This window comes from Anaerocolumna chitinilytica (assembly GCF_014218355.1).
Classification (GTDB): domain Bacteria; phylum Bacillota; class Clostridia; order Lachnospirales; family Lachnospiraceae; genus Anaerocolumna; species Anaerocolumna chitinilytica.
Genome location: NZ_AP023368.1, coordinates 3,498,919 through 3,614,261, shown reverse-complemented (window position 1 = coordinate 3,614,261; position 115,343 = coordinate 3,498,919). Strand labels below are relative to the sequence as shown.

Annotated in this window: 100 protein-coding genes, 1 tRNA gene and 1 other annotated feature; of the genes, 82 read left to right on the top strand and 19 right to left on the bottom strand. The window is 37.5% G+C overall.

The genetic code is table 11. The features are described from left to right. Window positions 1-126 precede the first annotated feature (126 nt). A complete protein-coding gene (locus bsdcttw_RS15770) occupies window positions 127-1,698 on the bottom strand; it encodes a ClC family H(+)/Cl(-) exchange transporter (protein ID WP_197979804.1) in 1,572 nt (523 codons plus the stop codon). A gap of 260 nt (window positions 1,699-1,958) precedes the next feature. On the opposite strand from bsdcttw_RS15770, the gene bsdcttw_RS15765 reads away from it, so the two are divergent. From bsdcttw_RS15765 to bsdcttw_RS15755, 3 genes are all read left to right on the top strand, one after another. Then, a complete protein-coding gene (locus tag bsdcttw_RS15765) occupies window positions 1,959-3,095 on the top strand; it encodes an aldo/keto reductase (RefSeq protein ID WP_185255802.1) in 1,137 nt (378 codons plus the stop codon). 67 nt (window positions 3,096-3,162) lie between these two features. Further along, window positions 3,163-4,179, top strand: a complete 1,017-nt coding sequence (locus bsdcttw_RS15760) for an SDR family oxidoreductase (RefSeq protein ID WP_185255801.1) — start codon at window positions 3,163-3,165, stop codon at window positions 4,177-4,179. A 267-nt stretch (window positions 4,180-4,446) separates the two neighbouring features. Continuing rightward, window positions 4,447-5,688 (top strand): RICIN domain-containing protein, encoded by a 1,242-nt coding sequence (locus tag bsdcttw_RS15755; protein ID WP_185255800.1) that lies wholly within the window; start codon window positions 4,447-4,449, stop codon window positions 5,686-5,688. Between the two features lie 234 nt (window positions 5,689-5,922). Here bsdcttw_RS15755 and bsdcttw_RS15750 read toward each other — a convergent pair whose 3' ends face one another. Further along, window positions 5,923-6,510, bottom strand: a complete 588-nt coding sequence (locus bsdcttw_RS15750) for a dipicolinate synthase subunit B (RefSeq protein WP_185255799.1) — start codon at window positions 6,508-6,510, stop codon at window positions 5,923-5,925. Window positions 6,511-6,540: 30 nt separating this feature from the next. Further along, window positions 6,541-7,419, bottom strand: a complete 879-nt coding sequence (gene dpsA / locus bsdcttw_RS15745; RefSeq protein WP_185255798.1) for a dipicolinate synthase subunit DpsA — start codon at window positions 7,417-7,419, stop codon at window positions 6,541-6,543. A gap of 206 nt (window positions 7,420-7,625) precedes the next feature. Next, window positions 7,626-7,870: a binding site (T-box leader), on the top strand. Window positions 7,871-8,094: 224 nt separating this feature from the next. Here dpsA and bsdcttw_RS15740 point away from each other — a divergent pair. Next, a complete protein-coding gene (locus bsdcttw_RS15740; protein WP_185255797.1) occupies window positions 8,095-10,113 on the top strand; it encodes a class I tRNA ligase family protein in 2,019 nt (672 codons plus the stop codon). Window positions 10,114-10,197: 84 nt separating this feature from the next. Here bsdcttw_RS15740 and bsdcttw_RS15735 read toward each other — a convergent pair whose 3' ends face one another. Next, complete coding sequence (locus bsdcttw_RS15735) at window positions 10,198-10,455, bottom strand: hypothetical protein (protein ID WP_185255796.1); 258 nt, start codon at window positions 10,453-10,455, stop codon at window positions 10,198-10,200. A 392-nt stretch (window positions 10,456-10,847) separates the two neighbouring features. Between bsdcttw_RS15735 and bsdcttw_RS15730 the strand changes: the two genes are divergently transcribed. Next, complete coding sequence (locus bsdcttw_RS15730) at window positions 10,848-11,120, top strand: hypothetical protein (RefSeq protein ID WP_207726419.1); 273 nt, start codon at window positions 10,848-10,850, stop codon at window positions 11,118-11,120. 146 nt (window positions 11,121-11,266) lie between these two features. Here the strand turns inward: bsdcttw_RS15730 and bsdcttw_RS15725 are convergent, their stop codons facing one another. Beyond that, on the bottom strand, window positions 11,267-12,706 hold the full coding sequence (locus bsdcttw_RS15725) for an MDR family MFS transporter (RefSeq protein WP_185255794.1): 1,440 nt from the start codon (window positions 12,704-12,706) through the stop codon (window positions 11,267-11,269). Window positions 12,707-13,227: 521 nt separating this feature from the next. Here bsdcttw_RS15725 and bsdcttw_RS15720 point away from each other — a divergent pair. Together bsdcttw_RS15720 and bsdcttw_RS15715 are read left to right on the top strand one after the other, a co-directional pair. Further along, window positions 13,228-13,300: transfer RNA gene (locus bsdcttw_RS15720), tRNA-Ala, on the top strand. Between the two features lie 473 nt (window positions 13,301-13,773). Further along, complete coding sequence (locus bsdcttw_RS15715; protein ID WP_225903678.1) at window positions 13,774-14,112, top strand: hypothetical protein; 339 nt, start codon at window positions 13,774-13,776, stop codon at window positions 14,110-14,112. Between the two features lie 101 nt (window positions 14,113-14,213). On the opposite strand, the gene bsdcttw_RS15710 is transcribed toward bsdcttw_RS15715, so the two are convergent. Both bsdcttw_RS15710 and bsdcttw_RS15705 read right to left on the bottom strand, forming a co-directional pair. Further along, the gene (locus bsdcttw_RS15710) at window positions 14,214-15,026 is read right to left on the bottom strand and encodes an Ig-like domain-containing protein (RefSeq protein ID WP_185255793.1); all 813 of its coding nucleotides are present in this window, start codon (window positions 15,024-15,026) and stop codon (window positions 14,214-14,216) included. A gap of 174 nt (window positions 15,027-15,200) precedes the next feature. Next, window positions 15,201-15,926: an Ig-like domain-containing protein gene (locus bsdcttw_RS15705; protein ID WP_185255792.1), complete on the bottom strand. Its 726-nt coding sequence runs from the start codon at window positions 15,924-15,926 to the stop codon at window positions 15,201-15,203. A gap of 222 nt (window positions 15,927-16,148) precedes the next feature. On the opposite strand from bsdcttw_RS15705, the gene bsdcttw_RS15700 reads away from it, so the two are divergent. The 5 genes from bsdcttw_RS15700 to bsdcttw_RS15680 all read left to right on the top strand — a co-directional run bounded on the left by bsdcttw_RS15700 (window position 16,149) and on the right by bsdcttw_RS15680 (window position 18,707). Continuing rightward, window positions 16,149-16,685 carry a ferritin-like domain-containing protein gene (locus bsdcttw_RS15700; protein ID WP_185255791.1) on the top strand — a complete coding sequence of 179 codons (537 nt, stop codon included), beginning with the start codon at window positions 16,149-16,151 and terminating at the stop codon, window positions 16,683-16,685. 336 nt (window positions 16,686-17,021) lie between these two features. Next, window positions 17,022-17,465 (top strand): MarR family winged helix-turn-helix transcriptional regulator, encoded by a 444-nt coding sequence (locus bsdcttw_RS15695; RefSeq protein WP_185255790.1) that lies wholly within the window; start codon window positions 17,022-17,024, stop codon window positions 17,463-17,465. A 27-nt stretch (window positions 17,466-17,492) separates the two neighbouring features. Beyond that, entirely contained in the window at window positions 17,493-18,275 is a 783-nt protein-coding gene (locus bsdcttw_RS15690; RefSeq protein WP_185255789.1) for an EFR1 family ferrodoxin, read from the top strand. A gap of 125 nt (window positions 18,276-18,400) precedes the next feature. Next, window positions 18,401-18,553 carry a CPC_1213 family protein gene (locus bsdcttw_RS15685; protein WP_185255788.1) on the top strand — a complete coding sequence of 51 codons (153 nt, stop codon included), beginning with the start codon at window positions 18,401-18,403 and terminating at the stop codon, window positions 18,551-18,553. 1 nt (window position 18,554) lies between these two features. After that, window positions 18,555-18,707 carry a hypothetical protein gene (locus tag bsdcttw_RS15680; protein WP_185255787.1) on the top strand — a complete coding sequence of 51 codons (153 nt, stop codon included), beginning with the start codon at window positions 18,555-18,557 and terminating at the stop codon, window positions 18,705-18,707. Here bsdcttw_RS15680 and bsdcttw_RS15675 read toward each other — a convergent pair. Then, window positions 18,704-19,303: a TetR/AcrR family transcriptional regulator gene (locus bsdcttw_RS15675; protein WP_185255786.1), complete on the bottom strand. Its 600-nt coding sequence runs from the start codon at window positions 19,301-19,303 to the stop codon at window positions 18,704-18,706. The genes bsdcttw_RS15680 and bsdcttw_RS15675 overlap by 4 nt on opposite strands. A 600-nt stretch (window positions 19,304-19,903) precedes the next feature. Here bsdcttw_RS15675 and bsdcttw_RS15670 point away from each other — a divergent pair. From bsdcttw_RS15670 to bsdcttw_RS15660, 3 genes are all read left to right on the top strand, one after another. After that, the gene (locus bsdcttw_RS15670) at window positions 19,904-20,392 is read left to right on the top strand and encodes a pyridoxamine 5'-phosphate oxidase family protein (protein WP_185255785.1); all 489 of its coding nucleotides are present in this window, start codon (window positions 19,904-19,906) and stop codon (window positions 20,390-20,392) included. Between the two features lie 490 nt (window positions 20,393-20,882). Then, window positions 20,883-21,485 carry a TVP38/TMEM64 family protein gene (locus bsdcttw_RS15665; protein ID WP_185255784.1) on the top strand — a complete coding sequence of 201 codons (603 nt, stop codon included), beginning with the start codon at window positions 20,883-20,885 and terminating at the stop codon, window positions 21,483-21,485. A gap of 161 nt (window positions 21,486-21,646) precedes the next feature. Next, a complete protein-coding gene (locus bsdcttw_RS15660; protein WP_185255783.1) occupies window positions 21,647-22,711 on the top strand; it encodes a glycosyltransferase family 4 protein in 1,065 nt (354 codons plus the stop codon). A gap of 248 nt (window positions 22,712-22,959) precedes the next feature. On the opposite strand, the gene bsdcttw_RS15655 is transcribed toward bsdcttw_RS15660, so the two are convergent. Beyond that, window positions 22,960-23,493: a P-loop NTPase family protein gene (locus bsdcttw_RS15655; RefSeq protein ID WP_185255782.1), complete on the bottom strand. Its 534-nt coding sequence runs from the start codon at window positions 23,491-23,493 to the stop codon at window positions 22,960-22,962. Between the two features lie 597 nt (window positions 23,494-24,090). Here bsdcttw_RS15655 and bsdcttw_RS15650 point away from each other — a divergent pair. Both bsdcttw_RS15650 and bsdcttw_RS15645 read left to right on the top strand, forming a co-directional pair. After that, the gene (locus tag bsdcttw_RS15650) at window positions 24,091-24,981 is read left to right on the top strand and encodes a helix-turn-helix domain-containing protein (protein WP_185255781.1); all 891 of its coding nucleotides are present in this window, start codon (window positions 24,091-24,093) and stop codon (window positions 24,979-24,981) included. Window positions 24,982-25,020: 39 nt separating this feature from the next. Continuing rightward, window positions 25,021-25,686: a hypothetical protein gene (locus bsdcttw_RS15645; RefSeq protein ID WP_185255780.1), complete on the top strand. Its 666-nt coding sequence runs from the start codon at window positions 25,021-25,023 to the stop codon at window positions 25,684-25,686. A gap of 93 nt (window positions 25,687-25,779) precedes the next feature. Here the strand turns inward: bsdcttw_RS15645 and bsdcttw_RS15640 are convergent, their stop codons facing one another. Beyond that, on the bottom strand, window positions 25,780-27,288 hold the full coding sequence (locus bsdcttw_RS15640; protein ID WP_225903677.1) for a glycoside hydrolase family 43 protein: 1,509 nt from the start codon (window positions 27,286-27,288) through the stop codon (window positions 25,780-25,782). A gap of 259 nt (window positions 27,289-27,547) precedes the next feature. Between bsdcttw_RS15640 and bsdcttw_RS15635 the strand changes: the two genes are divergently transcribed. Then, on the top strand, window positions 27,548-28,414 hold the full coding sequence (locus bsdcttw_RS15635) for an AraC family transcriptional regulator (RefSeq protein WP_185255778.1): 867 nt from the start codon (window positions 27,548-27,550) through the stop codon (window positions 28,412-28,414). A gap of 168 nt (window positions 28,415-28,582) precedes the next feature. On the opposite strand, the gene bsdcttw_RS15630 is transcribed toward bsdcttw_RS15635, so the two are convergent. Further along, on the bottom strand, window positions 28,583-29,530 hold the full coding sequence (locus bsdcttw_RS15630; RefSeq protein WP_185255777.1) for an AraC family transcriptional regulator: 948 nt from the start codon (window positions 29,528-29,530) through the stop codon (window positions 28,583-28,585). A gap of 326 nt (window positions 29,531-29,856) precedes the next feature. On the opposite strand from bsdcttw_RS15630, the gene bsdcttw_RS15625 reads away from it, so the two are divergent. From bsdcttw_RS15625 to bsdcttw_RS15595, 7 genes are all read left to right on the top strand, one after another. Further along, complete coding sequence (locus bsdcttw_RS15625; protein ID WP_185255776.1) at window positions 29,857-31,968, top strand: glycoside hydrolase family 36 protein; 2,112 nt, start codon at window positions 29,857-29,859, stop codon at window positions 31,966-31,968. A gap of 291 nt (window positions 31,969-32,259) precedes the next feature. Next, window positions 32,260-34,314 (top strand): DUF2264 domain-containing protein, encoded by a 2,055-nt coding sequence (locus bsdcttw_RS15620; RefSeq protein WP_185255775.1) that lies wholly within the window; start codon window positions 32,260-32,262, stop codon window positions 34,312-34,314. A 178-nt stretch (window positions 34,315-34,492) separates the two neighbouring features. Then, entirely contained in the window at window positions 34,493-36,190 is a 1,698-nt protein-coding gene (locus bsdcttw_RS15615) for a heparinase II/III family protein (RefSeq protein ID WP_207726418.1), read from the top strand. A gap of 145 nt (window positions 36,191-36,335) precedes the next feature. Then, window positions 36,336-38,150 carry a family 43 glycosylhydrolase gene (locus tag bsdcttw_RS25075; protein WP_185255773.1) on the top strand — a complete coding sequence of 605 codons (1,815 nt, stop codon included), beginning with the start codon at window positions 36,336-36,338 and terminating at the stop codon, window positions 38,148-38,150. Between the two features lie 91 nt (window positions 38,151-38,241). Next, window positions 38,242-38,718, top strand: a complete 477-nt coding sequence (locus bsdcttw_RS15605) for a DUF6803 family protein (protein WP_185255772.1) — start codon at window positions 38,242-38,244, stop codon at window positions 38,716-38,718. A 331-nt stretch (window positions 38,719-39,049) separates the two neighbouring features. Then, complete coding sequence (locus bsdcttw_RS15600) at window positions 39,050-40,006, top strand: alpha/beta fold hydrolase (RefSeq protein ID WP_185255771.1); 957 nt, start codon at window positions 39,050-39,052, stop codon at window positions 40,004-40,006. 123 nt (window positions 40,007-40,129) lie between these two features. Beyond that, window positions 40,130-40,633 (top strand): DnaJ domain-containing protein, encoded by a 504-nt coding sequence (locus tag bsdcttw_RS15595; RefSeq protein ID WP_225903676.1) that lies wholly within the window; start codon window positions 40,130-40,132, stop codon window positions 40,631-40,633. Between the two features lie 69 nt (window positions 40,634-40,702). On the opposite strand, the gene bsdcttw_RS15590 is transcribed toward bsdcttw_RS15595, so the two are convergent. Continuing rightward, window positions 40,703-41,704, bottom strand: a complete 1,002-nt coding sequence (locus bsdcttw_RS15590; RefSeq protein WP_185255769.1) for an Ig-like domain-containing protein — start codon at window positions 41,702-41,704, stop codon at window positions 40,703-40,705. A 188-nt stretch (window positions 41,705-41,892) separates the two neighbouring features. On the opposite strand from bsdcttw_RS15590, the gene bsdcttw_RS15585 reads away from it, so the two are divergent. Further along, entirely contained in the window at window positions 41,893-43,092 is a 1,200-nt protein-coding gene (locus bsdcttw_RS15585; protein WP_185255768.1) for an MGDG synthase family glycosyltransferase, read from the top strand. Continuing rightward, the gene (locus bsdcttw_RS15580) at window positions 43,089-43,703 is read left to right on the top strand and encodes a glycerol-3-phosphate acyltransferase (protein ID WP_185255767.1); all 615 of its coding nucleotides are present in this window, start codon (window positions 43,089-43,091) and stop codon (window positions 43,701-43,703) included. The genes bsdcttw_RS15585 and bsdcttw_RS15580 overlap by 4 nt, the downstream gene beginning before the upstream one ends. A gap of 147 nt (window positions 43,704-43,850) precedes the next feature. On the opposite strand, the gene bsdcttw_RS15575 is transcribed toward bsdcttw_RS15580, so the two are convergent. Next, complete coding sequence (locus bsdcttw_RS15575) at window positions 43,851-44,468, bottom strand: superoxide dismutase (RefSeq protein WP_185255766.1); 618 nt, start codon at window positions 44,466-44,468, stop codon at window positions 43,851-43,853. Window positions 44,469-44,829: 361 nt separating this feature from the next. Here bsdcttw_RS15575 and bsdcttw_RS15570 point away from each other — a divergent pair, with 361 nt between their 5' ends. After that, window positions 44,830-46,548 (top strand): methyl-accepting chemotaxis protein, encoded by a 1,719-nt coding sequence (locus tag bsdcttw_RS15570; protein ID WP_185255765.1) that lies wholly within the window; start codon window positions 44,830-44,832, stop codon window positions 46,546-46,548. Window positions 46,549-46,638: 90 nt separating this feature from the next. Here bsdcttw_RS15570 and rpsT read toward each other — a convergent pair whose 3' ends face one another. After that, window positions 46,639-46,902, bottom strand: coding sequence for a 30S ribosomal protein S20 (gene rpsT, locus bsdcttw_RS15565; RefSeq protein WP_185255764.1), 264 nt, complete (start codon window positions 46,900-46,902; stop codon window positions 46,639-46,641). A gap of 199 nt (window positions 46,903-47,101) precedes the next feature. Here rpsT and gpr point away from each other — a divergent pair, with 199 nt between their 5' ends. The 10 genes from gpr to bsdcttw_RS15515 all read left to right on the top strand — a co-directional run bounded on the left by gpr (window position 47,102) and on the right by bsdcttw_RS15515 (window position 58,610). Then, window positions 47,102-48,010 (top strand): GPR endopeptidase, encoded by a 909-nt coding sequence (gene gpr, locus bsdcttw_RS15560; protein WP_185255763.1) that lies wholly within the window; start codon window positions 47,102-47,104, stop codon window positions 48,008-48,010. 241 nt (window positions 48,011-48,251) lie between these two features. After that, window positions 48,252-49,613, top strand: a complete 1,362-nt coding sequence (gene spoIIP / locus bsdcttw_RS15555) for a stage II sporulation protein P (protein WP_185255762.1) — start codon at window positions 48,252-48,254, stop codon at window positions 49,611-49,613. Window positions 49,614-49,804: 191 nt separating this feature from the next. Beyond that, window positions 49,805-51,613 carry a translation elongation factor 4 gene (lepA, locus tag bsdcttw_RS15550; RefSeq protein WP_185255761.1) on the top strand — a complete coding sequence of 603 codons (1,809 nt, stop codon included), beginning with the start codon at window positions 49,805-49,807 and terminating at the stop codon, window positions 51,611-51,613. 63 nt (window positions 51,614-51,676) lie between these two features. Then, window positions 51,677-52,363, top strand: a complete 687-nt coding sequence (locus bsdcttw_RS15545; protein ID WP_185255760.1) for a response regulator transcription factor — start codon at window positions 51,677-51,679, stop codon at window positions 52,361-52,363. 203 nt (window positions 52,364-52,566) lie between these two features. Further along, window positions 52,567-53,481, top strand: coding sequence for an ABC transporter ATP-binding protein (locus tag bsdcttw_RS15540; protein WP_185255759.1), 915 nt, complete (start codon window positions 52,567-52,569; stop codon window positions 53,479-53,481). Window position 53,482: 1 nt separating this feature from the next. Then, window positions 53,483-54,259, top strand: a complete 777-nt coding sequence (locus tag bsdcttw_RS15535) for an ABC transporter permease subunit (protein WP_185255758.1) — start codon at window positions 53,483-53,485, stop codon at window positions 54,257-54,259. Window positions 54,260-54,316: 57 nt separating this feature from the next. Then, complete coding sequence (locus bsdcttw_RS15530; RefSeq protein ID WP_185255757.1) at window positions 54,317-55,219, top strand: sensor histidine kinase; 903 nt, start codon at window positions 54,317-54,319, stop codon at window positions 55,217-55,219. A 19-nt stretch (window positions 55,220-55,238) separates the two neighbouring features. Next, entirely contained in the window at window positions 55,239-56,378 is a 1,140-nt protein-coding gene (gene hemW / locus bsdcttw_RS15525) for a radical SAM family heme chaperone HemW (protein WP_185255756.1), read from the top strand. A gap of 352 nt (window positions 56,379-56,730) precedes the next feature. Next, window positions 56,731-57,687 carry a helix-turn-helix domain-containing protein gene (locus bsdcttw_RS15520; protein ID WP_185255755.1) on the top strand — a complete coding sequence of 319 codons (957 nt, stop codon included), beginning with the start codon at window positions 56,731-56,733 and terminating at the stop codon, window positions 57,685-57,687. Continuing rightward, a complete protein-coding gene (locus bsdcttw_RS15515; RefSeq protein WP_185255754.1) occupies window positions 57,669-58,610 on the top strand; it encodes a helix-turn-helix domain-containing protein in 942 nt (313 codons plus the stop codon). The genes bsdcttw_RS15520 and bsdcttw_RS15515 overlap by 19 nt, the downstream gene beginning before the upstream one ends. A 9-nt stretch (window positions 58,611-58,619) precedes the next feature. Here bsdcttw_RS15515 and bsdcttw_RS15510 read toward each other — a convergent pair whose 3' ends face one another. Then, entirely contained in the window at window positions 58,620-58,760 is a 141-nt protein-coding gene (locus tag bsdcttw_RS15510) for a hypothetical protein (protein ID WP_185255753.1), read from the bottom strand. Window positions 58,761-59,390: 630 nt separating this feature from the next. Here bsdcttw_RS15510 and bsdcttw_RS25245 point away from each other — a divergent pair. The 13 genes from bsdcttw_RS25245 to thiI all read left to right on the top strand — a co-directional run bounded on the left by bsdcttw_RS25245 (window position 59,391) and on the right by thiI (window position 72,973). Continuing rightward, window positions 59,391-59,522: a hypothetical protein gene (locus bsdcttw_RS25245; RefSeq protein ID WP_269140604.1), complete on the top strand. Its 132-nt coding sequence runs from the start codon at window positions 59,391-59,393 to the stop codon at window positions 59,520-59,522. 128 nt (window positions 59,523-59,650) lie between these two features. Then, complete coding sequence (locus bsdcttw_RS15505; protein WP_185255752.1) at window positions 59,651-59,806, top strand: hypothetical protein; 156 nt, start codon at window positions 59,651-59,653, stop codon at window positions 59,804-59,806. A gap of 22 nt (window positions 59,807-59,828) precedes the next feature. Continuing rightward, window positions 59,829-61,127 carry a radical SAM/SPASM domain-containing protein gene (locus tag bsdcttw_RS15500; protein ID WP_185255751.1) on the top strand — a complete coding sequence of 433 codons (1,299 nt, stop codon included), beginning with the start codon at window positions 59,829-59,831 and terminating at the stop codon, window positions 61,125-61,127. 3 nt (window positions 61,128-61,130) lie between these two features. Further along, window positions 61,131-61,307, top strand: coding sequence for a hypothetical protein (locus bsdcttw_RS15495; protein ID WP_185255750.1), 177 nt, complete (start codon window positions 61,131-61,133; stop codon window positions 61,305-61,307). A gap of 25 nt (window positions 61,308-61,332) precedes the next feature. Then, window positions 61,333-62,931: an ABC transporter transmembrane domain-containing protein gene (locus tag bsdcttw_RS15490; protein WP_185255749.1), complete on the top strand. Its 1,599-nt coding sequence runs from the start codon at window positions 61,333-61,335 to the stop codon at window positions 62,929-62,931. Window positions 62,932-63,587: 656 nt separating this feature from the next. Then, entirely contained in the window at window positions 63,588-64,619 is a 1,032-nt protein-coding gene (gene hrcA, locus bsdcttw_RS15485; protein WP_185255748.1) for a heat-inducible transcriptional repressor HrcA, read from the top strand. A 45-nt stretch (window positions 64,620-64,664) separates the two neighbouring features. After that, window positions 64,665-65,324, top strand: coding sequence for a nucleotide exchange factor GrpE (gene grpE / locus bsdcttw_RS15480; protein ID WP_185255747.1), 660 nt, complete (start codon window positions 64,665-64,667; stop codon window positions 65,322-65,324). A 102-nt stretch (window positions 65,325-65,426) separates the two neighbouring features. Next, the gene (dnaK, locus tag bsdcttw_RS15475; protein WP_185255746.1) at window positions 65,427-67,292 is read left to right on the top strand and encodes a molecular chaperone DnaK; all 1,866 of its coding nucleotides are present in this window, start codon (window positions 65,427-65,429) and stop codon (window positions 67,290-67,292) included. 231 nt (window positions 67,293-67,523) lie between these two features. Continuing rightward, the gene (dnaJ, locus tag bsdcttw_RS15470) at window positions 67,524-68,681 is read left to right on the top strand and encodes a molecular chaperone DnaJ (protein ID WP_185255745.1); all 1,158 of its coding nucleotides are present in this window, start codon (window positions 67,524-67,526) and stop codon (window positions 68,679-68,681) included. Window positions 68,682-68,724: 43 nt separating this feature from the next. Further along, window positions 68,725-69,678, top strand: a complete 954-nt coding sequence (gene prmA, locus bsdcttw_RS15465) for a 50S ribosomal protein L11 methyltransferase (protein WP_185255744.1) — start codon at window positions 68,725-68,727, stop codon at window positions 69,676-69,678. 29 nt (window positions 69,679-69,707) lie between these two features. Beyond that, complete coding sequence (locus bsdcttw_RS15460) at window positions 69,708-70,454, top strand: 16S rRNA (uracil(1498)-N(3))-methyltransferase (protein ID WP_185255743.1); 747 nt, start codon at window positions 69,708-69,710, stop codon at window positions 70,452-70,454. 117 nt (window positions 70,455-70,571) lie between these two features. Further along, entirely contained in the window at window positions 70,572-71,732 is a 1,161-nt protein-coding gene (locus tag bsdcttw_RS15455) for a cysteine desulfurase family protein (protein ID WP_185255742.1), read from the top strand. Window positions 71,733-71,797: 65 nt separating this feature from the next. Beyond that, the gene (thiI, locus tag bsdcttw_RS15450) at window positions 71,798-72,973 is read left to right on the top strand and encodes a tRNA uracil 4-sulfurtransferase ThiI (RefSeq protein ID WP_185255741.1); all 1,176 of its coding nucleotides are present in this window, start codon (window positions 71,798-71,800) and stop codon (window positions 72,971-72,973) included. 196 nt (window positions 72,974-73,169) lie between these two features. Here the strand turns inward: thiI and bsdcttw_RS15445 are convergent, their stop codons facing one another. After that, complete coding sequence (locus bsdcttw_RS15445) at window positions 73,170-73,403, bottom strand: HPr family phosphocarrier protein (RefSeq protein ID WP_185255740.1); 234 nt, start codon at window positions 73,401-73,403, stop codon at window positions 73,170-73,172. Between the two features lie 321 nt (window positions 73,404-73,724). Between bsdcttw_RS15445 and mtaB the strand changes: the two genes are divergently transcribed. From mtaB to sigK, 20 genes are all read left to right on the top strand, one after another. After that, window positions 73,725-75,080 carry a tRNA (N(6)-L-threonylcarbamoyladenosine(37)-C(2))-methylthiotransferase MtaB gene (mtaB, locus tag bsdcttw_RS15440; RefSeq protein ID WP_185255739.1) on the top strand — a complete coding sequence of 452 codons (1,356 nt, stop codon included), beginning with the start codon at window positions 73,725-73,727 and terminating at the stop codon, window positions 75,078-75,080. Window positions 75,081-75,153: 73 nt separating this feature from the next. Next, entirely contained in the window at window positions 75,154-75,414 is a 261-nt protein-coding gene (locus bsdcttw_RS15435) for an IreB family regulatory phosphoprotein (protein ID WP_185255738.1), read from the top strand. Window positions 75,415-75,544: 130 nt separating this feature from the next. Continuing rightward, a complete protein-coding gene (ruvX, locus tag bsdcttw_RS15430; protein ID WP_185255737.1) occupies window positions 75,545-75,997 on the top strand; it encodes a Holliday junction resolvase RuvX in 453 nt (150 codons plus the stop codon). 54 nt (window positions 75,998-76,051) lie between these two features. Beyond that, complete coding sequence (locus tag bsdcttw_RS15425; protein WP_185255736.1) at window positions 76,052-76,327, top strand: DUF1292 domain-containing protein; 276 nt, start codon at window positions 76,052-76,054, stop codon at window positions 76,325-76,327. 172 nt (window positions 76,328-76,499) lie between these two features. Next, window positions 76,500-76,964: a Fur family transcriptional regulator gene (locus bsdcttw_RS15420; RefSeq protein WP_185255735.1), complete on the top strand. Its 465-nt coding sequence runs from the start codon at window positions 76,500-76,502 to the stop codon at window positions 76,962-76,964. A gap of 87 nt (window positions 76,965-77,051) precedes the next feature. After that, entirely contained in the window at window positions 77,052-78,725 is a 1,674-nt protein-coding gene (locus bsdcttw_RS15415; protein ID WP_185255734.1) for a ribonuclease J, read from the top strand. Between the two features lie 79 nt (window positions 78,726-78,804). Continuing rightward, window positions 78,805-79,317 carry an endolytic transglycosylase MltG gene (locus tag bsdcttw_RS15410; RefSeq protein ID WP_185255733.1) on the top strand — a complete coding sequence of 171 codons (513 nt, stop codon included), beginning with the start codon at window positions 78,805-78,807 and terminating at the stop codon, window positions 79,315-79,317. 163 nt (window positions 79,318-79,480) lie between these two features. Continuing rightward, window positions 79,481-80,134, top strand: coding sequence for an O-methyltransferase (locus tag bsdcttw_RS15405; RefSeq protein ID WP_185255732.1), 654 nt, complete (start codon window positions 79,481-79,483; stop codon window positions 80,132-80,134). Window positions 80,135-80,341: 207 nt separating this feature from the next. Next, window positions 80,342-81,586, top strand: a complete 1,245-nt coding sequence (locus bsdcttw_RS15400; RefSeq protein ID WP_225903674.1) for a peptidase U32 family protein — start codon at window positions 80,342-80,344, stop codon at window positions 81,584-81,586. Between the two features lie 182 nt (window positions 81,587-81,768). Further along, window positions 81,769-82,947, top strand: a complete 1,179-nt coding sequence (locus bsdcttw_RS15395) for an MFS transporter (RefSeq protein ID WP_185255730.1) — start codon at window positions 81,769-81,771, stop codon at window positions 82,945-82,947. Window positions 82,948-83,215: 268 nt separating this feature from the next. Next, window positions 83,216-85,552 (top strand): S-layer homology domain-containing protein, encoded by a 2,337-nt coding sequence (locus tag bsdcttw_RS15390; protein ID WP_185255729.1) that lies wholly within the window; start codon window positions 83,216-83,218, stop codon window positions 85,550-85,552. A gap of 138 nt (window positions 85,553-85,690) precedes the next feature. Then, window positions 85,691-87,364 (top strand): HlyD family efflux transporter periplasmic adaptor subunit, encoded by a 1,674-nt coding sequence (locus bsdcttw_RS15385; protein WP_185255728.1) that lies wholly within the window; start codon window positions 85,691-85,693, stop codon window positions 87,362-87,364. Window positions 87,365-87,401: 37 nt separating this feature from the next. Continuing rightward, window positions 87,402-88,151, top strand: a complete 750-nt coding sequence (locus bsdcttw_RS15380; RefSeq protein ID WP_185255727.1) for an ABC transporter ATP-binding protein — start codon at window positions 87,402-87,404, stop codon at window positions 88,149-88,151. Next, window positions 88,129-89,307, top strand: coding sequence for an ABC transporter permease (locus bsdcttw_RS15375; RefSeq protein WP_185255726.1), 1,179 nt, complete (start codon window positions 88,129-88,131; stop codon window positions 89,305-89,307). The genes bsdcttw_RS15380 and bsdcttw_RS15375 overlap by 23 nt, the downstream gene beginning before the upstream one ends. Window positions 89,308-89,496: 189 nt before the next feature. Next, window positions 89,497-90,300: an adenosylmethionine decarboxylase gene (speD, locus tag bsdcttw_RS15370; RefSeq protein WP_334297357.1), complete on the top strand. Its 804-nt coding sequence runs from the start codon at window positions 89,497-89,499 to the stop codon at window positions 90,298-90,300. An 18-nt stretch (window positions 90,301-90,318) separates the two neighbouring features. After that, window positions 90,319-91,773 carry an aminotransferase class I/II-fold pyridoxal phosphate-dependent enzyme gene (locus bsdcttw_RS15365; RefSeq protein WP_185255724.1) on the top strand — a complete coding sequence of 485 codons (1,455 nt, stop codon included), beginning with the start codon at window positions 90,319-90,321 and terminating at the stop codon, window positions 91,771-91,773. Window positions 91,774-91,869: 96 nt separating this feature from the next. Next, entirely contained in the window at window positions 91,870-92,724 is an 855-nt protein-coding gene (speE, locus tag bsdcttw_RS15360; RefSeq protein WP_185255723.1) for a polyamine aminopropyltransferase, read from the top strand. A gap of 46 nt (window positions 92,725-92,770) precedes the next feature. Continuing rightward, on the top strand, window positions 92,771-94,003 hold the full coding sequence (locus bsdcttw_RS15355; protein ID WP_185255722.1) for a saccharopine dehydrogenase family protein: 1,233 nt from the start codon (window positions 92,771-92,773) through the stop codon (window positions 94,001-94,003). Window positions 94,004-94,073: 70 nt separating this feature from the next. Then, window positions 94,074-95,222 (top strand): carboxynorspermidine decarboxylase, encoded by a 1,149-nt coding sequence (nspC, locus tag bsdcttw_RS15350; protein ID WP_185255721.1) that lies wholly within the window; start codon window positions 94,074-94,076, stop codon window positions 95,220-95,222. Window positions 95,223-95,393: 171 nt separating this feature from the next. Further along, window positions 95,394-96,032, top strand: coding sequence for an RNA polymerase sporulation sigma factor SigK (gene sigK / locus bsdcttw_RS15345; protein WP_185255720.1), 639 nt, complete (start codon window positions 95,394-95,396; stop codon window positions 96,030-96,032). Window positions 96,033-96,111: 79 nt separating this feature from the next. Here sigK and bsdcttw_RS15340 read toward each other — a convergent pair whose 3' ends face one another. From bsdcttw_RS15340 to bsdcttw_RS15330, 3 genes are all read right to left on the bottom strand, one after another. Beyond that, window positions 96,112-96,954, bottom strand: coding sequence for a formylglycine-generating enzyme family protein (locus bsdcttw_RS15340; protein ID WP_185255719.1), 843 nt, complete (start codon window positions 96,952-96,954; stop codon window positions 96,112-96,114). A gap of 293 nt (window positions 96,955-97,247) precedes the next feature. After that, entirely contained in the window at window positions 97,248-97,886 is a 639-nt protein-coding gene (locus tag bsdcttw_RS15335; protein ID WP_185255718.1) for a glycoside hydrolase family 11 protein, read from the bottom strand. A 715-nt stretch (window positions 97,887-98,601) separates the two neighbouring features. Beyond that, a complete protein-coding gene (locus bsdcttw_RS15330) occupies window positions 98,602-99,429 on the bottom strand; it encodes a hypothetical protein (RefSeq protein WP_185255717.1) in 828 nt (275 codons plus the stop codon). Window positions 99,430-99,865: 436 nt separating this feature from the next. Here bsdcttw_RS15330 and bsdcttw_RS15325 point away from each other — a divergent pair, with 436 nt between their 5' ends. From bsdcttw_RS15325 to bsdcttw_RS15275, 11 genes are all read left to right on the top strand, one after another. After that, window positions 99,866-102,043, top strand: a complete 2,178-nt coding sequence (locus tag bsdcttw_RS15325; protein ID WP_185255716.1) for an NAD-dependent epimerase/dehydratase family protein — start codon at window positions 99,866-99,868, stop codon at window positions 102,041-102,043. 1 nt (window position 102,044) lies between these two features. Beyond that, the gene (locus bsdcttw_RS15320) at window positions 102,045-102,941 is read left to right on the top strand and encodes a hypothetical protein (protein ID WP_185255715.1); all 897 of its coding nucleotides are present in this window, start codon (window positions 102,045-102,047) and stop codon (window positions 102,939-102,941) included. Between the two features lie 15 nt (window positions 102,942-102,956). Continuing rightward, entirely contained in the window at window positions 102,957-104,867 is a 1,911-nt protein-coding gene (locus tag bsdcttw_RS15315; protein WP_185255714.1) for a DUF2194 domain-containing protein, read from the top strand. Between the two features lie 47 nt (window positions 104,868-104,914). Beyond that, window positions 104,915-106,378: a GT4 family glycosyltransferase PelF gene (gene pelF, locus bsdcttw_RS15310; protein WP_185255713.1), complete on the top strand. Its 1,464-nt coding sequence runs from the start codon at window positions 104,915-104,917 to the stop codon at window positions 106,376-106,378. Window positions 106,379-106,411: 33 nt separating this feature from the next. Beyond that, window positions 106,412-107,860, top strand: coding sequence for an exopolysaccharide Pel transporter PelG (pelG, locus tag bsdcttw_RS15305; protein WP_185259834.1), 1,449 nt, complete (start codon window positions 106,412-106,414; stop codon window positions 107,858-107,860). 74 nt (window positions 107,861-107,934) lie between these two features. Further along, window positions 107,935-108,417, top strand: a complete 483-nt coding sequence (locus tag bsdcttw_RS15300) for a DUF2304 domain-containing protein (RefSeq protein WP_185255712.1) — start codon at window positions 107,935-107,937, stop codon at window positions 108,415-108,417. Window positions 108,418-108,460: 43 nt separating this feature from the next. Beyond that, window positions 108,461-109,687: a glycosyltransferase gene (locus bsdcttw_RS15295; RefSeq protein WP_185255711.1), complete on the top strand. Its 1,227-nt coding sequence runs from the start codon at window positions 108,461-108,463 to the stop codon at window positions 109,685-109,687. After that, window positions 109,684-110,427, top strand: coding sequence for a glycosyltransferase family 2 protein (locus bsdcttw_RS15290; protein ID WP_185255710.1), 744 nt, complete (start codon window positions 109,684-109,686; stop codon window positions 110,425-110,427). Before bsdcttw_RS15295 ends, bsdcttw_RS15290 begins: the two co-directional genes overlap by 4 nt. Window positions 110,428-110,446: 19 nt before the next feature. Further along, window positions 110,447-111,826 (top strand): DUF4832 domain-containing protein, encoded by a 1,380-nt coding sequence (locus bsdcttw_RS15285; RefSeq protein ID WP_185255709.1) that lies wholly within the window; start codon window positions 110,447-110,449, stop codon window positions 111,824-111,826. A gap of 91 nt (window positions 111,827-111,917) precedes the next feature. Then, the gene (locus bsdcttw_RS15280) at window positions 111,918-113,840 is read left to right on the top strand and encodes a leucine-rich repeat protein (protein WP_185255708.1); all 1,923 of its coding nucleotides are present in this window, start codon (window positions 111,918-111,920) and stop codon (window positions 113,838-113,840) included. 15 nt (window positions 113,841-113,855) lie between these two features. After that, window positions 113,856-115,307 carry an oligosaccharide flippase family protein gene (locus bsdcttw_RS15275; protein ID WP_185255707.1) on the top strand — a complete coding sequence of 484 codons (1,452 nt, stop codon included), beginning with the start codon at window positions 113,856-113,858 and terminating at the stop codon, window positions 115,305-115,307. The last annotated feature ends 36 nt before the right edge of the window (window positions 115,308-115,343 follow it).

Genomic DNA, 115,343 nt, shown 5'->3' with positions numbered 1-115,343 from the left:
ATTATTACTAAATGTGAGGATATGAGAAAGATATGAAAGAGTTTACAGAATATAAAAGTTGACACATCAGGGAAGTAGGGTAATTCACAGAATAAAAGCTGGATGTTAAGTCTGATAGGTTCTATATTAAGTAAGAACAGAAGACTCCGTAAGATCAGAAATGCTGTTTCGAATAGTAGCTTCCTCTTTAACATCCGTTAAAAGTACCAAAAGGTCACCTTCTTTTAGAATCGTGCTGCCATTTGGGATAAATTCCTGGTTCTCTCTTTTTACTGCTATTAAAAGGCAGTTATCAGGCATTCCCAGTTCTTTGATTTTTTTATCGGCTGCAGGTGAGCCATGATGTATGATTGATTCAAATGTAACCTTACTATTGACGTCCATCCGCATATATTCCGAACCTATGTTATGAATCAAAGAATGCAGCAGCGAGTCATAAATCGGAGCGCTCTTTAACATATCTGCAGTCATATATGAAATAACGGAAACTACTGTAAGGGGGAGCAGAGTAGTTACGGAACCAGTCATTTCAGCTAATAGAATAATACCAGTTATTGGTGCTCGTACGATAGCACTGAAAAATCCACACATGGACAGAGTAACCAAAGTGTAGAAAACATTTTCCGGAAGACCTAAGTATTGGATAGAAATCTTAGCGGTAATACCACCAGCCAGGGCACCCATGACCAAAAAGGGAAAGAATATGCCACCTGGGGCTCCAGAACCAAAGGATATGACGGAAAAAAGAAATTTTAGCACCAAAGCAAAAAGCAGGAACAGAAGACCGGATTTAAAATTAATTTTATTGATTAGAACATGTCCTCCACCGCATACAAAGGGAAAGGTGAGACCTAGAATACCTGCCAGAAGAAAGGGAAGCAAAAGAATGTAGCGACCTATTAATTTCTGCCCTTTTTTATATAATTTCTGGGATAACAAAATTGATTTATTATAAAAAAATCCAAAAATACCAAGAAGAATTCCTAAAAGAAGCAAGATCCAATAGCTCTTAAGCGGTATATCAGCAAATTGACCGAATAGAAAAACAGGAGCAGTTCCAAATATCAATTTAGAAACATAATCAGCGACCACCGCGGAAGCCAGAGCTGAAAGACATACGATTGGAGAGAAATACTTATATATTTCTTCCAGGGCAAACAGGGCACCGGCTAACGGAGCATTAAAAGCAGCGGCCAGTCCTGCACCTGCACCACTGGCAATGAGAATCTTCTTTTCAAATTTGGTTTCTGAAAACTTATCAGCAAGGCCTTCAGCTACAGAAGCGCCTAACTGAATGGATGGGCCTTCCCTGCCAAGGGATAAGCCGGCCAGAATTGCCAGGATACCTCCTGCAAATTTTCCTATCAGAGTAGAGAGCCAATTCTGAGTTATGTATCCTGATATTATCCCTTTTACCTGTGGGATACCACTTCCGCTGATTAAAGGATATCTTTTAACTAGAAGCATGGTCAGCAGTCCCAAACCTGCCAGCAGTATAAAGAGGAAGGGAATTAATTGGAGGTGGTTCCGAATGAAATGATATGCAGAAAAGGAAGCGAATTCTGCTTTCAGCAGTAGAAAACGATAAGCACTGGATATTAATCCTGCAAGAAGCCCTGCAATCATACTTTTAATAATAATACTCATTTGCCTTGAATATTCCCTTACTGCCTGACTATAGTTGTTTGTTTTTTTCATATATACTCCATTTTATAAATCTAATATTAAAGAGGAATCATTTTTTAAGAAATGTCCCAACATAAAATTATAGACCTGTTACCTAGATGCCTCAAGTAACATTTTTACTAAAATTTTATATTTATTTATTAAATTTTAAGAAAATTCGTAATGATATTATTGTGGTCATAAAATTTAGTAGAAAATCATTTGACCTAGAGTTAACTCTATGGGATATAGTGTATTTAGAAATAATATTACGAATCACAGGGGGTTTTGCAATGAATTACAGAAGTTTTGGAAAGTCTGGTTCTTTGATTTCAGCTTTAGGTTTCGGATGTATGAGATTTCCGGAATATGAAAAGGATGGTAAATGGTATGTTGATGACGAGAAAGCGATACCTATGCTTTTAAAAGCATACGAAGAAGGTGTCAATTATTTTGACACTGCGCCATATTATTGTCACCACAACAGTGAAATTACAGTTGGTAAAGGACTGAAAGGAATCAGAGACAAGGTCATGGTTTCTACTAAGATTCCGGTGGATAGATGTAAGGAATCCGGCGATTACAGAAGATTATTAGAGAAGAGCCTTAAAAAACTGGATATGGAGTATATCGATTACTATCATTTCTGGGGACTAAGTAAAGAAGAGTTTGATAAGAGTGTTCTTGGTCTTAATCTTTTAGAGGAAGCAAAGAAAGCAAAAGAGGAAGGACTGATTAAGCATATTTCCTTCTCCTTTCATGATAAAGCAGAGTATATCAAGTATATTATTGATAAGGCAGAGGAGAGAGGCATTCCAATGGAAACCATGCTGGTTCAATACAATCTTCTTGATAGAAGCAATGAAGAAATGATTCAGTATGCTGCTTCCAAAGGACTTGGTGTTGTAGCTATGGGACCGGTAGGCGGCGGCAGATTGGCAGCTCCGACAGATCTTTATACAAAACTTACAGGAAAACCTTCCATATCAACCTATGAATTGGCCTTCAAGTTTGTTCTTGGAAATCCATACATGAGCTGCGCCTTATCCGGCATGGAAAATATAGATATGGTGGAAAAGAATGTAGCTATAGCAAGTAATGCAGAAGGACTTACCGAGGGCGAATGGACACAGCTTGGAGAATCTGTTGAGAAATTAAAGAAGTTCAGTGAACTTTACTGTACCGGTTGTGCTTACTGTCAGCCATGTCCCGCAGGTATCGATATTCCTAAGATATTTAATATGTACACCTATCACAATGTTTATGGACTTACTGATTATGCTAAAAATGAGATGCAAAGCTATAAAAAGAATGAAGGTAAAACCATTGCAGATTGCAAGGATTGCGGACTCTGTGAAAAACAATGTCCTCAGAGCTTAAAGATCAGAGAAGAATTAAAAAGAGTGGAAGAAGTATTGATTGGCAAGTAAGGCTAGTTAGTATTAAAGAAAGAAAACCGGCAAGAATATTTTACGGGTAAAAATAAAGGAGGTAATGATGAAGGTACTATTTATTGGCGGAACCGGAACTATAAGCACTGCCATTTCAAAAGAGCTTATCAAAGAAGGCCACGATTTGTATTTATTGAACAGAGGCAGCAAAAATGCCGTATTTGACGGAGAAGTAAAAGAATTGATAGCTGATATCGCGGAGGAAGACAAAGTTGCTGAGCTGATTAAAGGCCATAACTTCGATGTAGTCGCAGACTTTATAGCATTTGTGCCGGAACAGCTTCAGAGAGATTACAGACTCTTTAAGGATAGAACAAAACAGTTTATATTTATAAGTTCGGCATCTGCTTACCAGAAACCTTTAGGAGATTACCGCATAACGGAAGGGACGCCACTCTCTAATCCTTATTGGGAATATTCCCGAAATAAAATAGCCTGTGAAGATTATTTGATGAAGCTTTACCGTGAAGAGGGATTCCCGGTAACCATTGTAAGACCCAGCCATACCTATGATGAGAGGAGTGTTCCTGTAGGTGTTCATGGTGCTTTGGGCAGTTATCAGGTAATAAAGAGAATGCTGACAGGCAAGAAAGTCCTTATACATGGTGACGGCACATCGTTGTGGACCTTAACCCATAACAGCGACTTTGCAAAAGGGTTTATCGGACTGATGGGTAATCTTCATGCAATTGGGGAAGCTGTTCAGATTACTTCCGATGAGACACTTACCTGGAACCAGATTCATAAAGCAATTGCGGATGCTTTGGGTGTGGACTTAAAGGCATACTACGTCTCCTCCGAATTCCTGGATGCAGTAAGTAATCAGGATTATAAAGGGGCATTAATAGGTGATAAAGCCAATTCCGTGGTATTTGATAATTCTAAAATTAAGAGGCTGGTTCCCGGGTTTACCTGTACCAGACGATTTGACCAGCAGGTTAAGAACATAGTAGAATATGTACTCAGTCATCCGGAATGCCAGAAGGAAGATGAAGAATTCGACCTGTGGTGTGATAAGGTAATTGATACATTGGAAAATGCGGCAAAAGTTATCAGAGGTTAAACAGTTTATAACAGAAAGATTGCAGGAAGGAAATTAAACCCAAATCAATCTTTCTGTTTTTTTTACTATACAACCTGAAAATAGTAAAAATACGACAAATATTAACAAAATATATTTACATATTATAGCAATTAGTGTATAATATTCCTTGCACGGAGGATTCAATTACATAAAAGATGGCTGAACCCAAAATCCCCTATATTCTGGATTTCAATATCATGATCGCGCGGCATGATATGAAATAATAAATGAGAAGGAGATATATTTATGTTAAGAAAAGGGAAAATGGTAAGCTTGTTGTTGGTTTTAGCTCTTATTATTTCCATGCTGCCTTCGGTGAGCCCAAAAGCTGCTACAAACTGGTCTTTGGTTTGGAGTGATGAGTTTAACGGAAGCAGTCTGGATACCTCCAAATGGACGGCAGAGATAGGAACAGGTGTTAAAGGATGGGGTAATAATGAGCTGGAGTATTACACTGACCGTTCACAGAATGTTACAGAGAACGGTGGAAATCTTGTAATAACAGCCCTGAAGGAATCTTACGGAGGAATGAATTATACTTCTGCAAGAATCAAGACACAAGGAATTAAGAGTTTTACCTATGGGAAGATAGAAGCTAGAATCAAGCTTCCTTCCGGCCAAGGAATTTGGCCTGCTTTTTGGATGTTGGGTGATAATATTACATCCGTTAACTGGCCGAAATGCGGCGAACTTGATATTATGGAACGTGTAAACAATAATGCATTTGTGAATGGAACCGCTCACTGGGATTCTAATGGACAAGCTGATTATGGACTGACCTCAGGTTCTCTTGATTTCTCTCAGTTCCATACCTACTCTCTTGAATGGGATGCTAGTTATTTAAGATGGTTTGTTGATGGTACTCAGTTCTGCGAGATGTACATTCAAAATGGTACAGGCGGAACAGAAGAATTCCAGAAACCTTTCTTCTTGCTCTTAAATCTTGCTGTTGGCGGAGACTGGCCCGGAAGTCCAAACAGCTCAACTGTTTTTCCGGCACAAATGCTGGTAGATTATGTTAGAGTATATCAGGCTCAGTCCAATACCTCACCTATTGTGAGTGGCGGAATCTATACTCTGGCAGCTAAATGCAGCGGAAAAGTTTTGGATATCAAAGATAATTCTACTGCTGATGGAGCAAAGACACAGCAATGGACCAACTATAGCGCAAATAATCAAAGATTCCGTATCGATGATATGGGAGGCGGGTATTATAAACTGACTGCTATACATAGCGGTAAATGTCTGGATGTTCCCTATGGAGCAGCTACAGAAGGCCTGCAACTCCAGCAGGCTGCGGATAATGGTAATGATGCGCAAAGGTGGAAGATAGTAGATGTGGGAGGTGGCTATTACAAACTGGTATCAAAAGCTACCGGATTTGCAATGGACGTTTCCAACTCATCTACAGCGGACGGAGCGGTAGTGCAGCAATGGACGGATAACGGCACAGATGCCCAGAAATGGTATCTGACTAAAGTTCAATAGTAGTAGAAAAGCCTGGAATGATGTGGATCGGTCCCTGTCAGGCAGACGGGGGGCGGTTCATATTCCGGGCTTTTATTGTAGCAGAAGGTTAGTTTTTCTAAAGGGGACGGAAATTTGCACAAAGCCGAAAGACTCATGCGCTGGTTCCAAGGCGCATTCGTTCTTTCGGCTTTGTGCAAATTTCCTGTAAATATATAAATAAGGTTTGGCGTTTCTATTATAGAATAGTGAATATTAGAATGGACTGATGACAACGGGCTGAAGTTGTTTTCCTTCGAGAGCACTTTCTAAGGTAAGCGTTAGCAGGTGAGTATGAGCTATCATGGATTTGGGTTTTCCGGTAGGACTATCCTGACCGAAGGGAACAAAATAGATATTTTTTTGATTTAAGAGGGTACCGATATTTTTTAAGTTATTACCAAGAGCATCGTTGGTGGCAATGGATAAAACCAGTGGCTTGTTGTTGCGGATGTGAGCTTTGGCAGCCATTAAAACGGGAGTATCGGTAATACCGGTAGCCATCTTAGCTAAAGTATTGCCGGTGCAGGGAATAACAGCCAGGATATCAAACATTTCTTTGGGGCCGATAGGTTCGGCATCCTCAATGGTAGTAATAGGTTCATGGCCGGTTAGCTCAACTAATCTGCGGCGAAAATCCTCTGCCTTACCGAAACGGGAATCAATTTTCTGAGCATTAAAGGAAAGAATAGGGTATACATTGGCATCTTCTCTTAATAGTTTTTCAATTTCTTCAAAGGTTTTATCAAAAGTACAAAAAGAACCGGTTAAAGCGATTCCAATGTTTTTATTATGCAATGACATAAATACCTCATTTCCGGAGAAAAATCTGTTCTAAAGAGATGGTTCTCCAAGACTACTTAATAGATAACTGGTTAAAAAATCTGCGCTGGCCTTGGGGGCATATTTTCCCGGGAGACCAAGACTTAACTTAGCGGTACGGGACAACTCCTTAGCTGAACTAAAATCAACTCCGCCAGGTGCGGAAGCAATATCAATGATAACCACATCCTGTTTGGTTTTAGATAAGAGCTCTTTATTTAATACCGGGGCAGGGATTGTATTAAAAATATAATCAAAGTCGGATATTACAGCTGAAAGTTCCGTCAATGGCAGGGCGTGGAAGGAAGAAGTTTTTGCCTGGGCCATAGCAAGAGGAGCTCTTGCAGCAATCGTAACTTCACCGCACAAGCCCTTTAATTTTTCAGCAAGGGTCTTTGCACATCTTCCATAGCCTAGTATCAGACAGGAGCTTCCATGAAGATTGCCGCTGCCGTTAATAATAGCTTCTGCTATGGTTCCTTCTGCCGTAGCAATGGTATTAAACAGGGTGATTTCCTCTTCTTCCATAAAATCATTGTAATAAATATCATTTGCTTCACAGAAATCCTGAATGTTCTTGGTAAAACATCCACCGTAAAGCTTATGGCCTTTCTTTAGATGTTTGCAAAGAATCTCAGGAGTCAAATCTGTTTTGGTATCCACGGATAAGATGTGAACGCCATTTTTGGTAAAGGGTATGGGGGTTAGAATAACTCTACTGGAATCTATTGCTTGGGCCAAAGATTTAGCATGTTCCATGCTGTTTTTATCACATAGGTTCTCAAGACCATATAACAACACAGAAAAGCCCCGGGAAATTAAATTATTAGCCATATAGACCTGCCTTAAATCTCCGCCGATAATGGCAAAATCATAAGTCATAGAATTCATTTATGAGCCTCCGGGATGCATATAAGCTGAATAAATCTTAACTAAAATACAACTTATACAGAATTGATTTAGATAATTTCAATATATGGCACTTTTCTAAAAAAGTTCGCTAATAAAAGGAAGGTCTTAAGAACAAATAATGGAATAAATCGACATTTAGAAAGCCTCTTGACAATCGAAGAATTTCTGAATATACTAAAGAAAAAAGAAAAGCTATGAAGAGAAAAGTAATCTATCGGAAGTTTACAGAGAGCTCCAGTTGGTGGGAAGGAGCAGCGAAAGACAGACGAAACAAGCCTCGGAGCTTCATACGGATCGGTCATATACTTAAGCCGTGATGCTATGACGTAGGTCTGCGTTATAAGACTAGAGTATGTTCGTACTTAAAGAGGTTAATATGGTGACATATTAATAAAAAATAGGGTGGTACCGCGATAGATTCGCCCCTGTAATTACGATTGCAGGAGGTGTTTTTTTATACCCTTTTTCAGGGAAAATTAAATTAATGAAATAGACAGCAGGAAAAAGTAAGATACTAAAAGATAAATTGAAATACAGATGGAATAGATGCAAAGAGGAATTGTGACAGATTCCTGAAAATCCATTCGAAGTGAATAAGTGGGAACAGAGTTCATGACAAAAGAAAAACAATGAGAAAGTAAAAGGAGAATTAATATGTTTGGAAAAGAAAATACCCGTCCGGAATTTCCCAAAAGAGCAGTTATCACAGCCGGGATGCCATATGGAAACAAGGAGCTGCATTTTGGCCATATTGGAGGCGTGTTTGTTCATGCGGATACCTTTGCAAGATTTTTAAGAGACAGAATTGGTGAAGAGAATGTTATCTTTGTATCCGGTACTGACTGCTATGGTTCACCCATATTGGAAAGCTATCGTAAATTAAAAGAAGAAAAAGGGGCAGATTACAGCGAGACAATCAAGGACTATGTAAGGAAAAACCATAATCACCAAAAAGAAACCCTTGCAGCCTATGAAATCAGCTTAAGTCTGTATGCAGCATCTGCTCTTGACAGAGCAGGCGAGATTCATAAGGAAATGTCACAAGAAATATTTGATACACTGTATAAGAATGGCTTCCTGGAGAAATTAGCAACTCCCCAATTCTTTGATCCGGACTTTGGAGTATTTCTAAACGGAAGACAGGTAATCGGAAACTGCCCGATTGAAGGCTGTGCGTCAGAGAAAGCCTATGCTGATGAGTGCTCTCTGGGTCATCAGTATATGCCCAGTGAACTTTTAAATCCTAAGAGTACCTTATCCGGCAAAACACCGGAAGTGAAAGAGGTCGCTAACTGGTATTTTAAGCTGGAGGAATATACCCAGTGGCTTCTTGATTATGTTGCGAAGGAAAGAAAAGAAAATACCAGAAAATATATAATAAAGACCATAGAAGAATTCTTAAAACCTCCTTGTATTTATGTAAAGAAAAGTGAATTTGAGAGAACCGGAGTAACAGAAGACGAGCTTAATACCTTATTGCCGGAGCATGAGTTGTCCAAGGAGGATAATAAGTCCTCCGTAACTTATTTGTTTCAGAATCTGGGTGAAAGGGATAGTGCAAGAGATGTTTTAAACAATAAGGGAATACGTTTCCGTACCGGAAAGACTCTGGTACCCTTCCGTCTCTCCGGAAACATTGAATGGGGTGTACCGGTGCCCGATACAGAGGACATGAAGGATTTAACCTTCTGGGTATGGCCGGAATCCTTATGGGCACCAATTTCTTTTACTAAGACTTATCTGGAAATGCAGGGAAAAGAACAGACGGAATGGAAAAACTGGTGGGAATCAGAAGATGCAAAGGTATATCAGTTTATCGGTGAAGATAATATCTACTTTTATGGTAATGCTGAAATGGCCTTATTCTCAGCACTGAAGCTTCAATATGGTGATAAAGGAGATGTGGACAATTTCATAGCTCCTCAGCTTATTGCCAACAGACATATATTGTTCATGGATAAAAAGGCAGGCAGCAGCAGTGCCATTAAGCCGCCTATGGCAAGAGATTTATTGGAGTTCTATACACCGGAACAGCTGCGCATCCATTTCTTAAGTTTAGGTCTATCTCAAAAGAGTGTAAGCTTTAAGCCGCAGGTTTATTTACCGGAAGCAGAAAGAGAAGGAGTGGACCCCGTATTAAAAGAAGGCAATCTTCTTACAAATGTATTCAACCGGTTGGTTCGTTCCTGTTTCTATACAGCTCAGAAATACTATGATTCGAAACTGCTTAACAATGAAATCAGCGAAGAGGTAAGAAAAGAATCAGAGGAAGCGGTTCTTACTTATGAGAGGCATATGTACAACCATGAATTTCACAGCTTAACGTATGTATTGGATTCCTATATCCGTTTTATGAATAAATATTGGGTCAATAAAATGAGGACAGCTGAAACCACTGATAATGATACTTTAAGAAGACAGGTGCTTGCAGATTCTCTTTATGGAGTACGAATTGGTATTCTGTTATTACATCCGATAGCTCCCACCGGCTGTGAGAAAATAAGAGAGTATCTTAAAGTGGATGAGAAGATCTGGAACTGGGATTATGCTTTTAGCACACTGAATGAGCTAGTAACAGATAAAGAAAATCACAGTCTGAAGTTCTTAGAGCCTAAGGAAGATTTCTTTGAGAAGCATAGCAGACAACTGGAAGCTTATGCGGATGGTGAATAATTGATTGTATTGTATGAAGCGGAAAGGACGATAAAGTACCATAACCGAAAAAGAGTGCCGTTGCGAACAGCAACGGCATTCTTTTTAATCTACTGCTGTAATACTTGTGACTTGTGACTCTCCTTGTATGGGTTTGTAGATTTCCACAAGAGCAAAATGAGGGGTGTTCTCAGTATCCTTTGGTTCTGCAATGGTTATATAACGATAATTTGTACCATTTACCAACTGAGTAGCAACTGCAAGCGGAACATAAAAGTAGTCTTCCTGATTATCCATGGTATGGAAAAATAGGTAGGTGTCATAAGGAGTTAAGTAAGCTTGATAATTCCAGCCACCGGGCATGACATACCTCCGAGGTTTATTATATTATATGCAGATTAATTGTAAATTGCCAGTTGAGGAAGTTTATTAAAAGAAAGCATAAGGCTTGAATAACTTGTATATGGCTTGCTTTTACAGTAGAGTAAATGTATAATTATGGAATGAGAATTCTGCAAGATTAATGTAAACATAAGAAGATGATATTTACAAAATGTGATTGTGAACATAGGAAAATGATATTTACAATGTGATTGTGAACATAAAAGATGGTTTTACAAATGTGATTGTGAACATAGAAAGATGATATTTACAGTTATGATTGTAACTGAGATCTCTTGCCTAAGCTTGAGATTTCAAAAAGATATGTTGTTTATTTGTATTCAGTGCGGATAACAGATAATGGGGTTAAGAAAATGAGATGGAAAATACTATTTGCAATAACATTACTGTCAACGATAATTCTCTTCATATTGTATTACAGACAAATTTACTGTAAAAATACCTTTTTGTTTTTTGGTGAAAATGAAAACTGGAGAGCGGTTTATACAGAGATAAAGAAAGGGAATAGCCTATATGACTCCATTTCAATACAATATAAAAATGCAAGAGACGCGAATGGAGAGCTGACAAATGAGGCTAAGAAACTTGGTAAAATCAGGTGTGATATAAAAAGAAAAAGTCTATAAAATGAGGAGAGGAGAAGCAGTTAACTGCTTCTCCATTATGAAAAAAGTGTATGTTAGCAAGGTGGGGAACCTTGTTTTTATCTTATGAATTTAGTATACCCCAAAAATATGTCCTTTATATGAAAAAGTTTTGAAAAGATTGTGAACTATTTTTCTTTTGGTATTGCTATTGAAAGGATAAACGAAAAAACTGCTAAAGCAAGAAAAATAGCAAACAAAATATGAAGAGAACTATTCTGTGAGAGACTTATCTGCTCCTGAGTAATCAAATTGTTGGATGCAGATACCTGATATAAGTTGCCTGAAGTAACACCTTCAATACCCTGCTTTGTGAAGTAGTTTGTAACATAAAGGTTAAAGATATTGCCAAATATACTAATTCCGATTGTCTGGCCTAAAGTTCGAAGAAGTGAATTGGCAGCAACGGCAGTACCCCTCTTACTATATTCAACCGAATCCTGAATAACAATTGTAAAAGCTGTAGTTGCACCACCGAAACCGATACCTAAGATAAAACCATACAGTAATACCAAAGCAATGGGCGAACTTACTCCAAGGCTGGTCAGAAGAAGCATGCCCACCAGGATGATGGCAATGGCTGAAACTGTTACTATCTTTCCACCAAAGCGAATAAATAATTTACCCAGGATAAATGAAATAATCAGCCAGGAAACGGACATAGGAAGCATTGCTAAGCCGGATACAGTAGGACGATACCCTAAGACATTTTGTAAATACAGAGGGATATACACATTGATTCCTATTAAAGCACCGCAGATCAAAAATGACAGAAGATTAATCAGACCACTTGTCCTGGTAAAAATATAGAATGGAATAATCGGTTCCTTTGCTTTTTTCTCAACAAAATAAAACAGGAGAAGCAGTATAAGTGTTGTTGCTGACAATGCTGAAATTATAACAGTGCGATGGGAGGTAATATTGGTATCGAAAATAAATATACTTAAGAAAACAAGGACCATCAGTGTCAGTGTGATAATTCCTGCATAATCAATGGATTGCTTTTTCTTCTCAAAATGTTCCTGCAAGGCTCCCTGGAGTAATAAAACGGCTATTAAACCAAAAGGGATATTAATAAAGAAAAGCCAGTGCCAGGAGAGAATGTCTATAAGGAAACCACCTAAAAAAGGACCAATTAGGGTGGCAATTCCCCACATCGTACTCATTCCGCCCTGTATCTTTGATCTTTCCTCCAATGGGAACTCATCTCCGATGATAGTAAAGGGAATCGTAAAAATTCCTCCCGCACCTAAGCCCTGAATAGCTCGAAAGATTATTAACATCAGCATATTCTGAGATAGACCGCATAAAAAGCTGCCTATTATAAATAAAAGGATTCCAATAGTCAGCATATTCTTACGACCATAAAGATCTGCAAATTTACCATAGATCGGTGTTGATATGGCAGAGGTTAAAAGATAAACGGAAAATACAAGGCTGATTAGCTCAAAACCATGCATTTCCTTCGTAATAGTCGGGGCGGCCATGGTTACAATGGTTCCTTCTACAGCTGCCAGAAACATTGCTAACATTAGAGAGATAACAAGATTAGTTCTTCGTAGTTTCATTCATATTTCCTTCCTTTGTTTATGTAAAGGATACCTGTCCTTTTGCAATCTTTTTTATTATACACTAGTGACTAGGCATACTGCAAGCCTGCTTATAATTTACATATTAGCTTATGGTAATATCATGTTAGAATACTAAGCATAATGGAGGATAAATAATAGGATAATTACGTAATGAGAATTCTTATAGTATTTTATTGAAACAGGAGGATAACAAAAATGGATAGCATAAGACAGATTTTGGGCGGTGTTGTGGCTGTATTATTAAGTATCGCATGGTGGAGGATAATCTATAAGGTTCTGGATTTGTTATTGAACAGAGGTAGAAGCCGGTAAATATGCCACCCATCTGTAAAGTATGCTTTTTAATATGATTTCTGATTTATCCATTCGTCTGTAATTATAGGATGATGAAGGAATTGAATTAGAAGTTTTGGGAAGCTATTTAGCCTAAACAAGTGTATGAATTTTTAAAAATAACTTGAAAATATAGTTAATTTGTGATAGTATTACTTTAGTTCGGGGCATTAGCGCAGTTGGGAGCGCACCACACTGGCAGTGTGGGGGTCAGGGGTTCAAGTCCCCTATGCTCCATCAAGAAGCAGGCAGTGAAATCAAGGGCTACAACGATTATTAGAAAATATATGGCATCCGGGAACGGGTGCTTTTTTCACAGATTGTGACTATTTTATAACTACTTGCAATAATAAAATACCGAGGCACTTTTTTATGTCCCGGTATTGTGACTAAACTTTTTTTATTAATAGATCATCCAAAGCATTGGCCGCCTTTTTATCTTGCAAGACACATAGAGAAACATTTACATCAATATGAGAATATGACAGAAAGTGATTATGTGAAATATGTACAAGAATTACTTGCGGCCGATTTATCGGAGATATTGAAGGATTTGTTTCAGCTGAAGGCTTTGTGTATAAATACAAGCCTATAAAGAGGGAAAAGAGTTTAAATAGACCATCTATCTTAGCGGTAGGTGGTATTTTTATACAATTTAATTTTACATAAACCGACAACTTTGGTATAATATATCAAAAGGAGGTAGTGCAGTGAATAAGGTTATAGCAGGAGATTATGAAGGTTATTCAGTAGTTAAAGGACCCAAGGGCTATGTTTTAGGAAAAGGGTTTACAAAGCAAGTTGCTCTGAATAAGCAAAATGTAGAATCATATGAAATTATTACAGAGGATATTCGTAAATCTGCAGCAAGCGGTATAACAAGAGGCATTGTTGGTGGGGCATTGTTAGGACCAGTGGGTTTGTTAGCAAGTATATCTGCTAAGAACAAAGGTCAATATCAAATCGCATTACAATTTCATGATGGAACTAAAGCTTTGATTGATGTTGATGATAAATGTTATAAAACTTTGGTTAAAGACCTTTTCTAAGAAATTGGCACTTACACTAGTAAGTGCCTTTATTATAAGTAAAATCATTATCTACTATAAGGGAGCATATCAAGTGACTTCCGGGAAATTTCATTACTAAATTATTTGAGAAGTCCTTTATTTATCAATGATTGACGATCAAAATAAAATTGATTTACTGCAAACTTATCATTACCATAAGTAAAATCTTTAAGATATTGAAATGTTATATCTGATATTGTATATATAGTACCAGGTTCTAATTTTGCAGGGACATTTTCAAGAACAATTTTATTATCTGTATCAAATAATATATATAGTTTATTATCAGATTCAGACATGACAACACTTGCGTCATAATTATCTAACTCATATTCGCTGACCCAGGTGTCGCAGAATTTCATGTATTGTTTGCCTATAGGTTTGTTCAAGATTTCACTATTAGAAAATCCATACTTTAACATTTTCTCTATTCTTGACTCGGCATCTTCGCCGGAATCTTCACTAGAGTCATTTGTAGGTTCGGTGACAATTTCTACATCATCACTTCCTTCGTTTTCAAAGTTATCAAGATAATCTCTTTCAGCTAATGCTTTTTCACGAGCAGAATCTGTTACGTAACCTGGATATGGCTTTGGAACGACCGTAATCTTGCATTTAAAGGTTTTCTTTCCTACTTTTGCAACTATATTAGTCGTACCGATTTTGATACCCTCTGCTCTTCCTTTTTTTGTTATACTAGCAATAGAATAATCCTCAACACTCCATTTAATCTTGCTTTTAGTACCTAATACTTTTAAATATAGATAATCCCCTTTTACTACCTTTTCCTTAGTATAGTTTAATTTTATCGTCGCTGCGTTCACGCTCTGTGCAGGTTCCGCGAGTGTTAATATAAGTGCCAAAACCATAAACAAACATATAAACTTCTTCATTATAAATATTTCCTCCTATGTAAAATAATACCTTAATTATCATACATGGAGAAGTATTTGTCAATCACCGCATAACCCATAAATGTCGATCTAAGAGGTATGAAAGAAAATTCCCTAGGTTAACGTACCGAGGGAATGTGAGAACTTTTAAAACTTCTTTTCGATATTGAAATATTAAGGTACAACAGTTTTTAGTGTCTTTCCAGTTTTGTTATCTACTATTTTAAAGGAAAATGCCATTTTCTTAGCACCTGTAAAATTCTGATAACCCATACTGTAACTTAGAAGATTTAAAAACACAGTATCAGAATCTGCATCAGAGTCCTTATTAGACTTGAATTTAGCAGCATCAACCCTCGCTATGAAAGTTGTAAAACTATCATTTCGATCTATGGAGATGTAATATGTAGGACATTCAGATAAGAATCGTTTATCAAATGCATCTTGTAAATATTCAAGTAAAGCTTTTTGTTGAGAAGGCGTCATGGTAAAAGTCAATCCATCATCAGTTACCGTACACTTTATCCCACTACCTGCTAAATAATTAATATAACCAACTCCATCAAAATAATAATAGGCATCAACTGTTACGTTTATCAGTTTTTCGGTAACTATTAATTTACAGATATATTCGTTATTGTCTAATGTGGCTGTAATAATAACGTGCCCCTTTTTTATAGCTTTAACGACACCCTTGCTATTAACCGTAGCTATTAACTTGTTACTACTTGACCATTCAGGGACTTCTAAGGTTCCAGTGAGCTTTAATGTTAGAAATTTACCAACAGACATAGTGGCATTAGTTTTGTTTAATTTAGCAGATGCAGCATTTACGGTTTGAGTTGGTTCAATCAAAGAAATAGTTAAAAGAAGAATTAATAATATTGAAAATCTTTTCATATATCCCCCAATGTAATTTTATGTAATGATTATGGGATAAATAATATTAAATGTCAATAAATAGAAGGTATATAGTCATATATGACTATACCATAAAACGATAAATCTGGGGAAATATCATGTTCACGAGAAATAGTTTTTCGTAATTATTACTCAATTATATAACACAGTCCTAACAAATGAACGTATAATAATAAAAGTATATTTTTAGAGGTTGATATAATGTACTATAATAATAACAGCAAGGACTATGATTATTATGGTCAAGTTTCTCCCAATATGCCAACATCAGATACAACAAGAACTCAACCACAATCTGATGGCATATTCACCTACCCACAAAATTTACAAAATGCACTTAATGAAATAAGTGAGGCTCTTGCAGGTGAGGCTGATGATAGATTGTTTTATGCATGGCTGTTAGGTATGACTTCTTCATTTGAAGATAGAGATATAATAATTGGAATTCGTGACGATGAAAAAGATCACTTTACTTTATTTAATCAACTGTTCTATGAACTAACTGGAATGATGTCCAGTCAGGTTCAGCGCAAACAGTTTGTTTCTCCGGAGAGTTATTGTGAAGGATTGGCTCGAGCCTTACAGGGGGAGCAGAATGCCGTAAAAAAGTATCGTAAAATCCTTTATGCTATGCAGGATCGTGTTCATATTAACATAATGACGGAAATCATTACAGATGAAATTAGACATGGAATCCTTTACAGTTATCTTTATGCTAAAAACGCTTGTAAAGATTAATAAATTAGTTTTAGATTTAATGATTAGAGTATTTTAATGGCGCTATTCCAATTAATCCGATAGCCTTTTTCATCTGCAATTTCTTCAGATAATTAATATATAATTAAAAGACCCGGAAATTACTCTAGGTCTTTTTCTTTACAACAAGTATCAAAATCTAACTACTACTAGTCTTTGCTTACTTTGAACTAATTTACATCTGGCATCTAGTAGAATCAGTTACAAATCCAATTATATATTGACATATTAACACGATAGAGATACAATAAAGAAAATTAAAATTCGATATCGAATATATTCGATATGGTTATTTAATAATACAATAGGAGAATAATTATGAACGAAATTAAACAAGAATACGTTGACCAACTTGTATCTCTTGTCCATACAGCATTAAAACACTATAAAAAGTATCAGACTGATTTGTGTGCCCTGTATCCGCAAGGTATAACCAGCACAGAACTTAGTGTAATTAAGATTGTCCATGAGAAACCTGATATTATATTAAAGGAAGTCAGCAATTCACTAGAAATACCAGGGAGTACACTAACCAGCGCAATTGACAGGCTCGAACATAAAAATCTTATTATCCGTACTGTAAGTAAAAAGAATCGGCATTCTTATGGATTGGAACTCACAGAAGAAGGTGAAAAGATTAATGCCGAACATGAAAGAGAAGAAAGACAGATATGGTATAGGATTTTATCGCTTCTTGAAAGTGAACAAGATATAGAGTCTTTGGTGAACCTATTAACTACAATAGTTAATAAATTTGACTAAGATAATGGTATGATGAGGGAGGATAGTATGAGAGTCAATATATTCTATTTTACGGGAACCGGTAATTCACTTAAGATATCAAAGGAATTGGCTTTAAGATTAAAAGATGCTGAGATTATACCAATGGCCGCAGCAATCAGGTCAGGAGTTATATCTGATAGTGAAATTATTGTACTTGTCTTTCCGGTTTATATGTTTGGGTTACCACGTATTGTTAATTATTTTATCAAAAAGTTTGCAAAGCAGATGAAGAATAAGTATATCGTAGCCATTGCAGCGAATGGTGGGACTGTTGCCGGAACGCTGGTTTTACTTGATAAAAAGCTTAAGTCAAAAGGGTTATATCTTTCAGCAGGCTTTTCAGTAAAAACTCCGTCAAACTTTATAGTTGAGTTTACTTTGGAGGAGGATGAAGTATTACATATTATTGAAGAAGCGGATCAGAAAGTTGACGAAATTGCAACCGCAATTCAGGCAGAAGAAATTCTGCCCTTGGATAGAGGTACCAGAAAAGACTGCATTGTAAAAACGGGAATTTTAAATCGGTTTTTATCGATACTTATTCCGGTTATGGACTTATCATTTAAGTCTACAGATGCTTGTATTAGTTGTGGTATTTGTGAAAAAGTCTGTCCGGTGGATAATATAACCTTAAAGAATGGTATCCCTAAATGGCATCATCATTGTGAACAGTGTTTTGCATGTATTAATAATTGCCCCAATAATGCAATAGAATATATGAACTTATCTGCAGGAAAAAAAAGATATCATAATCCTTATATAAAATTGCAGGAATTAATGAAAAAATAATTCTGTAATTGAAGTAAACGCTGACAAATATTTGGGTAATTCAATTTTAATATATGCATTAGTTTTAAGGATGTTTGTTATACTAATGTATGTGAAGTCAGTTAAGTTTACTAGGAGGTTAGATGATGGCAAGCAACAAAATGAAAAGTACAAAGAACAATAAGAAAGAAGACGGAACCTTTCATTCCAAGAATATCAAACATGATCCTCAGGCTGAGAGTGCTCGTGCTGTATTTGGGCTCCAAGGGGATAATTATCAAAATAGCAAGAAGAGCTAAGGTGTCAGGTACCTTAAAAGTAATTGAAGTAAGTACAATGGGCTGGTTGTTTTACAGCCCATTTTTTATGGATGTTCCTATCAGACCTTTAGAGCCTTTATTTCCGGAGATTTCTCAAAACAGACAGGTTAAGTTATCCGTAGTTTTACTTTAATGTATATTTTTTTTAATTGTTTGATATTCATTTTGTCCCTTGGCTGTAAGGAAAGAACTAAGTATTCCCCATGCAAGAAATGAAAAATTATTAGAAGTTTCATTTCCTTTTAATTTGTAAAAAGGTACCCAGTAAATACTGGTTATCAGTAATACATCAATAATCCGGTCATACTCTCCAGGAGAATTCTCTTCTCTAAGAATTCCTTCGTAAGCGAGTATTCTAAATGCCTGTGTCATAAACTCAATGTATTTCTGCAGGACTTCATTCTGTATTTCCCTTATCTTGGGAGAAACCTGTGGAAGCTGTGTGTAGTGCCAGTAATAAAATGCATTTTCTTGTACACCCTTTTGAATATCGTTGAAAAATTCATTTAATTCCTTAAGATTTTCCGGGGGTTTTGAAACACAGGTATGTGGGCTTTCCGTAAGAAGGGTTTCTATGATTTCCTCTTTTTTCTTAAAGTAGTAGGTAAGATTTCCCTTGCTGATGTTTAATTCATCAGCCAAATCACGTGTTGAAACATTGTTGTAACCCCACTCATTAAATAATCTTTTTGCTGTCTCAAGAATTGCCAGTCGTGTATCTCGAATCATGAGTTAAACCTCCATATATCACATCTTTGAATAATCGGATATTTTCTTTTTGCGGATGATAAAAATGAAATTAATCATTGGTATATAACCAGCAGTAAATATATTTTAGCATATCCGGACAAATCTGCAATACCTTCAGTAACTGCTCACATCAGAACAGATATTATGGAAATAAAGCAATTGACTTAATGTATAAGGAATAATAGATAGAGGTACTGTAATTAAAGTTTGTATAAGTAAATCAGAAGCAGTTAAACAGGAAAAGGAAGGAGTTGAGTAAAAATATAAGAAAAAGCTTAAATAAAATGAGGAGAGGAGGAATACAAAATTGTATTCCTCCTTTATGAAAAAAAGTTATTAAGGTGGGGGAACCTTAAGTTTATGAGGTGTGTTTCACCGTACAACCATAGTATACGGTTTAAATGTGTACAGGGTATGACAAGCTTTTGAAAAAACTGTGAACAGACTTACTGGCTGAAAAGGATGGATGTTTTATCATATTTTTAATGTTTACTGGAATGGCTTTGCATTATTATAAAAATATGATATAGTAGACAATATTAATTTTTATGATTATTTGATGAAAGTGAGGGATTAGTGATGTTTAGAGATATGAGAAGAATCAAGCAATTACTATCAATGGAAGACACTGTTGCGGTAATGAAAAGATGTACCAACGGTGTTCTGGCATGTTTAGGTGATGAAGAGTACCCTTACGCCGTTCCCTTAAGCTATGTATATTTCAATGATAAGATTTATTTCCATTCAGCAAAAGCGGGACATAAAATAGATGCTATTATAAAGAACCCTAAGGTATCTTTTACAGTAGTTGATGAAGACACAATAGTAAGTGAAGAATACACCACTTATTTCCGTAGCGCTATTGCCTTTGGTAAGGCAAGAATAGTGGAAGGAGAAGAATGGGTGGAAGGGTTTAAGGCACTGGTAAATAAATATTCCGGTGATCAGCCGGAAGAAGGAAAATTGAAAGCTATGGCTGATGGCGGAGCTCATGCTTATCTGATAGCGATTGATATAGAGCATATTACCGGCAAAGAAGCTATTGAATATATTAAGTCGAAAGGTTAATAAGTTAAAATAATAAATACATACCTAAATTATAAGTGGAATGCCTTGGTTATTGGAGGGCATTCCATTTTATTATGACTGGTAAATTGCTTGCAGGCATATCGGTTAAGCTTTTACTAGGTAATATTTTATATACTCTCTGAAATTTCCGATATAGGGGCATGAATACCTTCTTTATTTTACTGCCTGTTATCTTCCTGCTCAGGCAGCATTTTTTAAGTCTTTCTTTTTATCTTATTGCTTTAAATTCTCTTGATAGGTAGTTACCTATCAAATCAGCGGTATTTGTAATGTAATGGTGAGTTGGATGGAAATTAGCTTCCATAATAACACCGAATAAACATTTATCTTTTTTATACGAAATCTTTAGAAAATCTTTGCTTTTATATAGCGGTTCCTTTTATTATTTACTGTTACAATGATGAAACATGGAAAGCCAAGTGAAGGAATACATGGGATTTATAGAACCGCGTTAACAATAGGAGGACATATGGAGAAAAGAAGGATTAGCGGTTTAGATAGCATAACCGTATTCGGACTAATATTGACCATTGCATTTATATTTTATGGATATAAATCCAAATTATTTGTTTCTACAGAAGCCCTGCAAAACTTTTTAGGCCGATTTGGCATATGGGCAGATATTATATTTATTCTTATTCAGGCAGTCCAGGTGATAATTCCTATCATACCTGGGGCACTGGGATGTCTTGCCGGTGTTATTATATTCGGAGCAGTAAAAGGTTTTCTATACAATTATATCGGAATCTGTCTGGGCTCCATCATTGCATTTCTTTTGTCCAGGCGATACGGCCTGCCATTTGTTGGGAAGATTACAAAACCTGCATTAATGCAAAAGTATGGCTCTTGGCTTAACAGTGAAAGATTCGATAGATGGTTTGCAATAGCGATATTTCTGCCCGTTGCCCCGGATGATTTTCTATGCTATCTGGCGGGTATAACGAAAATATCAGCTCGTAAGTTCGTTACAATAATCCTTACAGGTAAACCCTTTGCCATTGCTGCTTATTCCATGGGTTTGAATCTAGTCTTTACAAGGCTTATAGACACGGTTATTCCTATGATGAAATAAACGTAACGGCTCCAAACATGCTGGTAAGTACATAGATGGAAAAGCTTGTGAAAAATAGAACGTTTTATCCGTTATGGATTGAAAGGGGTAAGAGTGAAAGATAAATCTTTCATTCCCCCTGATTTTGTACGCGTGCTAAAGCACGCAGATGGGAGCTAAATATGAAAATATGGTTATATAGTGGTTGTATGAAATTATTATCAAAAAGCGGTATAGGTAAAGCTTTCGAGCATCAGAAATCTGCACTGGAACAAAAAGGAATTGAATACACAACAAAATTCAATATGGATTGTGATATCGTACAGATAAATACGATATTTCCTGATTCTGTGCTGATAGCATTGGTTGCGAAGCTAATGAGAAAAAGAGTTATATATTATGCACACTCAACCATGGAAGATTTTAAAAATTCGTTTAAAGGTTCCAATATGTTAGCCGGAATATTCAAGAAATGGATTGAGTTTTGCTATAATCTTGGTGATTTGATTATTACACCGACAGAATATTCAAAGCAGTTGCTTGAAGAGTATGCTATATCAAAAGAGATTATCTTTCTGACAAATGGTATTGACTTGGATTTTTATCAACAGGATGCCAAAGGGAAAGCTGCGTTTCGCGAAAAGTATCATTTTTCAAAAGACGATAAGGTTATTATATCAGCCGGCCACTATATCGAACGGAAGGGTATTGAAGATTTTGCAGAATTAGCGGCCAGAATGCCGGAATATCAATTTGTTTGGTTTGGTTACACGAACCTGAATTTAGTACCGGATAAAATAAAAAACATTGTAGAGATGAAGCTGCCTAATCTCCATTTTCCGGGTTACATTACTTCTGAGGAATTAAGGGAGGCATATAACGGCAGCGATTTATTCTTATTTCTGACTCATGAAGAAACAGAAGGTATTGTTTTACTGGAAGCTTTGGCTATGAAAATTCCGATCCTGATAAGGGATATCCCAATCTATAAATATTGGCTTGCAGATAGAGTGCAGGTATATAAAGGAACAGAGTTATCGGAATTCGAAAGCTTAATTTATCAGATAGTACAGGGGCAAGTCCCTTCACTAACAGAAGAAGGTTATGCAGTTGCAAAAGAACGGAGCATCAGTAATGTTGGTAATACTCTGTTCGATATTTATGTAAAATTACTGTATGGGGATAATCTGAGTTATAAGAGAATGGGTAGCAGGATAAAGCCTTCAACAATTGTAAGACAAGATTAAGGGAAAGAGTTCGTAATGCAATGAACTCAGGAAATTTTGATATTATGAAAATAAAAGGTATAAAAAGTTAATTAAATTGACAGAATAACTTCAGAATAAACCTAATGGATATTCTGAAGTTATAATACTTTTATGCGGAAGGAAGGAATGCTGCTTGAATAAGAAGGTTTTCTTATTTATAATTGTTGTCATTCTGGTATTTCTGCTTATAAGCTGCTCACCGGTAAGAACAATGATTCCTCCGAATATTATTGTATTGCAGCAGAGGTTCTCCATTCCTTTAACAGGGTATTCATTTTTCTTCTGCTGTCTATAACAAGTAGCGGTTTGTCCGGATATTTTCTATGTAGATCCATTATTGCAAGCTTACGTGTTTTAGAATAATTCCATACTCCCATTAAAAAATGGAAATATTCCCGATTAAATCTTTCTTTCAGATAGGAAGGCATATCCGAACGCTTTTTGGTGTTTCTTATAAATACACTATACATACATATTAAACGATTTATATCCAGTAATATAATCAGGTCAGCCGATTGATAACGCAGCTCCATTGTGTCTGAATGATTGCCGTCAATAATCCATTTCTCTGCGGAGGTAAGTTCTATCTGTTTCTTTACCCATTCCTCTTTAGAGGGTTTTTCCCAGTTGGGTCGCCAAAATAAAACATCCAGATGAAAGAGGGGCAGACCCGTGATAATAGCTATTTCTTTGGACAGGAAGCTTTTTCCGCTGCCGTTATTTCCTATAATAATTATACGGTTATAATTCGATATTTTCATTCCTACTATCCCCCAGATTTTCTCCATACTTGTCATCAAATATTATACCATAAACAATATCCACTAATATACAGTAAGATATAAGTAGCATAACGGATGTTAATAAAGAATTACCGATTCCAGAAGTTACCTTAGGTCCCATTAATAATATATTACATAAATGTTACAAAAGTGTTACAATGAATTTGTTACTAAGAGACAGGCAACTTACAAGGAGGATAACAATTATGTGTTTTAATTTTAGTTCATGCCACTTTAGTTCAAGTCATTTTAGTGAATTATGTAGACATCTTTTAAAATACTGCAGTTTCAGTTCCTGCTATTAATAACCTATCATTGTTTTTGGCTCACCTTAGAGGTGAGCCTTTTTTATATCTACCTTAACAAAATTTATTTTCTGAAATGCTTGAATTGAATAATAATTAGATAGGTGGTACACAAATTTCATTCTTCTTTAGGCTGTAACAATAGAATAGGCTGGACATTATCACATATTTAGGATACTATTTGGGTAAATTTAGTTTATTCTATGAAATAGCAATTAAAATCAGGTTTTAAACAATTCGTTATGTTATAATTTTCCGGAGGTTGAAATAAATGGATTATTCTGCTAATGTACAAAATTCAATCACATTTATTGAACAGCATCTATGTGATGAACTGACACTTGATGAAATAGCGAAGGCAGCTGGATTTTCAAGGTATCACTTTCTTAGAATATTTAAGAAGGAGCTGGGGGTTGGAATCCGGGATTTTATTTTAACCAGGCGTATGATTAAGGCGGCAGAGCTTCTTTTAACAACCGGGATAAATGTTATGGATATAGCAGTTTTGCTGCAGTTTGATTCACAAGAAGCTTTTACTCATGCCTTTAAGAGGGAATATTCGCTTCCGCCCGGTCAGTATCGCAGAGCTATGATGAATGTGATTAATACGAGAAAGGAGACTTCTGTTGTAATGTATAATCAAGTAATTCCCGGATGGATCATAACCGGAAACATGCCAAAACTATATAGTGTAGCTCCTGATAATGAAAATAATTACAATGGGGCAAATTCAATTATGATAAAAAACAAGTCTGAAATATTAGAAACCGGAGCATTTTGTACGGTTTTACAGCAATTTAAAGCAAGGAATTATATCGGTAAGAGAGTTCGCTTCTCGGGGTATGTAAAGTCCCAGGAGGTAAAAGAGTGGGGGGGCTTATGGATGCGTATTAATAGCACAACTGCTAATATCTTAAGAATAGATAATATGCAGAACCGCCCTATAAAAGGAGATACTGATTGGACGAAATATTCTGTTGTACTTGATATTCCAGAGAACAGTTCTATCATAAATATAGGTGTACTATTAAACGGAAGTGGAAGAATGTGGCTGGCGGGAGTGGAATTCGAGGAAGTTGACAAATCAGTAAACACTACAGATGTAGATTTAAGTTATGATTTGCCGGAAACACCGGTCAATTTGTCATTTAACGGTAATTAATATTTTACTTAAGTAATTTATTTGGTAAGGAGATTTTTGATGAAGACGAAACATGATAAATACGCAATTGAATATGGTTTAATCATAGTTATGACCCTAATTGTGAGTGCTTTTACCTTTGTAAGCTATAATCTTCCGGCAAATTTAATGCTAAGTTTGTTTGCTGTAACCTTGATAGCGTTATTGTACATATGGAGAAAAAAATTAACCAGGAATAACCTATACGTAAACAATATACTCAACCTTTTATTTGCTAATATTGGAGCATATATTATGATAAAATACCTTGCAATATCAATCGATTCTCTAATCGGATTCCTGGCAGGTGTTGCCGTAATAGATGTTTTGAGCTTTACAAGACATGGAAAAAGAACATTAAATGCGAAGCTTATGAGCAGTACAAAAAGTATAGCCCGTTTGTCTATATGTCTTCCTGTTGCGGGTAAGGCTGGACTCCAACCGATAATCGGTGTAGGAGATTTATTATACTATTCTGTCATTACTATGTATTTTGTTCAGGCAGACGGAATGGAAATCGGCTTACGTACAGCGTTATTTTTGTTAATAGGTCAAATACTAAATATTATTGGTATTGTAGTTTTGAAAAAGCGTTTGAAAGAGCAGTATAAAGGTTTTCCAGCTACTATCTTTCCAGGTATATTAATTCTTATCGCAATAGCTGCACATATTATTGGTGTAGTATAAAAACCAATCAAATGCTGGAAAAAACATGATTGGAAAAAAAACTCCTTCATCACGAATAACTATGGGATGAAGGAGGATGAATCCGGTAAATGTTTAATCTGTTAAATAGCGGCAGCTAAATTCAGTAAATTCAGCGGAATTCGGGGCTTCCTCGCTGAATGCATAGAGCCCAATGATTACCCCTGTAAACCCGCCTGCTACTTCGGAGGACAAATAGCGGGTTAGTCCATCTCCAAGTGTATGCAAACCCTCTGAAGTTATTACAGAAAATGAGTACTTCTGATTTTCGGATTCTATATATAGTTTGGCAGTGTTAAGGTCACCAAGAGGAAATGAACTCTCAATGGATTTTATATTACCAATACATAGACGAAGTATTATATGATAGCTTTCAGCTATCTTTTTTATTGCCAGGTCATAATGGTGATTCTCATCCATCATGATAGTAATGCCGGCTTCACCATGATTAATGGTAACCTCACAGGTAATACGGGCAGAAAAGTCTTTCTGCCTTATACCGAGAAATGAAGGGGAGTCCGCTTCATTAAGAGAAATATTGGAACCGGTTAATGTAAGCTTATTATCTGTAAAAATATAATTATCATAGTTAGGATGCCTTAAATAGCACCAATCAGTATTGAATGAGGTGTTATGAAATGTGTACAGTGAATTCACTTCTTGAGTGGTTGTTAAGTAGGGTACCTCCACAAATTCTTTTGTTGTTCCACAGTCACCGGCAGTAAACCAGCCGTCTTCTTTAAATTCTACAGAAGTAAGAAAAACCTCTCTTCCCAGGTGATGAAAGGTAGACCACTGACCTGTTTGCCGGAAGCCAAGATGAATTAGCCAGTAACTTCCGTCAGGAGCCTGTATGAGATCACCATGACCAATTCCCTGAATGGGATATCCACCGAGATTCCTGTTAGTTAAAACCGGATTATAAGGATAACTGGTAAAGGGACCATAGGGAGAGCTGCCTCTTGCATAAGTTACCATATGGCCATATTCTGTACCGCCTTCGGCTGCAACGAGATAGTAGCTGCCGTTAATTTTATACAGGTGTGGTCCCTCCAGATAACGCCCTCCTGAACCTTGCCAGATACTCCTGCTGGGAGTAAGCTTTTCTCCCGTCAAAATATTAATTTCGCATTGGACAATACCGCCGATACCATTATCATCGGTTCCATTACTCATAAAATAGGTATGACCTGCCTCGAAATAGAGGGAGGGGTCAATGCCGCCCTGATCTACATAGAGTGGTTCGGACCATTCACCATAGATATCATCAGTCCAGACATAAAAGTTCTGATGGGTAGTATCATTGGTAGTGGTCATATAGAAACGATTTTCATGGTAACGGATGGTAGGTGCGAAAACTCCGCCGGAACTGCTTACCTTATCCAGCGCAATATGTCTTCTTCTGGTAAGACAATGACCAATCTGGTTCCAGTTTATCAGGTCCTTGCTTTCAAATAATGGGACTCCAGGGAAATAATGCATGGAACTGCATACCAGATAATAAGTGCCATTGGCATAACAAACACTGGGATCGGGATAAAACCCTTTTATAATTGGATTTTGAAATTTCATTATGATAATCATACCTTTCTCATAATCTGTAATTTTTAGAAATGCATAAATCTTTACTTTTTGCTCGAAACGCCTCTCCCTAATGTGCAAAATCTTTGGGTTTTGGGAGTTGCCGGGTGCAAATGTCCGCTTAAAATAGAACATTCTAACAGTAGAACGTGATTGACATAGCATATAAGCGCACGTATAATACTTAAAATAGCATTTCTTTCTCTGATTTTCTATGAGATATAAGACGATTTTTAGCATAAAACAGACAGGAGTGAGCCCGATGTTTGAAATGAAACTTGAGTTTTTTCATGACGACAGGAATTTCCCATTTTTTATTCAATATGGTTATCACTCCGGTGATTTTTTTAAGCATGTTCATCAGGATTTTACAGAACTGGTTATTGTTATGGATGGTACGGCGGCTCATGTGGTTGGTAACGAAGCCTATACCGTTTCCAAGGGGGATGTATTTGTCATCGGACCCAATACTGTTCATGAATTTAAGAATTCCCATGATTTTATTCCCTGTAATATTATGTTCAGACCTGAATTTTTTTTCGAAGATATGTACCAATTGAAAGAATCTCCTGGGTTTCATGCTTTATTCTTCTTAGAACCATACATCTCAAGAGAATACCAATTCAAAAACAGGTTGAAACTGTCATTAGAAGATTATCAAAAAATCTTGCTGCTTATCGATAAGCTGATGAAGGAGTATCAGGAGAGGCAGGATGGCTGGAAGGAGATGATACACTCCTGTTTTATGGAGGTAGTGGTGCTTTTATCTAGAAGATACCATATGCCGGAAAAGACAGAGCATCCCGGGGCTTTGCTTGTGGCAAATGCAGGTTCTTATATTGAAAAGAACTTTAAAAAAGATATAACTGTAGGGGAAATGGCGGAAGCAGCATGCTTGTCAGAGCGACATTTCTCACGTATCTTTAAAGAGACCTATAAGATGACCCCTCTGCAGTATGTAATTCAGTTAAGGATTTTGTATGCTGCCTCTCTTCTAAAAAATACCGGAGGGACAATTACAGAGATTGCACTAATAAGTGGATTTTCTGATAATAACTATTTTGCCAGGTGTTTTAGAAGATATTTTCAGATGTCTCCCGGAGAGTATCGCAGGAGTCATCTGGATTAGAAAATTTATTCTGTTAATAATTTTTTTATGAAGTCTTCAAACAAAATACACAATTACAAGTTATACTGCCTTAAGGTAATAACAAGGTCCCCACCTTGCTGACATAAACTTTTTCATACGGGAGAAGTAAACTTTTGTTTGCTTCTCCTACTCCTCTTTTATCCGGCACTATAAAGATTCTTTTGGTGAGGATTCTTTTGCTGAGAAAAACATCTCAAAACCTTCATTTACTTCTGAATTACCTTTCATTTTTCGATAATCCTTCGGCGAACAGCCATATTCCTCATAAAAAACTCGTGTAAAATGCTGTCTGCTGTTTATGCCAACAGATATTGCGATATCTACGATAGGAAGATTGCTGTTTGTTAAAAGTACACTTGCCTTTTCCATCCTAATCCGATGCAGCGAACGAATGATGCTTTCACCTTCGGTTTGCTTATAAGTACGCTGCAAATACGCATCTGAGATTCCGAACAAATTCGCTATATCGCTGATATGGATGTCGTTTTCATAATTTTGTTCCAGATATTCCTTTACCTTCTTAACATAACGATTACCCCTTGAAGTCTTGCCTCTGGTTTCCGCCTGCCTTGCCAAGAGAATTAAAAACTGAGCCAGGTACAGATTTTGTGCCAGAGAACCTTCGGCCTTATCGGTTATAGAAATGTCGTAATACTGAATATTTTGAATTAGAAATAACATTTCATTGTTCTTATCAGACATAAATGAAAAGTCATCCTCACGATCTAAAAATGTTCTAAGTACAGGGGATTTTGCCGTGAAATTACCGATACGAAGGCCTGAAACCGCTTCTTCCAAAAGAATTTCAATATTCAGTATCCTGCAAAAACCATCCCGTTCCACATTAAGTGAATGAAAGACACCGGAATCTATTATGATATAATCTTCTTTTTTCATTATATAGTTAATAGTGTTTCCACGGCTGTCAATACAGGTTACTTCGCATTTCCCATAAGTTACATACATGATTTCCAGTTCAGTATGGGTATGAGGCTCCATTTCATAAATGGAAGCGTTGAGGGAATAGTACCGTTTCAACCGGAACCATTTATGTTCAATATTTTTATTTTTCCATAGACAAAAATCTCTATTCATGAATTAAACTCCAGTCACATACTTATCTTCATGATAATAGCCAGTCCAACTTAACCATCTCCTAAACCCTAAGCATCATACAATAAAAAGGTCAGAATATGTTCCGTGGGAATTATCTTATACATTATGTCTTCCCTATTGGTGTCCCACTTATTATACACTATATTAAGATTTATTAAAATTACCAAAAAGTCATAATGATTTCTAAATTTGTGATGTATAGATAAAGCAATGGCTTTTGGAACGGTAATGGAAAAAAGAATTATTGTACAGGAACTAAAATATATTCTAAGCAGAAAAAATGACCTACCAAGGAGATTAACCCTATGAACTTAATTACAATTAATGAAAATAATATTCACATGGTCCTTGAAATTACAGAGGAAAATCAGTTAAAACTGCTTCATTTCTCGGCACTTCCTTTTCACCGGGAAGAAATTAAGGCAAGAAGTCTGGAAGGGAGCTTCAATCTGGTTGAAGTGGATATCGCCGGGCTTGACAGACCATTAGAACGCCATGGTACAAAGTATATCGTAACAGCTCCTGGATATCGCATGAAATACAAGAACCATAAAGATTATCATAATTCCCTGGGAAGAAAATTAGAATTTATAACCTTTGACGAAGAGACCGGGATAACCGTAACAAGCCATATCCAATTTTTTGACGGAATTTCAGTAGTCAGGTCTTGGAGTGAGGTATTAAATAATGGGAGTGAAGTACAAACACTGACCTATATTTCCTCCTTCAATTACACCGGAATTGAAAAGGAAGGAATTCTTCCGAGAGATAAAAAGATGTCATTAAAGATTCCTCATAACTCCTGGCAGAGAGAGATGGATTGGCAGACCTACACTTTGGAACAGCTTGGCATCGGACAATCACAGCCGGTTGTAGAACAGCGTTCATCCAAAGCGGTGGGGATAACCAATACCGGTAACTGGTCAACCAAAGAATATCTGCCCATGGCATTTTTAGAGAATATAGAGACCGGTTCCAATCTCTTTTGGCAGATTGAGCATAATGGTTCCTGGCACTGGGAAATCTCAGACCAGTCAGCACATTTATACCTGGCTCTTAGCGGACCCACTGAAACAGAGTCTCACTGGTTTAAGAATCTGAAACCGGGAGAGAGTTTTCTCTCTGTACCGGTTGGAGTTGGTGTAAACCATGAAAACTTTGATGCCGCAATGGGAGAGTTGACGAAATACCGAAGAATAATAAGAAGACCTAATAAGGATAATGAAAGTCTTGCAATTATCTTTAATGATTATATGAACTGTCTTTGGGGAAATCCTACGGCGGAGAAGGAATTTCCCTTAATAGATGCAGCCTGTGCAGCCGGCTGCGAGTATTTCTGCATCGATGCCGGCTGGTACTGTGCAGGTCCCTGGTGGGATAATGTAGGTGAGTGGATAGAATCGAAGGAACGCTTTCCAAAGGGGTTAAGAGAAGTTACTGAATATATCAGAAGCAAAGGAATGATTCCGGGTGTATGGCTGGAGCTAGAAGTTATGGGCATACATTGTCCGGTAGTGCCAAGGGTCTCAGAAGACTGGTTTTTTGTACGTCATGGTAAAAAAGTCTTTGACCGTTCCAGATATCAACTGGATTTTAGAAACCCTCAGGTTATCGATTATGTAAATGGTGTAATGGACAGGCTGATAAGGGAATATGGCATTGGCTATATTAAAATGGATTATAATATTGAGCCGGGTATTGGTACAGAACTTTATACAGATAGCATAGGAGATGGCCTTCTGGGTCATGAAAGAGCCTATTTAGCTTGGCTGGATTCGATATTTACAAGATATCCTGATCTAATAATCGAAAACTGCTCCAGTGGAGGTCTTCGTATAGATTATGCTATGCTTTCCAGGTACTCCATACAATCTACCAGTGATCAGGACGACTATAGGCGCTATGCTACGATTGCAGCGAATTCACCTACAGGTCTCACTCCGGAACAGTCCGCTATTTGGTCATACCCTATGACAGACGGAGACAGAGAAGCGACTGTATTTAATATGGTTAATGCCATGCTGCTTCGAATCCACCAAAGCGGTCATCTGGGAAATATAAACGAAGAAGGAAAGGCACTTGTAAGAGAAGCCTTGGAATATTATAAGACTATGAGGGCTGACATCAAAGAAGCCTTGCCCTTCTGGCCTTTGGGGTTGTCCAAATTTTCTGATACCTGGGTCAGCCTCGGACTTAGGACAAAGGATAAACTCTATGTTGCCGTCTGGAGAAGAAACAGCAGCGAAGAGGAATGTGTTCTGCCAATTAACTATACCGGAGGCAGAAACTGTACTGTAAAGTGTGCGTATCCAAGTTTTAACGAATGCAGCTATAGCTGGAATGACAGCCATAAGACTTTATCAGTCCTAATGCCGAAACAATTTACAGCCCGAATCTTTGAGTTTGATTTACAATAACTTGCATTATGATTAGACAAGGAGAAAGATTTAACAGGTTTAGGATGAGTTTATATAGTTAAATAAAAACTGTAATAAATAAAAGCTCTGCCGAGGATGATGGATGATTTGCCATACCTTGCAGAGCTTTTATTTTAACATTTTGTTCTGGGCCTTAATAGCAGAAATGGTTAGTAAAAAACACAATAGGTTATTTATAATCAGACAGGAAAACTATACAATAAACATAATAGTGGAACCTTTTGGACAGAAAACGTCCGTCTGCTAAATAAGTAAGGGAGAATCAAGGAAATGATATTTCGACCCAAAACATTGGATTATACATTAAGTCCCTACACTGGACTTACCAGAGAGAGCTGGATAGAGGCGGGAGAGTATCTTCTAACAGGTATTTTCCAAAACATCAAATCTATTCATGATCCTGTCATTGTACCTAGAAAGGAAACGAAAGTCACCTATCCGCATATGGATGCTGCAGAAGGCCAAAGGGAAGTAGAGAGAAAGGCAGAGATCTTTGAGGGATTGGCAAGATCCTTCTTTCTGGCAGCTCCATTAATACGTAATAATCCGGAGACTGCCATCTGTAATTACAGGCTCAAAGATTATTATAAGGAACATGTGTTACGAGCCTGTACCTCAGGTGATATAAATTCTGTGGGAAGCTATGAGGAACAAATGAAAACGGTAGGAAATGGAGATCCCTTCAGAGCATTTCAGCAGACCGTAGAAACCTGTGCCTTAGTGGTGTGCCTGTGGAATTGCAAATCAGAAATATGGGACACATACACGAAGGAAGAAAAGGATACTATCGCAGCTTTTCTCACCGGCTATGCTCATGCCAATACAGTTCCCCAGAACTGGCGTCTGTTTAATATGCTGGACCTGGCATTCCTGCACAAAGAAGGATATCCTATAGATGAGGATATAATGAGAGACCATGCTCAGGCAATCTTAAATTACTATGCGGGAGATGGCTGGTACCGGGATGGTCATTCCTTTGATTACTACTCCTGCTGGGCATTTAATGTCTATTCACCAATCTGGAATCTTTGGTACGGCTATGAAAAGGAGCCTTATCTTGCGCAGAAATTCGAGGAAAACTCTAATAAATTAATGGAAACCTATGGGGATTTCTTTGATCGTGACGGCTTTACAAACATGTGGGGAAGAAGTAATATCTACCGTAATGCAGCAACCAGTGCCTTCGATGGCAATATGCTGTTAAAGAATTCTAAAGCCGACCCCGGTCTGGCAAGGCGTATCGCCTCCGGTTCGCTGCTGCAATTTTTGACAAGAGAGGACTTCCTATATGAAGGGATTCCTACTTTAGGATTTTACGGACAGTTCACACCTTTGGTTCAGGGATATTCCTGTGCAGAATCTCCTTTCTGGCTGGGAAAGGCCTTCCTCTGCCTGCATCTGGAAGCAGAACATCCCTTTTGGAGTGCAAGGGAGAATAACGGTACCTGGGACAACCTTAAGGAGAAAGAAGTGAAAGAGACAACTCTTAATGGGCCTGCACTATGCTTTACCAACCATGGTTCCAACGGAGAGACGATACTGCGAACAGGTAAGGTAGTAAAGAATATCGGAGATGAGCATGGGATGTGGAATTATTCTAAACTATGCTTTAACTCAAAATATCCATGGGAATCAGCCCCATCGAAAGAGGTGGAAGCACAGCAGTATGTGCTGAAGGATCTGACCTCCGGTGAATATCTAAAAGGTAATGTTACCTTCTGGCATGGGAAGAAAGAGGAGGTATTATACCGAAGACAATTCTTTCATTATGAATTATCCAAAGAAAGTACCTGGATACAGGCGGTAAATCTTGCTGATTTTACTGTGCCCAATGGTATAATCCGTGTGGATAAGCTAAAGCTTCACAGAAGACCTATAGAATTGACATTGGGTGCTTATGGTTTTCCGGACAATGGAACAGAAATAATACATCTGGAAAGAGATAATGGGAAAGCAATTATCTTAAAGGGACATGATTTTACGGGAAGAGAGAAACAGCTTGCTATGACGTTGTATGATGGATGGGATGAGATTAACCTTCTGCACAGTGAAGGAACCAACCCGGATTCAGCTAAGTCCATTATTGTATATGGAAAGCTTACTAGGAAGAAGCAATACGGCTATGAACCTTATATTATAATTTCACAAGTTATTACAAAAGAAAGCCTGGAGGATTTTACGGAAGAAGAGCTTTTCCCCATTGCTTCCATCCAATATACCGATAAGGAAAATTGCGGCGGTTATGGGCCGGTTACCATTTCCCTCAAAGATGGCAGTAATAGAGTTGTTGCGTTTGAAGGAATTGAAGGAAATCTGCAGTTGTAATTACAGCCGATAATTCGAAAGAATGCGGTCGGAACAGGTAACTTTGTTTAAGAAACGGTAGGACTACGCAATTGTGTGTGGTCCGCCGTTTTTTTATAATATGAAGGATATCTTGAATGAGCTTGATCCTTTTGAAAGAAGGGAATTATAAAGAATACCTGTGGGAACCGGAATGAATATGAGAGAACAATTACAGAAACTATTGTATCAATATGAACAAGACATTAGAGCCGAGGTAACTAGGCTTCGCAGGGAACCAATGCCTGTATTGACAGAAACATTATTCTCGTTGTTTGAGAGAACTGGAAATAGACTTCAATATGAGGAAAAATATTTTCTGCGCAGAAAGTACCTGCTGGTATTTGGGATGGCTTCAGTATTATGGCACAGGAAAGAGGATATCCTGATGCTGGAAGAAGTAATACAGGGTATTTGCAATGAAGTCTGTTGGGCTTTGCCTGCCCATGTAAATAGAGAGAATAATGATTGGGAGATAACCATAGATTTATTTGCAAGTGAGACTGCCCAATCCTTATCAGAAATAATCAGTCTGTTAAACTCAGAATTATCGAAAGAAATTCAAAACCTAGTCAGGGAGCAGGTATATAGAAGAGTCTTGGAGCCCTTTTATCAGTCAGAGAGTCCATATGCAGACTGGGAGAGAGGCACCAATAATTGGTGTGCTGTATGTGCCGGTTCCATCGGAAGTGCTGCCATTTATCTTATGAATGACAATGAGGATAAATTAAACACATGTCTGGATAGAATTGTGAAGGCATTGAAATGGTATATGAAAGGTTTTCCGGCAGATGGTACCTGTATGGAAGGCTTGGGATATTACACCTATGGTATGACTTACTTTACCGGCTTTGCAGAGCAGTTATTTGAATATACACATGGGAAAATTAATCTTTTAGCTGCAAAAAATTGCGCCGAGATTGCAGTTTTTCAGCAGAAATGCTATTTCACAGGAGGAATTACTCTAAGCTTCTCGGATGGCAGCAGCAGAGAGAAGTTTCGTATAGGGTTAACCTGCTATCTGGCTTCTCATTTTAAGGAAGTGGAAGTTCCTGACCTTGCTCTTGCAGCAGGGGTCCTGGAAGATCCTTGCGCCAGATGGATGGGGGCATACAGAGACTATAGCTGGACAAAAAAGTATATGGTGGAACCGTTGCAGGTGCAAGCAGCAAGAAAACCCTTTGAGATATTGCCCGATGCCCAATGGGCTGTTTTTCAAAGTGCTTCCGGGGCTGTGCTGGCAGCCAAAGGCGGGAATAACGGTGAACCGCACAATCACAATGATGTGGGCAGCTTCCTGTATATGAAAGAGGGGGAGATGCTTTTAGAGGACCTTGGAGCCGGAGAATATACAAAAGAATATTTTGGTGAAGGACGATATGAGATTCTTTGCAACAGTTCTCTGGGACATAATGTTCCTATTGTGAATAATAGATTTCAAAAGGCTGGAAAACAATATACCTGCGATAATTTTAAAGGAGATGGAGAAGGAAATATCTTAATTAGTTATGGCAAGGCATATGGTGATGATTCTCTGGATTCACTGATACGTATGATTCATTTTGTGCCTTCAAGCGGTGTGACAAGAATTGAAGACCGGTTTTGGGGGAATAAAAATAAGCTTACTGCTACCGAGAATCTGGTAACCCGTTATGAGCCGGTTATCAATAAGAATGAGATTCTTATTCGTGGAAGAAAAGCTTCTATAAGAGTTCAGTTCGAGGAATATTTGGAAGAGATACATTTCCTGCCTAGAATACACACAGACCATGAAGGAAAAGAACAGAGAATCTGGCTGATACAATGGGAAGTACCGGTAAAAGACGGTTATGGAGGTATGGTATTTTACATAAAGTAATTGCTTTATTAAATTATACAGATTATACGATATAGCACCATAAGTCCTGTATTTATATATGCAGATGTATTGAAAAGTGCCTTTGGATGCTCGTATTTATATAATTGAAATCAAAATAACATTCATATAAGTGGAGGAATATTTTATGCAGGAAGAAAAAAGATATTTATTCGTACATTTTACCGGAGAATCTTCAGAGGGAGAGCAGATTTATTTTTCTGTCAGCCGTGATGGGTTACACTGGCAGGATTTAAATGATGGTAAGATGGTGGTACAATCCTGTATCGGTGAAAAGGGTGTCCGGGATCCTTTTATATTGCGTTCCCAGCTGGATGGGTATTTTTATATTCTAGGGACTGACCTTCGGATTGCGAATGAAAAGGGCTGGACTATAGCACAAGAACAGGGAAGTATGAATATGCTTATCTGGCAGTCAAAGGATTTGATTCACTGGTCGCAACCCTGGAACTTTCAGGTGGATATACCGGGAGCTGGCTGTGTATGGGCACCGGAAGCAATTTATGACACGGAGGAGAAGGCTTACCTGGTAATCTGGGCATCCAAAGTGAAGGAATCAGGTGAAGAAAGAAAACATAGGATTTACTGCTCCTATACAAAGGATTTTGTAGAGTTTACAAAGCCTCAGAAGTATATTGAACGCAGTCATGATATCATAGATACCACTATCATAGAGGAAGAGGGAATCTTTTACCGCTTTTCCAAGGATGAAACGACTAAAAATATTCGAATGGACTTTGGAAAGCATTTACAAGGAGAGTTCCAGGAAATTGTATCAGAGTCTTTGAACTCAATTATGGGAGTTGAAGGCCCAATAGCTTTTCCATTGAAAGAAAATGGTACCTGGTGCCTGATGGTAGATCAATTTGCTGAAGGGCTTGGATATCTGCCATTGATTTGTAAGGATTTAAAAGAAGGAGTCTTTCAAAGGGCAGACACTGAACAATATGATATGGGGAAGAATCAGAAACGGCATGGTTCCATATTGGTATTAAAAGAGGAAGAATATAACAATGTCCTGAACTACTGGGGGAATAATGTCTTAAAGCCTTTGGTTCCCGGTTTATTTGCAGACCCGGATGTTATTAAGTATAAAAATAAGTATTATTTGTACCCGACTACCGATGGTTATACCAATTGGAGCGGTACCCAGTTTCATGCTTTTTCTTCTGATGACCTCAGAGACTGGAAGGACGAAGGTATTATTCTGGATGTTGCTACAGAACAGGTACCTTGGGGGACAGGCTGTGCTTGGGCACCGGCAATTTATGAAAGGGAAGGAAGCTTTTATTATTATTTCTGTGCAAAAAGAACGGACGGTGTTTCCTGTATCGGAGTTGCTGTCAGTGATTCTCCTGTGGGCAGTTTTAGAGCGGAACCAACCCCACTTATAACCCCTGAGATTCTAAAAGCAAGCGGAATTGAAATGAGTCAAACTATCGACCCATCTATTTATGAGGAGGACGGAGAGGTTTATCTGCTTTTTGGTAACGGAAGTGCAGCTATTGTTAAGTTAAGCAAAGATTTAACTCATATACTTCCTGAGACAATGAAAAAGCTTGAGGGTGCGGATGATTTCAGAGAAGCAATTACAGTTCTTAAAAAGAACGGAATCTATCATTTTACCTGGTCCTGCGATGATACCGGCAGCGAAGATTATCATGTAAACTATGGCATATCAGAGTCTCTGTATGGCCCGATTCAGTATCAGTATCCGGTGCTTATGAAAAATACAGAACTGGATATTCTGGGAACCGGTCACCACTGTATTTTTAAAGAACCGGAAGAAGAGAAATATTATATTGTATATCACCGCTTTGGGACACCATTAAGTAAGTATACGGAAGGAAAAGGCTTTCACCGGGAGTTAAGCATAGATAAGATTGAATTTAAAAATGGACTGCTGCAACCGGTAAAGGTAAGCCAGAACAGTAAAATATAATATTTGTGTTGCCTCCATAAAATCTCCACATCGATTTTGTATTATCATCTTGTTGATTTACAAATAAACCATTTGGGAGGATCTATATTATATGAATTCTATGACACATTACATGGAATTACTTTCAACTGCACAGCCATGGCATTTGCTGATTTTTATGGCAGTTCCCGTTATTTGCGCAGAAACTCTTGCAATCACGGAAATGATTATTCTGTTTACAAGAAACATGACTGGGACAGCGAAGAAAGTAAGCAAAGCTACCGGTATTTTTGCAGGTATTTATTTTCTTGGAATTTTTATTTATCTCTTTATAAATGCTGTGGTACCTCTTACCGTATCCGGTGGTTGGAGAGGACCTGCGGATGTGATTGCAGTTGGTTTCTATCTGTTAGGCGTTGTTCCTTTTATGGGTATGTTCTTACTTGAGACAGGCTTAATCGGAAAGAGAAGAGACGAAACAGGCAAGCTTAAGCTTCATGCCGTATTTGTTGGTATATTCCTTGTAGTTGCACATGTAGCCATGATATTTGGTATGATTAATCCGGATTTATTAATTATGAAAATGTAATAAATATCATAGTTCGTTTCAGTTAAGAAACATTCTAACAATAAAAGATCAATCCGATAAAATATAATACCCTCAGAACAGACATTGAAAATAAAATCATTGTTTGACTCTGAGGGTATTTTTATCATTAAGATCAAGGCAGATGGTATAACCTTTTATGTATCATTAGTCTGTATGACGGTAAAGAGACGAAGCAGCTTGTAGATATTTCTGCTGTTTGTAGTGGATATACCATAATTCTAATAGTATTATGCTTTGTAATTTTACAAAAAATTTTATAAAATAATAGCATACAGAAACAATATATTCATAAGAAAGTGAGGAGTTTGCTATGCCAATGATAGACATGCCGTTAGAAGAACTTAAAAGATATCAGGGAATTAATCCACGTCCGAAAGATTTCACAGAGTATTGGGAGAGAGCTCTTTTAGAAATGAAAGCCGTAGATCCTAAGGTGGAATTGGTTCCTGCAAGTTTTCAGGTACCCTATGCAGAGTGTTTTGACTTATACTTTACCGGTGTCAGAGATGCAAGAATCCACGTGAAATATGTACGTCCCAAGAGCGTTCAAGAGAAACATCCGGCTGTATTGATGTTTCATGGTTACGGCGGTAAGGGAGGTGACTGGAGTGATAAACTTGTATTTGCGGCTCAGGGTTATTCTGTCTTCGCAATGGATTGCCGCGGACAGGGAGGTTATTCCCAGGATACTGGCGGAGTAAAGGGAAATACTTTACATGGACATATTATCAGAGGCCTTGATGATGTGCCTGATAACCTGTTGTTCAGGCATATTTTTCTGGACACAGCGGAACTGGCGGATATTGCGCTTAATATGCCGGAGGTTGACATCCGGAAGGTTTATGCTATGGGAGGCTCCCAGGGAGGAGCGCTGACTCTTGCCTGTGCATCTCTGGAGCCAAGAATCAGTAGACTCGCACCGACCTATCCATTCTTAAGTGATTACAAAAGAGTATGGGAGATGGACTTGGCAAAGGAAGCATATGAGGAATTAAAGCAATATTTTAGAATGTTTGATCCCATTCATCAAAGAGAAGAGGAAGTATTTACGAAGCTTGGATATATTGACATACAGAACCTGGTAGAAAGAATCAAGGGAAAAGTATTATTTGTAACCGGATTAATGGATACCGTTTGCCCGCCTTCTACCCAATTTGCTGCTTATAATAAAATAACCTCCGAAAAAGAACAGATTATCTATCCGGATTATGGGCATGAATACTTACCGGGGTTAACTGACAGAGTAATTCAGTTCTTTCAGGAATAATCTTAAGGTATTATCTTGACTGCTCTTTCAAAATAAGATTTTATATGCTATAATAACCCTTAATATAAAATGAAATCTTTTGGCTGATTCATATTGTTTAGTCTTAAAGAAAGAAGGATAAAGGTGTCTGATTGTTATTGTAGCGAAGGGGATATAAAACGTAAGATACGAAATCTTAAAAAGATGGAATTAAAACTGAGATTTCATCAGTATGAAGGAAATACATCCTATAAAGGAAGTACTTCTTATAAAGGCTGGGAACTCCAAAGGGCTGTTCCGAAGGCTTTGGTCTGGGATGAATTTTTCTGCCTCCAGGATAATTGCCGCAGAGCTAAGTTTACAATGAAAGAATTAGCTGGTATGGACAGAGATAGCTTAAAGAATGTGATAAGCCAGTATTATTATGCTGTTTACTATAAGATATTTCAAGAAACCGGTCTGTTTGACAGCAGCCTGTATAATCCGGATGTCCTTGAGAAAATGGGATTATCCTATGATGCCGATGCAAGAGCGATTAAGAAGCGTTTTCGGGAGCTTGCCAAGGAATATCATCCTGATGCAGGTGGAAGCAGTGAGAAATTTATGGAATTATTAGAACAAATGGATTCATTACATCTAAATAATTAAGATAAGGCGGGCCAGGTGAAGGCCCGCTTTTTGTTTGCCGTAATCCTACCTCTGTTTACAAAAACTTTGTTATTCGGTTACATGAATCGTGCAGCGAATTTTAACACCATCCTCTGCTGCATATATATAAGCTTTACCTTTCTGTACACCGGTGATATTACCGGTGCTATCAATGACAGCAATGTTCGGGTTACTGGAGGACCAGATAGGAGTATTGCCGGAAGATACGGTGGCTGTAACTTTTTTAGTTTCACCTTTCTTGAGGGTAACGTCATAGGAGTCTAAAGTGATATCCGGCTGCTTTACTGTAATGGTACAGGTTTTAGCAACACCGCTTACAGTAGCAGATATAATTGCGGTACCATGTTTTATAGCAGTGATATTTCCGTTTTCATCTACAACAGCAACACTTTTCTTATTGGTTTTCCAGGCAGGGGGAAGACCGGAAGAAACTTTAGCAGCAAGCTGAAAAGTCTGTCCGCGGTAAAGAGAAATACTTGTGTGGTTTAAGGAGATAGCGGGGGATTTTACAGTGATAGTTATAGTATCGGTACTTTTGTCAGAAGCTGCCGTAATAACAGTCTTTCCGGGCTTGATACCTGTGACCAGCCCGGATTCATCAATGGTGGCTATACTTTTAAGACTGCTTTTCCAGACAACCGTTGAGCCGTTTGAGGTTTTAGAAGAAAGGAGCAGTGTTTCGCCTGCTTCAATCGAGGTTTTTGCAGATTGGATATTAATGATGGTCTTTCGTACCGTTATCTTGCAGGAAGCTTCCGCTTTGTTTATTTTAGCAGTTATAGTGGCGGTTCCTGCACTTTTAGCAGTTATGTATCCGTAGGTATTAACAGAAGCAACTTTGGAGTTACTGCTCTTAAAGGTAGGAAATTTACCGCTGGAAGTGACGGCATATAGCTGAAGTTCACCACCGATATTAAGGGTTTCACTGTAATTAGAAAGTATGACAAAAGGGATGGTATCAAAGGTGTCGGCACGAAGCTTCGTTGCCGGAAGAAATATAAGAGTAAAGCATAGTAAAAAAGAAATTGAGACTTTTAAGGTGCGTGACATTCGTAATCCTCCTTATCATGAGAGGAAAAGAATTACAGCAAACATATTTATTGTAACATTCTGGAATGTATTTGTAAAGAGAATATTTTCCAATCATATACTTCCTTTTTTATGTAAACTTTGATACAATAACTTCATAATAAGTCTGACTGATAATTACAGAGCTCCAGAAAAATTGAGGTGTTTCTATGAGAGTATTGATATTAACCTGTAATACAGGCGAAGGGCACAACTCAGCAGCGAAGGCAATGGAAGAATATCTGACAGAACAAGGACATTATGCTGTAGTGCTTGAATTTATGAAGTTGGCAGGAGAGAAGCATGCCAGAAGAATAAGCAGGTCTTATATCGTTTCTACGAAGTATGTGCCATATGTATTCCATCTTTTTTACAGAGCTGGAGCGGCATTATCTTCTCCTAACAGAAAATCTCCCGTTTATTATTCCAATACAAGTATGGCAAAGTACTTGCAGCATTACTTAGAAGAAAATGCAGCTTTTGATGTTATTGTAGCTACTCATTTGTATGCGGGGGAGACCCTGACTTATATGAAGAGAAAAGGTATGCTAAAGCAAAAGGTAGTATCGATACAGACAGATTATACCTGGAGTCCCTTTTGGGAAGAAACCCTATGTGATGCTTTTGTTATACCCCATGAAGACCTTACGGAGAATTTTATATCAAAAGGTATTCCAAAGGATAAATTATATCCTCTTGGTATTCCGGTCAGAACAGAGTTTTTCCACTCTATTGACAAAAAGAAAGCCAAAAAACTCTTAAAGCTTCCGGAGGATAAGCAGATGTATCTGATTATGGGAGGCAGTATGGGTTTTGGTAAGATAAGAAGATTTACCAGGCAATTGGCAAAAAGCTGTAAGAATGGTGAACATATTATGGTTATCTGCGGTACCAATGAATTATTAAAACGTACCTTAAAGAAAGATTTTAAAGAAAATATGAAAGTACATATTATTGGTTTTACCAGAAAGGTTTCCTTATATATGGATGCCTGTGATGTGGTATACACCAAACCCGGTGGGCTTTCCTCTACTGAAGTTATGATAAAAAACAGACCTATGATTCACACAGCACCTATACCAGGCTGTGAGATTGATAATCTGAAGTTCTTTTTACCAAGAAGGATATCATTTGCGCCAAAGAAGATATCAGAACAGATTGAATTTGGGAAAAAACTTGTAAGTGACCAGGTACTGCGAAATGAGATGCTTGCTGCCCAGAGAGAATATGCTAAACCAGGGGCGGCAGCGGATATCAGTGAATTACTAAAGCAGATGATAGAAACTCCCGGAAGTATTTCTGCCTTAGATTCGATAACCCAGCAGGAAGCCGGCAGCCTGCAAAGCACATCACTTGGAGGGCTTATATGAGATATCTGTTTTTCATAGCCGCAGGTTATTGCTGCGGAAGTATCCTATTTGCTTATTTTTTACCCAAAATATTTTATCATGTAGATATAACTCAAATGAGCGAGGATAAAAATCCCGGGACTCATAACGTCTTTAAATACGGGAATAAGAGAGTTGGTATTGAAGTACTTATCCTGGAGCTTCTAAAAGGGTTTCTGCCCATATATCTAGGGGCTCAGTTTCTGGACATTAATAATAATATTTTTGCTGTAGTGATGGCAGCTCCGGTGCTTGGGCATGCCTACCCGCTTTACCGGCATGGGCGAGGAGGAAAGGCGATAGCCGTATCCTTTGGGGTACTTATGGGCTTGTATCCTATAATCACACCACTTTGCCTTCTGATATTATTCTATCTGATATTTTCCTGCATCCTCAGGATAAGTCCGGATGCCTGTAAAAGCATTGTTACTTTTATCTGCTTTGGTATTTCCTCCCTATTGTTAAATGATAGCAGGGCAGTAGCGGCAGGTTGTATCATAATCTCAGTTATTGTTTTACACCGACATCGCCAAAGAGGTGTAATGGAGAATCTTGAGGTCTCTCTTTTTCAAAAAGAGCTGTTTGGCAGGTAATACCTCTTACTGTAGTTTTAGGAAAGCAATGGGCTGCAGAGCTGAAAAAAATAAAGAGAAAGTACCATAAAGTCCTGTAAGGTATATAAGACTTTATGGTACTTTCTCTATTATTACATGGTCTATGAAATTAGGACGGATTATGGATTAACGATTCTTATAATTAGCAGCAACTTCCTTCCAGTCCACTGCCTCAAAAAATGCTTTTACATAATCCACTCTTAGATTCTTGTACTTCAGGTAATAGGCATGTTCCCATACGTCAATACCAAGGATAGGAACCCATTCCCCCTTTGATTCCATTATTGGATTGTCCTGATTGGGACTTGAACTTACCTGTAAGCTTCCGTCTTTCTTAGCGGATAGCCAAGCCCAGCCGGAACCAAATCTTGCAGCCGCTGCCTGAGAAAGTTTATCCTTTAATGCCTCAAAGCTTCCGAAATCTTTCTTGATCTGTTCTGCCAGCTCACCTTCCGGTTCGCCTCCACCATTAGGAGAAAGTGTTGAGAAATAAAGGTTATGGTTATAGAAGCCGCCGCCATTATTCTTGATAGCATTTCTTTGAGCATCGTCAGTAATGTCATCAAGAGAGGTAAAGATTTCTTCGATAGATTTTGAAGAAAACTCCGGTAATTTCTCTAAAGCTGCATTTAAATTATTGGTATAAGCAGCATGGTGCTTCGTATAATGGGTCACCATCGTAAGCTCGTCGATATGGGGTTCCAGTGCATTAAAATCATATTTTAGTTCTATTTGTTTAAACATATTAGGTCACTCCTTTATTTGATTTATTTATATTTGATAATGATAATTGATATTGTTTATCGTGATTACATTATGCCACATAAATTAATTTAATGCAATACAATTTTTTAAAATTTAATAATTTTTTTCTTTGCTTATAGGAACCTTAAAAAGAAAAGCAACTTCTTTGTTTACGATATTATATTAAGTTTTATGATGACTAATATTGCGAAATAAAATAAAGTAATTTCTATATTGACAGATAAATTCATATTATTTAAACTTGATATTGTATGTCGAATGAAGTAATATTGACAGAAGAGATAATACTAACGTAGGAGGAAAATATATAGTAAGGGTTTCTATATATAAAAATATGTCTATGAAGCTGTTAAAGAGTGTTTCTATACGAGTAAAGCTGACTGCTAGCTTTCTTATAATCCTGGTGTTTGTAATTTCCACAGGAATTATTGCATCCAGCAGTGTATATAGTGTTTCAAAAAACGGTGAAGATATGTATAGTTATAATCTGAAAAGCATTGATATGCTCCATCAGATTAAGGAAAATAATATACAGGTGAAAGCTTATCTGTTAGAAGCAGTATACGCCCAGGATTTTTCGACAACAAATAAAGTTGTGCCATTAATAAACAATTTGAATACTAAGAACAAGCTTCTAATGGCAGGATATGAGCAGAACCTGTTAAAAGCTGATAACAAGAAAGCCTGGGAGGCTTATAAAAACGAGCTTACCAAATATTCTACGTCCAGAGATGAAATCATAAAGTTTGTTTCTCAGGGAAATAATGCTATGGCAAAGGGATTGCTGGAAGACTTTGAAGCAAGCCGGGTTACCATGCAGGACCAGCTGGATAAATTAGTCGGAAGCAATCAAAAGGTAGCTGAAAACAAAAACAAAGAGAATAAGTCCAGTGTTGCAAAAGTATCCTTTAGCACCATTATGATAACAGTTGTAGGCGGCATAGTGGCTATAGGTCTTGGTCTCATTATATCCCTATACATAACCAGGAACTTAAAAAAGGGCCTGCAGTTTGCGAAAGCCCTGGAAAACGGTGATTTGACTTATAAAGTTCATTTTAAAAGCAATGATGAATTTGGAAAACTCCTTCAGTCTATGGGAATAGCACAGGAAAGAATGAGAGATACCGTTTCGAATATTATGGAGAGAACGATGGAAGTGGCAGCCTCCAGCCAGGAACTTTCAGCGGCCATTGAAGAAGTATCAACTACATTTACCTCTATTAATGAAAATACTGAAAATATCGTAAATGGAATTTTAGATGTGAATTCAGCAACAGAAGAGTTAACAGCTACCATAGACCAGGTTAATTCAGGCGTTACCCAGTTAGCAACCAGTTCTTCTGATGGGAATATGCATTCTATCGAGATTAAGAACCGTGCGGTTAGCATTAAAGAAAATGGATTAAAATCAAAAGAATTAGCTGATTCACTCTATGATGAAAAAGAAGAGAAGATACAGCAGTCTATTGAGAGATCAAAAGTAGTGGAGGAAATCTCTATTATTGCTAGTTCAATCGCTTCCATTGCAGAACAGACAAATCTCCTCTCCCTTAATGCAGCGATTGAAGCCGCTAGAGCAGGGGAGCATGGCAGAGGCTTTGCAGTAGTTGCTGATGAAATTAGAAGTCTGGCAGAACAGTCTTCTAATTATGTAAAGGACATTGCGGAACTTGTTAATAAGGTAATAAGCTCTGTAAATGACTTAGCGGAAAATTCAAGGGATGTGCTGCATTTCGTTGATAATAGAGTACGTGAAGATTACGACTTATTGATACAAACCGGAGAAAGTTATGAGAACGATGCAATTTATGTAAATGGACTTTCCCAGGATACCGCTTCCATGTCTGAGGAATTGAATGCTTCTACGGAAGAAATAAGCAGTGTGGTGCAAAGTATTGCCAGTAATATGGAAGGTACAGCACAAAGCTCTGAGGAAATCCTAAAACGAATGGAGACAACTTCCAGATCAATTGATGAAATGTCCAGGATGGCACAGAACCAGGCAATGATTGCAGAAAGCCTTAACAAAGCAGTGTCTGTTTTCAAGGTAAATGCATAAAAATAGCAAAACAAAAGGAGCTTATGGATAAGCTCCTTTTGTTTTGTTCTATTATAAATCTGAATGGGTTAAGTTCAGATCCGTTCGTTCCTAAGCAAGAGTATTAACAGCTTTACTTAAACGGGAAACTTTTCTTGAAGCAGTATTCTTGTGATAAACGCCTTTGGATGTTGCTTTATTGATCTCAGAAATTGCAGCAAGTAAGCTTGTCTTAGCAAGGTCTTTGTCACCGGCAGCCACGGCAGCATCTACTTTCTTTATAGTAGTCTTAACTTTAGACTTAATAGCTTTATTTCTTAATGCCTTTGTTTCATTAACTAAAATACGTTTTTTAGCAGATTTAATGTTAGCCAAATCGTACACCTCCACAACTTATATTAATAATATTTTGATTCTTTGTTTTCATTAAATCCGGACACGGACGTTCTAATGTAAACATACTATTATATAGTAGTATAAAGACTATTCTATGTCAATACATAAATTTAAAAAAATAAGTAAAAAATAAATAGAAATGTTACTAGAAAGAACATAAAAGGAGGAAATGAATCCTATGGGAAATTTGAGTATGCCAAGGACTGATTTGGCGTTGGAGATCAGAGAAACCTTTCCGGAGAATGATACCCAGATACAAGGAGTTTTATTAAAAGAAGAATACAATAAGAAAAGAGACATAAAAGTTACGACAGTTACCATTAAAGATGACAGAGGCGCAAAGGCAATGGGAAAGCCTATAGGAACCTATATTACGATAGAATCGGCAAAACTGGATGAGAAGGATGAGAGTTTTCAGGAACCGATTACAAAGGAGGTTGCCAAGTATATCAGACAATTAGCAGGAGATGTAAAAGGTAAAGAAATTCTAGTAGCAGGTCTTGGGAACAGAGAAGTAACACCGGATGCTCTTGGTCCTCAGGTAGTGGACAATCTTCTTGTCACAAGACATCTAAAGGAAGAGTACGGAGAAGAATTCCTGGAACGAAATAAAATGGGCAATATCAGTGCCATTGCTCCCGGTGTTATGGCCCAGACCGGAATGGAGACCAGTGAGATCTTAAAAGGAATTATTAAAGAAACAAATCCTAAATTAGTTGTTGTTATTGATGCATTGGCAGCAAGAAGTGTTGACAGGGTAAATAAGACCATACAGATAACGGATACGGGTATCAGCCCGGGCTCGGGAGTGGGAAATAACCGCAAGGAACTAAATAAGAAAAGCCTGGGAATTGATGTAATCGCTTTGGGGATACCAACAGTCGTAGATGCTGCCACTATTGTAAGGGATACCATGGAACATTATATGCAAGGACAGGACTTTTCGGAGCAGGAGACAAATCAATTTATCAATGAGGTGGGAGAGCATAGCATCCGTAATATGTTTGTGACACCGAAGAATATAGATGAAGCGATTAAACAAATCAGTTATACCGTTTCAGAGGCATTAAATCAAAGCTTTGTATAAAACTAATATAATTTTGAGTTCAAATTTTGCAGTTTGACTTCTAATTTTCACTGTATGCTATCAAACAGGTGTTATTATGAGAAGACAAACTGCTTTTTTTGAGCCGGAATTTTCAAATACCGGATAGCATGTCTTAAAAATTTCTTAAAATACCACCAGAAATGTTATCAGATATTATTTTGAAGCATATGATAAATAAGGTAATACTTTACGATGTTTAAAACTATAAGAGGAGTATGCTATGAGAAGATATCGCTATAAGGTTGAAAGATTTTTCTTTATGACACTATGGACCATAATACTGATACTGAGTTTTACAGTACTAATTAAAGGAATTAACGTACTCGGCAATAACAGCCTGGCAAAATCAAGTGTGTCTCTGAAAGAAAAATTCATAACGGTTGTTTCAAATTACGTTCTGGAATCCCATAGCCCATTGTTACATTACATAGAAGATACCAATGGAAAAGACAGCGGATATGCCTTTAGCGGAATCATACATAACTTCCCAATCAATGAATACATAGCAAGAGCGGACACAACGGAAGGCAGGCAGTACATAGAAAATAATCCAATGCTCTACACCTCAAAGGACAGTACACTTATGGGGCCGCAAGAGTACTTAAACCTTATTAAACAAGGGGCTCAAAGAGCCAGTGCCAGTGCAACGAATACAGAGGATACAGCGGAGGAAGCTTCCGTACCAGTGGAATCTCAAGGAATAAGCAATGAGATGCTTCCCATTGATATTATAAACGGTGAGTTCTATATGGAAGATGAGGGAACCAGTAATGTTGATGATTACGATAAACAAGCGGTGACATCTCCAAACGGAGAACATTATACCTTAGACCAGTTGGAGAATATACACTTTCTGTATAACAATTTTTATATCATTGATGGTACAACATCTGTTAAGGACTCATTGTTTGATGCAAAAAAGATGTTAAATATGGATATGTCAATAAAAGCCAAAGCAGACAAGCCGCAAATCTTAATATACCATACACATTCCCAGGAGGCTTTTGCAGACAGCAAAGAAGGAGTTGAGTCTGACACAGTTGTAGGTGTCGGCACTGTATTAACTGATATACTGGAAAAAGATTATGGTTATAATGTTATTCATGATAAGACAAAGTATGATATGCTGGGAGGGTATTTAGACCGTAACCTGGCTTATAACTATGCAGCGGATGGGTTGAATAAACTTTTAAAAAAATATCCTACTATAGAGGTAGTAATAGACCTACACAGAGATGGAGGGAATAAGAGGGTTGTAACCATAAATGGGGAGAAAGTTGCCAATGTTATGCTTTTTAATGGTTTAAGCAGAAATTCAAAGGGTGAGGACATATCTTATCTCTATAATCCGAATCTGCAGAAGAATCTGGCTTTTAGTCTGCAGATGCAATTAAAGGGAAGAGAACTTTTTCCGGGATTTATGTATAAGAATTATCTGAAAGGCTTCCGTTTTAACTTGCATCTTCGTGAAAAATCTCTCCTGGCAGAAGTTGGAACTGCGAATAATACAGTATCAGAAGAGAAAAACTCTATGAAATACCTTGCTAAAATATTAAATGAGGTATTATCAGGAAAAAATTGATATAATTTAATACGATTAATCAACGCCTGAGAATGCAATCTTCTTGTCACTGCCCTGCTGATATGCTATAATACTCGTGATTATCTCATTTTGCATGAGGAGCAGGATTGAAAGAAAATTTAGAGAAAGAAAGGGCGCCACAATGTGGGCAGTATCCCAGGTATAACTGGGATATGCATCGGGTGTAATCAATGATTGATCAAAGCAATATTCGCAATTTTTGTATCATTGCTCATATAGATCACGGCAAATCAACGCTTGCGGATCGTATTATAGAAAAGACAGGGCTATTGACCAGCAGAGAAATGCAGGCACAGGTTCTGGATAACATGGAACTGGAAAGAGAACGAGGAATTACGATTAAAGCCCAGGCAGTAAGAACTGTCTATAAAGCTAAAAATGGTGAAGAATATATTTTTAATCTGATTGATACTCCTGGACACGTAGATTTTAACTATGAAGTATCAAGAAGTCTGGCTGCCTGTGAAGGCGCTATCCTGGTAGTAGACGCTGCCCAGGGAATTGAAGCCCAGACCCTTGCCAATGTTTATCTGGCATTGGATCATAACCTGGATATTATGCCGGTTATTAATAAGATAGATTTACCCAGTGCAGAGCCTGAGAGAGTAAAAGCAGAGATTGAAGATGTAATCGGTCTGGAAGCGGAGGATGCTCCTTTAATTTCCGCTAAGATGGGAATTAATATCGAAGAAGTGTTAGAGCAGATTGTAACGAAAATATCTTCTCCTAAGGGAGATGTAAATGCTCCCTTAAAAGCTTTGATTTTTGACTCAAAATACGATTCTTACAAAGGAGTAATTATATTCTGCCGTATCGTGGAAGGAAGAGTAACGAAAGGCACCAGCATTAAGATGATGGCTACCGGAGCCAGTGCGGATGTAGTTGAAATCGGTACTTTCGGAGCGGGACAGTTTATCCCTTGTGAAGAACTGACCGCCGGCATGGTTGGGTATATTACGGCCAGCTTAAAGAATGTACGGGATACCAGAGTCGGAGATACTGTTACTGACAAGGACAGGCCCTGTAGTGAAGCCCTGCCCGGCTATAAAAAAGTAAATTCCATGGTTTATTGCGGCATGTATCCGGCTGATGGTGCTAAGTACCCTGATTTAAGAGATGCCTTAGAGAAGCTGCAGTTAAATGATGCCGCCCTTCAGTTTGAGCCGGAGACCTCGGCAGCTTTAGGCTTTGGCTTCCGCTGTGGTTTTCTTGGTCTCTTGCACCTGGAGATTATCCAGGAAAGACTGGAAAGAGAGTATAACCTGGATATTGTAACCACCGCCCCAGGCGTAGTATATAAGGTGCATAAAACCGATGGACAGATATTAGAGATTACAAATCCTTCTAATCTTCCGGACCCTTCTGAGATCTTATTTATGGAAGAGCCTATCGTGAATGCGGAGATTATGGTGACGACAGAATTTGTAGGTTCCATAATGACTTTATGTCAGGAGCGAAGAGGCGTTTATTTAGGGATGGAATACATGGAGACTACCAGGGCACTCTTAAAATACGAGCTGCCTTTAAATGAAATTATTTATGATTTCTTTGATGCACTAAAATCCAGATCGAAAGGTTATGCATCCTTCGATTATGAGATGAAGGGCTATGAACAGTCCGAGCTTGTGAAGCTTGATATTCTTATTAATAAAGAAGAGGTGGATGCCCTATCCTTCATTGTACATGGGGAATCTGCCTATGAACGCGGAAGAAAAATGTGTGAAAAGCTGAAAGAAGAAATACCAAGACAATTATTTGAAATTCCGATTCAAGCCGCCGTGGGTAGTAAGATAATCGCCAGAGAAACGGTAAAGGCCATGCGAAAAGATGTACTGGCCAAGTGTTATGGCGGTGATATTACCCGTAAGAAAAAGCTTTTGGAGAAGCAAAAAGAAGGCAAGAAACGTATGCGTCAGGTAGGCAATGTAGAAATACCACAGAGTGCCTTTATGAGCGTACTGAAGCTGGATGAGGATTAAGAAGGGAGAACTCTTTTGCTGTTTCGATATGGCAAAAGAGTTTTTTTAGAAGGGGGTGCAATCTTGGAAATAAAAATACTGGTAGTGGAAGATGATGAAGATATTAACCTGTTAATAAGAAGGTATCTGACTAAAGGAAATTATACCACGGCAGGGGCCTATTCCGGAACGGAAGCGAAACTTTTGCTTTCTATGGATGCCTTTGACCTGATAATATTAGATTTGATGATACCCGGTATGAACGGTGAGGAACTTATAAAGGTTATAAGGGAGAAATCCGAAGTGCCGATACTTGTAATATCAGCGAAAAGCGCATTGGAGGATAAGGTAAGGGTATTAAAGTCCGGTGCTGACGACTATATGACCAAACCCTTTGAACGGGAAGAGGTAATGGCGAGAGTAGAAGCACTCCTGCGAAGAAGCAGGCTTATACCAAAGCAGAATATGGAGAGCAAGGATTTACAATTAAAGAATCTGGTTTTAAAGCCTTCTTCAAGGGAAGTATTTGTAAAAGGAAATCAGGTGATTTTAACCGCCTATGAATTTGATATATTATACCTGCTTATGAAACATCCGGATATGGTTTACAGCAAGGAGCAATTATATCAGGAGGTCTGGAGCGCAGGCTACTATGGGGAAGATAATACCATTAATGTACATATCAGTAATATCAGAAAAAAAGTGAAAGAATTTGATGATGAAAGCTATATCAGAACGGTATGGGGAATCGGCTTCAAAATCGATAAATAGAGATTTCTGTTTTGTTCATCTTTATACTTTCTTTAAGTTTGGTTAAGTACATCTTTAATCCTCCTTGTTATACTAATACCATAATAATTCAAGGGAAAGAGTGAGATGAAAGTGATTAAAAGGATTGGAAAAGAAGTAAAAGATAAATCTTTCTCATACCCTGATTTTGTACGCGTGGTAAAGCACGCAGATGGGAGCCAAATATGGAAGAAGGAATTTTAGAAGTCAGAAAACTTTCAAAGCAGTATAAAAATACAAAGGCTTTGGATAAAGTGGATCTGATATTAAAGCGTGGAGATATCTACGGACTAGTAGGGAAGAATGGAGCAGGAAAAACTACCCTGCTGCGAATCCTGACAGGACAGTCCTTTCAAACGGAAGGAGCTATATCCTTGTTCGGGGAAAATACAGAGGAGGGCCTTAGAAAAGGAAGAAAACGGGTAGGAGCCATTATAGAAGAACCCGGATTTTATTCTTATATGACGGCCAGGCAAAATTTGGAGTATTACAGAATTCAAAGGGGCATACCGGGAAAACAGTGTGTACAGGAAGCGTTAACTGAAGTTGGGCTGGCAGACACGGGAAGTAAGAAGTTTCAAGACTTCTCACTTGGTATGAAGCAGAGGCTTGGTCTTGCTCTGGCTTTGATGAATAAGCCGGAAATACTGCTTTTGGATGAACCTATAAACGGACTGGACCCATTTGGTATAGTTGAAATCAGAAATCTTCTGCTGAAACTTAATCAGGAAAAGAAAATTACAATCTTGATATCAAGTCATATTCTGGCGGAACTTTCGAACCTTGTTACCAAATACGGCTTTATTGATCAGGGGAAGTTAATCAAACAGTTATCGGGAGATGAGTTAAAAGAAGAATGCAGTAAATATCTGGAGGTTAAGGTGGATAAGGCAGAACATCTGGCTGCCATTCTTGAGACCAGGTTAGGCTGTCATGAATATAAAGTTACCTCGGATTATACACTGCAAATTTATGAATATCTTAATCAACCAGAGGTAATCAGTCAGCTGGCCATAGAAAATGGGATAGGATTAAATTCAATTCATTTAAAAGAAATCAATCTGGAAGATTATTTTATGCAGTTGTTAGGAGGTAAATAAAATGAAATTATATTTAAGAAGTGAGATTTATCGTATATTCCATAGAATGAACTCCTATGTATTTATAGGAATATGTACAGCTTTGCTGATAAGTTCCAATATTGTTTTAGCTGCCCTAAAGCATGTGGATAAGAAATTCCCCTATGCCACAACTTTTTACTCCATAGCTAATCTATATACAAGTTTTATGGCGATATTTTTACTCTGTGTACTGATTGGTATTATGATATTTGGTAACGAGCATGGGTACCATACCATGAAAAACAGCTTATCCTATGGGATATCAAGGAAAAGTATTTATTTTGGAAAGTTGATAATAGAGATTATTTATGGTGTTGCTGCATTTACGTTAATTAGCAGTATCCATATAACGGCTGCCTACTTGCTGCTGGAGGATTCCGGCCCGGCTAATCTGATATTGTTTTTGAGAACAGTCCTGTACTGCCTGCCGTTGTTATTATTTTCCATCAGTGCTACGAATTGCTTTATCTTTCTTTTTGAAAGTACAGGTGCTGCTATTACGGCTATCTTAAGTTTGTTGGTGGTACTTCCTCTTATCTCTAGTCTTCTTGGCATGAAATTTGAAGCAATTCGAAGATTTGCGGATATTCTTCCTTTTAATATGATAAAAAATACACAGTTTGATTTTGATAAGCTGGATTTTGTATTTAAAGGAAGTGTAAACACATTGTCCGGTTACTGGATATCCGGAATAATACAAACGGCAATAGTTATTATCATAGGTTATTGTGTATTTCAAAAAAGAGAAATAAAATAAGAGAGTGGAGCTGACTACCTATACGGAACTGTAGGTAAAAAGGAAGGGAGGGGGATTATGTTTTATATAGGTATTGGATTGGGTGTATTTGGCATCCTATCAATCATATCCCTTTTATTACTTCTAAAGGCAATCAGGGATGTCTTTAAGCAGATGGATGAGATAGAAGAACAGCCGGAAGAAAACAGAGAGTTAAAGAATCCTGTTACCAGCCGTAGTCTGGAGAAGCTTCTGGTACGTATCAATCGTATTTATCAATCCAGACAGCAGGAAAGAATCCTTTTATTAAGAAGGGAAAAAGGGATTCGCAGAGAGATTGAGAATGTTTCGCATGACCTGCGAACTCCTTTAACTTCCATTATTGGTTATCTGGATTTAATACAGGATAAAGATACGGGAGAAGAGGAGAAAAGAGAATATCTGGAGATAATAGGGAAGCGAGCAAGAGGATTAAAGAATCTAATAGACAACTTCTATGAACTCTCCCGCCTGGAAGGTGAGAATTATCCGGTAACACTGACAACAGTTCCGCTGCAGCCTCTTATAAAAGAGATAATACTATCTTTTTACCGGGAATTTGAAGAAAGAGGAATACAGGTAGCGGTTAAACTGGAGGAGGTAGAACGTATTACAGTAGCCGACCGGCTGCAGTTAAGCAGAATAATAATAAATTTGATACAGAATGCAACAAAATACAGCCGCAGTTTTTTCGAAATTGAACAAGTTAGTAAAGACGGACTCTGCAGTATTTATTTTCGTAATGACCATAAGGGCATGAAGGAAGAAGAAATGCAATTGATTTTTAACAGGTTCTATACCGGAGATACTGTACGAAGTAATCGGAGTTCCGGTCTGGGGCTTACAATAGCAAAAATATTGGCGGAAAAGCAAAAGGCACAAATTCATGCCTCCTTGGAGGGTGATGTATTTGTTATTGAATTGCAGTTGAACATTTTATGAAAGGGAAGGAGAAACATTATTGAAAGACACGCGTAACTTAGGTTTATATCTGCATATTCCCTTTTGTGAAAGAAAATGTCTTTATTGTGATTTTCTTTCTGCCGCTGCTGATACTTCTACAAAAGATAATTATGTAGAGGCTCTCATGAAAGAAATTAACAGTTATAAAGAAATGGCATCGAAATATTCTGTTAAGACAATATTTATTGGTGGTGGTACACCCACAAGCCTGAATGCGGATAGCATTATTCGAATTATGGAAAAAGTAAAGGATACCTTCCTTATAAGCTGCAACGCAGAGATTACCATAGAAATGAATCCGGGGACAATAGACAGAGAGAAGCTCCTGGCCATCAGACATTCTGGCATCAATCGTATCAGCATGGGACTTCAGTCAGCTGATAATAAGGAGCTAAAGCTCCTTGGAAGGATTCATACCTATGAGACTTTTCTGGAAAACTATTCTCTTGCCAGAGAACTTGGGTTTGACAATATCAACATTGATCTAATGTCTTCCTTACCGGAGCAAAGCCTTGATAAATGGATGAAAACTTTAGAAAAGGTTACTGATTTGAATCCGGAACATATTTCTGCTTACAGCCTGATATTAGAAGAAGGAACACCTTTCTATCAAAAATATAGTTCCATTCCAATTGATGAAGAACTGGACAGACAAATGTATTGGGAAACAGAAAATTATCTAAAGAGCAAGGGATATGAACATTATGAAGTATCCAATTATGCAAAAAAGGCAAAAGAATGCAGACATAATAATTCTTACTGGGTGAGAGAGAATTATCTCGGACTTGGATTAGGTGCTTCCTCTATGATAGAGAATACCAGATTTCGAAAGGAAGATAACTTAAAAGAATATATAAAAAATGCAGGTAATCATGTTTTGACAGATAAAGAGATTGAGAAGCTTTCTATAAACCAACAGATGGAGGAATTTATGTTTTTAGGACTCCGGCTCATGGAAGGAGTCAGCAAAGCTGTATTTGAAAGGACATTTCAAATCCCAATGGATAATATCTATAAGGAAGAACTGGAACGTTCAATCCGCGAGGAACTACTGCAGGAGAAGGAAGGCAGAGTATATCTGACAAATAGGGGAATAGATTTAAGCAATACGGTAATGGCAAGATTTTTACTTGAATAAAGTTGCCAGAAAGTTAGTATGGCAAGTACAAAAAACCATAAAAAGCAAGGCTTTTTTATGGTTTTTTCTGCTATGTAAAAACGTAAAGATAAAGCAATAAAAACACTAAGCTTTAGTAAAAAATATGAAATTAAAGGAAAAAACTTGACATAATAAAAAAATAGCGATACTATTACAATAGTTAGCGCTCTTGAATATATAAATGCGGTTAAACATTTATTTTAAAAAGTTCTTTAGATTATCTGAATAGTCTATCTATATGTTATTAAATTCCTACTGCAAATTTGCGCTATCATTAAGCCATTAATATCCCAATCTAGTTACGAATATTATTTTACGCAGGGAGAATAATATGATTTTTAATGAGAATGAAACGTTTAAAAATAAAATTGGATTTGCAATTCAATATTTTCGCCAAAAAAATAAGTTATCACAAAGCGCTTTGTGTAAAGGGGTATGTTCTGTATCAGCTCTATCCAGGATTGAAGCGGGTGAACGGGAAGCTGATGCATTACTATTGGAAGTCCTGCTAGAGCGAATGGGTAAAACAACAGATAAATTTGAATTAATTTTAACAGATTCCGATTATGTATCATTTCAGAAGCGGCAGGAAATTAAACGTTTAATTCATAATAACGATTTAGTAGGAGCAGCCGAGCAGCTAGATTTATATCAGCTAATTAATCAGGCAAAAGGCAATGTACATAAACAATTTATAACTAGAACAGAGTCGAAAATAAATGAATTGAAAGGAGGAGCAATTGAAAAATCAATTGATCTATTAACAAAAGCTGTTACATATACTGTTCCGGATTTTAGAACAAATGGTTTCAACGAATATTTACTAAGCAGTTCGGAACTCGATATTATTATAGATATTGCAATAAAATACTCTTTTATTGGGGCATCAGCTAAGGCAAAGGATATATTGTTTCAAATACTAGAGTATTTGGATATGCGTAAATATATGGAAGCCATGAATAATCTATATCCAAAAGTGTCAATTATCTTGTGTAGGTTATTAAATCAGACAATTGATTTTGACAAAATTATCGAGATATGCTCGAAGGGTCTGAAAAAAGATAAAAGCAACCTGAAATTGGAGTATAAAGGTGAATTATTACTGATAAAAGCACAGACTAGGGAATTTATGATAAAGAGAGAAAACATGCAACTGAAAATGGTAAAGGAATATCTAAAATATTATCTTGAGGCATACTATATCTTTGATATATGTGGGAATACTACAAAAACTGATTATATTAAAAGATATTTAAAGGAGGAGAATGCGTGGGAATATATCGATTAGGAGATATTATTCGAATGACCAGAAAATCTCTTTCAATTACACAGGAACAATTGTGTGATGGAATTTGCTCGGTAGAAACATTGTCCCGTGTTGAAAATGGAAGGCAGATTCCGGGTAAGGATGTTTATGAATTGCTTATGGAGCGTTTGGGACGCAGCCGGGAAAGAGCATATTCTATGCTTTCCATTTCAGATTATTGTATATTTGAGAAGATGAAACTGTTCTCTGATTACATAGAAAGGTACGATTATTTCAGGGCGGAGAAGGTATTAAATCTTTTAAAAAGGTCATTAGGAGATTCGATTATGGATAAGCAATTTTTAATGAGGGGAGAAAATATTATTAATTACCGACTAAATCGAATTAGTGCAGAAGAATTCCTGCAGGGATTGGAAAAGTCTATTTTGTTAACAATTCCCCAATATGGCAAAATTTCATTATCAGACTGGCCATTAAATTATCAAGAGACAGTTTTGCTGCTTAATATATCTTCTGCTCTTGCACAGAATAATCGATATGATAAAGCAATTGCAATACTTGAAGAAGTTAGTAATTTTATGAGGCAAAGTTATGTGGATGAGGAACAAAAAATAATCTTACAGGCAAAAATTTTAAGTAATCTCTCAAAATGGTATGGTTTGATTAAGAAGCACGATAAAGCAATTGAGATTGCCATGGAGGGTATAAATTTTTGTAAAAAGTATAATCTTGGTAATGTACTGCCCAATCTATTATATAGTATAGTATGGAATAAAGAGCAGCTAATTAGAATGGGCAAATTACCGCTTGAAAATAAGACAGAATGTTTTAAATATCTTAGACAAGCATATTATATTGCAGGTGTTATGCAGCAAAAGTTAATTCAACAATTTTTATTGGATCATATTAATAAATATTATGGAAGCTGCAAGTTGCTTGATTAATTTGCTTATTTAATCTTTTTCAGGCATGTCATTTAATATATGAAAGCCATTGTCTGTAGTTGCTGCCGGATTTAGTGGAGCATTAAAAATTACAAGATTTAGAGTTACTATAATTAATATGATTGTTAAAGCATTTTTTATGGGACTCATTTTTTAACCCTCCTTTCATAGAATTAAGTATACTAAGTTTATTTTCTAATGACCATGTCGTATATGGAGAATATTGTATAATAGAATAAGAATTATAAAGACCATGCCAAGGTTTGAAAAATGATAATATTTTCCAAACTCGACATGGTCTTTTTTATTTTGGTGAGGTAATATGTAATCAGCAAAGTATATATATGTTAGTAATGATACTAAAAGATGAATATTATTAAAGATGAATTTTAAATAATTTATGATGGTGCCAAATTATTATTGGGCCTTCATATAAAACTTATTAGAAAGGAGTGATACTGATGGATTTTTTAGTAAAAAGCAATCAATCATTTGTAACTACTGCATCAAGTTCCTGTCCTTATGATTTTGCATGTCCCAAATTAAGCTGTGGCGTTAATTGTCCTACATTATCTACCGGATGTATGATTAAATTAAGTTAAATTTAACAAAATAGGAGAAAATAATGGATTATTTAGTGTTAAAGAACAAAGAAAATACCGTATCAGCTATGTGTATTGTTAATGTATGCGGTGCCAACTGTAGTATATTAACAACCGGATGTATTATTAAGTTTTAATAATTTTATACTTATCCAATCAAAAGAGAGGAGGATAACATATGGATTTTCTGGTAAAGAATAACAATGCATCTATATTAGCTTCAGGATGCAGCACCAACATAAGCTGCCCGCCATTAAGTTGCGGAGTTAACTGCGGATCATTAACCACCGGTTGTATGATTAAACTATAAAATTATTAATATAATTAGTTAATCCATAGTATCTAAGTGGATTAACTAATTATATATAAAATATTTATAAGATCTATAAGTATCAATTTAGCATAAACATATCAATTATATATTGAAAGGGGATTCGTATGGATTATTTAGTAAAAAGTGATGAGAACCATTCCAAAGTTGAGCCGATGGTAATATGTGGAGTGGATGCCTGTTTAATAAATGGCATATGCGGTGTTGTTGCATGTGGCATTAATCTGTTTTGTCCAATTAATGCATGTGTTGCAAATGCATAACAATGATGGGAGATTACTATAAATGAAGCAATCAAAATACAATTTCTTTTATGATTTTCCGGATCAGGAAGAGAAGAAATTGGCGTATAATGCATTAACTAATTCATTGGCTTTAATGGATCAAGAACATTATACACAATATTATAATTTTGCCAGCAATAATATAACCATAGAGGATGAAAAGTTTATCGATGATTTGAAAATGGGAGGTTATATCATTGAGGATGAAATGGATGAGTTAAAGTTATTAGAACTTCAGCTTTTCCAGAACCGGTTTAACCGTTCAGTACTTGGGTTAACGATTGCAGTAACGGCTGACTGTAATTTTCGATGTACTTATTGTTATGAAAAAAACAGCATCGAAAATACAAAAATGAATCAAGATGTACAGGATAATATTATTCAGCTGATTACAGATCAGGCAAATGGATTAAAAGTTTTAGCAGTTACCTGGTATGGCGGTGAACCTTTATTAATGATTAATGTGATACGGGATTTATCAGAACGTATTCAAAAGATCTGTGATGAAAATCAAATTACCTATTTTGCGTATATGGTTACCAACGGATACTTGTTAACCCGTGAGATTGCTTTGGACTTAAAAGATAAGCTTAATATCCAGGGGATGCAGATAACATTAGATGGGCCAGAAGATATACATAACAAGCGAAGGCCATTAGCGGGAGGGCAGGGTACATTTCAGAAAATTCTGAATAATTTAAAAGAAAACATAGATGTTCTTCCGTCCGTATCAATACGAATTAACACAGATATTGATAATCAGGATAGAATCAGTGAAGTGTTTCAAGTATTAAAAGATAATGATTTGGCTGAGAAAGTGAATGTTTATCTGGGGCATGTGGAAGCACTGAATGATGGGTATGTTACCTGCAAATGCTTGACACCGGAAGGATTTTCACAGGCATATTATGATTTTATGAAAGAAAATAAACTGGATATCAAGAAGCTGTATCCTAGGAGATTTACAAACTACTGTGGTGCTGATGCTGTAAATTCCTTTGTAGTAGGTGCTGATGGAAACTTGTATAAATGCTGGAATGATATAGGAATCCAGGAAAAATTAATTGGAAAGCTTCCTATGGAAGGTGTTGTTGACAACTTTAAACTATATTCGGATTACTTGCTATATGACCCTACCAAGGATGAACGTTGTACTGAATGTAAACTACTTCCTGTTTGTATGGGAGGATGTCCGAACAGAAGACTCCTTGGAGTGGAAAATTGTAATCATACAAAGTATGTTCTGGAAGAATATCTACAAGCATGTGCGCATAGTATAATTGAAGAAAGGATGGGGTAATTAATGGACTTTTTGGTACTTTTTAATAACTGGAATAGGATGATGGCTAAGAAAAATTTAGATCCCAAGGTTCTAAGCTGCTGGATTAATGTTCCTAACCCGGGTGTATGCGTTGTTGATGTACATGATAGCTGCACTCAAAAGGATCCTGACGGGGGCTGCGCAATTCAAATTGGATAGAATAATAAAACTTATAGGATGCTATTTGAAAAAATATGCATCCTTATTTACCTTATTTATTAGTACAAGTATTACTGTATGGGGAATTTCAATTCTGATGCCTTTTGTTTCCGGAAGATTAATAGATGTATTAGTTTCTGACAGTCATAAAAGCAGAGTTTATCAATATGTGGCTATTGTAGCTGTTATGAATATAATTAATTTGGTGGTTCAATACTTTGTTGACTTATCGATTACAAAACTTAACGGTAAAATTGCTTTTGATTTAAGTTATCACGTTTATAAAAATATAAAGAAAGCACCTCTTTCTTTTTTTGAAAATGCAGATTCCGTTTATTTAAGTACAAGGATTAATGAAGATAGTAATTGTATCATTAATTTTTTTGTAAGAAATTGTGTTAGTTTCATAACCAATATCCTGACAATATTCTTTGGATTTATTATGATATTTCAAATCAGTCCTGTTATTACTATCTTATTTATTGTAATCATGATAGCCTATATTATTATCTATAAGGCCTTTCGCCAGCCTTTATATCAATCTAACTTTACTTTGATAGAAAAAAGAAATCAGTATTTTTCAGTTATGACGGAACAATTTAAATTGATTAAGTATATAAAATTAAATTCCTTATTCAGTATATTTGATGAGAACCTTATAAAAAGATTTAAAGATGTATTTAATACCGTAATGAACAATTTTCGTTTGAATTACTTATTTTCCAATCTGGCAGCAGGTGTACTGGTATTAGCAAATATTATTATAATCTTTTTTGGTGGGATTAAGGTAATAAATAAAGAAATGACAATAGGAAATTTTACTATATTAAGTACATATTTTAATCTGGTGCTTACTGCAGTTCATTATTTTATTGAATATAGTAAGTCATATCAGCAGACCTTAGTATCTGTTAAACGAATGGAACAAATGAATGAGGTTACAACGGAACATAATGGTTCTATCAGGACAGATGGAATTGAGTTTATCAGTGTACAAAATCTAGATTTCAAGTTTGAACATCAGAAAAAACTGATACAAAATCTATCCTGCACAATGACTAAAGGAAATATTTATTGTATATATGGAAGCAATGGAAGTGGAAAGTCAACTTTTCTTAATATTATAGCCAATCTGTATAACAGTTATCAGGGAAATATATTTATTAATTCTTATAATATTAAGGAAATGGATATGTATTATCTTAGAGAATGCAATATGGCTTATTCCGATCAAGCGGTTACAATGGTTAGAGGAAGTATCTATGAGAATTTGACATATGGGTTAAATAATCAGGAAAAATTAAGAGAAAAAGTTATTTATTGGTGTAAACGATTTAATTTGTATGATAAGATAATAAGTATGCCGGATGGCTTTGAAAGTGATATAGCAGCTGATTATATTACATTGTCCGGCGGAGAAAAAGCTAAAATATCGTTTATAAGAGCACTTGTTAAAGATACACCGATTCTTATCTTAGATGAGCCAACAGCAGCTTTTGATAAAGAAAGTGTGACAATTTTAAAGGAATGTCTGCTGGAGATAAAATCAGGTAAAATCATTCTGCTTATTACCCATGATCAAAGTATTGCTGATATTGCAGATGAAATAATTCAGATTGGTTAGAAAGCTGATTCCAGTGATAAAGTACTCACAAGGCTTCAGAACCTGCCTACAGGGTGGTTTTGAAGCCATTTTCCTAATACAAAGATGTAAATGAAAAGGGGATATAGTCATGTACAAACATTAGTAAAACTTGACAATGTAAAAAAATAGCGATACTATTGCAATAGTAAGTATACTATGAGGAGGCTCTAATGGTAGTAACGTTAATTTTGTCTGTAATGGAAACAGTGATAGCAGTTGCTATAGCAGTATTGCTAATTTATTTGATTGTATTGTCTATATGTGCATTAAAGATATATATAAGGAAGAATAAATAAACTGGCAAGGAAAAATCAAGATGTTAAACCTGAGTTATTCAGTACATTGTCATAAGAAGACACAGTCATTACACATCAGATATATAGTTCAAATGAACTTATAGGATAGAATAATTAATTGGATTTTGGCAGATACGAAAAGAGTGTATGAAACAATAGATTATTTTATTTGAGACCTAAGCAAAGTCCTAAAAATATACATTAAAAAAGCGAATAAAATCCTTTATAAAATTCGAAAATAGCACTTGACAAAATAAATGTTAAGTGCTATTTTATGTATAAAGATATTAGCACTCTATTCGAGTGAGTGCTAACAATCAAAAAGGCAGGAGGGATTCAATGGAACTGGACGAAAGAAAATTGAAGATATTACAAGCTATTATCCGCAATTATCTGGAGACTGGTGAGCCGGTGGGTTCAAGAACAATATCCAAGTACACCGATTTGAATCTCAGTTCAGCCACCATACGAAACGAGATGGCAGATTTAGAGGAGTTAGGCTATATTATTCAGCCCCATACCTCTGCCGGACGTATTCCTTCCGATAAAGGTTACCGATTATATGTAGATACTTTGCTGGAAGAGAAAACTCATGAAGTGGAAGATATGAAGGAACTCATATTAGAGAAAGCAGATAAGCTGGACCATTTACTGAAGCAGGTAGCAAGACTTTTGGCAGATAATACCAACTATACTACTTTGGTTACGAAACCAAAGTACCGAAGTAAAAAAGTGAAGTTTATCCAGCTGACCGAAGTGGATGATACTCATATCTTAGCTGTAATACTGATTGAGGGTAATGTTGTTAAGAATAAGATTATTGAAGTGACAGATTGCCTTGACAAAGAGATTATATTAAAGCTTAATATTGTTTTTAATACTTTCCTTCAGGGCCTTGATTTGGCTGAGATTACCATGTCCCTTATACAGAAGATGAAAGAACAGGCAGGCAATTATAACAGACTTGTAAGTAATATCTTGGATGCGGTGGCAGAAGCCATCAGTGAGGAAGAAGAAGTAGAAATCTATACCAGCGGTGCTACCAATATCCTTAAATATCCGGAACTAAACAATGTAGATAAGGTTATGGAGCTAATTGATACCCTGGAAGAAAAGGAACAATTGTCTGAAATTATTAACCATAACGTAGATACTTCTGAATCCGGTGACATTCAGGTATATATCGGAAGCGAGACACCTGTTCAGGCAATGAAAGATTGTTCTGTTGTAACCGCTACCTATGAGATAGAAGAAGGCGTTTATGGAAAGATTGGTATTATTGGACCAAAACGTATGGATTATGAAAGAGTTGTAAATATATTGCATACCCTAATGGGGCAATTGGATGATATATTTAAGAAGAAAACCTAAGAGAAGGAAAGGTGGTTTAAGTAAGTGGAAGATAATATAAATTCAATGGATGAAACCATTAAGGATCAGGAAACAAATACTGAGGAAACAAAAACTGAGGAAACAAAAACGGAAAATGATGAAGCTGCTTCCGGCTCCGCTTTTGAAGAATCTGACATAGAGATGACAGAAGATACGGAGGAAGATGATACCGAAGAAACTTCCGAAGAGGATTCAAAAGATGGTCAGAAAAAATCCTTTTTCCGAAAGGAAAAAAAGGAAAAGAAAGATAAAAAAGATTTAAAGATTGATGAATTGAATGACAGGCTGATTCGTAACATGGCAGAGTTTGATAATTTCAGAAAACGTTCTGAAAGAGAAAAAGCTCAAATGTTTGAAATCGGAGCAAGGGATATCATTGAGAAGATTCTGCCGGTTATCGATAATTTCGAGAGAGGTCTTGGAGCGATAACGGAAGAGGAGAGAGAAAGTGCTTTTGCACAGGGGATTGAAAAAATCTATAAGCAGATGTTTACTGCTTTATCCGATGCAGGTCTTAAGCCTATTGATGCTGTTGGAAAACCTTTTGATCCGAATTTCCATAATGCCGTAATGCATGCAGAAGACCCTGAACAGGGAGAGAATTTGGTTGCGGAAGAGTTCCAGAAGGGTTATATGTACAGAGATACCGTAATCAGACATAGTATGGTCAAGGTAGTAAACTAAAGTAAATTGCTTATCTAAGCGAATCACACAGATTCACTTTCATAATAGAAAGATTAACAAACATAAAAATCAAACACTTATTAATAGAAGGAGGAATAAATCATGGGTAAAATTATTGGAATCGATTTAGGTACCACAAACTCATGTGTTGCAGTTATGGAAGGCGGTAAACCCGTCGTAATCGCAAATACCGAAGGAGTAAGAACAACTCCCTCCGTAGTAGCTTTCACAAAAACAGGAGAAAGATTAGTTGGTGAGTCTGCTAAACGTCAGGCTGTTACCAATTCAGATAAAACAATTTCTTCTATCAAAAGACATATGGGAACCGACTACAAAGTTTCTATTGATGACAAGAAATACACCCCTCAGGAAATCTCTGCTATGATTCTTCAGAAGTTAAAAGCTGACGCAGAAAGCTATTTAGGTGAGAAGGTAACAGAAGCTGTTATTACAGTACCTGCATATTTTAATGATGCTCAGAGACAGGCAACAAAAGATGCCGGTAAGATTGCCGGACTTGATGTTAAGAGAATTATCAACGAGCCTACTGCAGCAGCACTTGCTTATGGTCTTGATAACGAGCATGAGCAGAAAATCATGGTATACGATTTAGGCGGTGGTACTTTCGATGTTTCCATTATCGAAATCGGTGATGGCGTTATCGAAGTATTAGCTACATCCGGTGATAATAGATTAGGTGGTGATGATTTCGATGAAAGAATCACCAGATATATGATTGATGAGTTCAAGAAAACAGAAGGCGTTGATTTAAGTCTTGATAAGATGGCTCTTCAGAGATTAAAAGAAGCTGCTGAAAAGGCGAAGAAGGAATTATCTTCTGCTACTACAACAAATATTAACCTGCCATTTATCACAGCAACTGCAGATGGTCCTAAGCACTTTGACTTAAACTTAACTAGAGCTAAATTTGATGAGTTAACACATGATCTGGTAGAAAGAACCACAGTTCCTGTTCAAAACGCATTAAGAGATGCAGGTCTTTCTGCTTCCGACCTTAAGAAGGTACTTTTAGTAGGTGGTTCTACCCGTACTCCTGCTGTTCAGGATAAGGTAAGACAGTTAACAGGTCAGGAACCTTCCAAAACATTAAATCCTGATGAATGTGTTGCTATCGGTGCTTCCATTCAGGGTGGTAAATTAGCCGGTGATGCCGGTGCAGGAGATATCCTTCTTCTGGATGTAACTCCTCTGTCCTTAAGTATTGAAACAATGGGCGGTGTAGCTACCAGATTAATTGAAAGAAATACAACAATTCCTACCAAGAAGAGCCAGGTATTCTCAACAGCTGCCGATAACCAGAGCGCAGTTGATATCAATGTTGTACAGGGTGAAAGACAATTTGCAAAAGATAACAAGAGCCTTGGACAATTCCGTCTGGATGGAATTCCGCCGGCAAGAAGAGGTGTTCCTCAGATCGAAGTAACATTTGATATTGATGCCAATGGTATCTTAAATGTTTCTGCAAAAGATTTGGGAACCGGAAGAGAACAGCACATTACTATTACAGGTGGCTCCAACCTTTCCGATTCCGATATCGATAAGGCAGTAAAAGAAGCTGCTGAATATGAAGCACAGGATAAGAAACGTAAGGAAGCCGTAGAAGTAAGAAATGATGCAGATTCCATGGTATTCCAGACAGAGAAGGCCTTATCAGAAGTAGGCGATAAGATTAATTCTGATGATAAGACAAAGGTAGAAGGCGATTTAAATCACTTAAAGGATTTAATCCAAAAATCCAATCCGGAAGTCATGTCTGAAGGTGAAGTTGCTGATATCAAAGCTGCCAAAGAGAAATTAATGGAAAGCGCTCAGGCTTTATTTGCTAAACTGTATGAGCAGTCTCAGGGCGGTCCTGCACCGGATATGTCAGGAGCTGGGGGTGCTGCAGGTAATACAGGAAGCACTTACGGTGATGATGTAGTTGATGGTGACTACAGAGAAGTATAAGTTTTTGCTTGACGATTATAAGATAATTCATTAAAATATGATTTGACTTGTCGAATCGGGCAAAATGCAGATAAACTATAGTAGGCAGTCGCAAGACTGCCTACTTGGCAGTTGAAAGACTGCCTACTTGGCAGTTGAAGGATTGCCTACTTCTCAATGCAGAGATTAAGCTAGTGTAGTACTGCGGGCAGGATTGCAGTACCCTAAGGGTTTAGGAGGATAGATTATATTATGGCAGATAAACGTGATTATTATGAAGTGCTGGGAGTGTCTAAAACTGCAGGTGATGATGAAATAAAGAAAGCTTATAGACAGCTTGCTAAGAAATATCACCCAGATGCCAATCCGGGGGATAAAGAGGCTGAAGTTAAATTTAAAGAGGCTTCTGAGGCATATGCTGTTTTAAGTGATGCTGAAAAGAGAAGACAGTATGACCAGTTCGGACATTCTGCATTTGATGGCGGAGCCGGCGGAGCTGGTGGATTTGACTTTACAAATATGGATATGAGTGATATCTTCGGGGATATTTTCGGAGATTTATTTGGCGGCGGCAGAAGCAGAAGAGCCAGTAATGGCCCCATGAAAGGACCCAATGTCCGTGCCGGAGTCAGAATTACCTTTGAAGAGGCGGTAACCGGAACCGATAAGGAACTGGATGTAAATCTTAAAGAAGAATGTACTACCTGTAACGGTACCGGAGCTAAACCCGGAACCAGTACCGAGACCTGTAAGAAATGCGGCGGTAAGGGTCAGGTGGTATATACACAGCAGTCACTTTTTGGAATGGTACGAAATGTACAGACTTGTCCGGATTGCGGCGGAAGCGGAAAAGTAATAAAGGATAAATGTACTGTCTGCTATGGAAGCGGATATGTAACAAGAAAGAAAAAGATACAGGTTTCCATTCCAGCAGGTATTGACAACGGACAGAGCATACGAATCAGGGAAAAAGGAGAACCGGGTACTAACGGCGGAGAACGCGGAGATTTGTTAGTAGAGGTAACAGTATCACGTCATCCGATATTCCAGAGACAGGAATATGACATCTTTTCTACTGCACCTATTTCTTACGCGAAAGCTGCTTTAGGCGGAGATGTTAAGATCAGTACTGTGGATGGAGATGTATTATATAATGTAAAGCCCGGAACTCAGACAGATACCAAGGTAAGACTTCGTGGAAAAGGTGTTCCGACACTGCGTAATAAGCAGGTCAGAGGTGATCATTATGTAACTCTCGTGGTACAGGTTCCGACAAAGTTATCTGCAGAGCAAAAAGAATTACTGCAGAGATTTGATGAAGCCATGGAAGGCAAAGTGGAAGTTGAAAGTCACGAGAATGATAAAGAGAAAGAGAAAGGCAAAAGAAAGCTTTTCGGTAAAGATAAATAGATAATACGATAAAGGGCATACAGGAAAAGTCAGGAGATAAGGGATGAAATGGGTAAAGCTTACGCTTAAGACCGTAACAGATGCAGTAGAGCTGATAAGTGACATGTTAATCGAATTAGGGATTGAAGGAATTGAAATTAAAGATAATGTGCCGATAACCGAGAGAGAAAAGAAAGAATTATTCATAGATATTCTGCCGGAACTTGATACGAATAACAAGGAGGCATTTATCAGCTTTTATCTGAATGAACAGGATAATACAGATGAAGTCATTCATTCCGTAAAAGAAGGACTGAAAGAATTGTCACAGTTCGTAGATACAGGTTCCGGTGATATTGAAATCTCCGTTACCGAGGATACAGATTGGATTAACAACTGGAAAGCCTATTTCAAGCCTTTTCGCTTGGAGGATAACATCGTAATAAAGCCTACCTGGGAAGAGCTGACAGATAAAAAGGAAGGGGATATTGTGATCGAACTGGACCCCGGAACAGCTTTTGGAACCGGAGCTCACGAGACAACAAAACTATGTATTCTGGCCTTAAAGAAGTATTTGACACCTGACATGGAAGTGTTGGATGTTGGCAGCGGCAGCGGTATATTATCTATTATAGCGTCAAAGCTTGGTGCTAAGAAAGTTCTTGGCACGGATATTGATCCCCATGCAGTTGAAGCGTCCAGAGAAAATGTAGAGGTTAATAAAATATCGGAGGACAAGGTAACCTTTTTTAGCGGTGATATCATCTCTGATGATGTCTTGAAAGAAACGGTAGGATTTCAAAAATATGATATAGCCGTAGCAAACATACTGGCGGATATCATTATTCCTCTGTCCGGAAAAATTGGTGTGCACTTAAAACCAGGCGGACTCTTTATCAGTTCCGGTATCATAAATACCAAGAAGGAACAGGTCTTATCAGCTGTTATCGCAAATGGTTTTGAAGTAATAGCAGTAGAAGAGATGGGTGACTGGGTATCTGTCATAGCCAAAAAATAAATGATAAATGAATGAAAGGTTAAGACAGTATGCACCGTTTTTATATAGTAAACAATCAGGTACAGGATGGTACGATCCATCTTACCGGAGAAGATGTCAACCACATAAAAAATGTACTTCGAATGAGAATCGGCGAAAAAGCTATACTTTGCAACCAGGAAGGAAAAGACTATTACTGCAGTGTACTTGACATTCGCAGTGATAGCGTGATATTCTCCATAGAAGAAGAAAAAAACAGTGATACCGAATTAAAGGGGAAAATTTTCCTCTTTCAAGGTCTGCCCAAAAAGGATAAAATGGAATTGATTATACAAAAAGCAGTAGAGCTTGGCGTGTATGAAATTATTCCGGTAATGACAAGCAGAACCATAGTTAAATTGGAAGATGCGAAAAAGGAACAGAAGAAACTGGAGAGATGGCAGGCCATATCCGTCAGCGCCGCAAAACAGTCAGGCAGAGGTATTATACCAAGGGTTACTGAAGTCTACAGCTTTAAAGAGGCCCTGGAATATGCGAATAAATTAGATAAGAAATTGCTGCCCTATGAAAATGAAAAAGGAATGTTGTTTACCAGGGAAGTAATTGAACAGATAAATCCGGCAGACAGTGTCGGTGTATTTATTGGCCCCGAGGGAGGCTTTGAGGAAAGAGAAGTACAGGAAGCAAGTAAGTACGGTTTTGTTCCGATTACCTTGGGGAAGAGGATTTTAAGGACTGAAACCGCAGGCTTAACAGCGCTTTCTCTCCTGATGTTTAAAATGGAAAGTGGAATTTGAGAATTCGGAGTGCTTACATTCTCCGACCAGGGTGGATTATCTTTATAGACGATTTATTTATCGGAAAGCTTGTGTTTTCGCGATAGAAAGCCTTTGCTAGATGAAAAGAGGAAAGTTATGGATATATATTTAGACAATGCGGCAACTACTAGACCTTATGATTCCGTCAGGAGTATCATTAGTGAAACTCTGGAGCTGGAATACGGTAATCCATCCTCCATGCACGGCATGGGTGTGAAAGCCGAAAGGTATGTAAAAGAAGCGGCGGAAGTGATAGCAAGGAGCCTAAAAGCGGAGACAAAGGAGATAATCTTTACCTCCGGCGGAACAGAAAGCAATAATCTGGCTATTATAGGTACGGCACTTGCTCGTAAAAGGGCAGGTAACCATATCATTACTACAGTGATAGAGCATCCTTCAGTACATAATCCTTTGATCTTTTTAGAGGAGAATGGATACCGGGTAAGCTACATACCTGTAGATTCCTTGGGAAGAGTAAAGGAAGAAGAACTTCTGGAGGCAGTTTGTGAGGATACCATACTGGTTTCTCTTATGTATGTCAATAATGAGGTGGGTTCCGTTCAGCCCATCAGTGAACTAAGCCGTAAGATTAAAGAAAAAAATTCTTCTGTTTATATTCATGCTGATGCCATTCAAGGTTTTGGCAAATACCGCATATACCCGGCAAGAGAGGGAATTGACCTTCTGTCTGCCAGCGGGCATAAGATTCATGGTCCAAAGGGTATAGGCTTTTTGTATGTAAACAGCAAGGTTAAAATAAAACCCCTTATTTTTGGGGGAGGACAGCAAAAAGGAATGCGTTCCGGTACAGAAAATGTTCCGGGAATAGCGGGACTTGGACAAGCAGTGAAAGAAAGCTTCAATAGCTATGAGGATAGAATCAATCAGCTATACGAAATAAAAGAATATTTTATCAATCTCCTTGGAGAAATTGAAGGTACTTATGTGAATTGCATTGGGGAGAATATCAGAGAAACAGCTCCGCATATAGTAAGTGTCAGCTTTGATGGAATTAAAAGCGAGGTACTGTTACATGCCCTTGAAGAGAAAGGAATCTATGTTTCTGCAGGTTCAGCCTGTGCTTCCAACCATCCGGGACTTAGCGGCACTTTAAAAGCTGTTGGAATTCGAAAGGATCTGCTTGATTCTACCCTTCGATTCAGTTTTTCTGTATATACTACAAAGGATGAGATTGTACAGGCAGTAGAAAGTTTAAAACAGCTGGTTCCTGCTCTGCGCAGATACAGCAGAAGATAAACGGATAGTTAGATAAAGGTTTATAAAATAAAAATAATAATTTTAATGTAAAGAAAGAGGATGGCATGTACAAAGCATTTTTGATAAAATATGCAGAGATTGGCATAAAGGGTAAAAACAGATATATATTTGAAAATGCCTTAAGGGATCAGATAAAGAATGCCTTAAGAGACCTTGGAAATTATCTGGTAACAAAGGAACAGGGAAGACTTTATATCGAATGCCCCGATGATTACGATTATGACGAAACGGTAGAAGCGTTAAAGAGGGTTTTCGGAATAGCCTGGATATGCCCGGTTATGATTATAGATACCATTGACTGGGAAGAACTCAAAACAGAAGTTGGAAATTACGTTGAGGAAAGATATCCTGACAGACATTTCACCTTTAAGATGGAGGCTAAGCGTGCAGATAAAAGTTATCCTCTTACTACTCCAGAGATGTGTATGGATATGGGAGGTTATCTGTTAGACCGCTTTGAGGAACTGAAGGTGGATGTTCATAATCCTCAGGTTCGTATTATGATAGAAGTACGAACCCGTTCTTATGTATATTCTGAGGTAATAGCTGGCCCTGGTGGTATGCCGGTGGGAACAAGCGGAAAAGCTATGCTTTTACTTTCCGGTGGAATAGACAGCCCTGTTGCCGGATATATGATATCGAAAAGAGGGGTTTCTATTGATGCGGTTTATTTCCATGCACCTCCCTATACCAGTGAACGTGCAAAACAAAAGGTTGTAGATCTGGCTAAGCTGATTTCGCGTTATACTGGCCCTATAAAGCTTCATGTAATTAATTTTACGGATATCCAGCTCTACATTTATGAGAAATGCCCTCATGAAGAACTTACTATTATTATGAGAAGATATATGATGCGTATTGCACAGACCATCGCAGAAGAGTCCGGTTGTCTGGGATTAATAACCGGAGAGAGTATCGGACAGGTTGCAAGCCAAACTCTTCACAGCCTGGCATCTACGAATGAAGTCTGCACTATGCCGGTATATCGTCCTCTGATTGCTTTTGATAAACAGGACATAGTGGCTATTTCAGAAAAAATTAACACTTATGAGACCTCTATTCTGCCCTATGAAGACTGTTGCACTATATTTGTTGCAAAGCACCCTGTAACAAAGCCTAATTTAAAGGTTATACGCCATTCTGAAAGGCTTTTGGAAGAAAAGATTGAAGAATTAACGAAAACAGCATTAGAAACAAAAGAAGAAATTATGATTATGTAATCGGTAAAGCAAAGTATTGGAATCAGGGAGATATCACTGGGGTATGAAGGTAGATAACAAGGAATTACGTCTAATTCATATTAAGGTGATATTTCCTGTTAAATTCAAAGGAATTATTTGTAACGGGCACAAAAAAAGAGGATACAATTATGTATCCCCATTAAGTAACTTTTGGTCTTTCGGTATCCAACTTGAATTATTCAACGATGTAAGGGCTTAAGATACTAAGAATCTTTTCTACGCTCTCTTCGCTATGGATATTTAAATCAATGGGCTTGGATAAATCCAAACTGAAAATACCCATAATTGATTTAGCATCGATTACGTATCTACCGGATACTAAATCAAAATCAGAATCAAACTTTGTTACATCATTTACAAAGGATTTAACCTTATCAATTGAATTAAGAGAGATTTTAACAGTTTTCATTATAACTCCTCCTTTATTATGGATTTTGCTGAGATAATGTTTTGTATATTTCAGAGTCAGTAACTCATCACCAAATGTATCACTACCTCTGGGTTGGTATCTTTATCTCTGAGATATTTTGTATATCTCATTTACACATATATACTACAATTTCGGGTTTTAAAAGTCAATATACAAAGTAGATAAAAAAAAGCATGGACAAGGACACATTGCACGAAAGAACCGCTTGTATGAGGGTCTTGTGCCTGGTTTGTCTGAAAATGATACGGTGAAGAGCAGTCTCAAGATATTCAGAAACTCTGAGCCATAGAAGGGATATAGATGGATATTCAGAATAATTGGAATTTAGATAATAAAACAGTAGCATTTCTAACACTGGGATGTAAAGTAAATTCATATGAAACAGAAGGAATCAAGAAACTATTTGAAGAAGATGGTTTTCAGGTAGTAGAATTTCATGATAGAGCAGATGTATATGTTGTGAATACCTGCACCGTTACGAATATAGCTGACCGTAAATCGCGCCAGATGCTACATAAAGCCAGGAAAATGAATGAAAATGCGATAGTAATGGCTGTTGGATGTTATGCTCAGGCAGCGGGAGAACAACTAAAGGAAGATGAAGCTATTGATATAGTGGTAGGAAATAACAGAAAAAAAGATATTATTGAGATATTAAAAGCGTATGTAAATGACAATACTATAGATAGTATCATTGATGTATCAGTACCTTTGGAGTTTGAAGAATTCGAAATTCTTGATATCTCTGAAAAAACAAGAGCGTATATCAAAATACAGGATGGTTGTAACCAGTTTTGCTCCTACTGCATCATACCCTACGCCAGGGGAAGAGTCAGAAGCAGAAAAACGGAATCGATTCTGAAGGAAGCCGGCAGTCTTGTGGAAAAAGGTTATAAAGAAGTAGTTCTGACGGGAATTCATCTTTCCTCCTACGGGATTGATTTTGATAACAGTACAATTGCTGAAAATCATCACCTGCTTGAATTGATAAAGTGCCTTGACGGATTGGAAGGACTGGAGAGAATAAGACTTGGTTCATTGGAACCGAGAATCATTACCGAAGATTTTGTTAAGGGACTCAGCGAACTGCGAACATTCTGCCCTCACTTTCATTTATCTCTGCAAAGCGGCTGTGATGCAACTTTAGTGAGGATGAACCGCAAATACACAACGAAGGATTACTATAATAGATGCTCCCTGATTCGAAGCTACTTTAAAAATCCGGCTATAACTACAGATGTTATTGTTGGTTTTCCGGGAGAAACGGAAGAGGAATTTGAACAGACAAGAGAATTTCTCAGGAAGATAAATTTCTCACAGATGCACATTTTTAAATTTTCTCCCAGGAAAGGTACCAAAGCCGCTCTTATGCCGGAACAGGTTAAAGAAGAGAAAAAAGCGGAGCGCAGTAATATACTGATTTCTTTGTCGGAAGAAATGAGAAAGGAATATAGAACACTTTTCCTTGGTAATACCGAAAAACTATTAGTGGAAGAAGAAATTGAAATTGATGGTATAAAGTATCAGGTTGGTCATAATGAAAGGTATTTAAAACTAGCAGTAAAGTCAGAAGAAAACCTGTCAAATAAAATACTTTTTGTGACAGTGAAGGAAGTTCTTAACAAAGAAATGATGATTTGTGAAAGTATGGATTGAAATTTGCTCCATTTTATATTAATATATAGTTAAATACATTGTGCGAAACAGTATCAGCAAAGGACGTGAAGTTATGCAGGAGATAGATAATACACAATTTTTTAAGGTTCAAAAGGAAAATGAGATATCCGTGCGAGAGATAATATCGACCGTATATACAGCCATGACGGAGAAGGGCTATAATCCGGTAAATCAAATAGTGGGATATATCATGTCTGGAGACCCTACCTACATAACAAACCATAAAGGTGCCAGGAGCTTGATTATGAAGGTAGAACGTGATGAAATTCTGGAACAATTACTGAACGATTACATTGACCGAAATCTGAAATAAATATCAGAAGTCCGTATTTTTTTGTATGAAATAATGTATGTATAATTTTTTATGTAACAGGAATACCATATTTTGGTATGTGCGAAAGGAGTTATTATACGGATTTTTGGTATAATAGAATTTATACTGTATGAGAATTATGGGATTGGATTATGGCTCTGTAACAGTAGGAGTCGCAATCAGTGATGAGCTGTTAATTACAGCACAAGGTATTGAAACAATAAATCGTAAGCAGGAAAACAAATTAAGACAAACTCTGGCTAGAATAGAAGAGTTGATTAAGGAATACAATGTTGACCGTATTGTGTTAGGATATCCTAAGAACATGAATAATACGATTGGAGAGCGGGCAGTTAAATCAGAAGAATTCAAAGAAATGCTGGAAAGAAGAACCGGACTTCCCGTAATATTATGGGATGAAAGACTTACCACAGCAGCAGCCAGCCAGACCTTAATACTAGGGAATGTCAGAAGAGAGGACAGAAAAGCTGTTGTTGATAAATTAGCAGCAGTGTTGATTCTTCAAGGCTATTTGGATTATTTGAGCAATCAAGCTAAATTTAATTTACCGTCAAAAGAGTAGGAAAAAAATAAAGAGCATTTTTCCTACCATACTGAGGTTAGTATGGAGGTTAGGATGGAAGAACAGAAGAATCAGGTAACCTTTATTACAGATGATAATGAAGAAGTTACATTTCAAGTGATTGAGCAGACTAAATTGAATGGATATACCTATTTACTTGTTACCGATTCACAGGGTGAAGGAGATGACGGAGTAGCATATATTTTAAAGGATATGTCAGCTGAAGGAGATGAGTCCTCCTTATATACACTTGTCGAAGAGGAAGAAGAACTGAATCTCATAGCAGATATATTTGAAGAACTCTTAGAGGATATTGAGTTCGAATCATAATTTGAAGGATTATTAAAGGTATTTATCAACAAGATGCTAATGCGGCATCTGTTAATTAAGAAAAATAAAAGAAATAATATGTAATGAAGCGATATATAGGTGCAAATATTTAGTTAGATTATAGGGTTTCAGCGATATTGTTACTTATCATGGAAGCGGAAGGTGATTGGAAATGCCTGATAAAAAAGATCGGTTTAAAATGCTGTTAAAAGAAAAGGGCCTTAAGGTTACCACGCAGCGAGTTGATATTTTGGAAGCTTTGGAAATTAGGCCGGATAAGCATTTAACAGCTGAAGAAATTTACGAAATTGTGAAAGAAAAGAATCCAGATATTGGTTTAGCAACAGTATACAGAACGATACAGTTATTAGCCGAGTTAAATCTGATTGACAAATTAAATTTGGGAGACGGATATGTCCGATACGAAATCGGAAATATGGATGAGGAACAGAAAACACATCATCATCACCATCACTTGATTTGTTTAGGCTGTGGAAATGTACTGACATTTCAGGGAGATCTCTTAGATACTCTGGAAGGGCAGATACAAAAGACCATGGGATTTGAAGTAGTTGATCACGAGGTGAAGATGTACGGTTATTGTAAAGACTGTGCAGCTGAAAGAGGAAAGGAGTAATCCTGAAAATTAAATCTAATTAAATACTCTGTGCACTTTAAATAGAATGGACTTTATTACATAATTAAACCATTGGAGGTGCATTGTTTGAAAGAAGAAAATACAAATAAAAAGGGAGTAAAAATAATCCCTTTAGGCGGTCTTGAGCAAATAGGAATGAATATTACTGCCTTTGAATATGAGGATAGTATTATTGTAGTAGATTGCGGTTTATCATTTCCCGAGGATGATATGCTTGGAATTGATTTGGTAATACCGGATGTTACTTATTTGAAAGACAACATAAGCAAGGTAAAAGGATTTGTAATAACCCATGGCCACGAAGATCATATAGGATCATTACCTTACGTATTAAAGGATGTTAACGTACCGATTTATGCGACCAAGCTTACAATAGGCATTATTGAAAATAAATTAAAAGAGCATAATCTGTTAAAGTCAACAAAGAGAAAAGTTATAAAATATGGACAGTCCATTAATCTTGGTTGTTTTCGTATCGAATTTATCCGTACGAATCACAGTATTGCAGATGCGGCATCCCTTGCAATTTTTACACCGGCAGGCATTATTGTTCACACCGGTGACTTTAAGGTAGATTATACACCAGTATTCGGAAGTACTATTGACTTGCCTCGCTTTGCAGAACTTGGCAAAAAGGGCGTTTTAGCACTTATGTGTGAAAGTACTAATGTGGAGAGACCAGGTTATACCATGTCTGAACGGACAGTAGGTAAGACCTTTGATAATATTTTTGCTGAGAATTCCAAAAACCGTATCATTGTAGCAACGTTTGCTTCCAACGTAGATCGTATACAGCAGATTGTTAACTCTGCTGAAAAGTATGATCGAAAGGTAGTTATTGAAGGCAGAAGCATGGTAAATATCATTACTACTGCTTCAGAGCTTGGTTATATCACCATTCCGAATAATTTGCTGATTGATATTGAACAGATGAAGAATTATCCGGATGAAAGGATTGTATTAATTACTACCGGAAGTCAGGGAGAAGTGATGGCAGCACTTCCCAGAATGGCTGCTTCCATTCATAAGAAAGTATCTATTAAACCGGGTGATACAGTAATATTTAGTTCAACACCGATTCCCGGCAATGAAAAATCGGTATTTAAAGTAATAAATGATTTATCTATGAAAGGCGCGAAAGTAATTTTTCAGGATACCCACGTATCCGGTCATGCCTGCCAGGAGGAAATCAAGTTAATCTACGCACTCACCAAACCGAAGTATGCAATACCTATCCACGGTGAATACAGGCATTTGATTAAGCATAAGGAACTGGCTCAGACTATGGGAGTTCAAAAAGATAATGTCTTTGTTATATCCTCAGGAGATGTACTTGAATTATCTGAGGAGAAAGCAGGCGTAGTTGGTAAAGTGCCTGCTCAGGGAATCTTTGTAGATGGCCTTGGTGTCGGGGATGTTGGGAATATTGTTCTTCGCGACAGACAGCATCTGTCTGAGAACGGATTATTAATTGTTGTAGTTACCTTAGAGAAATATACCAACCAGGTTCTTGCAGGTCCTGATATTGTATCAAGAGGTTTTGTATACGTCAGAGAATCAGAGAATCTTATGGATGAAGCCAGAAATGTTGTAAGCGATGCTTTAGAAAAATGCTTAAGCAAAAATACGACGGACTGGGGCAAGATGAAGAATGAAATCAAAGATTCTTTAAGTGATTACTTATGGAAAAAGACAAAACGTAATCCGATGATACTACCCATTATTATGGAAGTAAACTAAGAAATCTGAAGGAAAGTAAGTTGTAATTAGGCAGTCTCTTTCGTTGCTCACAGCTTATTGAATAAAGGAGACAGTTTGTATGGCAGTAAGATCAACCTCATCACGTGTGGCATTAAAGGTAATAAGCACGATATTGAAGATTCTCTTGAATATATTATTTTATTCCATTGTAATCGTACTTTTGGTTAAAATAAGCGGTGTGGCGCATGATTTTGGGTATCAGGTTTTTGGTAAGGTAACAGCTTCGGAAGCTCCCGGTCATGATACCACCATAGAGATCGATAAAGGGGAATCGACTATGAATATCGCCAGCAAACTGGAACTAAATGGCGTAATCGTTAATAAATACTCCTTTTTCCTGAAAGCAAAACTTAAGAAATATAATCTTATGCCTGGAACTTATAATTTAAATACATCCATGACATATGATGAAATTTTTAGTATATTAACGGTACCTAGTGCTGATGATAGCCAGGATAAAAAGAATACTAAGGATACTGGCGGAAAGAGTTCAGCCGGAACCAAGGATTCAGGAACCAAAGATTCCACAACCAAGGACTCTACCTCTGGCGATCAGGGTGCAGGTCAGTAATATACAATGATAAGTTATAAGTTAATAATGTATTAATGAATGAATGGAACAAGGGAAACCTTAGTTTCTATATACGAAAATGATTATAAGAGGCTGTCTTTATTTATGATTCTAAATCATTGATGAAGTCAGCTTTTTTATTGGACTAGGATTGGAGTACCTTATGATAGTAGATGAACGTATAACAGCATACATTAATTCCTTAAGCAGCGAGTTACCTCCTTATCTTAGCAATTTAGAAAAAGAGGCACATAGAGAAGAAGTACCCATTATAAAAAAGGAAACCCAGTCTCTTCTACAGTTTTTAATTGCTATGAGAAAACCGGCGCATATTCTTGAGGTAGGGACAGCAGTAGGATTTTCGGCACTCTTTATGAGTGAATGTATGCCGGAGAACTGTGATATCACTACTGTTGAAAAGGTAGAGATGCGCCTGGTAAAAGCCAGAGTGAACTTAAAAAGCACAAAGCAGGCGGATAAGATTCGTTTAATTGAAGGTGATGCACTGGATGTGCTGAAAGAATTGGCGGATAAGGAATCAGAACGGTATGATTTTATTTTTATGGATGCTGCAAAAGCGCAATATATGAATTACCTTCCGGAAGTATTAAAGCTCTTAACAGTGGGAGGTCTGCTGGTAACGGATAATGTACTACAGGATGGGACGGTAGCCCAGTCCAGATATGGAATCACCAGAAGAGATCGGACAATCCACACCCGAATGAGAGAATATCTATATACCCTTACCCATTCAGACTTATTAAAAACAACCATTTTGTCTGTTGGAGACGGAGTCACCTTAAGTATAAAAGAATAAATAATTCATGGTAAACAGATGGTTAAGTATATAGAATATCGTCATAAATAATATGTTGAGCAAAGAAGATATACACCATAATAACCCAGTTAATTTCGTTACACTTAGATTAAACTGATCAGGTAAATTAGAGTCAGTTACTATAACTATTATAATTAAATTTATTGTAAGAGTTATAACCCCAGAAAGAAAGGTTAGGACGAACAGATGTTAATGGAGGATTTAGGATATAAAAAGCCGGAATTACTTATTCCGGCAAGTAACCTGGAAGTATTAAAAATAGCGGTACTTTATGGTGCCGATGCAGTATATATTGGAGGAGAGATGTATGGTCTTCGTGCAAAAGCCAAAAATTTCTCCAAGGAAGATATGAAAGAGGGTATAGATTATGCGCATACCCATGGCAAAAAGGTGTATGTAACTGCTAATATCACTGCACATAACGAAGATCTGACCGGAATAGAGAAGTACTTTGAAGAGTTAAAGGAAATAAAACCGGATGCCGTAATCATTTCAGATCCAGGTGTATTTGAGATAGCGAAAGAAGTTATGCCGGATATGGAACTTCATATCAGTACCCAAGCAAACAATGTCAACTACGCCACCTACCGTTTCTGGCACCGCTTGGGAGCCAAAAGAGTAGTATCCGCAAGAGAATTATCTCTTGAAGAAATTAAAGGTATCAGAGATAATATTCCGGAGGATTTGGAGATAGAATCCTTTGTTCATGGTGCAATGTGTATGGCACATTCCGGCAGATGCCTTCTCAGCAATTATTTTACCGGAAGAGATGCCAACAGAGGGGCTTGTACTCATCCCTGCCGCTGGAAATATTATCTTGTAGAAGAGACAAGACCGGGGGAATATCTTCCGGTGGAAGAGAATGAGAGAGGAACCTATATCTTTAATTCAAAGGACTTGTGCATGATTGAATATATTCCTCAGTTAGTAGATGCTGGAATTGACAGCTTTAAAGTTGAAGGCAGGATGAAAACTGCTCTTTATGTTGCTTCAGTAGCCAGGACTTACCGGAGGGCTATAGATGACTTCTTTGAAAATCCTGCTCTTTATGAAAAGAATATTCCCTATTATAAAGAAGAAATCTCAAAATGCACCTATCGTCAGTTTACGACCGGATTTTTCTTTGGAAAACCTGATTCCGATGCCCAGATCTATGATAATAACACTTACATCAAGGAATATACTTATCTTGGAATTATCGGTGAGAAGAATCAAAAGGGATACTATAAACTGGAGCAGAGGAATAAGTTTTCTGTAGGAGATGAAATTGAAGTCATGAAACCCGACGGCAGAAATCTTATGCTAAAGGTAAAGGGTATCCGTGACGAAGAAGGAAATGAAATGGATAGCTGCCCTCATCCGAAACAGGTGATATACGTAGATTTGGGGGAAGGGCTGGAAGAGAACGATATCTTAAGAAGAAAAGAATAAAGAATAAAAAGTAAAATCAATCGTTAAAAAATAAAGGTTAAAATAAAGTTTAAAGTATAAAAGTAAAAATTATAAGAAAAAATTAAAGTTATAAATTAAAGTAAAAAATAAAATTATCAATAATTAAATATAGAGGTAAAACAGATAGTAATACAGAATACAGACTTACAGGGAGAAGCATGATGAATCAGAATTTCAACAGAACTGTCAAGGCCTGCTTTGTAGGATATATAGTGCAAGCAATCGTAAATAATTTTACACCTCTGTTATTTATCACTTTACAGACCAGCTACTCTATCTCACTAAGCCGTATTACGCTTCTTGTAACCTTTAACTTTGGGCTGCAGTTACTGGTGGACCTGCTCTCAGCAGGATTTATTGATAAAATCGGATATAGGGCCTCCGCAGTAGCAGCTCATGTTCTGTCAGCAGCCGGGCTTATATTGCTAACTGTACTGCCGGAAATGCTGTCTGACCCTTTTATGGGACTTTTAATAGCTGTTATGGTATATGCGGTTGGCGGCGGTCTTTTGGAGGTTTTAATCAGCCCTATTGTTGTAGCATGCCCTACAGACAACAAGGAAAAGGCTATGAGCATTTTACATTCCTTCTATTGCTGGGGACAGGTAGGGGTGGTTCTGTTATCAACTTTATTTTTCCGATTAGCAGGTATTCACCACTGGAAGGTGCTTGCTATTCTTTGGGCACTAATTCCGATAATGAATGGAATTATTTTTCTGAAGGTCCCAATTGCTCCATTAATTTCGGAAGGAAATGAAGAAATAGGCTTTAGAAAACTCATAAGAAATAAAATGTTTTGGATTTTAATGCTTTTTATGGTATGTGCCGGGGCAAGCGAGCAGTCGGTCAGCCAATGGGCATCTGCCTTTGCAGAACGAGGCTTATCAGTAAGCAAGACCATAGGTGATCTGGCCGGCCCTATGATGTTCGCGGTAATGATGGGTATAGCAAGAGTCTTCTATGGAAAATATGGTGATAAGATAAATTTGAAACGGTTTATGTTGTATAGCAGTATCCTTTGTATGCTATCGTATCTGGTGATCTCCTTAGCTCCACTTCCTGTATTAGGGCTTATCGGCTGTGGATTATGCGGATTTTCCGTAGGTATTCTTTGGCCGGGGACCTTTAGCTTAGCTGCACTGTCAATCAATGGCGGAGGTACTGCTATGTTCGCTTTTCTTGCACTTGCAGGAGACTTGGGATGTTCCGTGGGACCCACCCTGGTTGGAAATGTTTCTGCTGACTTTCATAATAATCTAAAAGCAGGGATACTTGCAGCTATTATATTCCCTATCATACTTTTTATTGGGCTTTTACCAAAAAGCAAGAAACAGATTTGAATACATATTTTCATGAAAATATAGTGATGAAAAGAAGCACTTGACTACTAGGCCCTTATTGGGCATGGGTGGTTTAGGGCTTTTTTTCATTTTTACCCATTTCTTTTGGATTTCTTTAGAGAATTATAAGCGAACGGTAATGTTTTTTTAATAACTTTAATTACCATATATGTTAAAATATTAATGTTTTTATGTTCTAGATGCAATAGATACTTTCGAAAATAAGTATTTATGTTTCTACTATAAAATTTAGCAAGGAGATATAAGTGTGAAAAAGAAAATGCTTTCTCTCATCATGGCTTTGATATTAACGGTGATGACAGTGACAACAGTAACAACAGGGAAGGTGGAGGCTGCTTCTGATACAGATAAAAAAGCAGAGTCTGCAGCAGGTTTTATCTATGAATCCGGCAATTCTGATATTTCAGTAAAAGTTATGGAAATGCTTGGTGTAATCACAGTTGATTCCATGGGAACCTGGGGAGCAGATAAAAGGGTAACCCGTGAAGAATTTGCAAAAATGCTGGTACAGGTATCAAGTTATGCGGGAAAAGTTAGCAACAGTGATAATGCAAGAATTTTTACCGATGTGTCAGGTGGCAGCAAATTTTCGGGATATATTAAATTTGCTGTAAGTAAGGGGCTGATGAGTGGCTATTTGGGAGGAAAATTCAAACCAAAGCAAGCGGTGACCTTGGAAGAAGCAATAAATGCGGTTATATCACTATTAGGTTATACCAATGGAGACTTTGAAGGAAATATCTCCGATGCTAAGTATGCCGCTTTTTTAGATTGGGGATTGGACAGTAAGATTAACCTGAAGCGTACGGCTCCTTTAAACAGAAAAGACTGTAAGAACCTGTTTTACAATCTTTTGCGTACAAAGGCAAAAGACGGAACCCTTTATGGTGGAATCTTTGGTTTTACCCTCAATACAAAAGGTGATATCGATTATGACAAGAAGGTAAATGAATCTTTGAACGGACCATTTTTTGCAGGATCTGCCTGGAGAAATGCAGTTCCCTTTAAGATAAATACTGCCAGATTGTATAAAAATAATAATCTCTGCAGTATTTCTGATATTAATACCGGTGATATTTTCTATTATTCAAAGAACTTAAAGACAGTATGGGCTTTTGACTCTAATAGTGATATTAATTATAAGGCACTCCTTGAGAATACCAGAAAAGGTCCTTACCTTTACGGTAACAGCTGGAAAGAAAAGATACCATTTTCTACGGTAAATGCTTTAATATATAAAAACGATAAGCTGGCGAAGGAATCAGACATAGGGAATAAAGATATTATCTACTATTCCAAAGATGCTAGAACAATCTGGGCTTATGATGAGAATGGGAAGATAGATTATCTAAGTATCATTAATCAGAATAAAAAGGGTCCCTACATAGTAAAGGATAATCTTTTATCAAGTCTGCCCCAGGATGTAAGGAATGGTAGAGTATATAAGAATGGTGAATTAAGTGAATCAGGAGTAATCGCAGATTATGATGTTATCTATTATTCCGAAGAGTTAAAGACTATCTGGGATTACGACAACAAAGTATATGGCGTTTATGAAGGAGCAAAACCCAATAAGGTAGCACCTGTAGAAATTACCGTAGCAGGCAGTTCCTATCAGATTGGCAGTGACAGAGTAGGGTATGACCTATCCGCTCAGGGAAGCATTAAGGAAGGTATGAGGGTAGTACTGCTTTTAGGAGATGATGGCAGTGTGGCAGGAATTATGCCGGCAGAAAGTATTCAGACAGTAGTAGTAGGATATGTACTGAAATCCGGTATGCATGTATCAAAAGATAGCAGCGGTAAATCGGATCTGCATAATTATGTGCGTATCGTGGATACCACCGGCACAGAGCAGGAATATGACACAAAGCTTACCAATCTTATGGAAGGTGATGTTGTGCAGGTTAATTATGTTTCAGGAGAAGCAGTCCTGTCCAAGGTCACACCTGCTTCTATTAAGGGAAAAGTAAGCAGTGATGCAACTCGTGTTTCGGGAATGACCTTTGCCTCCGGAGCCAGAATACTTGATGTGGCAAAGGGCAGTTACAAAAGAATTAATGTAAATAAGCTGGCTGATATAGAATTAAACAGCGGGAATGTCTTATATTATTCTTTAAATAAGTATTATGAAATTACGGATATGATATTATGGGATGCCACAGGAGACCTGTTCCAGTACGGTATATTATTGACATCCTTTATGATGGAACAGGACGGAGTGATATCCGGGAATTACACCTATGATTTAAATGGTAGCAAGTATACTAATACATCTCAGTCAGTACTGTTAAATACAACTCCGGGACCAAAGGGATTCTTAATACAAAACGGCGAAATCAAAGTTTTTAAAGATTTATACCGGGTTCAAGTCACTTCGATAGATAAGAATCAAATTCGAACAGGAGACGAAGTATATCCTATTTCCGATAATGTGGCTGTATATGTTTATGATGGTAATCAGTATTATCCTGCAAAGCTTTCTGAGATCAATAACCAAAAAAACTATAATATGGATGCCTACACCGATAAGATTAACCTGCTGGGCGGAGTAGTAAGGGTTATTGTAGCAACAAAGAAATAATTCTGCCGGATGCTGGAAAAGGGTTGGTATAAAACTTTTTCTATGCACATTTGAAATTACCGGTAGAGAAGAGAGGTGCAGGAAAATAGAATCTCTTGCACAAATAAAGTTTTGAATTAGCAGGATGGAGGTTTAGAGATGGCTAAACAGGAAAGTAACAATGAGAAGCAAAAGAAAAAGAGGAGTTTTAAAAATATAAAATGGAAGAAGGTCATAAAGTATAGCCTTATTCTAATTGTCATTGCAATCATCGGAGGAAAGATATACAGTACCATTAAACATGGAAAGGCCAATATCAATATGGCAGTTCAGACCCAAGCAGCTGCAAAGGGCAATATAGAAAGTATGCTTAGCGGTAAGGGAACCATAGAACCTTTGGATAAGTATGAAGTCAATGCTCTTGTAAAAGGTGAAGTATTGGACGCACCTTTTGAAGAAGGAGATACAGTAAAAAAGGGAGATATACTTTATCAGGTAAGTACCAAAGATGTGGAAAACGGAATTGAGAGTGCTTCCCTTTCTCTTGAAAAAGCTCAGAAAAGTTATCAGGACACAGTTACAAAATTAGACGACTTAAAAGGGACTTCTCCCTTATCGGGCTATATAAAGAAGCTTTATGTAAAAGAAGGAGATAACATTCAAGCCGGTTCTAATATTGCTGATGTCTATGATAGTGATTACATGTATCTTGATATACCATTTTTATCTGCCTTGGTATCTGATGATTTAATCGGAAAACAGGCAACTGTTTACATAGCCGCTACCATGGAAGAGTTGAAAGGTAAAGTTACGGCAGCCAGTGCCATGACAGAGACACTTTCAGGAGGCATCTCTGTCAGAAAAGTTACTATAAAGGTGAAGAATCCCGGAGGATTAACAGCGGGAGCAACCGCTCTGGCAAGCATCGGAAAAGAACAGAGTGCAGACAACGGAACATTCCGTGCAGTTACCGAACAGACAATAACAGCTGTGAATTCAGGTAAGATCGACAGCTTAAAGCTTGTTGAAGGAAAATATGTAAAAAAGGGAAGTATCATGTATACCTTATCAGCGAAGGACGTTAGCAATGCGGTTGAAGACAGTAAAATAGCCGTTAAGGAAGCAGAACTGACGCTAAAAAACCAAGAAAATCAACTTGACAGCTACAGTATTAAGTCACCTATATCCGGTGAGGTAATATTAAAGAATAAGAAAAAGGGCGATACCATAGATCCTCAGACAGACAATGCCAAAGGTGCCCTGGCAATTGTTTACGATTTATCCGCTATGACCTTTCGCATGAATATTGATGAACTGCAAATAAGAAATATTTCCCTTGGACAAAAAGTAAAAATTACAGCGGAAGCTCTTCCCGGTGAAATAATAGAAGGAAAAGTTGAAAAGATCGGGTTAAATAGCACTACTACCAATGGTGTAAGTACTTATCCTGTAACCATCCGAATTGATAAGACTGGAAATCTGCTTCCAGGTATGAATGTAACCGGTAAGATAATCCTTGCAAAAGCAGATAATGTCCTTACCGTTCCGTCTGGTTCCATTATGCGTGATAATGTAGTGTATGTAAAATCAGCAGAAGGTGAAAAGAAGGACAGTAAAAAGGATAAGAATCAGCCGGTTAATGCCGATGGCATACCGGAAGGCTTCCATGAGGTTAAGGTCGAGGTAGGCATCAGTGACGGAACTAATGTTGAAATCAAATCCGGCCTAAAAGAAGGCGACGAAGTGTATGTACCCTATGTTGACACCAGCGGAACCGGTGCAGGCGGTGATTATTATAGCAGCGATAGCGATACAGTAACCGTTTCGGAGTAATGTGCGTGAATGTGCGCCTATAAAGGCAGGAGGAGACATGGAGGCAGAAGCGTTAATTGATTTGATAGATATACATAAGATTTACAATATGGGAGACACAGAGGTTCGGGCGAATGACGGCATCAATTTGAGAATTCATCAAGGTGAATTTGTAGCCATTGTTGGTAAATCCGGCAGCGGAAAGTCTACACTGATGAATATTATCGGAGCTCTGGATACACCAAGCAGTGGCCAGTACATTTTAAATGGCCAGGATGTAAGTAAAATGAAAGGGGATTATCTAGCAGAGATACGAAATAAAATGATTGGTTTTGTTTTTCAGCAATATAACCTGCTGCCGAAGCAGAATCTGTTAGAGAATGTATCCCTTCCCCTGTTATATGCCGGAATGAGTGAAGGTAAGCGAAAAAAAAGGGCACTGGAGGTTTTAGACAAGGTAGGGATTAAGGAAAAATGGAGAAATCTTCCCAACCAGTTATCAGGTGGTCAGCAGCAGAGAGTTTCAATAGCAAGAGCACTGGCGGGTAATCCTTCTCTTATATTGGCAGACGAACCCACAGGAGCCCTGGATTCTCGTACCAGTAGAGAAGTTTTGGATTTATTAGAAGAGCTGAACCAGGAAGGCAATACCATTATCCTGATAACCCATGATAATGCCATTGCTTCCGAAGCCAGAAGGGTTATCCGTATCATGGATGGAAAGATTACCTTTGACGGACAAGTGGAAAAATATAAAGCCATTTTAGGGGAGAGTGAGGAAGAAAATGAATCCGATACAGGTATTTAAGCTATCCTGGAGCAGCATTGTAAGCAATAAGATGCGCTCTTTCCTCACCATGCTTGGTATGATTATCGGTGTTGCCTCTGTTATTATCATGGTAAGCCTGATGCAGGGCATGACCAGGGAAATGAAATCCTCCTTTGGTTCCATGGGAGTTAACAATGTCACCGTAAATTTAATGGGACGTAACGGGGACGTTATACTTACCGAAAAGGATATGTATGATTATGCCAAGAAGCATAAGGACACAATAAAAGCTGTTATGCCTAATGTTGGATTCCAGACAACTATAAAAGGCACTGCCGATAAGATGGAAGGAGTAAATATTACCGGTGTTGATGAACAATATGCCAAGTTAAATGAGAAAGAACTAGACAAGGGCAGCTTCATCAACTATATGGATGTCTCGAACCTTGAGAAAACCTGTGTAATCGGCAGTTATATTGATTTAAAGGTATTTAAGCAAAAGGCGGAGATTGGAGATATCTTAAAGATTGACGGTGAAGAATATATCATAAAAGGTATCTTAAAAGAAACTGCCGATAATGTGGAATGGTCAGAGGATAATTGTATCTATATACCATATACCACAGCAGCCAGGCAAGCCAGAATCGGAAGTATTGGCAGCTATTCGCTTATGGCAAAGGATACCAACCTGGTGGAAAAGGTAACCTCGGAAATCAACGATTACCTATTCAAAATATATCATGATAAAAAGTTCTATTCAGCTACGAATCTGATAAATATGCTAAAGGAAATAAACCTTCAGCTTGGTATGATGACAGCGCTTTTAGCGGGCATTGCAGGTATTTCACTATTGGTAGCCGGAATCGGTATTATGAATATCATGCTGGTATCCGTAACAGAAAGAACCAGAGAAATCGGAATCAGAAAATCTCTTGGTGCAAAGAAACGGGATATTATGCGTCAATTTGTAATGGAAGCCGGAATGACCAGTGGTATCGGAGGAATTGCAGGTATTCTACTGGGAGCTTTTGCGAGTATTCAAATCGGAAATGCAATAGGGTTTAATGCAGCACCTTCTCTTTCCGTCGTCCTAATATCCTTTGGTATATCTGCCGGTATTGGTATTACCTTTGGATATTTACCGGCTAACAAGGCTGCCAAACTAAACCCCATAGAAGCCTTAAGAAGTGAATAAATAATAGAAAAATAAGGAATTAATAATAAGCAGTATATCCGTGTATTTAACATGGATATACTGCTTTTAAAATACCAGAAATCTTTTACATTGATTTAAACAGACCTTATAGAAAATCACATTGATTTTTATGTGTAAACATGCTACAATGTAAGCCGATTATGTAATAGAAAGGTTGTGATGTTAGGGTTGGAGAAAAAGCTGACTTTGTATGGCTTTAACAACCTCACAAAAACACTTAGCTTCAACATCTATGATGTTTGCTATGCAAAAAGTGAGAGAGAACAAAAGGATTATATTGCTTACATTGATGACCAATATAATTCCGAAAGATTAACAAAAATCTTATGTGATGTAACACAGATGATTGGAGCACATATACTGAATATCTCGAAACAGGATTATGATCCGCAGGGAGCTTCTGTTAATATTTTAATTGCAGAAGGAGACCTTTCTTCGGAGCATATTGATGAGTCCTGCAATCAGGGGAAATATACTGATCATTTAAGAGATACGGTACATGGGCATCTGGATAAAAGTCATGTTACAGTTCATACTTTTCCGGAGTATCATCCCGATAACTCCATATCCACTTTTCGTGTAGATATTGATGTGTCTACCTGCGGGGAAATATCACCGCTTAATGCGCTGGATTATCTGATTGGGAGCTTTGACTCTGATATTATTACGATTGATTATAGAGTCAGGGGTTTTACCAGGGATGTTGAGGGCAAAAAATACTACATTGATCATGATATAACTTCCATTCAGGATTATATAGACGATGTAACGCTGACCAAATACGATGCTATTGATGTGAATGTATATCAATCAAATATTTTTCACACCAAGATGCTCATAAAAGAAATAGAACTGCAGAATTATCTTTTCAATCTGGACGTGTATGAGCTGCCGCCAAAACAAAGGCTTGATATTACCAGCAACTTACGCAAAGAGATGATTGAGATATTCAGCGGTATGAATATATATTAGTTGAAGGGAGATGTTAAAATGAACTTATTCCTTCAACAAAAGGCACCAATTTTTGAAGCTTTGAAGAAACATAAGGGGAACAGGGTAGTACCCTTTGATGTTCCCGGACATAAGGGCGGAAGAGGAAATAAAGAACTCACAGAATTTTTAGGTGAGAATTGTATGAAGGTGGATGTAAACTCCATGAAGCCTTTGGACAACCTTTGTCATCCTACTTCGGTAATCCGCGAAGCAGAGCAGATTGCAGCCGATGCTTTTGGGGCGGAGGCCGCCTTTTTTATTGTAAACGGAACGACGGCAGCGGTACAGGGGATGATTATGTCTGTCTGTAAGACAGGTGATAAAGTAATCATGCCGCGAAATGTTCACCGCAGTGCGATCAATGCGCTGGTAGTATGCGGCGCTGTTCCGGTGTATGTAAATCCCGGTGTCAACAAAGAACTTGGTATTCCTCTTGGTATGTCCTTAGAGGAAGTAAAAAAAGCAATTATTGAGAATCCGGATGCCAAAGCAATACTTGTAAATAATCCAACTTATTATGGTGTATGTTCAGATCTTAGGGGCATTGTATCCTTTGCACATGAACATAATGTAAAAGTATTAGTGGACGAGGCTCATGGAACCCATTTTTATTTTGGAGATAATATGCCGGTTTCTGCTATGGCAGCAGGTGCAGATATGGCAGCTGTCAGTATGCATAAGACAGGCGGCTCCCTGACACAGAGTTCCTTTTTATTGTGCGGGGAAGGCATAAATCCCCATCATGTAAGGCAGGTACTTAATTTAACGCAAACCACCAGTGGTTCCTATCTTTTACTGGTATCTCTTGATGTTGCAAGAAAGAATTTAAGTCTGAACGGAAAAGAAATATTTGCAAAAACCGTGGAATATGCAGAGTATGCCAGAGACGAGATAAATAAGCTTGGAGGCTATTATGCCTTTGGAAATGAGCTGATTGACTATGACTGCATTTTTGACTTTGATCCTACAAAGCTATCCGTTCATACAAGAGATGTGGGGCTTGCCGGAATTGAGGTATATGACTTATTAAGAGATGAATATGGTATCCAGATTGAATTCGGAGATATCAGTAATTTTCTTGCTATCATTTCTGCCGGTGACAGAGCCATGGAAATAGAGCGTTTAATTGCTTCCCTGTCAGAGATTAAAAGATTATATGGTAAGGACGATAAATCCGGTATGTTTGACCATGAATATATTAATCCGGAGGTCATCATCGCACCACAGCAGGCATTTTATAGTGAAAAGAAGTCTTTACCTATAAAGAAGTCCGTTGGTCAGATATGCGGAGAATTTGTTATGTGCTATCCTCCGGGAATTCCGATTCTGGCACCGGGGGAGAGAATCACAGAGGATATTGTTAACTATATCCTTTATGCCAAGGAGAAAGGATGTCTCCTTACCGGTACAGAGGATATGGCGGTTAATAATATTAATGTCGTAGTTGTATGAGATAGAAAGATATAATTCATAGAAAGATTTGAGGACAGAAAAAGGTAATTAGAATTAGAAACAAGAGAATTCTAATATACGTGAAAGGGCATGAAAATGGAGCTGTGGTATACGGAAAACCATACGGAGGAAGCTCGTTTCTCCATTAAGATTGACAAGCAGTTGGTAAGCCTTCAGAGTGACTTTCAAAGAATTGATATTTTTGAATCGAAAGAATTCGGAAGAATCCTGACACTTGACGGCTGCCTTATGGTTACAGAGAAAGATGAATTTATTTATCATGATATGATTACCCATGTACCAATGGCAGTAAATCCAGAGATACGCAAGATATTGGTAATTGGTGCCGGAGACGGCGGTACCATAAGAGAACTTCTGCGTTATGAAACGATTGAGCATATTGATATGGTCGAGATAGACGAAGATGTTGTAAAACTATGCAAGGAGTATCTGCCCCAGACTGCCTGTAAATTAACAGATCCAAAGGTACATCTGTACTTTGAGGATGGTCTTCGGTTTGTCAGAGGAAAAGAAAGTGAATATGATCTGATTATCGTAGATTCAACAGATCCTTTCGGTCCCGGTGAAGGTTTATTTACAAAAGAATTTTATGGTAATTGTTACAGGGCGTTAAAAGAGAACGGAATCTTGGTAAATCAGCATGAGAGTATGTATTACTCCTCCTATGCGGCCTCCATGACCAGGGCGCATAAAAGGATTCAGGATACTTTCCCTGTAGCAAAAATTTATCAGGCTCATATTCCCACCTATCCATCCGGACATTGGCTGTTTGGCTTTGCCTCTAAAAAATATGATCCGGTTGAGGATTTAAAAGCCGAAGAATGGAATAAATTAGGTCTTAAAACCAGATATTATAATACAGAGCTTCACTTGGGTTCTTTTGCAATTCCTAATTATGTGAAAGAACAACTGGAAGAGTCTATGGAATAACCCTAAACATGTTGAAATATAAACAGATTACAAAGGAGGTCTTACGATGTCAAAAGCATTAATAATCGGTGCCGGAGGAGTAGCAGGAGTAGTAATCCACAAATGCTGCCAGAACCCAGAGGTATTTACAGAAATATTAATTGCAAGCAGAACTGTGTCCAAGTGTGATGCTTATAAAGAAAAGATAGAGAAAGAACAGGGGAGCAATCCTATTTATGGGAAGGATAGCTTCACAAAAATAACGACTGCACAGGTGGATGCAGATAATACGGAAGAACTGATTCAATTAATAAACAGTTATAAACCGGATATTGTCATTAATGTTGCTCTGCCTTATCAGGATCTTACGATTATGGATGCCTGCCTTGCCACAAAAACCGATTATCTGGATACAGCTAACTATGAACCGCTTGATACCGCTAAGTTTGAATATAAATGGCAGTGGGAATACAGAGATAGATTTGAGAAAGCAGGAATCACAGCAGTTCTTGGCTGCGGTTTTGACCCGGGCGTAACCGGCGTATTCTCTGCCTATGCAATGAAACATGAATTTGATGAAATCCATCAGCTTGATATCCTGGATGCCAATGCAGGTGACCATGGCTATCCCTTTGCAACGAACTTTAATCCGGAGATCAACATCCGTGAAGTAACCGCTAACGGAAGCTATTTTGAAAATGGCAAATTTATTGAAACAGAACCTATCAGTATTAAGAGAGTTTATAACTTCCCCGAAATCGGAGAGAAGGATATGTACCTATTACATCATGAGGAAATGGAATCCCTTGCTCTAAATATCAAGGGTATCAAGAAGATACGTTTCTTTATGACATTTTCAGAAAGATATCTTACACACTTAAAAGTATTAGAGAATGTTGGTATGACATCCATAGAACCCATAGAATTCGAAGGAAAGCAGATTGTACCGCTTCAGTTCTTAAAAGCAGTTCTTCCGGACCCGGCTTCTTTAGGACCGAGAACCAAAGGAAAGACGAATATCGGCTGTATCTTCCAGGGTGTAAAGGATGGCAAAGAGAAGAATTACTATCTCTATAATGTTTGCGACCATGAAGAATGCTATAAAGAAGTAGGCTCACAGGCAATTTCTTATACCACAGGTGTGCCTGCTATGATTGGTGCAATGATGGTATTAAAAGGATTGTGGAAAAAACCGGGTGTCTATAATGTGGAAGAATTCGATCCCGATCCTTTTATGGATGAGTTAAACCGCTGCGGACTTCCTTGGCAAGAATCCTTTACACCGGAGTTAGTGGATTAAGTAATTTTACTTTTGATTAATGCTTGCAGGTTGCTTTCAACCGGCAAGATGCATCATAGGGAGGATTAAAATGAAAGGTGTATTAAACTTTGAACCGAAGAGCTTAAAGACACCGGTTTACATCATGGATGAATCTCTTCTAAAGAAAAATCTTGAAACGTTAAAATACGTTATTGATAAAACAGGCTGCAAGATATTACTTGCCCAAAAGGCTTTCTCCATGTTTTCAGTATATCCTCTGATAGGAAAATACTTGCAGGGAACTACTGCCAGTTCACTTTATGAGGCTAAGCTGGGCAGGGAAGAAATGGAGGGAGAGGTACATATTTTCTCTCCGGCCTATAAAGAAGAAGAGATGGGAGAAATTCTTTCCTTATGTGACCATATAGTCTTTAATTCCTTTTCACAGTGGGGAAAGTATAAAGAGATCGTAAGAAATAGCAGCAGGCATATTTCTTGCGGAATTCGTATTAATCCGGAGTATTCCGAGATAGAAACGGATATGTATAACCCTTGTTTTACCGGCTCTCGTATGGGTGTAACTTTAAGCCAATTTAAACCGGAAGAATTAGAGGGTATTGATGGCCTTCATTTTCATACTATGTGCGAGCAGAATTCTGATGTCTTAAAACGTACTTTAGCTGTGGTAGATGAGAAGTTCGGACAATATATCAGTAAGATGAAATGGTTAAATTTTGGTGGAGGGCATCATATTACCAGAAAAGATTATGACCTTGAGACCTTGATTGAATGCATTCTATTTATTAAGAATAAATACCATATAGAGGTGTATTTGGAACCGGGAGAAGCAGTAGCTCTTAATACAGGTTTTCTGGTTACAAGGGTATTGGATACGATGCATAATGGGATGGATTTGGCGATTCTTGATACATCAGCTGCCTGCCATATGCCGGATGTCCTGGAGATGCCTTACAGACCGGAGGTAATAGGTGCCGGAAAACCGGGAGAGTATGCATATACTTATCGCCTTGGTGGTCCAACCTGTTTATCAGGCGATATTATTGGTGATTATTCTTTTGAAGAACCATTAAAGGTAGGAGATACGCTGGTGTTCTGCGACATGGGTCACTACACAATGGTGAAGAATAATACATTTAATGGCATGGGACTTCCCTCGATTGCTCTTTGGAGCGAAGCGAAAGGAACTGAGATTATTAAAGAATTTGGTTATGAAGATTTTAAGATGAGATTATCTTAAAAAAGTTAGTTCGTATATTTACTTCGGCAGGAAACAAGTATTCAGCTGTTTCCTGCCATTTTTATTTAGAGCTTTCAGAAGTTTACAAAATCTTTTTTATAGGAAAGGCACTTAAAATAAGCACAGGGCATAGATTAATAATAACCCCCCAATCGTTGAGGTGCTTTTACAGTGAAATCTTTTCCTAAGCCACTGAGCGCCAAGGAAGAAACGGAGATCCTATGCCAATGTATGGAAGGCAGTAAAGAAGCAAGGGATGTCCTGATTGAACGTAATCTCCGTCTGGTAGCACATATAGTAAAAAAATATAACACGGCGGATAGAGAAATAGATGACTTAATATCCATTGGCACAATTGGTCTGATAAAAGCAATCGACACCTTTGACCCGGATAAAGGTATACGGCTTGCCACCTATGCCTCAAGGTGTATTGATAATGAACTGCTTATGATGCTAAGAAGCGGCAAGAGACAGGCAAAAGAAGTCTACTTGTACGAACCCATTGGTTCTGATAAAGAAGGGCATGAGATAAATCTTTTGGATATTATTGAAAGCTCGGAAGCGGATATTATTGAGGATATTGAACTGCAGGGGAATGTCAAGCGGCTCTATGAGCTGGTTAATAAGGTTCTAAGTAAAAGGGAAAAGCAGATTATTGAAATGCGCTATGGGTTGAATGCACAGGAGGAAGTAACTCAGCGTGAAATAGCAAGTAAAATAGGAATTTCAAGATCCTACGTATCAAGAATTGAAAAAAAAGCATTAAAGAAATTACGGGAAAATTTCGAGAAGGAATACAAGGACCATTAAATCCTAATAAATAAAATAAGACATTCCCTGATAGCCTTTTCTTTGAGCTGCCAGGGAATTCTTGTTTTATATTCTTATTTTACTCCCCGCGGCATACACGCATCCCCTGGTCAGGACCAAAGCCGTTTGCTTCAAATTTTCCTCGGTAAACAGGCTCACAGCAACTAACATCACCGATCCATCCACCGCCTTTCCAGACTCTTTGTGAGCCAAATGTTACCTTGTCTTTATCATTTTCTCCATACCAATCCCAGCACCATTCCCTGACGTTCCCTGACATATCATATATACCCAGTTCATTTGGTTTTTGTAAGCCGACAGGATGGGTCTTAGTTTTATTACTATCAATGGTAGACCAGTTCCAATCGACTGTTAGATAGTTATCACCGGCATTTCTCCAATACCAGGCTGCTTTATCTGGATTGTTATCACCACTGTATAAATAACTTTTGCTTAACTGCCCTCCGCCTGCAGCATATTCCCATTCTGCTTCTGTCGGCAGCCGGTAGCCACCTGCAGCTTCATTGGTTGTGACCGTCCACCTGATATTATCATATTCGCTCTTATTATCTGAATCTTTCTTCTCTTTGTCTATATTGTAATATGGCTCAAGCCCTTCCTTTATACTTCTTTCATTACAATATTCTATACAGTCATACCAACTAACTGATTCGACCGGTAAATCTTGTCCTTTAAACTGAGAAGGGTTGTTACCCATTATTTCCGTCCATTCTTTTTGCGTTACCTCATATTTCCCGATATAAAAATCTTTTATTGTAACATCCGTTCCGTAATAATTTGAGTTGGTATTTATAAATGTTCCGCCTTTTACTAATACAAAACCATCAGACTTTTTTTGTGAGCATGAGCACAAAGTCAGCAGTATGATTTGCAAAATGAATAAAAACAATATTTTTTTCATTCGTCTCTCCTTCCGAACTGATTGAATCGTTATGTGGCAATCATGTAAAATATTGCTTTATCAGATATATGAAAAAATAGTATTGGAAAGTACTTTTGAAAAGGCCGTTCCTTTTTATTAGAAACGGCCATAAATCAAAGGATTTATTCAAATATGTACCAATGTAATAATATTTATATAGTATGTAGGTAAGTTTTTTACTGTTCTGCCGGTTATCTAACCGGACAGTTTAGAATTCATAACTTGATTTTAACGAGTTATATTATTCTTTGCCGAACCCTTTATCAATCCTTTTACCAAACGGTTACATTTGCATAACCACTGCTTTGATATCCCTCTACGCATACGGCCTGATAAGACCAACTGCTTCCCAGATTCATCCCATTATTTCTCCATGCATTAACATGGTTGGCGAAATTGATCTGTACATTGCTGCCGGTAGCTCTCTTTGCCTGTCTTACACTCCAGAACTGCTGGAACGTCTGAGTACCGTCAATAGATGGGGCGTTATATCTCATAGCTGTATAAATATCATATGTACCGCCATCACTTGTTACCGTTCCTTTATAGGTTCCGGTTGGCCTGTATGTACCCCAGCTGTCTACAACGTAATATTCAATAAGAGAGTTTCTTGTCCATCCATATAAAGTCAGATAACCATTACCGGATGGCGAAAAGGCACCTGCATTGTAATTAGCTACTCTGGAAGCATTACCGGTATTCCAGCCCTTACCTACAACAAAATTTCCGCAGTTTGTCCAACTAACGCTGAAATTTCCATTGGAACCATTGGTAGCATTAACGGTACCTCCTCCATCAGTCCAATTCTGCCAGTAATCCGTAGCAGCGGATACTGTTCCTGTAAATAATCCTGTAATACTCATTGCAGCTGCACATAAAAATGCCAAAACCTTCTTTGTTAATTTGTTCATATTGACCCCTCCAATATATAGTTTATAGTTACACTTACCTACATACCATCTAAATATTGCTGCTTTTAAAATCAATTAAAAGCCTTAAATAAGAACAGTAAATTAAAAATAGTACAATGAATTAAAATAATACAATGAATTAAAATAATACAGGTTGTACCATTTTTGTCTGTCGATTATGAATGTGGTTTTGCATAAGAAGTTTTGTGATTGGAATTTAAGTCATTTAGAGTTTATTATTATGATAGTAACTTGAACTAGAAATACATTGAAGTATTTAGATAAACTAGTAAGATTATAAGTCCCAGATACAATTCTGATAGAGGCTTTTAAACAATTGCAAAGTTATATGAAAATCGTATCTGGTATTTCTTAATATAAAGATGTATCAAACAAATGCAGTAAAGCTATCAAGAAAGAGTGTTCAAATAAAATGTGTAATTATGTAGAAAGATTTATTATATGCAATATCATCTAACCTTTTCTTTATTTTATAATACCTCATAGAGCAGTATTTTACTTTCCATAAATTGCTATTTTATTATCAATATTTGCTAACTTTAGGAAGCTATGCAAAAAGGAAAATAATAAAAATAATTTCTTCCGTACAGGATTCAGGCTTCACATTTGCATAATCAGTGTAATCGATGCAAAAAAAGTCTTATAAACCAGCGTTTACAAGACTTTTTTACATATGAAATATAAATTATTTGCATTATTTTATGATTTCATCAGGTTGATATTCATACTTGAACGGCCTTACAGTGTCGTCTGTTTTTAAATAATCATTGGATTTCTTAATAAAATCAGCCATAATTGCATCCATTGTATTAGAAACTTTATATAGCTTGGCATTGTTTTCATCAAGCATTTTATAATATTCCTTCATCTGGGTATGGATATAATCAATAACTTCATTTCTCATCTTAGACATTTCACCATAGGCGTGTAAAGAAATCTCAGACATCTGGTTCAAATTATCCTGTGAATTGCAATCAATAGTTTTAGCCCTTAACTGTTCAAAAGCTGTATTATTAGAGATGGCAACTTCATCCTTCATGGTATCTATTTCTAATTGTACTTTCATAATTTCTTTTATTGGAACGATTGCTTCTTTCAATTCGCTCTCAGCAGATATTATTTCATCTGTCATATCTTGAAGCTCTTGCTCCGTCTGCACTACTTTATCAAAGGAGGGGTCTTCCGTATGCTGGAGGTCTATTTGCTTTGCATTTTGTAGTTGTAGTTGGGAAAGCTGGAGATTTAAACTTTCATTCTGCTGCTTCAAAGCTTCAGATTCTTCTTTGAAGGAAGAAATCTGGGAAAGTAGCTCAAGTTTCTCTTCATTCAGTTTATTAAGATCCTCTTCAAGCATTCTTAAATCAGCTTCTAAGAGATTAGCTTTTGCTCCGCTGGTCTCGCTATTCTTTATCTGTGTCTTTAATGTAGTAATAGTAGCGTTCAGGCTTTCGTTTTCTTCACGTAGAGTGTTTATAATGATATCAACCTCAGAAACGCTATATCCCCAAAAGGTTTTTTTCATGCCATCCATCCTTTCACTACATAATATATATTAATTGGGTCTGCTGTTGCGACTAATAAACCTTAAAAGGTATCCTGTATTTCTTTCTTACGCTAATTATATTAGCTTATGTAACTTTATTTGTCAACTAAAGACAAGGATATCCATTATATGCATAGGAAGAATTGTGTTTATTTGTTGCATAATGTATAAATATACTAAATAAAGGAAATAAGCAGCGTGCTCTTTGTCATAAAAAAATTGTTCCATTAATAGGTAAAAATACCTATTAATGGAAGAGGTGACATATTAAGGAAAATGTTGATTTTATAAGGCTTTTTTATACAAGAAATGAACACTTACAGACTAATTTTACTTGAAATGACATAGAATTTATATTATAGTAAGGTTCAAGGCTGATTTTTGTAATTTTGTGTTTAGGAGAGAGAATAACAGTATGGGCAGCATCCTAATAGTTGGAAGTTATGGCACTTTTACCAATGAAATTATTCATAAATTCTATAAAGAAAAATGGGATATTTATACATTAAATAGTAATAAAAAGTCAAAAAAGCCTGCCCATGTGTTCGAACAATATATCTTTCATTATGACAGTGACAGTGTTAGATCTCTTATTAGCAGCAGCCGTCCGGATGCTATTCTTTTTACAGGGGCTTATGATCCATTATATAAGTGGGATGATAAAAGTATGTTTGAGGAATCCTCAAAGTATATAACCGGGCTCAATAACCTGCTCATGTGTGCAGGAATGTTTGGTGTCAGGCATTTTATCTATGTATCTTCTGAGGCTGTCTATGAAGATGAATATATTATAGATATCAATGAGGATGTACCGGCATCCCCTAATAGTATGAAAGGTATGACGATTTCTCAGGGAGAGAATCTCTCCTTACATTTTAATCAGGTAACACAGATGGAAGTAACGGTTTTGAGAGTTGCGGGTATGTATGGTATTCCTGCTGACAGAGAAGCATGTACGGATATTCTTTCAGGCATATGTCTAAAGGCATTGATTACCGGTCGTTTGCAGGTAAATGCAAAAAAGATATTATCAGCGCTTTATGTAAAGGATGCAGTGGAAGCGATAGCATTGTTAATTAAAGCACCTGAGAGAAAGCAGCATCTTTATCATATTTCTTCTATGGAAGAGATCACAGGAGATGCAGTTGCCAGGTTAATTCAAGAAAAATATTCAAGGCAAATTGATATTGTGGACCAAACAGTAGGCCTTAAACATAGAACCATTTTATCAAATGAAAGATTTTGCAAGGAGTTTCCTTTTGAAATCAGAAATAGCTATAAAGATGTAGTTCCTAAAATTATTTCTTATATGAACAATCATAAGAATCTGTTTTTGCATAAGGATGAAAGATACAGAGGGGATGGATTAAGAGAGAGAATATTTCGCTTGCTTCGAAAGAGTTTTCCTTTTATTGAATGTCTGGTTTTCTTTATCCCTTTTTTTATACTGAATAATAGTATGGTGAGCAATCCTTATTTCAGTGGAATTAACTTCTATTTACTATATGTGTTATTATTTGCGGTGATTCATGGCAGGCAACAGGCTATTTTAGCCTCCCTTCTCAGTGTTGTTGGATATTGCTTCCGTCAAACGTATACAACCTCAGGTTTTTCCATATTAATAGATATTAACACTTACATTTGGATAGCTCAGATTTTTGTTGTGGCTCTGACAGTGGGGCATTTAAAAGACAGATTTATTGAGATGAAATTGGATAAAAACGAGGAGATAGATTTCCTTACAGAACGGTTGGAGGATATTACTGTCATCAATTCCAGTAATATGAAAATCAAGAATTATTTTGCGGATAAGATAATCAGCAGCTCGGAGAGTATCGGCCGTATTTATGAGATTACCTCTAAATTGGACAAGGCTGCAACGGGTGAAGTGATGTTTGCGTCATTGGATACGCTTTCGGATATCATGAATACAAAGGATGTTTCGATTTATATTGTGTCAAATGCAGAGTACTGCAGGCTGGCATCTGCTTCCAGCGAAAAAGCCCGTTCTCTGGGCAAATCAATTCCAATGAAGAATTATAAAATGATTTTTGAAGTCTTAGCGGGAAAGCAGGTATACATTAATCGTTCCTTAGACAGTGCATTGCCGATGATGGCCAGCGCTCTTTTTGATAATAATGATAAAATGAGAATTTTAATATTATTGTGGGGTATTCCCTACGAGCAAATGACTCTATACCAGGCCAATCTGCTTACAATCGTTGGCGCATTGATTTATTCTGTTATCGTTCGAGATGCAGATTATCTGGATGCTTTAGCTAATCGCAGATTCATTCCTGAAACAGCAATCCTTCAGGAAGCTGCATTTCGTGGGATGCTGGATATATACAAGCATGCCAGCGAAAAAGGATATGCAGAGCAAAGCGTTATCTATATCCAAAGAGATTATAGATCTATAAAGGAAATGAGCGATACTATTAAACCATTATTGCGGGAGTCGGATTATATCGGTATCATGCCGGACGGGAACCTTGCCGTTCTGCTGACCAATACAAATGAATCCGAGTCGGTCTATGTCAGAAAACGTTTGGAGGAGAAGAATATTACGACTTATCCGGAAAAGGAGTATTAAGATGCCGGTTCTGCTTATTTTGATATTGAATTCACTGATTGCAGTAATCGTATTTGTGACGGCTTTCTTTCGAAAAAAAGGTCAACGAAGTACACAAGTTATGCTTTCCTGGTTTATATTTATCGTACCATTTTTCGGATTGTTATATATTTTACTAGGTTTATTGTTTAGTTTCTTAAGCCGGAAAAAGAATATTGATATGAATGATATAAGCTTTAACCAGGAAAGGGAGAAGATAATACTGCCACCAAATAGTGAAATGGAGATGAATTATGTACCGATTCAGGATGCGATGGCAGTCTCAGATACCTCAAGTCTTAGGAGACTTCTTTTAGATACTCTGCGCAACAATGCGAAAAAAACGGTTTCCAGCATTGTGGTAGCTATGAATAGTGAGGATACCGAAACCTCACATTATGCGGCATCTATCATTTTGGATGCATTGTCGGAATGCCGTACTACGGCACAAAATATGATTGATCAAATGCAAAGGCATCCGGAAGATGTGGAGCTTAATCTTCTTTCCCTTGATTATATTCATGAAATTCTAAGTATGAAGATTATGAATGAAGTGGAACAGAGGTCCTATATTTATATTATGGACAATGTTGCGGAGAATCTCTTTCAACATAATCTTTGGTACATGACGGCTACCCATTATTTATGGATGACGGATTTGTTCCTATCCATTAAGAATTATAATATGGCTGATAAATGGGCTTCCAGAGCCGGTTTGTACCGCCAGCATATGCTGGATACGTACAAGGCTTTTCTGCATTTATATTTTGAACAGCAAAATAAAACAGCTTTTTTTGATTGTCTGGATGAATTAAGAGAATCGAATATTATTGTTGATGAAGAGATTATGAACTTGTTCCGATTGTATGATGGCTCATAATCCTGGAAAGGGACAATGGTTTCTATAAAAAATTACTTTACAATTTTTATATTAATGTTAATGGTATTTGTAATGTTTATGTTTATTGGCGTCTCTACAAATATTTTGTCAGGTACTTCTAAGAATATAAAGGAGACAGATAAATCAGATATTACTATCAGCGATACGATAACGGCTGATTCTCTGAATCTGGAGCTTTCTGCCTCATTAGCACCTGCGAAGGGAAGAGAAGTTGTAGATAAAAGAGGAAAGCTACGCATCGCTATTATATCCCAGGATATGTCCAAGGATATGTCCTTAGACAAAGAAAGTACGAATACCCAGGTTCTGATTCAGTGGTGCGTATATAATAAATATTTGTACAAGGTCTTTCATTCTCTGCCTAAAAAAGAAGAGATATCTGGCTATGATACAGTAATTTTTGGTGATTACAAGATTACAGCAGAGGATTTGGCAGACCTTTACGCTTATGCTGATCTGGGTAAGACCATGATCTTTCCGGAGCTTCCTGATTATGGGACCATTTCTAAGAGCAAGGAACTTGCCGCCTTTTTTGGTATAAAGGCTGAGGTGGCTGAGAATGTGACAGCTGACGGAATTAAGATATTTTCTAATTTCATGATAAACAAAGAACGAATTTATACAAAGGGTGACTATTTTGGTGAGAAGGATGATACCAAAGTCGATGTCCCCTATTATTCACTGGCAGCAGGTTATGAGGTATACGCAGTAGGAATCTTTAAAAATCAAAAGAATCTTAAAATCGAAGATAAGGATCTTCCGCCGCTGCTTTGGAGGACGACAACGAGAAATTCATTTGTATGTGTTGTAAACTGCGATATTTTTGATGGTACATCTCTACTTGGTATATTGACAGGATTTATGGCCCATCAAAGTGAATATTATCTCTATCCTATTATAAATGCACAAACAATTTCCCTGCTAAGTTACCCCTATTTCTCTGATGAGAATTATGATGTGATGAATCAATTGTATAGCCGGAATTCAGAGGCAGTGGCCAGAGACCTGCTGTGGCCTAATATTATTCAAATATTAAAAAAATATGGTGGTTCCTATAACTTTTTCGCAGCGCCTCAGTTGGATTATCAAAATAATGCTGCTTCAAAGGAGGATTATCTTGTATTTTACTTGGAGGAGATTGAAAAACTTTCAGGAGGATTGGGCCTATCCTTAGGTCAGGTGTCTGGAGTTGATATAAATGATATGCTTAAGAAAAATGAATTGTTTTTTAGAAAATTTCTGCCGGATTATCATTTTACAGCATTGTATACGGCAGGTTTTCGTGAAGGGGAAGTGGAGAGTGTGCTTAATAGTGCTTTCCTGCATGATATTAATCTGGTTATGTCAGACTACAAAGAGGGGGATAATCTATTGGGCTTTTTAAATGCCGATGTACTTTCCGTAAAATATACTCTGGATGGTTACCGGCATGAAACCATGGATGACCTGAGAATGAATGCCATAGAAAATGCACTGGGCATGTGCAATATGGGAGTGGATATTAAACGAGTCCTGTATCCGCAGAATCTCTCTGATGAATGGAATGAGTTAAGCCTTAAATTGTCTAAGGGCAGTACGTATTTTAATGATTATTCTATGATGGACATGGTATCAGTCTATGAAATGGAAAACCGGGTGAGACGCTTTCTGGCATTGGACTACACCTGGGATTATAATGCAGAGGATGTTGATATTCATATAGATCATTTCGAGAAGGAAGCTTACTTTATATTTAATACCAGTAATAAGCAAATTGATTCTGTGGAGAATGGGACAGCCAAGAAGATATCTGATACCTTCTATCTGATTAAAGCACAAGGGAAAGAAGTAAGGCTTCATATGAGTGAAAAGAATCTTCTTCAGAAGCCGAAAAATAATAAATTAATACCAAGTAACCCGAAATAAACTGCCTGTAAATAAAATATATTACTGGAAGGCAGAGGGAGGCTATGATGAAGGTTTGTTTAATAGCGGAGGGATGTTACCCCTATGTTGTTGGCGGTGTATCCAGCTGGATACACAGCATCATAAAATTATTTCCCAATATTGAGTTCAATCTCATTACAATTGTGGCAGATCGGAGCATCAGAGGCAAGTTTGCCTACAGTCTGCCGGATAATCTGACAGAAGTCCATGAGGTCTATTTACAGGATGTGGACTGGGTCGGAAAATACAGGACCGAAAAAAGGGTACATCTAAAGAAAAAAGAATTGGATGCACTGAGAAGCCTGATTATCGGACAAGAGGTAGACTGGCTGACGGTGTTTAGAATGTTTAGCCGGAAGAATGTCTCCATTAACAATATTCTGATGAGTCCGGAATTCCTGGAGGTCACAAAAGACTATTATTCTCTGCGGTATTATGATATTACCTTTTCAGATTTCCTGTGGACCATGCGCTCTATCTATCTACCGCTTTTCTTCGCGTTAAAATGTATGCCGCCAAAAGCTGATATTTACCACTGCGTATCCACCGGCTATGCAGGTATTATTGGCAGCAAAGCCCTGTCCATCTACACCAATGCAAAATTGCTTATCAGTGAGCATGGTATTTATACCCGTGAGAGGGAAGAGGAGATTATCAAAGCAAAATGGGTTCAAGGGATTTATAAAAATATATGGATTGAGCAGTTTCATAAAATGTCAAAATGCGCATACTATTTTGCAGATCTGGTAACTTCTCTCTTTAAACAGGCTCACTCCTTGCAAATAGAGTTAGGCTGCCCGGAGGAAAAGGCAATCATTACACCCAATGGCATTGATGCAAAGCATTTCGAGGACATTCCTATGAAAGATCCGGAGGATGTGAATATTAATGTTGGGGCAATCCTTCGTGTTACACCGATCAAGGATGTAAAGACCTTGATTAATGCATTTTACTATGCACATCAGAAAGAGCCGAAGCTAAAGCTATGGATTATGGGACCGGATGATGAGGATCCGGAATATGCTGCAGACTGCCATGAATTGATAAAAGCTCTGAATGCTGAAAATATCGTATTTACAGGCAGCATACGTACGACTGAGTATATCGGAAAAATGGATATGACCATACTTACCAGTATCAGCGAAGGCCAGCCACTTACGATTTTGGAAGGGTTTGCTGCAAAAAAACCGTGTATTGCTACGAATGTAGGTAACTGTTATGGCTTGGTTTACGGAGAAGGGGATTCCTTTGGTGAGGCAGGTATTATCGTACCTGTTATGAATATTGCAGAAATAACCAACGCAATTTTAAAGTTGGCTGTTGATCCTGCTTTACGAAAGAAGATGGGCATGAATGGTTATAATCGTCTTATGGCGAAATATAAAAATGTGTATATGGAAAACAACTATAGAAAGATTTATAAAACCCTGGCTGAAATGAGTGATGTTACTTATACGGAAGAAGCATTTGTGGTTAAAAAGAAGCAGTAATTCAATTTAGTAAAAAGAGAGGTGAGAACGGATATGGCTGGTATTGGTGTTCAGCTAAACAGAATATTTGATAAACATACATTAACTGCTTCTCTTTATGGCATTGGCTTTAGCTTTGTTAATACGATTGCACCAATGCTGGTAGTGATAGGATGCCTTTTTGGAATGTATCGTGTATTAGGTTTTGATCAGGTTGGGTATTTGGAAAGGGAAACCTTTTCAAGCAGTATTCTGTATATATTTATCTTTTCCCTTTTAACTTCCTCTCCTTTTAACTCGGTACTTTCCAAATTTCAGACGGATAGGATATATGAGCAGCATTATGAAGATATTAGACCATGTGTTTTTGTGGGAACAATCACAAACCTTACCCTTTCCTCCCTGATAGCAATCCCCTTTTATATTTATGAGGTGGTTATCGGCCAGGTAGCTATTTACTATGTGTTTACAACCTATATGGCTTATTTGGGATTGACGCTGACATTTTCCTCTATGGTTTATAATTCAATTTTAAAGCAATATAAGAAAGTTTCTTTGTACTTTTTAAGCAGTATGGTGCTGACGTTTTTATTGTCCGTGATTTTTCGCCTTCTTCTGAAGTTTTCCATTACCTATAGTATGCTGCTTGCTTTAAGTATTGGTTTTTTACTGATTGCTTCCCTGGAGATAGGTAATGTAATGCGGTATTTTCCTGCGAACAGCCGTAAATACGGGGATGTACTGCACTATTATAAGGTGTATTGGAGGTTAATTGTCTCTAATTTTTTATATACGCTGGGACTGTTTATTCACAATTTTGTATTTTGGACCCATCCGACCCATCTGGTAGTTCGCGACACCTATGTCTGTAACCAATCCTATGATATGGCTACCTGTCTTGCTATGTTTACCAATATATCTGCCAGTGTTTTGTTTATATCCAGAGTGGAGATGCACTTCCATGACAGGTACAAGGATTATACGCAAGCTGTCATCGGAGGTAAACTTGACAGTATTGAGAAGACGAAGAAAAGGATGTTTCGAGGACTTTCTTCACAGCTTTTGTCTCTTACACATATTCAGTTTATTGTTTCGGTGGTGGTTTATCTAATTGCCATTGTAATTCTGCCGATTATCGGATTTTCCGGAATGATTATGGAGATATATCCCCAATTGGCAGTAGGTTATTTCATAGCATTTTTAATGTATTCTGAATTGCTGTTCCTGTATTATTTTGATGACTTAAAAGGTGCCGTGATCAATGGTGTGATTTTTGCAAGTGTTACCTTAGCCGGTTCTCTTCTGGCAACACAGCTGTCTGCTATCTGGTATGGAGCAGGGTTTACGGCAGGTGCTTTTTGCTCGTTTACATTCTCTTATTTCAGGCTGCGCTGGATCGAGAAAAATCTGGACAGCCATGTATTCTGCCGTGGTACGGTCCTAAAGCAGGTATACGAGGAGATGCCAAGGGCGGATGTTTATAATGTATATAAACAAGGTTAGCGATAAACTATTGAATTTGGGGTTGTATTAGCATGTAGGGGTATAGTTGACAAAAGTACATTAGGAGGAATTATATGTCGTTATTACTTCAGCTTTTTATTTGCGCTTCGGGTTTGATTCTGATTTATATGGCGAGAAAAGCCAGCGTTGTCCGTAAAATGACAGAAAAACAAAGTTTGTTCTGGATTATGGGTGGTATCATAATAATTATATTTGGTTTGGTTCCCGGATTGGTGTATTTTATATCCGACCAGTTCTCAGTACAATACCCGCCGTCCATTATATTTGCAATCGCCATTATTCTGGCAACCTATGGGATTTTTAACTGCTACAAGGCTAATGCTGAATTATCTGCTCGGGTACAAGAGCTTGCCATGCAGGTATCTTTGCTAAATGAAGAGAACAGTCATTTGAAAGATCTGATTACAAGGGAGTATGCTGCTACTCTTGAGCGGTCTTCCTCCACTCAGACGTCTCCTTCCACTGAGATGTCTTCCCCTAAAGGAATTTCCTCCTCTGATGGAATGCCCTTTACTATTGGAACCCCATTTTGCTGATATATCTTATTCCGGAAAAATTACTAGGGAGAATCATATTGTTATGAGAAAGAAACTCTTGTTTATTATTAATACGATGGGCAGAGCCGGTGCTGAGACCGCCTTGATAGAGCTGCTTAAAAAGCTGGATTCCATGGGAGAATATGAGCTTTCTCTGCTTGCGATCATTCCCTGCGGAGAACTGTTTGACAGGGTGCCTAAAAGCGTGCATCTTCTGAATAAGCATGTGAACAGTCATTCGGTGCTGTCTTTTTCCGGGCGGGTGCAGATACTAAGAACAATCCTTTACTCTTTTTTTTATAAGATGACGGGCTTTCGGGCACTTGGAACAATGGGAAAGAATATCAGAGAACAGAAAGCTTCCGGCAGAAAACTACAATATGATAAGCTTTTGTGGAGGCTTCTCTCAGACGGGCGGCCGGCTTTAACAGAAAAATATGATTTAGCGGTGGCTTATCTTGAGGGAGCAGCAGCCTATTATCTTGCGGATAAAGTAAAAGCAGACCATAAGGCGGCATTTATCCATATTGATTATCAAAAAGCCGGGTATACACCTTTCATGGACAAAGACTGTTATGAGAAAATGGAGAAGATTTTTGTGGTTTCTAAAGAGGTCGGAGAGAAATTCTGCAGTGTTTATCCAAAGTATAGGAATAAGGTCACCTTGTTTCGCAATCTGCTGGATAAGGAAAGTATTGTTAAGAAAGCGGAAAGTGGAACCGGGTTTACGGATGGTTTTAAAGGTATTCGCCTTTTAACGGTGGGGCGCCTCCATTATCAGAAAGGTTATGATATTGCTGTCGCTGCGCTGGCAGAGCTGCGTAAGGCTGGTTATCCTGTGCGCTGGTATGTTATAGGCGAGGGTATGGAAAGAAGAAATCTGGAGATGCTGATTAAGAAATACGGTGTGGAGGAATACTTTATCCTAATGGGAGCCAAGGATAATCCCTATCCATTTATGAAGCAGGCAGATATCTATGTCCATGCAACTCGTTTTGAAGGAAAGAGTCTGGCAATTGAAGAAGCACAGATATTAGGAAAGCCAATTGTGGCATCGGATTGTACCGGTAATACGGAGCAGATTATATCAGGATACGATGGCATCTTACTGTCATTGAATGTGGAAAATTTAGTTTATGAACTTAAGCGGCTTATAGAAGACCCGAAAAAACAAAAGGAATATGCAGAGCATGTACTGGAAAAACAATTGGAGTATCCTGGAGATTTGGAAGGCATGCTGGCTATGCTTAACAAGGAGAAGAAGGTATGAATAAAGTATTGATTATAGTTCCTGCATTTAATGAAGAAGCGAATATGACAGCATTATTTAATGATTTGTGCACACCTGAAATCCGAAGCTTTGCAGATATTCTGGTTGTAAATGATGCGTCTATGGATCAGACGGGACTTATTGCAAAAAAATATCATGTCTCTTTGGTTACCCATGTATTTAATCTGGGGTATGGTTCTGCCCTGCAGGTTGGCTATAAATATGCTGTTCGCCGAGGGTATGATTATGTCATCCAGATAGATGCGGATGGTCAGCATAACCCCTCTAATATCGCGCACATTTATCAATGTCTGACGACAAAGGATGAGGAGGGTAACTTACCTGATATCGTAATTGGTTCTCGTTTTGTAGAGGGAAGCCAGTCTTTTAAGATTTCAGGAATCAAGAAAATATCCCTTGCTATGTTTTCCTGGGTGATTAAGAGAACAACCGGCAAGACAATAACCGATCCTACCTCGGGGCTGCAAGGCTTGAACAAAAAAACATTTACATATTATTCTATATATGGAAATTTTGATTATTTTTATCCCGATGCCAATATGATTATCCAGATGCTGCTCTTAGGATTTAATGTAGTAGAAACAGCATCTGTTATGCATGAAAGAAAGGCCGGCTTAAGCATGCACACAGGACTGTTAAAACAGATGCTTTATATGATGATTATGCCCCTTAGTATCATGACTGTTATAAAACGTGTAAAAAATGGGTTACAGAAATAATCATGGAAGGTGTTCATATATGTCACGAAAGGGTCCTGTTACTAAATTTAAGTGGATGCCGCTTCCAAAAACAGAAAAAGCGGAGTCTCTGAATAATCCCTATTGCGGATTATACGCAATCTATCGTTTTTATGCTGATTCTGCAATGCTGCAGCCGGAAGGGAAGATGGTAGAACAGATTTCAATTAATACTGCTCATCAACTATGTCTCGTGGAAATCAATCTCCTTCCTTATAATGAAATGCCATTATCAGAAAAAGCTATTAATAATATAGAGCGTATCTTTCAATATTTTATTATCCAAAAAAAGCAAATGATTGTTCGTTTTGTATATGATTGGGAAGGGAAAGGTATTTTAAATGAACCCAAGGACATCACAATCATCCTAAATCATATGAAGCAGCTATCATTACTTCTGAAAGAATATGCGAATAATATTTACATCGTGCAGGGACTTTTCATCGGCAGTTGGGGAGAAATGCACAGTTCAAGATATTTAAGTGACCGCAATATGGCACGGCTGGCAAAACAGCTGTACGAATGTACCGGGGAAAATACGCAAATAGCACTGCGATGTCCCAGTTTCTGGCGGATGTTATTTCAAACATATAAACCCTTGGACGCAGAGACTGGTTATACAGATATTCAAAAGGCCAGGTTTTCACTCTTCAATGACGGTATGATGGCCTCAGAAGTTGATTTTGGTACCTATGGAGATATCAAGGCGATTGATTCCAAAGAATATAGCGATAAATGGGTACGTGAGGATGAACTTAAGTTTCAGAGTGAGTTATGCAACTACGTTTCCAATGGTGGTGAGGTTATTAATGAATGTGCCTATAATGACCCAACGCTGGCAATAAGCACTTTGAGGGAAATGAAAGTTTCTTATCTGCATAGTGAGTATGACGAACAGGTGCTTCATAAATGGAAAAAAAGTAAGTGTGGTTTTGCCCTGTGGAAAGAGAAAACGGCATATGACTACATTACAGCTCATCTGGGTTATCGTTTTACCTTAGAAGAGGTCGATCTGTCCCTTGCCTCTGATAAGAGCGGTAATATAAAAGTATCTATAAAAATCACCAACATGGGATTTTCCCCTTGTTATCATAAATTTGAAGTAAAGCTTATAATTCGAACTGCTGCCCTTTTCGTGGTGCATAAATGTACTGCTGATACAGATACCCGTAAATGGCTGCCGAACGAGAAGGTATTATTAGAGGCGGTGTTACCTGCAGCAGAGTGGCTTACAGAGAAGGAACACAAGCAATACCAATACAGTCTCTGCATGGGGATTTATGATCCGCTGTCCGAGCAGCCTATAAAGATTGCAAACACCTTCGCAGCGCTTGATTATACCGGAGTCTATAGCCTTGGTAATTTCATCCTTGGTAATTAAAACCGAGTATGGATAATTTTCACACACATGTTTGTGCCCGGGTAATCCTCGGCCCAAACCTAATGAGCGTTGGAAAGGCGTGGGAATTAATATGGAAAATTCGTTACTAAGCGTTGTTTTAATTGCAAGAAGAGATACCACCTTGAGTATTTTAAAAACGCTAAATAGTATTCTTAATCAAATATATTCGCCAATCAGAGTGTTGGTGGCAGATGCAAATGAACCAAACAGTATCTATAGCCTCAGCTTGCAGGAGGATTTGACTGCTTATCCTAATGTGGAATATCTTAAGATGGACCAGCTGCTGTCTGCTGCTGAGATTCGTAATTTTACCCTGGATTATGTGACAGGAGAATATATCGCCTTCTTAAACAGCAATGATTCCTGGGACTCTACTAAGGTGTTGTTGCAGCTGGAACAACTTAAGAATAATACAGAGGCTGCGGCTTCCAGCAGTAATGGGCTGCTTCTTGATAAGAGGGAGGCTCATGTTGCAGCAGAGCCGTTGATTGAACATCTGACCTTCGAACCCTCAAGATGGATTTTGGATAACCCTGGGAAAATGTCTGCTCAGGTCATATACAAAAGAGAAGCTGTGAAAGAGGCAGGGGGGTTTGATAGTCGGTTTACAAATTTTATTGACGGAGATATGCTTATCAGACTGAGTAAGAAGAAAAAAGTGTTGATTACCCCTGTTAATTTATGTGAATGCAGTATTACTTCAGATAATAAAGAGTATGAGTTTAATGACCTAAAGGATTGCCAAAATATTTTCTATAAATACATGGACCTCCTTTTGGTCGACAAAAAAATGTCACAGAGTATGTATAGCAGAATGATACGTCTGGCAAGGGCTAATTATCTGTGGCTGAATTATGCGGGATATATCCTGGTATATTTTATGAAGGCCCCTATTCATTCCGTTTTCCTGTTGCTTCGAAACCTTGGAAAAGCTTTCAGGTATCTGCTAAAATGGCTGTTAAGAACTATGTCCCAGGTATATGAGAATATACGAATCAGCAATGATCTCCGTCTTTTCCGGAAAGGCAAGTTTGAAAGGGTAAAAGCGTTAAAGCCCTCAATTCTGCAGAACGTAACGAAGGAGGAAAATATACTTTTTTCTTCTGCCCGCCAATATAACGAGGAGAATCCTCTTGATTTTATGTTTAATCACAGGTTGAAAAATATCGTAATTCCTGAATATGTAACGGTTATAAAAAAAAGCATGTTCTATGGTTGTGACCAGCTTATTTCTGTTGAAATACCGAATACGGTACAAGAGATTCAGGCCCATGCTTTTCAAAATTGCAAGAGCTTACAAAATATTTTTGTGAAGGAAGGAAGCCGCCTTGGAAAAATCGGTGACTATGCCTTTGCGGGCTGCAGTGCTCTGGAGAATCTCTGGCTGCCCTCCAGTATAGTTGAAATTGGAAAAGCTGCCTTTGCCGAGTGTTGTTCTTTAAAAAAGTTGAATTTTACCGGCAATATTTTCCCTACAGCCCTTGTAAAAATTCCTCGATTCACCTTTGCTGGATGTACGAATCTTGGTGCAGTAGAGTTTGGACAGGGCAGTATGCTGGAATTTGTGGGAAGAGGTGCTTTTATGGGATGCGGCAGGCTTAAGAAAATATTTCTGACGGGAAAAGTAAAGGTTTTGGGAAGTTATGCTTTTGCATATTGTAAACAGCTTGAGACAGCAGTATTACCACAGATTGATACATTAAAATATATGGGCAAAAGTGCCTTTATGCATTGTGAAGCTTTAACTTATTTTCAGCTGCCGACCCAGATCGGACGGATTTATGAACGAACTTTCTACGGATGTTCCGGCCTAAAGCAGATTAAGATACCTAAGAAAGTGCTTTCTATTAATCATCAGGCCTTTGCCAAATGTACTTCCCTTGTAAAAGTAATTATTTTATCAGGAGATATTGCAATTTCACCGACAGCTTTTGAAAAGCGTGTAGAGTTTCAGATGCAGGAAAATATTGAGGAAGAGAATACTTCTAACTAGTAGAGGAATGAAAAAATGGGCATAGATATTAAGAAAAACTATATATACAATGTCATATACCGCTTGTCCATTTGCATTTTGCCGCTTATTGTTACACCTTATATAGCTCGTGTGCTGGGAGCGGAGCAGGTTGGAGTGTATACCTTTTCCAGCACGGTTGCCTGCTATTTTATAATGTTTGGAAAGCTGGGACTTGATAATTACGGAAACCGAAGCATCGCTGCCTGCAGAGAGGATATCGGGAAGAGAAGCAGAGTCTTTTGGGGGATTTTTACCATACAAATTCTAACTTCTATTCTCTCTATCCTAATCTTTATTTTGCTGGTGCTGACAGTTTTTAAAGAAGACCGGAGAGTATATTGGATGCAGCTAATCTATGTAGCCTCCATCCTTTTTGATGTCAGCTGGTTCTTTTACGGCATGGAAAGGTTTCGGTTAACTACTATAAGAAGTCTGATATCCCGAACACTGATTATTGTCTGCGTTTTTACTTTTGTACATTCTGACAGGGACCTTTGGATATATACCTGCGTAATGTCAGTTTGTTTTTTGCTGGAGCAGGTACAGCTTATTCCGTTTCTGTTCCCCTTAGTTAAGAGGGTAACTCTGAAAAAAGAAGATATCACCTGTCATATTGTACCGAATTTGAAACTGTTTGTTCCGCTCTTTGCTTTAAGCATCTATAACTGGCTGGATAAAATTATGCTTGGTGTTCTTGTTAAGAGCACCACTGTAGTAGCTTTTTATGCTTTTGCTGAAAATATCATTAACCTCCCCAAGGGAATTCTATCAGCACTGGATACGGTTATGCTGCCAAGAATCTCAAATCTGGTTGCAAATAACAGAATAGAGGAAGGTGTGCAGAAGATGAAGAATTCCATCAGATTTAACAGTTTCGTCTGCTGTGCACTCTGTTTTGGAATTGCTGGAGTGGCATCAAACTTTGTACCCTGGTTTTTTGGAAAGGAATATGAACCTACGATTCTTCTCACCATGGAGCTTGCTATGGTTATGATTCCCATGAGTATCGTTAACGTTGTACAGACACAATATCTAATTCCATTTCATAGGGAGCATGTATATATGTGGTCCGTGTCTTTGGGAGCACTGACTAACATTATATTAAATCTTTTGCTTATTCCAGGGCTAGGAGCTAGCGGAACTGTTATTGGTACATTTGGGGCTGAATTAGTTGTATGCACATATCAGATGGTTTATATACGGCATATCTACAAGGTGAATCAGCTGTTTAAGACCTTGAGGCCTTTTGTGATTTGCGGTGTGTTAGAATTTGCAGCGGTATATTCTTTGGGTGGTCTTCCTTTCAATAATTTCCTAAGATTGCTTCTTCAGATTTGTGCCGGAGGTTTTGTATATCTGGCTGGATGTTGCATTTATGTTATCTTTATCAGTAAGGAATACCGCTCAGTCGGGAATATTATAAGTGGATTGAAAGATAGTATGTAGTGTGAAAATTAAAAGGCAATTTTCACACACATGTTT

Bases quoted from the DNA above. Each gene is read 5' to 3' on its own strand.
- bsdcttw_RS15635 (WP_185255778.1), top strand. From the start codon at position 27,548: ATGTTTGAAATGAAACTTGAGTTTTTTCATGACGACAGGAATTTCCCA.
- bsdcttw_RS15700 (WP_185255791.1), top strand. From the start codon at position 16,149: ATGTACTATAATAATAACAGCAAGGACTATGATTATTATGGTCAAGTT.
- bsdcttw_RS15670 (WP_185255785.1), top strand. From the start codon at position 19,904: ATGTTTAGAGATATGAGAAGAATCAAGCAATTACTATCAATGGAAGAC.
- bsdcttw_RS25075 (WP_185255773.1), top strand. From the start codon at position 36,336: ATGCAGGAAGAAAAAAGATATTTATTCGTACATTTTACCGGAGAATCT.
- pelG (WP_185259834.1), top strand. From the start codon at position 106,412: ATGGCTGGTATTGGTGTTCAGCTAAACAGAATATTTGATAAACATACA.
- hrcA (WP_185255748.1), top strand. From the start codon at position 63,588: ATGGAACTGGACGAAAGAAAATTGAAGATATTACAAGCTATTATCCGC.
- bsdcttw_RS15570 (WP_185255765.1), top strand. From the start codon at position 44,830: ATGAAGCTGTTAAAGAGTGTTTCTATACGAGTAAAGCTGACTGCTAGC.
- bsdcttw_RS15280 (WP_185255708.1), top strand. From the start codon at position 111,918: ATGGAAAATTCGTTACTAAGCGTTGTTTTAATTGCAAGAAGAGATACC.
- bsdcttw_RS15615 (WP_207726418.1), top strand. From the start codon at position 34,493: ATGAGAGAACAATTACAGAAACTATTGTATCAATATGAACAAGACATT.
- bsdcttw_RS15355 (WP_185255722.1), top strand. From the start codon at position 92,771: ATGTCAAAAGCATTAATAATCGGTGCCGGAGGAGTAGCAGGAGTAGTA.
- bsdcttw_RS15655 (WP_185255782.1), bottom strand. From the start codon at position 23,493: ATGAAAATATCGAATTATAACCGTATAATTATTATAGGAAATAACGGC.
- bsdcttw_RS15500 (WP_185255751.1), top strand. From the start codon at position 59,829: ATGAAGCAATCAAAATACAATTTCTTTTATGATTTTCCGGATCAGGAA.
- bsdcttw_RS15770 (WP_197979804.1), bottom strand. From the start codon at position 1,698: ATGAAAAAAACAAACAACTATAGTCAGGCAGTAAGGGAATATTCAAGG.
- bsdcttw_RS15685 (WP_185255788.1), top strand. From the start codon at position 18,401: ATGGCAAGCAACAAAATGAAAAGTACAAAGAACAATAAGAAAGAAGAC.
- bsdcttw_RS15625 (WP_185255776.1), top strand. From the start codon at position 29,857: ATGAACTTAATTACAATTAATGAAAATAATATTCACATGGTCCTTGAA.
- bsdcttw_RS15330 (WP_185255717.1), bottom strand. From the start codon at position 99,429: ATGAAAAAAACCTTTTGGGGATATAGCGTTTCTGAGGTTGATATCATT.
- bsdcttw_RS15295 (WP_185255711.1), top strand. From the start codon at position 108,461: ATGAGAAAGAAACTCTTGTTTATTATTAATACGATGGGCAGAGCCGGT.
- gpr (WP_185255763.1), top strand. From the start codon at position 47,102: ATGGGAAATTTGAGTATGCCAAGGACTGATTTGGCGTTGGAGATCAGA.
- bsdcttw_RS15665 (WP_185255784.1), top strand. From the start codon at position 20,883: ATGGAGAAAAGAAGGATTAGCGGTTTAGATAGCATAACCGTATTCGGA.
- bsdcttw_RS15520 (WP_185255755.1), top strand. From the start codon at position 56,731: ATGATTTTTAATGAGAATGAAACGTTTAAAAATAAAATTGGATTTGCA.
- dnaK (WP_185255746.1), top strand. From the start codon at position 65,427: ATGGGTAAAATTATTGGAATCGATTTAGGTACCACAAACTCATGTGTT.
- bsdcttw_RS15755 (WP_185255800.1), top strand. From the start codon at position 4,447: ATGTTAAGAAAAGGGAAAATGGTAAGCTTGTTGTTGGTTTTAGCTCTT.
- bsdcttw_RS15320 (WP_185255715.1), top strand. From the start codon at position 102,045: ATGCCGGTTCTGCTTATTTTGATATTGAATTCACTGATTGCAGTAATC.
- dnaJ (WP_185255745.1), top strand. From the start codon at position 67,524: ATGGCAGATAAACGTGATTATTATGAAGTGCTGGGAGTGTCTAAAACT.
- bsdcttw_RS15420 (WP_185255735.1), top strand. From the start codon at position 76,500: ATGCCTGATAAAAAAGATCGGTTTAAAATGCTGTTAAAAGAAAAGGGC.
- bsdcttw_RS15340 (WP_185255719.1), bottom strand. From the start codon at position 96,954: ATGAAAAAAATATTGTTTTTATTCATTTTGCAAATCATACTGCTGACT.
- bsdcttw_RS15530 (WP_185255757.1), top strand. From the start codon at position 54,317: ATGTTTTATATAGGTATTGGATTGGGTGTATTTGGCATCCTATCAATC.
- bsdcttw_RS15725 (WP_185255794.1), bottom strand. From the start codon at position 12,706: ATGAAACTACGAAGAACTAATCTTGTTATCTCTCTAATGTTAGCAATG.
- bsdcttw_RS15735 (WP_185255796.1), bottom strand. From the start codon at position 10,455: ATGCCCGGTGGCTGGAATTATCAAGCTTACTTAACTCCTTATGACACC.
- bsdcttw_RS15710 (WP_185255793.1), bottom strand. From the start codon at position 15,026: ATGAAGAAGTTTATATGTTTGTTTATGGTTTTGGCACTTATATTAACA.
- bsdcttw_RS15630 (WP_185255777.1), bottom strand. From the start codon at position 29,530: ATGAATAGAGATTTTTGTCTATGGAAAAATAAAAATATTGAACATAAA.
- bsdcttw_RS15620 (WP_185255775.1), top strand. From the start codon at position 32,260: ATGATATTTCGACCCAAAACATTGGATTATACATTAAGTCCCTACACT.
- bsdcttw_RS15445 (WP_185255740.1), bottom strand. From the start codon at position 73,403: ATGAAAACTGTTAAAATCTCTCTTAATTCAATTGATAAGGTTAAATCC.
- bsdcttw_RS15510 (WP_185255753.1), bottom strand. From the start codon at position 58,760: ATGAGTCCCATAAAAAATGCTTTAACAATCATATTAATTATAGTAACT.
- bsdcttw_RS15650 (WP_185255781.1), top strand. From the start codon at position 24,091: ATGGATTATTCTGCTAATGTACAAAATTCAATCACATTTATTGAACAG.
- bsdcttw_RS15705 (WP_185255792.1), bottom strand. From the start codon at position 15,926: ATGAAAAGATTTTCAATATTATTAATTCTTCTTTTAACTATTTCTTTG.
- bsdcttw_RS15740 (WP_185255797.1), top strand. From the start codon at position 8,095: ATGTTTGGAAAAGAAAATACCCGTCCGGAATTTCCCAAAAGAGCAGTT.
- bsdcttw_RS15285 (WP_185255709.1), top strand. From the start codon at position 110,447: ATGTCACGAAAGGGTCCTGTTACTAAATTTAAGTGGATGCCGCTTCCA.
- bsdcttw_RS15750 (WP_185255799.1), bottom strand. From the start codon at position 6,510: ATGTCATTGCATAATAAAAACATTGGAATCGCTTTAACCGGTTCTTTT.
- bsdcttw_RS15385 (WP_185255728.1), top strand. From the start codon at position 85,691: ATGGCTAAACAGGAAAGTAACAATGAGAAGCAAAAGAAAAAGAGGAGT.
- thiI (WP_185255741.1), top strand. From the start codon at position 71,798: ATGTACAAAGCATTTTTGATAAAATATGCAGAGATTGGCATAAAGGGT.
- grpE (WP_185255747.1), top strand. From the start codon at position 64,665: ATGGATGAAACCATTAAGGATCAGGAAACAAATACTGAGGAAACAAAA.
- spoIIP (WP_185255762.1), top strand. From the start codon at position 48,252: ATGAGAAGATATCGCTATAAGGTTGAAAGATTTTTCTTTATGACACTA.
- bsdcttw_RS15460 (WP_185255743.1), top strand. From the start codon at position 69,708: ATGCACCGTTTTTATATAGTAAACAATCAGGTACAGGATGGTACGATC.
- bsdcttw_RS15325 (WP_185255716.1), top strand. From the start codon at position 99,866: ATGGGCAGCATCCTAATAGTTGGAAGTTATGGCACTTTTACCAATGAA.
- bsdcttw_RS15675 (WP_185255786.1), bottom strand. From the start codon at position 19,303: ATGATTCGAGATACACGACTGGCAATTCTTGAGACAGCAAAAAGATTA.
- bsdcttw_RS15290 (WP_185255710.1), top strand. From the start codon at position 109,684: ATGAATAAAGTATTGATTATAGTTCCTGCATTTAATGAAGAAGCGAAT.
- nspC (WP_185255721.1), top strand. From the start codon at position 94,074: ATGAAAGGTGTATTAAACTTTGAACCGAAGAGCTTAAAGACACCGGTT.
- pelF (WP_185255713.1), top strand. From the start codon at position 104,915: ATGAAGGTTTGTTTAATAGCGGAGGGATGTTACCCCTATGTTGTTGGC.
- bsdcttw_RS15605 (WP_185255772.1), top strand. From the start codon at position 38,242: ATGAATTCTATGACACATTACATGGAATTACTTTCAACTGCACAGCCA.
- speE (WP_185255723.1), top strand. From the start codon at position 91,870: ATGGAGCTGTGGTATACGGAAAACCATACGGAGGAAGCTCGTTTCTCC.
- ruvX (WP_185255737.1), top strand. From the start codon at position 75,545: ATGAGAATTATGGGATTGGATTATGGCTCTGTAACAGTAGGAGTCGCA.
- bsdcttw_RS15540 (WP_185255759.1), top strand. From the start codon at position 52,567: ATGGAAGAAGGAATTTTAGAAGTCAGAAAACTTTCAAAGCAGTATAAA.
- bsdcttw_RS15600 (WP_185255771.1), top strand. From the start codon at position 39,050: ATGCCAATGATAGACATGCCGTTAGAAGAACTTAAAAGATATCAGGGA.
- bsdcttw_RS25245 (WP_269140604.1), top strand. From the start codon at position 59,391: ATGGATTTTCTGGTAAAGAATAACAATGCATCTATATTAGCTTCAGGA.
- bsdcttw_RS15640 (WP_225903677.1), bottom strand. From the start codon at position 27,288: ATGATTATCATAATGAAATTTCAAAATCCAATTATAAAAGGGTTTTAT.
- bsdcttw_RS15455 (WP_185255742.1), top strand. From the start codon at position 70,572: ATGGATATATATTTAGACAATGCGGCAACTACTAGACCTTATGATTCC.
- bsdcttw_RS15315 (WP_185255714.1), top strand. From the start codon at position 102,957: ATGGTTTCTATAAAAAATTACTTTACAATTTTTATATTAATGTTAATG.
- bsdcttw_RS15380 (WP_185255727.1), top strand. From the start codon at position 87,402: ATGGAGGCAGAAGCGTTAATTGATTTGATAGATATACATAAGATTTAC.
- bsdcttw_RS15400 (WP_225903674.1), top strand. From the start codon at position 80,342: ATGTTAATGGAGGATTTAGGATATAAAAAGCCGGAATTACTTATTCCG.
- bsdcttw_RS15405 (WP_185255732.1), top strand. From the start codon at position 79,481: ATGATAGTAGATGAACGTATAACAGCATACATTAATTCCTTAAGCAGC.
- bsdcttw_RS15695 (WP_185255790.1), top strand. From the start codon at position 17,022: ATGAACGAAATTAAACAAGAATACGTTGACCAACTTGTATCTCTTGTC.
- bsdcttw_RS15590 (WP_185255769.1), bottom strand. From the start codon at position 41,704: ATGTCACGCACCTTAAAAGTCTCAATTTCTTTTTTACTATGCTTTACT.
- prmA (WP_185255744.1), top strand. From the start codon at position 68,725: ATGAAATGGGTAAAGCTTACGCTTAAGACCGTAACAGATGCAGTAGAG.
- bsdcttw_RS15300 (WP_185255712.1), top strand. From the start codon at position 107,935: ATGTCGTTATTACTTCAGCTTTTTATTTGCGCTTCGGGTTTGATTCTG.
- dpsA (WP_185255798.1), bottom strand. From the start codon at position 7,419: ATGAATTCTATGACTTATGATTTTGCCATTATCGGCGGAGATTTAAGG.
- bsdcttw_RS15760 (WP_185255801.1), top strand. From the start codon at position 3,163: ATGAAGGTACTATTTATTGGCGGAACCGGAACTATAAGCACTGCCATT.
- bsdcttw_RS15730 (WP_207726419.1), top strand. From the start codon at position 10,848: ATGAGATGGAAAATACTATTTGCAATAACATTACTGTCAACGATAATT.
- bsdcttw_RS15765 (WP_185255802.1), top strand. From the start codon at position 1,959: ATGAATTACAGAAGTTTTGGAAAGTCTGGTTCTTTGATTTCAGCTTTA.
- bsdcttw_RS15425 (WP_185255736.1), top strand. From the start codon at position 76,052: ATGGAAGAACAGAAGAATCAGGTAACCTTTATTACAGATGATAATGAA.
- bsdcttw_RS15585 (WP_185255768.1), top strand. From the start codon at position 41,893: ATGAGAGTATTGATATTAACCTGTAATACAGGCGAAGGGCACAACTCA.
- bsdcttw_RS15435 (WP_185255738.1), top strand. From the start codon at position 75,154: ATGCAGGAGATAGATAATACACAATTTTTTAAGGTTCAAAAGGAAAAT.
- bsdcttw_RS15660 (WP_185255783.1), top strand. From the start codon at position 21,647: ATGAAAATATGGTTATATAGTGGTTGTATGAAATTATTATCAAAAAGC.
- bsdcttw_RS15505 (WP_185255752.1), top strand. From the start codon at position 59,651: ATGGATTATTTAGTAAAAAGTGATGAGAACCATTCCAAAGTTGAGCCG.
- bsdcttw_RS15365 (WP_185255724.1), top strand. From the start codon at position 90,319: ATGAACTTATTCCTTCAACAAAAGGCACCAATTTTTGAAGCTTTGAAG.
- bsdcttw_RS15335 (WP_185255718.1), bottom strand. From the start codon at position 97,886: ATGAACAAATTAACAAAGAAGGTTTTGGCATTTTTATGTGCAGCTGCA.
- bsdcttw_RS15580 (WP_185255767.1), top strand. From the start codon at position 43,089: ATGAGATATCTGTTTTTCATAGCCGCAGGTTATTGCTGCGGAAGTATC.
- bsdcttw_RS15410 (WP_185255733.1), top strand. From the start codon at position 78,805: ATGGCAGTAAGATCAACCTCATCACGTGTGGCATTAAAGGTAATAAGC.
- bsdcttw_RS15395 (WP_185255730.1), top strand. From the start codon at position 81,769: ATGAATCAGAATTTCAACAGAACTGTCAAGGCCTGCTTTGTAGGATAT.
- mtaB (WP_185255739.1), top strand. From the start codon at position 73,725: ATGGATATTCAGAATAATTGGAATTTAGATAATAAAACAGTAGCATTT.
- lepA (WP_185255761.1), top strand. From the start codon at position 49,805: ATGATTGATCAAAGCAATATTCGCAATTTTTGTATCATTGCTCATATA.
- bsdcttw_RS15645 (WP_185255780.1), top strand. From the start codon at position 25,021: ATGAAGACGAAACATGATAAATACGCAATTGAATATGGTTTAATCATA.
- bsdcttw_RS15575 (WP_185255766.1), bottom strand. From the start codon at position 44,468: ATGTTTAAACAAATAGAACTAAAATATGATTTTAATGCACTGGAACCC.
- bsdcttw_RS15275 (WP_185255707.1), top strand. From the start codon at position 113,856: ATGGGCATAGATATTAAGAAAAACTATATATACAATGTCATATACCGC.
- bsdcttw_RS15535 (WP_185255758.1), top strand. From the start codon at position 53,483: ATGAAATTATATTTAAGAAGTGAGATTTATCGTATATTCCATAGAATG.
- bsdcttw_RS15690 (WP_185255789.1), top strand. From the start codon at position 17,493: ATGAGAGTCAATATATTCTATTTTACGGGAACCGGTAATTCACTTAAG.
- bsdcttw_RS15375 (WP_185255726.1), top strand. From the start codon at position 88,129: ATGAATCCGATACAGGTATTTAAGCTATCCTGGAGCAGCATTGTAAGC.
- bsdcttw_RS15495 (WP_185255750.1), top strand. From the start codon at position 61,131: ATGGACTTTTTGGTACTTTTTAATAACTGGAATAGGATGATGGCTAAG.